The organism is Jeotgalibacillus proteolyticus (genome assembly GCF_050107735.1).
GTDB lineage: Bacteria > Bacillota > Bacilli > Bacillales > Jeotgalibacillaceae > Jeotgalibacillus > Jeotgalibacillus proteolyticus_A.
Genome location: NZ_JBNILO010000006.1, coordinates 115,343 through 215,648, shown reverse-complemented (window position 1 = coordinate 215,648; position 100,306 = coordinate 115,343). Strand labels below are relative to the sequence as shown.

The 100,306-nt window shown below is 42.9% G+C and carries 99 protein-coding genes, 2 pseudogenes and 3 riboswitches (1 of these 104 only partly in view); of the genes and pseudogenes, 28 read left to right on the top strand and 73 right to left on the bottom strand.

All coding sequences use genetic code 11. The features are described 5' to 3' along the window. Positions 1–358 precede the first annotated feature (358 nt). The 8 genes from ACQCT8_RS11490 to ACQCT8_RS11455 all read right to left on the bottom strand — a co-directional run bounded on the left by ACQCT8_RS11490 (position 359) and on the right by ACQCT8_RS11455 (position 9,401). On the bottom strand, positions 359–1,348 hold the full coding sequence (locus ACQCT8_RS11490) for an NAD-dependent epimerase/dehydratase family protein (protein ID WP_426871231.1): 990 nt from the start codon (positions 1,346–1,348) through the stop codon (positions 359–361). Positions 1,349–1,359: 11 nt separating this feature from the next. Then, entirely contained in the window at positions 1,360–2,250 is an 891-nt protein-coding gene (locus tag ACQCT8_RS11485; protein ID WP_426871229.1) for an ABC transporter permease, read from the bottom strand. After that, a complete protein-coding gene (locus ACQCT8_RS11480; RefSeq protein ID WP_426871227.1) occupies positions 2,247–3,191 on the bottom strand; it encodes an ABC transporter permease subunit in 945 nt (314 codons plus the stop codon). Before ACQCT8_RS11480 ends, ACQCT8_RS11485 begins: the two co-directional genes overlap by 4 nt. A gap of 112 nt (positions 3,192–3,303) precedes the next feature. Further along, positions 3,304–4,152: a M15 family metallopeptidase gene (locus ACQCT8_RS11475; protein ID WP_426871225.1), complete on the bottom strand. Its 849-nt coding sequence runs from the start codon at positions 4,150–4,152 to the stop codon at positions 3,304–3,306. 152 nt (positions 4,153–4,304) lie between these two features. Then, positions 4,305–5,465 (bottom strand): mannitol-1-phosphate 5-dehydrogenase, encoded by a 1,161-nt coding sequence (locus tag ACQCT8_RS11470; protein ID WP_426871223.1) that lies wholly within the window; start codon positions 5,463–5,465, stop codon positions 4,305–4,307. Next, positions 5,462–5,896 carry a PTS sugar transporter subunit IIA gene (locus ACQCT8_RS11465; RefSeq protein ID WP_426871221.1) on the bottom strand — a complete coding sequence of 145 codons (435 nt, stop codon included), beginning with the start codon at positions 5,894–5,896 and terminating at the stop codon, positions 5,462–5,464. Before ACQCT8_RS11465 ends, ACQCT8_RS11470 begins: the two co-directional genes overlap by 4 nt. Next, positions 5,893–8,001 carry a BglG family transcription antiterminator gene (locus tag ACQCT8_RS11460; RefSeq protein ID WP_426871219.1) on the bottom strand — a complete coding sequence of 703 codons (2,109 nt, stop codon included), beginning with the start codon at positions 7,999–8,001 and terminating at the stop codon, positions 5,893–5,895. The genes ACQCT8_RS11465 and ACQCT8_RS11460 overlap by 4 nt, the downstream gene beginning before the upstream one ends. Positions 8,002–8,018: 17 nt before the next feature. Continuing rightward, a complete protein-coding gene (locus tag ACQCT8_RS11455; RefSeq protein ID WP_426871245.1) occupies positions 8,019–9,401 on the bottom strand; it encodes a PTS mannitol transporter subunit IICB in 1,383 nt (460 codons plus the stop codon). A 303-nt stretch (positions 9,402–9,704) separates the two neighbouring features. Between ACQCT8_RS11455 and ACQCT8_RS11450 the strand changes: the two genes are divergently transcribed. Further along, positions 9,705–10,121: an organic hydroperoxide resistance protein gene (locus tag ACQCT8_RS11450; RefSeq protein WP_426871217.1), complete on the top strand. Its 417-nt coding sequence runs from the start codon at positions 9,705–9,707 to the stop codon at positions 10,119–10,121. Positions 10,122–10,823: 702 nt separating this feature from the next. Then, entirely contained in the window at positions 10,824–11,966 is a 1,143-nt protein-coding gene (locus ACQCT8_RS11445; protein ID WP_426871215.1) for an MFS transporter, read from the top strand. Between the two features lie 2 nt (positions 11,967–11,968). On the opposite strand, the gene ACQCT8_RS11440 is transcribed toward ACQCT8_RS11445, so the two are convergent. The 4 genes from ACQCT8_RS11440 to ACQCT8_RS11425 form a co-directional block, all read right to left on the bottom strand. Next, positions 11,969–12,574 (bottom strand): pyroglutamyl-peptidase I, encoded by a 606-nt coding sequence (locus ACQCT8_RS11440; RefSeq protein WP_426871213.1) that lies wholly within the window; start codon positions 12,572–12,574, stop codon positions 11,969–11,971. A gap of 161 nt (positions 12,575–12,735) precedes the next feature. Continuing rightward, positions 12,736–12,993: a hypothetical protein gene (locus ACQCT8_RS11435; RefSeq protein ID WP_426871211.1), complete on the bottom strand. Its 258-nt coding sequence runs from the start codon at positions 12,991–12,993 to the stop codon at positions 12,736–12,738. Between the two features lie 239 nt (positions 12,994–13,232). Next, positions 13,233–13,442, bottom strand: a complete 210-nt coding sequence (locus ACQCT8_RS11430; RefSeq protein WP_426871209.1) for a hypothetical protein — start codon at positions 13,440–13,442, stop codon at positions 13,233–13,235. 190 nt (positions 13,443–13,632) lie between these two features. Continuing rightward, on the bottom strand, positions 13,633–14,394 hold the full coding sequence (locus ACQCT8_RS11425) for a (S)-benzoin forming benzil reductase (RefSeq protein WP_426871207.1): 762 nt from the start codon (positions 14,392–14,394) through the stop codon (positions 13,633–13,635). Positions 14,395–14,490: 96 nt separating this feature from the next. Between ACQCT8_RS11425 and ACQCT8_RS11420 the strand changes: the two genes are divergently transcribed. Further along, positions 14,491–15,051, top strand: a complete 561-nt coding sequence (locus tag ACQCT8_RS11420; protein WP_426871206.1) for a maltose acetyltransferase domain-containing protein — start codon at positions 14,491–14,493, stop codon at positions 15,049–15,051. A 178-nt stretch (positions 15,052–15,229) separates the two neighbouring features. Here ACQCT8_RS11420 and yidC read toward each other — a convergent pair whose 3' ends face one another. From yidC to ACQCT8_RS11405, 3 genes are all read right to left on the bottom strand, one after another. Next, positions 15,230–16,015 carry a membrane protein insertase YidC gene (gene yidC / locus ACQCT8_RS11415; protein ID WP_426871204.1) on the bottom strand — a complete coding sequence of 262 codons (786 nt, stop codon included), beginning with the start codon at positions 16,013–16,015 and terminating at the stop codon, positions 15,230–15,232. 12 nt (positions 16,016–16,027) lie between these two features. Continuing rightward, entirely contained in the window at positions 16,028–16,327 is a 300-nt protein-coding gene (locus tag ACQCT8_RS11410) for a hypothetical protein (protein WP_426871201.1), read from the bottom strand. A 103-nt stretch (positions 16,328–16,430) separates the two neighbouring features. Next, complete coding sequence (locus ACQCT8_RS11405) at positions 16,431–17,339, bottom strand: diacylglycerol/lipid kinase family protein (protein ID WP_426871199.1); 909 nt, start codon at positions 17,337–17,339, stop codon at positions 16,431–16,433. A 169-nt stretch (positions 17,340–17,508) separates the two neighbouring features. On the opposite strand from ACQCT8_RS11405, the gene ACQCT8_RS11400 reads away from it, so the two are divergent. Together ACQCT8_RS11400 and ACQCT8_RS11395 are read left to right on the top strand one after the other, a co-directional pair. Further along, positions 17,509–18,318 (top strand): DUF368 domain-containing protein, encoded by an 810-nt coding sequence (locus ACQCT8_RS11400; protein ID WP_426871197.1) that lies wholly within the window; start codon positions 17,509–17,511, stop codon positions 18,316–18,318. A 102-nt stretch (positions 18,319–18,420) separates the two neighbouring features. Further along, complete coding sequence (locus ACQCT8_RS11395; protein WP_426871195.1) at positions 18,421–18,747, top strand: DUF4870 domain-containing protein; 327 nt, start codon at positions 18,421–18,423, stop codon at positions 18,745–18,747. A 132-nt stretch (positions 18,748–18,879) separates the two neighbouring features. Here ACQCT8_RS11395 and ACQCT8_RS11390 read toward each other — a convergent pair whose 3' ends face one another. Both ACQCT8_RS11390 and ACQCT8_RS11385 read right to left on the bottom strand, forming a co-directional pair. Then, on the bottom strand, positions 18,880–19,500 hold the full coding sequence (locus ACQCT8_RS11390) for a flavodoxin family protein (protein WP_278241578.1): 621 nt from the start codon (positions 19,498–19,500) through the stop codon (positions 18,880–18,882). A gap of 333 nt (positions 19,501–19,833) precedes the next feature. After that, positions 19,834–20,457: an FMN-dependent NADH-azoreductase gene (locus tag ACQCT8_RS11385; protein ID WP_426871193.1), complete on the bottom strand. Its 624-nt coding sequence runs from the start codon at positions 20,455–20,457 to the stop codon at positions 19,834–19,836. 314 nt (positions 20,458–20,771) lie between these two features. Here ACQCT8_RS11385 and pulA point away from each other — a divergent pair, with 314 nt between their 5' ends. The 3 genes from pulA to ACQCT8_RS11370 all read left to right on the top strand — a co-directional run bounded on the left by pulA (position 20,772) and on the right by ACQCT8_RS11370 (position 23,921). Continuing rightward, the gene (pulA, locus tag ACQCT8_RS11380; protein ID WP_426871191.1) at positions 20,772–23,330 is read left to right on the top strand and encodes a type I pullulanase; all 2,559 of its coding nucleotides are present in this window, start codon (positions 20,772–20,774) and stop codon (positions 23,328–23,330) included. Between the two features lie 47 nt (positions 23,331–23,377). Continuing rightward, a complete protein-coding gene (locus ACQCT8_RS11375; protein ID WP_426871190.1) occupies positions 23,378–23,566 on the top strand; it encodes a YqaE/Pmp3 family membrane protein in 189 nt (62 codons plus the stop codon). Positions 23,567–23,732: 166 nt separating this feature from the next. Further along, complete coding sequence (locus ACQCT8_RS11370) at positions 23,733–23,921, top strand: hypothetical protein (RefSeq protein WP_426871188.1); 189 nt, start codon at positions 23,733–23,735, stop codon at positions 23,919–23,921. A gap of 87 nt (positions 23,922–24,008) precedes the next feature. On the opposite strand, the gene ACQCT8_RS11365 is transcribed toward ACQCT8_RS11370, so the two are convergent. From ACQCT8_RS11365 to ACQCT8_RS11355, 3 genes are all read right to left on the bottom strand, one after another. Beyond that, complete coding sequence (locus tag ACQCT8_RS11365; protein ID WP_426871186.1) at positions 24,009–24,272, bottom strand: hypothetical protein; 264 nt, start codon at positions 24,270–24,272, stop codon at positions 24,009–24,011. 68 nt (positions 24,273–24,340) lie between these two features. Further along, a complete protein-coding gene (locus ACQCT8_RS11360) occupies positions 24,341–25,093 on the bottom strand; it encodes a hypothetical protein (protein WP_426871184.1) in 753 nt (250 codons plus the stop codon). A gap of 62 nt (positions 25,094–25,155) precedes the next feature. Beyond that, positions 25,156–25,611: a hypothetical protein gene (locus ACQCT8_RS11355; protein WP_426871182.1), complete on the bottom strand. Its 456-nt coding sequence runs from the start codon at positions 25,609–25,611 to the stop codon at positions 25,156–25,158. A 269-nt stretch (positions 25,612–25,880) separates the two neighbouring features. Here ACQCT8_RS11355 and ACQCT8_RS11350 point away from each other — a divergent pair, with 269 nt between their 5' ends. Continuing rightward, positions 25,881–26,069 (top strand): DUF2187 family protein, encoded by a 189-nt coding sequence (locus tag ACQCT8_RS11350; RefSeq protein WP_278241586.1) that lies wholly within the window; start codon positions 25,881–25,883, stop codon positions 26,067–26,069. A gap of 67 nt (positions 26,070–26,136) precedes the next feature. Here the strand turns inward: ACQCT8_RS11350 and ACQCT8_RS11345 are convergent, their stop codons facing one another. Continuing rightward, on the bottom strand, positions 26,137–26,298 hold the full coding sequence (locus ACQCT8_RS11345; RefSeq protein ID WP_426871179.1) for a hypothetical protein: 162 nt from the start codon (positions 26,296–26,298) through the stop codon (positions 26,137–26,139). A 1-nt stretch (position 26,299) separates the two neighbouring features. Beyond that, the gene (locus ACQCT8_RS11340) at positions 26,300–26,770 is read right to left on the bottom strand and encodes a GNAT family N-acetyltransferase (protein ID WP_426871177.1); all 471 of its coding nucleotides are present in this window, start codon (positions 26,768–26,770) and stop codon (positions 26,300–26,302) included. A gap of 94 nt (positions 26,771–26,864) precedes the next feature. On the opposite strand from ACQCT8_RS11340, the gene ACQCT8_RS11335 reads away from it, so the two are divergent. Further along, entirely contained in the window at positions 26,865–27,005 is a 141-nt protein-coding gene (locus ACQCT8_RS11335; protein ID WP_426871175.1) for a hypothetical protein, read from the top strand. 16 nt (positions 27,006–27,021) lie between these two features. Here the strand turns inward: ACQCT8_RS11335 and ACQCT8_RS11330 are convergent, their stop codons facing one another. Together ACQCT8_RS11330 and ACQCT8_RS11325 are read right to left on the bottom strand one after the other, a co-directional pair. After that, positions 27,022–27,447, bottom strand: a complete 426-nt coding sequence (locus ACQCT8_RS11330; RefSeq protein ID WP_426871173.1) for a pyridoxamine 5'-phosphate oxidase family protein — start codon at positions 27,445–27,447, stop codon at positions 27,022–27,024. A 160-nt stretch (positions 27,448–27,607) separates the two neighbouring features. Beyond that, a complete protein-coding gene (locus ACQCT8_RS11325) occupies positions 27,608–28,576 on the bottom strand; it encodes an ABC transporter substrate-binding protein (RefSeq protein WP_426871171.1) in 969 nt (322 codons plus the stop codon). A 156-nt stretch (positions 28,577–28,732) separates the two neighbouring features. Here ACQCT8_RS11325 and ACQCT8_RS11320 point away from each other — a divergent pair, with 156 nt between their 5' ends. From ACQCT8_RS11320 to ACQCT8_RS11310, 3 genes are read left to right on the top strand one after another with little or no spacing between them, the layout of a single operon-like run. Continuing rightward, the gene (locus ACQCT8_RS11320; RefSeq protein WP_426871169.1) at positions 28,733–29,734 is read left to right on the top strand and encodes a FecCD family ABC transporter permease; all 1,002 of its coding nucleotides are present in this window, start codon (positions 28,733–28,735) and stop codon (positions 29,732–29,734) included. After that, positions 29,731–30,792 carry a FecCD family ABC transporter permease gene (locus ACQCT8_RS11315; RefSeq protein WP_426871167.1) on the top strand — a complete coding sequence of 354 codons (1,062 nt, stop codon included), beginning with the start codon at positions 29,731–29,733 and terminating at the stop codon, positions 30,790–30,792. The genes ACQCT8_RS11320 and ACQCT8_RS11315 overlap by 4 nt, the downstream gene beginning before the upstream one ends. Next, positions 30,789–31,517 (top strand): (2Fe-2S)-binding protein, encoded by a 729-nt coding sequence (locus ACQCT8_RS11310; protein ID WP_426871165.1) that lies wholly within the window; start codon positions 30,789–30,791, stop codon positions 31,515–31,517. The genes ACQCT8_RS11315 and ACQCT8_RS11310 overlap by 4 nt, the downstream gene beginning before the upstream one ends. Before the next feature lie 40 nt (positions 31,518–31,557). On the opposite strand, the gene ACQCT8_RS11305 is transcribed toward ACQCT8_RS11310, so the two are convergent. The 5 genes from ACQCT8_RS11305 to ACQCT8_RS11285 form a co-directional block, all read right to left on the bottom strand. Continuing rightward, on the bottom strand, positions 31,558–32,022 hold the full coding sequence (locus ACQCT8_RS11305) for a DUF4064 domain-containing protein (protein ID WP_426871163.1): 465 nt from the start codon (positions 32,020–32,022) through the stop codon (positions 31,558–31,560). 93 nt (positions 32,023–32,115) lie between these two features. Further along, positions 32,116–32,916, bottom strand: a complete 801-nt coding sequence (locus tag ACQCT8_RS11300) for an HAD family hydrolase (RefSeq protein ID WP_426871161.1) — start codon at positions 32,914–32,916, stop codon at positions 32,116–32,118. A gap of 248 nt (positions 32,917–33,164) precedes the next feature. Then, positions 33,165–33,911 (bottom strand): amino acid ABC transporter ATP-binding protein, encoded by a 747-nt coding sequence (locus ACQCT8_RS11295; RefSeq protein WP_426871243.1) that lies wholly within the window; start codon positions 33,909–33,911, stop codon positions 33,165–33,167. A gap of 15 nt (positions 33,912–33,926) precedes the next feature. Next, positions 33,927–34,625 (bottom strand): amino acid ABC transporter permease, encoded by a 699-nt coding sequence (locus tag ACQCT8_RS11290; protein ID WP_426871241.1) that lies wholly within the window; start codon positions 34,623–34,625, stop codon positions 33,927–33,929. After that, positions 34,612–35,427: an amino acid ABC transporter substrate-binding protein gene (locus ACQCT8_RS11285; protein ID WP_426871159.1), complete on the bottom strand. Its 816-nt coding sequence runs from the start codon at positions 35,425–35,427 to the stop codon at positions 34,612–34,614. The genes ACQCT8_RS11290 and ACQCT8_RS11285 overlap by 14 nt, the downstream gene beginning before the upstream one ends. A 188-nt stretch (positions 35,428–35,615) precedes the next feature. Here ACQCT8_RS11285 and ACQCT8_RS11280 point away from each other — a divergent pair, with 188 nt between their 5' ends. Then, positions 35,616–37,025, top strand: a complete 1,410-nt coding sequence (locus ACQCT8_RS11280; RefSeq protein WP_426871157.1) for an MBL fold metallo-hydrolase — start codon at positions 35,616–35,618, stop codon at positions 37,023–37,025. Between the two features lie 125 nt (positions 37,026–37,150). On the opposite strand, the gene ACQCT8_RS11275 is transcribed toward ACQCT8_RS11280, so the two are convergent. From ACQCT8_RS11275 to rsgA, 10 genes are all read right to left on the bottom strand, one after another. Then, a complete protein-coding gene (locus ACQCT8_RS11275) occupies positions 37,151–37,966 on the bottom strand; it encodes a carbohydrate ABC transporter permease (protein WP_426871239.1) in 816 nt (271 codons plus the stop codon). A 27-nt stretch (positions 37,967–37,993) separates the two neighbouring features. Then, positions 37,994–38,893: a carbohydrate ABC transporter permease gene (locus ACQCT8_RS11270; protein ID WP_426871155.1), complete on the bottom strand. Its 900-nt coding sequence runs from the start codon at positions 38,891–38,893 to the stop codon at positions 37,994–37,996. A 73-nt stretch (positions 38,894–38,966) separates the two neighbouring features. Further along, positions 38,967–40,223, bottom strand: a complete 1,257-nt coding sequence (locus tag ACQCT8_RS11265; protein WP_426871153.1) for an ABC transporter substrate-binding protein — start codon at positions 40,221–40,223, stop codon at positions 38,967–38,969. A 73-nt stretch (positions 40,224–40,296) separates the two neighbouring features. Continuing rightward, positions 40,297–42,405 (bottom strand): glycogen debranching N-terminal domain-containing protein, encoded by a 2,109-nt coding sequence (locus ACQCT8_RS11260; protein ID WP_426871151.1) that lies wholly within the window; start codon positions 42,403–42,405, stop codon positions 40,297–40,299. An 88-nt stretch (positions 42,406–42,493) separates the two neighbouring features. Next, the gene (locus tag ACQCT8_RS11255) at positions 42,494–43,504 is read right to left on the bottom strand and encodes a LacI family DNA-binding transcriptional regulator (RefSeq protein ID WP_426871149.1); all 1,011 of its coding nucleotides are present in this window, start codon (positions 43,502–43,504) and stop codon (positions 42,494–42,496) included. A gap of 181 nt (positions 43,505–43,685) precedes the next feature. After that, the gene (locus ACQCT8_RS11250) at positions 43,686–45,356 is read right to left on the bottom strand and encodes a YndJ family protein (RefSeq protein WP_426871147.1); all 1,671 of its coding nucleotides are present in this window, start codon (positions 45,354–45,356) and stop codon (positions 43,686–43,688) included. After that, complete coding sequence (locus ACQCT8_RS11245) at positions 45,353–45,994, bottom strand: DUF4166 domain-containing protein (protein WP_426871145.1); 642 nt, start codon at positions 45,992–45,994, stop codon at positions 45,353–45,355. Before ACQCT8_RS11245 ends, ACQCT8_RS11250 begins: the two co-directional genes overlap by 4 nt. After that, the gene (locus ACQCT8_RS11240) at positions 45,991–46,908 is read right to left on the bottom strand and encodes a DoxX-like family protein (RefSeq protein WP_426871143.1); all 918 of its coding nucleotides are present in this window, start codon (positions 46,906–46,908) and stop codon (positions 45,991–45,993) included. The genes ACQCT8_RS11245 and ACQCT8_RS11240 overlap by 4 nt, the downstream gene beginning before the upstream one ends. Positions 46,909–47,202: 294 nt before the next feature. After that, the gene (locus ACQCT8_RS11235; protein ID WP_426871142.1) at positions 47,203–47,505 is read right to left on the bottom strand and encodes a hypothetical protein; all 303 of its coding nucleotides are present in this window, start codon (positions 47,503–47,505) and stop codon (positions 47,203–47,205) included. 139 nt (positions 47,506–47,644) lie between these two features. After that, positions 47,645–48,721, bottom strand: coding sequence for a ribosome small subunit-dependent GTPase A (gene rsgA / locus ACQCT8_RS11230; RefSeq protein WP_426871140.1), 1,077 nt, complete (start codon positions 48,719–48,721; stop codon positions 47,645–47,647). A 392-nt stretch (positions 48,722–49,113) separates the two neighbouring features. Here rsgA and ACQCT8_RS11225 point away from each other — a divergent pair, with 392 nt between their 5' ends. Continuing rightward, positions 49,114–50,643: a glycine betaine uptake BCCT transporter gene (locus tag ACQCT8_RS11225; protein ID WP_426871138.1), complete on the top strand. Its 1,530-nt coding sequence runs from the start codon at positions 49,114–49,116 to the stop codon at positions 50,641–50,643. Positions 50,644–50,684: 41 nt separating this feature from the next. Here ACQCT8_RS11225 and ACQCT8_RS11220 read toward each other — a convergent pair whose 3' ends face one another. From ACQCT8_RS11220 to ACQCT8_RS11205, 4 genes are all read right to left on the bottom strand, one after another. Further along, positions 50,685–52,181: a phytoene desaturase family protein gene (locus ACQCT8_RS11220; RefSeq protein ID WP_426871136.1), complete on the bottom strand. Its 1,497-nt coding sequence runs from the start codon at positions 52,179–52,181 to the stop codon at positions 50,685–50,687. Between the two features lie 19 nt (positions 52,182–52,200). Next, positions 52,201–52,758: a methyltransferase family protein gene (locus ACQCT8_RS11215; RefSeq protein ID WP_426871134.1), complete on the bottom strand. Its 558-nt coding sequence runs from the start codon at positions 52,756–52,758 to the stop codon at positions 52,201–52,203. Positions 52,759–52,930: 172 nt separating this feature from the next. After that, on the bottom strand, positions 52,931–54,388 hold the full coding sequence (locus tag ACQCT8_RS11210; RefSeq protein WP_426871132.1) for a carbon starvation CstA family protein: 1,458 nt from the start codon (positions 54,386–54,388) through the stop codon (positions 52,931–52,933). Positions 54,389–54,423: 35 nt separating this feature from the next. Further along, positions 54,424–54,555 (bottom strand): hypothetical protein, encoded by a 132-nt coding sequence (locus ACQCT8_RS11205; protein ID WP_426871130.1) that lies wholly within the window; start codon positions 54,553–54,555, stop codon positions 54,424–54,426. A 93-nt stretch (positions 54,556–54,648) separates the two neighbouring features. Between ACQCT8_RS11205 and ACQCT8_RS11200 the strand changes: the two genes are divergently transcribed. Further along, complete coding sequence (locus ACQCT8_RS11200) at positions 54,649–55,386, top strand: hypothetical protein (protein ID WP_426871129.1); 738 nt, start codon at positions 54,649–54,651, stop codon at positions 55,384–55,386. 61 nt (positions 55,387–55,447) lie between these two features. Here ACQCT8_RS11200 and ACQCT8_RS11195 read toward each other — a convergent pair whose 3' ends face one another. Together ACQCT8_RS11195 and ACQCT8_RS11190 are read right to left on the bottom strand one after the other, a co-directional pair. Then, the gene (locus tag ACQCT8_RS11195; RefSeq protein ID WP_426871127.1) at positions 55,448–56,173 is read right to left on the bottom strand and encodes a LytR/AlgR family response regulator transcription factor; all 726 of its coding nucleotides are present in this window, start codon (positions 56,171–56,173) and stop codon (positions 55,448–55,450) included. 2 nt (positions 56,174–56,175) lie between these two features. Then, positions 56,176–57,927, bottom strand: coding sequence for a LytS/YhcK type 5TM receptor domain-containing protein (locus ACQCT8_RS11190; protein WP_426871125.1), 1,752 nt, complete (start codon positions 57,925–57,927; stop codon positions 56,176–56,178). Positions 57,928–58,073: 146 nt separating this feature from the next. Between ACQCT8_RS11190 and ACQCT8_RS11185 the strand changes: the two genes are divergently transcribed. The 4 genes and pseudogenes from ACQCT8_RS11185 to ACQCT8_RS11170 form a co-directional block, all read left to right on the top strand. Further along, complete coding sequence (locus ACQCT8_RS11185) at positions 58,074–58,412, top strand: CHY zinc finger protein (protein ID WP_426871123.1); 339 nt, start codon at positions 58,074–58,076, stop codon at positions 58,410–58,412. Positions 58,413–58,554: 142 nt separating this feature from the next. Beyond that, positions 58,555–59,355, top strand: a complete 801-nt coding sequence (locus ACQCT8_RS11180) for an alpha/beta fold hydrolase (protein ID WP_426871121.1) — start codon at positions 58,555–58,557, stop codon at positions 59,353–59,355. A 29-nt stretch (positions 59,356–59,384) separates the two neighbouring features. Further along, entirely contained in the window at positions 59,385–59,798 is a 414-nt protein-coding gene (mscL, locus tag ACQCT8_RS11175; RefSeq protein ID WP_426871119.1) for a large conductance mechanosensitive channel protein MscL, read from the top strand. A gap of 109 nt (positions 59,799–59,907) precedes the next feature. Next, positions 59,908–60,201, top strand: a pseudogene (locus ACQCT8_RS11170) (transposase); the annotation flags it as partial. Positions 60,202–60,741: 540 nt separating this feature from the next. Here the strand turns inward: ACQCT8_RS11170 and ACQCT8_RS11165 are convergent. Further along, positions 60,742–61,668, bottom strand: coding sequence for a M23 family metallopeptidase (locus ACQCT8_RS11165; RefSeq protein ID WP_426871117.1), 927 nt, complete (start codon positions 61,666–61,668; stop codon positions 60,742–60,744). A gap of 450 nt (positions 61,669–62,118) precedes the next feature. Here ACQCT8_RS11165 and ACQCT8_RS11160 point away from each other — a divergent pair. Next, positions 62,119–63,273 (top strand): annotated as a pseudogene (locus ACQCT8_RS11160) (transposase); the annotation flags it as partial. Between the two features lie 185 nt (positions 63,274–63,458). On the opposite strand, the gene ACQCT8_RS11155 reads toward ACQCT8_RS11160, so the two are convergent. The 5 genes from ACQCT8_RS11155 to ACQCT8_RS11135 form a co-directional block, all read right to left on the bottom strand. Further along, positions 63,459–64,355, bottom strand: coding sequence for an ABC transporter permease (locus tag ACQCT8_RS11155; protein WP_426871115.1), 897 nt, complete (start codon positions 64,353–64,355; stop codon positions 63,459–63,461). A 29-nt stretch (positions 64,356–64,384) separates the two neighbouring features. Further along, a complete protein-coding gene (locus ACQCT8_RS11150) occupies positions 64,385–65,389 on the bottom strand; it encodes an ABC transporter permease (RefSeq protein ID WP_426871113.1) in 1,005 nt (334 codons plus the stop codon). Between the two features lie 88 nt (positions 65,390–65,477). Then, complete coding sequence (locus ACQCT8_RS11145; RefSeq protein ID WP_426871111.1) at positions 65,478–67,100, bottom strand: ABC transporter substrate-binding protein; 1,623 nt, start codon at positions 67,098–67,100, stop codon at positions 65,478–65,480. Next, positions 67,097–68,122, bottom strand: coding sequence for an ABC transporter ATP-binding protein (locus ACQCT8_RS11140; RefSeq protein ID WP_426871109.1), 1,026 nt, complete (start codon positions 68,120–68,122; stop codon positions 67,097–67,099). The genes ACQCT8_RS11145 and ACQCT8_RS11140 overlap by 4 nt, the downstream gene beginning before the upstream one ends. Further along, positions 68,091–69,110, bottom strand: coding sequence for an ABC transporter ATP-binding protein (locus ACQCT8_RS11135; protein WP_426871107.1), 1,020 nt, complete (start codon positions 69,108–69,110; stop codon positions 68,091–68,093). The genes ACQCT8_RS11140 and ACQCT8_RS11135 overlap by 32 nt, the downstream gene beginning before the upstream one ends. Positions 69,111–69,442: 332 nt before the next feature. On the opposite strand from ACQCT8_RS11135, the gene ACQCT8_RS11130 reads away from it, so the two are divergent. Further along, entirely contained in the window at positions 69,443–69,634 is a 192-nt protein-coding gene (locus ACQCT8_RS11130) for a DUF6366 family protein (RefSeq protein WP_426871105.1), read from the top strand. A gap of 104 nt (positions 69,635–69,738) precedes the next feature. Here ACQCT8_RS11130 and ACQCT8_RS11125 read toward each other — a convergent pair whose 3' ends face one another. Further along, the gene (locus tag ACQCT8_RS11125) at positions 69,739–71,817 is read right to left on the bottom strand and encodes a heavy metal translocating P-type ATPase (protein ID WP_426871103.1); all 2,079 of its coding nucleotides are present in this window, start codon (positions 71,815–71,817) and stop codon (positions 69,739–69,741) included. Between the two features lie 6 nt (positions 71,818–71,823). Further along, positions 71,824–72,189 (bottom strand): ArsR/SmtB family transcription factor, encoded by a 366-nt coding sequence (locus ACQCT8_RS11120; RefSeq protein WP_426871101.1) that lies wholly within the window; start codon positions 72,187–72,189, stop codon positions 71,824–71,826. 245 nt (positions 72,190–72,434) lie between these two features. Next, positions 72,435–72,615, top strand: a riboswitch (cobalamin riboswitch). Positions 72,616–72,742: 127 nt separating this feature from the next. Here ACQCT8_RS11120 and ACQCT8_RS11115 point away from each other — a divergent pair. Together ACQCT8_RS11115 and ACQCT8_RS11110 are read left to right on the top strand one after the other, a co-directional pair. After that, positions 72,743–75,010, top strand: coding sequence for a ribonucleoside-diphosphate reductase subunit alpha (locus ACQCT8_RS11115; RefSeq protein ID WP_426871099.1), 2,268 nt, complete (start codon positions 72,743–72,745; stop codon positions 75,008–75,010). 13 nt (positions 75,011–75,023) lie between these two features. Further along, positions 75,024–76,067 carry a ribonucleotide-diphosphate reductase subunit beta gene (locus ACQCT8_RS11110; protein ID WP_426871097.1) on the top strand — a complete coding sequence of 348 codons (1,044 nt, stop codon included), beginning with the start codon at positions 75,024–75,026 and terminating at the stop codon, positions 76,065–76,067. A 215-nt stretch (positions 76,068–76,282) separates the two neighbouring features. Here ACQCT8_RS11110 and ACQCT8_RS11105 read toward each other — a convergent pair whose 3' ends face one another. After that, positions 76,283–76,459 carry a hypothetical protein gene (locus ACQCT8_RS11105; protein ID WP_426871095.1) on the bottom strand — a complete coding sequence of 59 codons (177 nt, stop codon included), beginning with the start codon at positions 76,457–76,459 and terminating at the stop codon, positions 76,283–76,285. A gap of 64 nt (positions 76,460–76,523) precedes the next feature. Beyond that, on the bottom strand, positions 76,524–77,459 hold the full coding sequence (locus tag ACQCT8_RS11100; protein ID WP_426871093.1) for a DUF1002 domain-containing protein: 936 nt from the start codon (positions 77,457–77,459) through the stop codon (positions 76,524–76,526). Between the two features lie 207 nt (positions 77,460–77,666). On the opposite strand from ACQCT8_RS11100, the gene ACQCT8_RS11095 reads away from it, so the two are divergent. Together ACQCT8_RS11095 and ACQCT8_RS11090 are read left to right on the top strand one after the other, a co-directional pair. Beyond that, on the top strand, positions 77,667–78,584 hold the full coding sequence (locus tag ACQCT8_RS11095; RefSeq protein WP_426871091.1) for a ketopantoate reductase family protein: 918 nt from the start codon (positions 77,667–77,669) through the stop codon (positions 78,582–78,584). Between the two features lie 94 nt (positions 78,585–78,678). After that, positions 78,679–78,996 carry a winged helix-turn-helix transcriptional regulator gene (locus tag ACQCT8_RS11090; protein WP_426871089.1) on the top strand — a complete coding sequence of 106 codons (318 nt, stop codon included), beginning with the start codon at positions 78,679–78,681 and terminating at the stop codon, positions 78,994–78,996. Between the two features lie 374 nt (positions 78,997–79,370). Here ACQCT8_RS11090 and ACQCT8_RS11085 read toward each other — a convergent pair whose 3' ends face one another. Then, on the bottom strand, positions 79,371–80,504 hold the full coding sequence (locus ACQCT8_RS11085) for a S1C family serine protease (protein ID WP_426871087.1): 1,134 nt from the start codon (positions 80,502–80,504) through the stop codon (positions 79,371–79,373). 9 nt (positions 80,505–80,513) lie between these two features. Continuing rightward, positions 80,514–81,608: a hypothetical protein gene (locus ACQCT8_RS11080; RefSeq protein WP_426871085.1), complete on the bottom strand. Its 1,095-nt coding sequence runs from the start codon at positions 81,606–81,608 to the stop codon at positions 80,514–80,516. A gap of 312 nt (positions 81,609–81,920) precedes the next feature. Here ACQCT8_RS11080 and ACQCT8_RS11075 point away from each other — a divergent pair, with 312 nt between their 5' ends. Then, on the top strand, positions 81,921–82,448 hold the full coding sequence (locus tag ACQCT8_RS11075; protein ID WP_426871083.1) for a YceI family protein: 528 nt from the start codon (positions 81,921–81,923) through the stop codon (positions 82,446–82,448). Between the two features lie 325 nt (positions 82,449–82,773). Beyond that, positions 82,774–82,956, top strand: a complete 183-nt coding sequence (locus ACQCT8_RS11070) for a hypothetical protein (protein ID WP_426871081.1) — start codon at positions 82,774–82,776, stop codon at positions 82,954–82,956. Positions 82,957–83,051: 95 nt separating this feature from the next. Here ACQCT8_RS11070 and ACQCT8_RS11065 read toward each other — a convergent pair whose 3' ends face one another. From ACQCT8_RS11065 to ACQCT8_RS10990, 16 genes are all read right to left on the bottom strand, one after another. Next, the gene (locus ACQCT8_RS11065; RefSeq protein WP_426871079.1) at positions 83,052–83,906 is read right to left on the bottom strand and encodes a dimethylarginine dimethylaminohydrolase family protein; all 855 of its coding nucleotides are present in this window, start codon (positions 83,904–83,906) and stop codon (positions 83,052–83,054) included. Between the two features lie 373 nt (positions 83,907–84,279). After that, positions 84,280–85,377 (bottom strand): homoserine O-acetyltransferase MetX, encoded by a 1,098-nt coding sequence (gene metX / locus ACQCT8_RS11060; RefSeq protein ID WP_426871077.1) that lies wholly within the window; start codon positions 85,375–85,377, stop codon positions 84,280–84,282. Positions 85,378–85,408: 31 nt separating this feature from the next. Then, the gene (locus ACQCT8_RS11055) at positions 85,409–86,713 is read right to left on the bottom strand and encodes an O-acetylhomoserine aminocarboxypropyltransferase/cysteine synthase family protein (RefSeq protein ID WP_426871075.1); all 1,305 of its coding nucleotides are present in this window, start codon (positions 86,711–86,713) and stop codon (positions 85,409–85,411) included. A gap of 274 nt (positions 86,714–86,987) precedes the next feature. Then, positions 86,988–87,100, bottom strand: a riboswitch (SAM riboswitch). A gap of 157 nt (positions 87,101–87,257) precedes the next feature. Continuing rightward, positions 87,258–87,965, bottom strand: coding sequence for a hypothetical protein (locus ACQCT8_RS11050; protein WP_426871073.1), 708 nt, complete (start codon positions 87,963–87,965; stop codon positions 87,258–87,260). Continuing rightward, the gene (locus ACQCT8_RS11045; RefSeq protein ID WP_426871071.1) at positions 87,962–88,702 is read right to left on the bottom strand and encodes a hypothetical protein; all 741 of its coding nucleotides are present in this window, start codon (positions 88,700–88,702) and stop codon (positions 87,962–87,964) included. Before ACQCT8_RS11045 ends, ACQCT8_RS11050 begins: the two co-directional genes overlap by 4 nt. Next, a complete protein-coding gene (locus ACQCT8_RS11040) occupies positions 88,689–89,585 on the bottom strand; it encodes an ABC transporter ATP-binding protein (RefSeq protein ID WP_426871069.1) in 897 nt (298 codons plus the stop codon). Before ACQCT8_RS11040 ends, ACQCT8_RS11045 begins: the two co-directional genes overlap by 14 nt. Continuing rightward, positions 89,582–89,968, bottom strand: coding sequence for a GntR family transcriptional regulator (locus ACQCT8_RS11035; protein WP_426871066.1), 387 nt, complete (start codon positions 89,966–89,968; stop codon positions 89,582–89,584). Before ACQCT8_RS11035 ends, ACQCT8_RS11040 begins: the two co-directional genes overlap by 4 nt. Before the next feature lie 427 nt (positions 89,969–90,395). After that, the gene (locus ACQCT8_RS11030; RefSeq protein WP_426871064.1) at positions 90,396–91,589 is read right to left on the bottom strand and encodes a cation:proton antiporter; all 1,194 of its coding nucleotides are present in this window, start codon (positions 91,587–91,589) and stop codon (positions 90,396–90,398) included. Positions 91,590–91,616: 27 nt separating this feature from the next. Beyond that, complete coding sequence (locus ACQCT8_RS11025; protein ID WP_426871062.1) at positions 91,617–92,690, bottom strand: ABC transporter substrate-binding protein; 1,074 nt, start codon at positions 92,688–92,690, stop codon at positions 91,617–91,619. Beyond that, positions 92,687–93,490, bottom strand: a complete 804-nt coding sequence (locus ACQCT8_RS11020; protein ID WP_426871060.1) for an ABC transporter permease — start codon at positions 93,488–93,490, stop codon at positions 92,687–92,689. The genes ACQCT8_RS11025 and ACQCT8_RS11020 overlap by 4 nt, the downstream gene beginning before the upstream one ends. Beyond that, positions 93,474–94,292: an ABC transporter permease gene (locus ACQCT8_RS11015; protein ID WP_426871058.1), complete on the bottom strand. Its 819-nt coding sequence runs from the start codon at positions 94,290–94,292 to the stop codon at positions 93,474–93,476. Before ACQCT8_RS11015 ends, ACQCT8_RS11020 begins: the two co-directional genes overlap by 17 nt. Further along, entirely contained in the window at positions 94,282–95,385 is a 1,104-nt protein-coding gene (locus ACQCT8_RS11010; RefSeq protein WP_426871056.1) for an ABC transporter ATP-binding protein, read from the bottom strand. Before ACQCT8_RS11010 ends, ACQCT8_RS11015 begins: the two co-directional genes overlap by 11 nt. A gap of 400 nt (positions 95,386–95,785) precedes the next feature. Further along, positions 95,786–96,583, bottom strand: a complete 798-nt coding sequence (locus ACQCT8_RS11005) for an SDR family NAD(P)-dependent oxidoreductase (protein ID WP_426871054.1) — start codon at positions 96,581–96,583, stop codon at positions 95,786–95,788. A gap of 93 nt (positions 96,584–96,676) precedes the next feature. After that, the gene (metC, locus tag ACQCT8_RS11000; protein ID WP_426871052.1) at positions 96,677–97,852 is read right to left on the bottom strand and encodes a cystathionine beta-lyase; all 1,176 of its coding nucleotides are present in this window, start codon (positions 97,850–97,852) and stop codon (positions 96,677–96,679) included. After that, on the bottom strand, positions 97,833–98,966 hold the full coding sequence (locus tag ACQCT8_RS10995; RefSeq protein ID WP_426871050.1) for a methionine biosynthesis PLP-dependent protein: 1,134 nt from the start codon (positions 98,964–98,966) through the stop codon (positions 97,833–97,835). The genes metC and ACQCT8_RS10995 overlap by 20 nt, the downstream gene beginning before the upstream one ends. A 133-nt stretch (positions 98,967–99,099) precedes the next feature. Further along, a riboswitch (SAM riboswitch) is annotated at positions 99,100–99,207 on the bottom strand. Between the two features lie 507 nt (positions 99,208–99,714). After that, positions 99,715–100,306, bottom strand: partial view of a DUF4003 family protein gene (locus tag ACQCT8_RS10990; protein WP_426871048.1) — the 3' portion only. Its footprint extends 386 nt past the window's final position; the window shows 592 of its 978 coding nt (coding positions 387–978); its start codon lies beyond the right edge, outside the window — the gene reads right to left on this strand; it ends in the stop codon at positions 99,715–99,717.

Sequence of the window (100,306 nt, the reverse complement as noted above, 5' to 3'; positions counted from 1 at the left end):
AGCGGAGACCGGGGACTCCTGCGTGAAAAAGCGGGAAGGGTGAGACCAGGCAGATGCGAAAGCATCAATGGGGCTCACCTCCCGCCACGCGGAAAGCCTCCGGGCGGAGCGGAAATGAACCGGTCCCTTCTTCCCTCTTTCAAAAAAATCAGTGACTGGCAAAAAGAACAGTAGACAGCGGTTCTACATTATATGTACAAGTGAAATGACCAAAGAATAGGTTCATTGGAGCGGAGACCGGGGACTCCTGCGTGAAAAAGCGGGAAGGGTGAGACCAGGCAGATGCGAAAGCATCAATGGGGCTCACCTCCCGCCACGCGGAAAGCCTCCGGGCGGAGCGGAAATGAACCGGTCCCCCTTATTCATTACCCCCAGACTGCAGAATCTTCCTTTCTTTCTCTGCCGCAAGACCTGCTTTCCAGATATGATTTTTTCTTGCAGCCTGCCAATGATGAGTGTCGCGGATCGTTTCTTCAGGTGAACGAAATGAAAGTCCCTGCTCAATCGCTTTTTGCGCATCCGCTAAAATAAAACCGTCCGGATGTATTTCACTCCGGGGGATCCAAAAAGGCATGTCAACAAAAGCCCCGACTTCATGGCTTACAAGCGACTCATCTTTAATCCACTTAAATGCTGCATTTGAACCGGTCACTTGTTTGGCCGTCAGTAACAGCTCCTCCATTGACGTATCGAGTGAACCGGCTGCATTAAATGTTCCGGAACTCTTTTTTTCAGTCATCCGAATCACCCAATGAGCTAAATCCCGCACATCAATCCACTGAACAATACGCGAGGGCTCACCTGGCGCTAAGACTTCTCCGCCCCGTGCTGTTCGTTCCACCCAGTACGTAAAACGGTCTGTCGGATCATCCGGCCCCACAATTAACCCGGGACGTATACAAAGTGCTGCCTCACCAAATATGTCTTTCACTGTTTCTTCGCATTTCTGCTTTAGCGGACCATATGTAGACCCTGTAATTTCTTCACTCTCTCCCTCCATTTCCGCTAACAATGTTTCGTTTTCTTTTGCAGGTCCATTAGCAAAATCTCCATAGACGGAAATGGTTGAAATAAAAACATACTGCTGAACACGGTCCTTTAAAAGGTCGGCAGTCGCTTTCACCTGGCTCGGCGTATACCCTGAAACATCAATGACGGCATCCCATTTTCCTTCGTTTAAAGAAGTCAGATCCCCATTTCTGTCTCCTTTCCTTTTTTCCACGGTTGGAAAATAATCCTGATTGGTTTTTCCCCGATTAAATATCGTCACGTGATGACCTGCGTCTAGAGCACTTTCCACCAAGTGCTTCCCTAAAAATTGTGTACCGCCTAAAATCAACAGATTCATGTAACCGCCTCCTATTGAATTCGATTGTATTTCTTCTCATAATAGTTCCCGATCCCGTCACTTAAAAAATGAAATGTCATCATGGTGTATGCAATGATGCCTACAGTGGATAGGACAACCCATTGTGCAGACAGAATATCCTGGTGAATGTTATGAAGTAAGGATGGCCAGATGTACGAATTATTAACGGTATCCACTCCACCGTATCGCAATGAATCAAATGAAAATTGCAGGAAAACACCAATGACCGCAAACTGAGCCAGTAAAAAGAGGGCTCTTCCCATATCAGTGATAAAGTTTGTCACAAGCGGAATTCTCAGGCTTGGCCAAAAGTAGCGTGTAAATAATGTGAGCGGCGAGCATCCTGAGACAATACCGGCTTCCACATAGCTTTTTTTCGATACCTGCTCTATGCTTCCGTGCAGTATTTTTGCAGATCGTCCTGCTTCCACGAGAGCAATTGTTAAAATAAACCACAACTGTCTTTGTTCAGAAAATAAAATGAACGGCAGCCCCATCACAAAAAGAACAAAAAAGATGGAGGGCATGAATGAGAACACTTGATTCCAGAGGGCAAGCAAAGCTTTCATCACAGAAGAATAATAAGCACCAATTCCCAGTACTCCGGCACAAGCAAATCGGATAGCGACGATCGCCAGGAGGACAAATAGTGTTTCTCTTGCTCCAACAACGAGTAAGCTGAGGACATCCCTGCCCTGTCGATCTGATCCTAAAAGAAAATCAATAGAAGGAGAAAAAGGCGGCACTAAAATACCGTCATCCGTATAAACAGCTCCCAGATGCTCAATATTTCGGTCAATATAAGAAACATAAGGCCCTATGAATGCCATGAGTAATAGTAAAATAAGCATCGTAAATCCAATAGCAAGAGACCGGTTCATGCTTCATCTCCCCTTTCAATCGGCACCAGAAGAGACCGTGCAACCTGGCTTATGATAGAAGATATAAGAATCAGCACCGTAAAGAAGAAAGTGAAAGCGACCACCGCTCCAACGTCTACCACCAGGGCATCATTTGTTACAATCCTTTGAGCAGCCTCTGTATGCTTTTTAAAATAGTAGGCAGCTCCCCTGTACTGGGTAAGAAATTCAACGACGAATAAGTTAGACAGGACATATAAAACCATCGTATTCGTATGTAAGAAAACATGCGCCAAACCATTTTTCAACATATGTACATATAAAATCTTAAAATGCGCGATGCCTTTTCCTCTGGCGGTTCGGATATAGTCCTGACCCTGCTCTGCACTGAGAGCGGTATAGGTTGCCTTTGCTATGTAGAAAGCAGGAAAAAGAGACAAATAAAAAATATTAACAATGATAATTTCAACACTCCCATAGCCATATAAGCTTAAACCCGTCACAATCCCCTTAACATTCAGATACATAAAACCCATTTGCAAAGCGACGATTATAAACAAATCGGGGATGGACAGGCCCAGCCAGGTGGTATGTAATCCCAACGGCTTTTTCCTGCTGTTTCTGGTGCTGAAATCAAAAACTCCTTTTGCAATTCCCACAACAAAACTAAGAACCAGTGCGGGTACAATCAGCCAAAGACTTCTCTGCATCATTTCCCAGGCATGGCCAAGCAGCGGCTGATTGTGTCGATCCATCCCCAGTCCCTCCTCACTCATCAGCTGAGTGAAAAATAGTTGGATATTGTCCCAGTGGACTGAAAATGAGTACGTGTAGCCAGGAGATACAAACGCTCCCACTTCATTTGACTGAATATCCATGGTTCTTGGCACCAGGAGAAAGATAAGCAAAAGACTAAATGCCAGCACCCATACTCCTACCAATTTTAAAATTTTTACCGTCATCCAACTGCACCCTCTTTTTTCACACTATTCTAAATAGTATAACCTATTCATTTAATTAGAGAAACGAAAAAAACTGCCCAGAGGAATCCCCGGACAGCTTTGGATGACGAAATCAGATATTTAAATATTCTTCCAGCGTTAAGCCGCTGCTATACACTTTTTTAGCAAGCTCTTTTCCTAAATATCGGAAATGCCAGGATTCGTATTGGTAACCCGTTATGTCTTCTTTCCCTGGAGGATAGCGAAGAATAAAGCCGTATTGGTGCGCATTTTCTTCAAGCCATTTTGCCGCTTCAGTATCTTTAAAGGCATCGTCGGCCCACAGAGCTTCCTGACCAACTTCTCCTATATCAAATCCCAGTCCTGTCTGGTGTTCAGAATAGCCGGGTCTGGCGCTGAATCGGTCTGCTTCTTCCTGGCCATGCTCATCTACGTACCTGTGATACAGTTCGTCCTGGTATTCGTAGGAGCGGTATGTACTGAAGGCGATGAGTTCGAAGCCCGCTTCCGCTGCTGCAGCTTGCAATTCATTATATGCAGCCTTCGCTTCTTCACTTTCTCCCGGTGCATAGTCCACCGGAAGCGGGTACTGTTTATTGGCGATCAGAACACCTTGAATGTACGTGGGCTCTTTAACCGTTTCAGGTGTCTTTGGCTCTTCTTCTTCAGCCGGTGCAGGCTCTTCTGCTATTTCTTCCTCTGTCGGCTCGGGCTCCTGAGCAGCTTCATCCGGATTTTGTTCCCGACCCGGTGCAGGCTCGTTCTCGCCGTTTTCGTTCTCTTCCTCTGTTTCCGGCTGACTGGAACTATAAAATAAACCCTGAATTGTTTTTTCAACCGACCAATTATACACACTTAATGCGCCTAAAGAGGCTCCAAGAAATATGGTAAAAAGAACAGCCAGCGTAATCCATACTTTTGTTCCTTTTTTCTTATTTTTAAATAAACGATCATTACTCATGATGAAACATTTCCTTTCCTAAGACCCTGTTATCATTTATTTACCTACCCTCCATTCTATCAAACAATTACCGTATAAGACTAATAAAGTCTTGAAATAAAAAAGAACAGTCTGCCCAAGTAACTCGTTCAACCTGGTCAGACTGCCTATATTTATCTTTTTTCGATATACTGATAAAACTGTTTTTCTACCTCCAGCACTAATTCATCCTGAGGCGGCAACCCGGCTATTTGAGCAAATGCTTGTTTTACTCCCTGTTCATGCACCGCATGCTGCAGCTCCCGGCTCTCCTGGTCACTTTTTTCATCAAATAAAAGTGCAGCGGCAATCGCTTGAATGAGGCCTTCAGGCTGTTTTCCTTCCTTCATTAAAGACACTGCAGGATAAACCAGGCGCTCTTTTGCTCCAAGCTTTCTGATCGGTGCGCGGCCTACACGGGACAAATCATCTGAAAGGTAAGGATTTCGGAAACGTTCAATTATTTTCTGTACATATTTTTTATGTTCCTCTTTTTGAAGATCATACTTCTTAATAAGGAACTCACTTGTTTCGTCCAGTACTGTTTCGACTTTTTGCTTGATGGATGGGTCGGCGATTGCCTGATCTACAGTCGTGAAGCCTTCTGCAAGACCTAAGTAGGCAATGGCCGCATGGCCGGTGTTGACCGTCAAAAGCTTCCGTTCAATAAACGGATTCAGATCCTCAACAAACTGTACTCCATCAAGAACCGGAACGTCGCCTTTCCAGTCTTTCTGTTCAATCACCCATTCAAAAAATGGCTCCACCTCAACTGTTAGAGGATCTTCATGATGCTGAATGGGTACGATGCGATCTACAGCTGAATTTGGAAAACCGATCTTTTCATGTACTTCCTGTTTAACTTCCTGGGAAAGATGTTTTTCTATTTCTTCTTTTAAAAAACTCGTTCCGTTGATCATATTTTCACAGGCTACAATATTCAGCTCGTGCAGTTTTTCTTTTTGAGCAGCTTCTGTCAGTCCCCCTGCCAGATCCTTTGCAATGATCGGCAGAATCCCAGGCCCTACGGATGCTGTGATAAGATCTGCTTCTGCAATTGCGCGATAAACATCCTGTTTTTGAGTGGAGCTGTGAATACCTGAAACATGATTTACGATAAACGACTCTTTCTGCTCTGAAGCAATTTGAACCGTATATTGTTCTGTACGATTTAATTCTTTAATGACTTCTTCGTTTACATCCACAAACTCCACGTGATATCCGGCTTTTGACAAAACCGCACCGATAAATCCGCGTCCTATATTCCCTGCACCAAAGTGAACGGCACGTTTCATACGTCTGCATCCTCAAAAATCTGAATGATTTCCTGTTCTGATGAAGCCGAAGCCAGTTTTTCAACGTTTTCCATTTCCGAGCAGACGATGGCAATTTGAGAAAGCAGTTCAAGATGCTCTCCGTCTTTACCTGCAATCCCAATCACAAGCTTCACTTCTTCTCCGTTCCAGTCAACGCCTTCAGGAACTTGAAGAAAGGACAGGCCGGAAGCAATCACTTCTGTCTTCGCTTCCTCCGTGCCATGAGGAATGGCCACAAAGTTCCCCATGAATGTGGACGTCAATTCTTCCCGTTTTTTCATTTCTGTCACATAATTTTCAGTGACATAGCCTTGTTCTACCAGAATTTTTCCTGCCTTTTCAATCGCTTCTTCCTTCGTGCTTAGAGATGTGTTTAATAAAATATTTTGAGCTGTTAATAATGTACTCATGTTGATCCCTCCAAAAATAAATTCATTTTTTTTCGTATAAACTGATCAAATTTTCTTTCAAGCAAGCGATAAATATCAGCCTTGCTGCCATTTGTGAACATCGCCAGCTGATGGTCCTCTTCAATAATGGAAGCACTGATTAAACTCAGCAATTCATACACGTCCTGACCAAGTCCGTCCGGTGCGATAAGAAGCAGAAGCCGCTCCATTTTAATACCGGAAGAATCCATCGCCTTGATGGAGACGGGCGTCTTCAAATCAAATATGACAAAAAGAGGTCGTTTAATTTTTTCTGATCTTGCATGATAAAGAGCAAGGCCGGTGTCCGGGATACCCAGGCCGCCTAAATGTTCTCTTGCCTCAAGGAGCTCTTTTACAATGTTTTCACTGCTGACTGCCTGTATGCCCGCACAGTAAGCATCCACCATTTCCAGCAAATCTTCTTCTGTTTTGCCATCCTCTGCCTCAATTACGTCGAAATCAGTCAGCAGATTCATCATGACAGACGTGAGATGATTGATTTTCTTAAGAGAATCAAGAACAGGCACATCTGATGATAAATTGACCTCTGTTGTTCTATACCCTTTTTTATTCGTAATGAACGGCATATTTTTTTGAAGATACCGTTTTACCTTTTCGACTTCGTTTTCAGGAAGCAATGGACTCACTAAAAGAAATTCTCTATCCAGATCCATTAAGCCCACCGTTGAAATGACCATATCAAACTGATCAAGTGTCAGCATCCTTGCATCCTGAAGAGAAGACAGCGTGATATCCGTGATTTCTGGAAATTCCTTTTTCAACCGGCTTGCCAGCATTTTTGAGGTGCCAATTCCGCTTGAACAAACGACTAGAGCTGAAATGGACACAGATTCTTTTCTCATCTCGAGCGTGGATGCAAAATGGAGGACAAGAAAAGCTAATTCTCCCATTGAAAACTCCAGCTGCGGAAAAACCTCCTTCAGCACCTGCTCAAGTGAATGATACAAAATAGGATAGTCGTCCTTAATCGTCTGCTGAAGAGGATTAAATGCCTGCAATCCTTCTTCAGCACGGTGAATGGCAGGTTCAAGATGAGCGATCAATCCTTCAAATAAGGAATGATCATCTGTCAAATTAACCCCTACCTGCTTTCCAACTTTTTGAATGATGGACTGCACAATCAATGTCCACTCCGACTGTTCAAGGTTCGTAACAGACAGTTGTTCTTTTCGGTTTGCCCCTTTTAATTGAATCGCCATGTAGCCAATTTCATCAATCGGTATAACGGCATTAAATTCTGCAGATAAAGACCTCGCTAATGACTCCGCTACTTTTAATTCCGGTGATTCCCTGAGTTCCTGAATCACATGTTCCTCAAGCTCAATTTGCTCTCCGCTTTGTATACGGTCCATCGCAAGTGCAATATGAATAACAAGCGCCATATAGGCTGAATCTGCGATGGTATATGGAAGTTCTTTCACTTCATCCATAATCAGCCGTTCAATTTGCGTCACTAATTCCTTGCTGACGATATTCGCAATTTTTTCATCAAGGCCGCCTGGAATCACAAAATGATCGTCGACCATCGAATAAAGAGAAGCGGTGTCAATTTGTTCAATTAATAACGTTGCAAGAGCTCTTCTCCGTTCACGTTCGGATCCGGCCAGCTGGATGCCAAATCCTCTTTTGCGAATAATCGAGAGTCCATACGGTCTAACGGCTTCTTCTAATAAATCCAGGTCCTGCATCAGTGTGCCAAGCGCACAATTCAGAGCACGTGTTGCGACTGCTGCTTTAACTGGTTCCCGGTGACGGATTAAATAATGCAGCAGCAGGACAAGTCTCTCATCCTGCTGCAGATCATGGTCGCCGCCTTCACGAATCGCAGCCTCAAGCTGAAGAATTTTTTCACCATCCCCGGAGAGCCGGATCCCCTCTCCTGCCAGTTTTTCAATAGTAATTGAATACTTCGCAAGCATCTGCTCTATTTTCTTTAACTCGCGGTGAATGGTCCGTGAACTGACGTCCATAGCGTCTGCCAGTTCTCGAATCGTGGTAAATTGATGCTGAGTGCGCAGCAAAGATTCAATTATTTTTCTTTCTCTGCCCGTCACATAAACCATCACTCAGCACCTCCTTTTTATTTTAAAGCTTCAATAATCTCATCATATTTTGGGCTGTTAAGGAAATTTTCAACCGAGATATGAAGTGCATCCGGTTTTTTTGTCATCGCACGCTCGGTTAAGTCTTTATGCGTAATGACCAGGTCTGCATCATCAGGGATCTGATTGATTGCCGTATTGGTCACATCGTATTGCAGTCCGGCTTTTTTCATTTTGTTTTTCAGGAGTGAAGCACCCATTGCACTTGAGCCCATTCCGGCATCACATGCAAAAATGATTTTCTTAATGTTTTCCTTTGAAAGTTCATTCGGCGCTGCCAAAGGCGTATCGTTCACATTTTCCTGCTGTGAAGCTGAAAGGTGCTGGGATGCCTGGCTTTTTTTGCCTTTCATCTCCTGCATTTTTTCCGTTGCTTCCGCAATATCATCCGCTTCATCCGCTTTAGCGGTTCTAAGGAAAATCGATGCCACACCAAAAGATACGGCTGTTGCAATCAGCACCCCAGAAATAACAGCAATATAGTTGCCCTGCTGCGTTAGTGCAAGGATGGCAATAATGCTTCCCGGTGAAGGCGGAGCACTTAATCCTGCATCAAGAAGGACGAATGTGAAAACACCGCTCGCTCCCCCTGCAATGGCAGCCACAATTAAAATCGGCTTCATTAAAATATATGGGAAATAAATCTCATGAATTCCTCCAACAAAGTGAATAAAGGAAGCACCTGAAGCAGTTTGTTTGGCTGTTCCTCTTCCGAAAACCATATAGGCAATCAGGATGCCAAGACCAGGTCCCGGGTTGGATTCAAGAAGATACAAGACCGATTTGCCTGCTTGGGCAGCCTGTTCTGTTCCAAGCGGAGTCAAGATCCCGTGGTTAATAGCATTATTTAAAAACAACACCTTACCTGGTTCTATAAACAAACTTACTAATGGAAGCAAGCCTGCATTAACCATCAATTCCACACCTGAAGCGAGTACTGTTGTGATTCCCTCGACTACAGGTCCAATTCCAAGCAGTCCGCCAATCGCAAGAATAGCCGCTGCAATTCCTGCAGTAAAATTGTTTACAAGCATTTCAAACCCGGAACGGATTCTTCCATCTGTAAAACCGTCAATTTTCTTCATCACATAGCCGCCCAGAGGTCCCATAATCATCGCACCAAGGAACATAGTGATGTCCGCGCCGACGATTACACCCATGGTCGCAGTGGCACCCACCACACCTCCGCGGTTGCCATGAATGATGCGTCCGCCGGTAAAACCAATTAACAACGGCAGTAAGAAAGTAATCATTGGACCAACTAATTCAGCTAAGTCCTCATTTGGAATCCAGCCATCCGGAATAAAAAGAGCCGTAATTAACCCCCAGGCAATAAACGCACCAATATTCGGCATAATCATGCCGCTTAAAAACGAGCCAAAGCGCTGAACTCTTTCCCGTATACCAGATTTTTTTTGTGTCTGTTCCACATTCATTCCTCCTCTTACATTTCTAAATCTCTCTCTTTATCTTAAAACGCTTACAACTCTGCTACAACAAAATCCAAATTCGTTTTTGGCAAGGACCGGTGTGACAGATTGTCAAAAACCAAAAAAAGTATTTTTAATAAGATGTTTAGAAAACCGGTGAAGTGTGAAAACAAGAACTATGTTGTCAATCACAATTGACATGACAAATCGCAAGTAAATGAGGAGATGAGAAGCATGCCAGTATTAACATCAGCTGCCGTTGCACAAGGTGGACGTGAAGGACAAGTATCATCATCTGACGGTTTAATTCAATTAGAGCTTGGAATGCCAAAAGACGGAGGCAGTGCGGAAGGAAAATCAAATCCTGAGCAATTATTTGCTGCGGGCTATGCATCTTGCTTTGACGGAGCATTTAATTTAATTGCAAAAAAAGAGAAAAAAGAAGTGGAATCAAAAACAACGGCTCATGTGAGTCTTGAAAAAGATCCGGAAGATGACGGATTTAAGATTTCTGTTAAGCTTGTAGTAGACGTAACAGGCGTCAGCCAGGACGAAGCTGAGGAACTTCTTGAAAAAGCACACCAATTCTGCCCTTACTCAAAAGCAACAAGAGGCAATATTGACGTAGCACTTGAAGTAAAAGCAGGCTAATTTCCTTTCAAAATCTAATAAACATATTTAAATAGCGAAAGCCGCAACGATTTCTAAACGGAAATCATTGCGGCTTTTTTACACTGCTCAATCAAATACACTAGTCCATGTCCCAAAGACCGCTCACATTTGCTTCACATTGAAAATCCTCCGGACGCAGCGAAAATGAACCGGTCCCTCTTCCCTTTTAAAAAAAATGAGTTCTTGCGAAAAGATGACCGATAGTTGATCGGTATTCTATTTACGAGTGAACTTATTAAAGAATAGGTTCATTGCAGCGGAGGCCGGGGACTCCTGCGTGATGCAGCGGGAAGGGTGAGACCACGCAGATGCGAAAGCATCAAGAGGGCTCACCTCACGCCACGCGGAAAGCCTCCGGACGGAGCGGAAATGAACCGGTCCCTTTCCCTCTTACAAAAAATAATTGCTTATGTAAAGAGGAATCGGCAACTGTGGAGCATTGTATTTACAAGTGAAATCACCAAAGAATAGGTTCATTGAAGCGGAGGCCGGGGACTCCTGCGTGAAAAAGCGGAAAGGGTGAGACCAGGCAGATGCGAAAGCATCAATGGGGCTCACCTTCCGCCACGCGGAAAGCCTCCGGACGGAGCGGAAATGAACCGGTCCTCTTTCCCCTGCTCTATCTTCCATTTCTGCTATACTTGTAACTTATGAAAGTAAAACCAAATGGAGTGATACAGATTGAAACAGCAAGGATGGTTATCCACAAATTTCTTCGCCTTCTTTTTTACATGGGGCATCTTTTTGCCTTACTGGACCGGCTGGCTTGTCTCTGAAAAAGACTTAACCGTTGCTGCAGCGAGCACTGTAATCGCCGCAGGACTGTTTGCGCGGTCATTTTCCACTTTATTTTTATTTCCGGCACTGACAAAACACTTTAGTCTATCCGTGCTGATTAAACTCATGCCTGCTCTTTCATTTCTTCTACTGCTGCTCTTTATTCCAGCTGAGTCCTTTTCAGCTTTACTTGCAGTTATGGTCATATACAGTTTGTTTTACCCTACGATCCTGCCGCTAATGGAAAGCAATGCTACGGTTCTGATGAAAACCAATAGAATTAATTATGGAAGAAGCCGTTCATGGGGCTCGGCCGGCTATACTGTCAGTTTAATCGCCATTGGCATAACCACAGACCTGTGGAGCGAATCCTCGATTCTTGCCGCTATGATGATTGGCAGTCTCTTTTTAGCTGCATGTGCACTTCGCCCTGCTCCGGATGCTTTAAAGGAAAAAATTGCTCCTCAGATCGGAGGCTACCGTGCCATTTTCAAGACAAAAGGGTTCTTAATCGTCCTTACAATCTGTGTTCTCATTCAGGGGGCGCATGCGGCATACTACAGCTATGGATTTATTTACTTACAGGAGCTAAATGTCTCGAGTGTATACATAGGACTCATTTTAAATATTGCCGTGCTGTCTGAAATACTCTTTTTTGCTGTGGCAGACCGGCTGCTGAAACGCACATCTGTTGCGACCATGTTTATTATCGCCGGAATGGCTTCAGTGATCCGCTGGCTGCTTGTGGGATTGTTCCCCTCTTTGTGGCTGTTTATTTTCACACAGGCGTTTCACTCGATGACATTCGGTCTCGCTCATTATGCATTTATCAACTATGTATATCGGGCAGTGGATAAACACCTTTTACCGACTGCTCAAGGTCTTTATGCTTCTGTTGGAATGGGATTCAGCACCGCACTTCTTACGTCGGCAGGAGGCTACCTTTACGAAGTGTCTCCCGGTCTTTCATTTATTGGCATGAGTGCGGCGGTTCTTCCGGCTGTTTTTCTCGGTGTTCTATTAAAGGGGAGAAAGCTATCTTATTAAGTCTATGCGTCCAGCGTCTCAATGCAAATTCGAATCGCTTGTGTTAAATCTTCCTGTGACCAGCTCGGCACTTTGCCAATTTGCACAGCTAATTCATGCGATGCTGGAATATGGATAAAGCCTGCAGGCGTCTTCAGTTCATTCTGCTTTAGCATAAACAGAATTTGATACATTACATGGTTGCACAAATAGGCACCCGCTGAATTAGAAATTGCCGCAGGATAGCTTTCTTCCTTTAACCTCTTGACCATGGACCTGATCGGGAGTGTACTGAATAACCCATCCGGCCCCTCTTCAATGATCTTTTCACCGGATGGAAGGTTCCCGCTATTATCCTGTTCACCGTCGTTGCAGTTAATCGCAATGCGTTCCGGTGTAATAGCTGAACGCCCAGCAGCTAGCCCCAGTGATATCACTGCATCGGGCTGAATTTCGTTCCAGCAGTCCACTATTTGTTTTCCTGATTTCGAAAAATCCACTTTCAGAATTCTGCCGTGGATGTGAAAGCCATTTAGTTCTTTTCCATTTAGTTCTTCCACGATCTGCATGGTGGGGTTCGTTTTGAAATGTAAAAACGGTTCAAAGCCTGTGATTAATAATTTTTTCATCCTTAGCCTCCTGGTTCATTTTAAATGTTCTTCATCACTAAGGTACCATATTGTTTCGTAAAACGAAAAACCAATTATAAAAGACCTCCAACTACTCTTCCTGTTTGAAGGAATGCAAAAAAGCTGCCGGGTCTACGCCCGTCAGCTTTCTTTATCGTTAATTATTCATTTGAATCCTCATCTTCATTGTCCAGCGTGGTATCTTCATCATCATTTTCCATATCAGTTTCTTCGTCTTCCATTTCTGTTTCTTCACCGTTTTCTTCTTCCATGTCTGTATTTTCATCCATCGGTGCTTCTTCTTCTGTTTCCGTCTCTGTTGGAGGAGTTTCCTCTTCCGTGTCACCGTTGCATGCTGCTAATAATCCTAAACTCAATACACTTGCTGCGCTTAATTGTGTCCACTTTTTTAGATTCAATTTATAAAACCCCTTTCGAAGTTAATATTGTTCCTACTGGTATTTTACCCGGGCCTATTACTAGTCAAACTAGTATAACTACGCTCACGGCGTTATCGTATCATTTAGAAAATCAACAGAACGATCTTTCTCATTATGATTATAAACGCATCATCCTTTACATTTTCAGGTATTCAAAAAAGCTGCTGAAATTGTGCCCAGCAGCTTTTATCATTTGTATTTCTGATTAATAATTAGTTTTAACCTTCATCTTCTTCCATGTCTGTTTCTTCATCTTCCATTTCAGTTTCTTCTTCTTCCATCTCTGTATCCTCATCCATCGGTGCTTCTTCTTCTGTTTCCGTCTCTGTTGGAGGAGTTTCCTCTTCCGTGTCACCGTTGCATGCTGCTAGTAAACCTAAGCTTAATAAGCTTGCTGCACCTAATTGTGTCCACTTCTTAAGATCCATACTGTAAAACTCCTTTCAGACTCTAAAATGTAGTACTGCTTATATTTTACCCGCGCCATTTTATGGTTAAACAGGTGCAATATTATAGTAATGTAAAGATTTTTCGTCGTATTATTTCAAAAGTAAATATTCCATCCAGATGACCGGCTTAGAAGAAGTATGCCCAACTCTTTCTTACCTATACTCATATTTAATCTAAAAAATCATTGATATGGTACAACTTACCGTTTTGCAGATTTTCGTTTATTACTAAATGAACCAGTGCACTGGCGACCTGCTCTGGTGTTCTTAATTTCCCATGCTTTTTATATTCCTGAAAACGATCGACTTGAGCAAAAGCCTCTGAAGAAGATGACCGGATCACCTGCTGCATATCCGTATCCATAATACTTGGACTAAAAGAGATAATTTTCACTTCAGGATGAAGCTCCTGCTGTTCCATAGCAGCTGTTTCAGTAAATAAATTCAACGCAGCTTTCGTGCTGCCATATATACTCCATCCATGGTTTGGTTTATCCGCAGCCCCGGAAGTAATATTCACAATTGTGATTTTTGCGTCCAGTTTGTCTAAAGAAGCAATTAGGGCATTTGCCATAATCACGGGGGTAACATAATTCAGCTGCACAGCATGGGTGATTTTTTTGCTGTCGAGCTTTCCAGTGACTTCAATCGGTTCAACCGTTCCGGCATTTTGAATCAGCAGAATTTCTTCAGGAGCTGATTTTTTTATGTTTGTCAGCCATTCTTCCATAACGGACTGTGCATGTTCAGACGAGCTGAGATCCGCTTTAATATGCGTATATGACGCATCATTCATGTCTTCTGCTTTTTTTCGAAGGGAATCATTACCTGACCGTGATATATCCACCAAATGAAAATTTTCAGCCAGTAATTGTTCGGCTGCGGCGGCTCCCAACCCTCTCGAGGCTCCTGTTACAATGGCGTATTTCATATGCTTTTCTCTCCTTATTCAACGTTTTCCTTGTACTATTTATTACCCTCGTCTACCATTAAATAATCACCTAAAGAAGGACAGGGAGAGGGAAATATGAGCAGTGAAAAAGAAAAAATGCTGGCAGGAGAAATGTATGCAGCCAATGATTCGGAGCTTGTTGCCAATCGTCAGACTGCAAGGAAGCTGACCAGGGAATTTAATACTTTAACTGAAAATGATGATCTAAAAAAACAATCACTCATCAAGCAGCTGTTTGGCTTTACGCAGGAGAACATTTATGTAGAAGCTCCTTTCCGATGCGATTACGGCTACAATATTCATGCAGGTGAAAACTTTTATGCCAATTTCGATTGTTTAATCCTGGATGTATGCAAGGTTGAATTTGGCGATAATTGCATGCTTGCACCAGGCGTTCATATTTATACGGCTACTCACCCGCTTCATCCAACCGAGCGCAACAGCGGCCTGGAATATGGTAAGCCAGTCACTTTTGGGCATAATGTGTGGATTGGCGGCAGAGCCGTTATCAACCCGGGGGTTACCGTAGGAGATAATGCGGTGATTGCTTCCGGTGCTGTCGTAACAAAGGATGTACCGGCCAATACGGTTGTGGGTGGAAACCCTGCCAGAGTGATTAAAAGCATTTCACTATAACGCCTTGCGAATATAGGCTTCCTCATAATAGTTGCCTGCTGTACCGTTTACCTTAATCAAAAAATACTCCATGGAATTTGATTTCATGGGTTCTGCTTGTTGTCATAAGAAAATTATGGAACTAAAAAAGAACGTCTTCACGAGCTTAAAATCTGCTCGCGAAAACGTTCTTTTTATTTTATGAATCCTGAGCTGCTTCCAGTGCTTTTTCGGGGTGCTTTTGATAAAAGCGCTGACCGATTAATGTCTGGATAATCAGGAAGGCTCCTCCTACTGCCCAATATAAAGGGAGTGCAGCTGGTGCGGAGAACGAAATAAACATAATCATTATTGGAGAGATAAATGTAATGATTTTCATCTGCTTTTTTTGTGCTTCCGGAAGGTTGTTCAGTGTGACAAATCCCTGAACAAAATAAATGGCGCCAGCGATCAGCATCATCAGAATGTCCGGAGAGCCAAGGTTAAACCAGAGAAACGAATGTGTTGCAATTTCCTCTGAGTAAGAGATGGCAAAATACAGCCCCATGAGGATTGGCATCTGTATGAGAAGCGGCAAACAGCCCATGTTTAATGGATTTACACCATGCTTCTTATACAAGCCCATTATTTCCTGCTGAATTGTCATTTGTTCTTCTTTTGATTCAGCTGCTTTCAGGCGTTTCTGAATTTCGTCCATTTCAGGCTTCAAACCATTCATTTTTTCTTTCATAACCTGCTGGTTGCGGTAATTTTTCAGCATGGAAGGCATTAAAATCAATCGGATAATGAGTGTGATGATTATAATCGACAAACCAAAGTTGCCGTTCAACAGTGTTCCAATTTCATATATTCCAAATTCAAAGGGCAGAACAAACAGGTGATAAAAAATCCCTGATTCATTTTGTACACTTGTACAGCCGGATAAGATAACTGCTGCAAGAATACCTATTGAGAATAAAAGCGTCTTCTTCAAAACGTTCACCATTCCTTTTCTTTTTTAACATCCGATAAATGGGTGTAAAAGAAAAGAAGAGGCTTCGTCCGAATCATCCGGGCAGGTTTTCTTTTTAATTGTTTTGCCAAAAATCATCCTGCTGCATCTGGCTTCCACTGAATTCAAATGATAACAAATTAATTTTTTTGCAGGCGGCACAGAAACCTGGCCTTCAGACCATCTGTTTCCCCATCCGCTCATATAAAAAGGCTTGTCCCAGTTCCAGATCATCATGAGCATGAATGCCAGGGGGAGTGTACCTTCATTTATAGATTCCATTAATGCCTGTATCAGCAATTCCATTAACAAGACTCCTAGTGATGCATTTAGATAGACTCAGTATAATGCATCCGAAAAGCGAAAAGCAAAAAATCCTCATTCGTTAAAAATATTGACACAAGTTCTGTTATTGGCTTTTGCTTTCAAGAGCTTGGCTAGGGACGAATACTGGCAGATGTCTTTTAAGAATTTCCACTGTGATTGGAACACTGTCTCCTTCGTCTCCATCCACGTTGGCAATCAGATTTTTATAGGAAGCTACTTTAATGTTTGATGCAGTCAGGTATTCTACGTTTTCATCTTCCTTCAGTGTTCCTTTTAGCAAGGCTGTCGCAATGCTGACCAGTTTCACCATCGATACATTTTTAATAATGAAACAATGAAGCTTTCCATCATTAACTTCTGCGTCCGGTGCCAGTTTTTCAAAGCCGCCGACTGAATTTGTCAGGGCAATCAGAATTAAAAGAGCGCCGCCGTTCCATTCCTGATCATCATGATGAATGACAGCATCAAACGGTTCTTTGTCTTTAATTTTTTTAAAGCCTTCAATCATATAAGCCAGTGGCCCGAGCTTCGTTTTCTGCTCCACTGTCACCCCAAATGTGGCTTCTGCTATCCCGCCGAGTGCAATAATGTTCATAAAATACTTTCCGTTCACTTTCCCGATGTCCACATGGCGCTTGTCAGCATCTTTTAATATGGCTACAGCCTCTTCAGGATCCAGGGGGATGGACAGCGCACGAGCAAAGTCATTCACTGTTCCGAGGGGTATAATTCCAAGAGTTGGCTGGTATTCTTTTTCAGCCAATCCTGTTACAACCTCGTTAAGGGTCCCGTCTCCCCCCATTGAAATGACTGAGTCATAGCGTTCTTCACAAGCTTCTTCTGCAAAGCGTGCGGCATCCATTTCTTTCTCTGTTTCTTTTATGACGATTTCATAATTCAGTGATTGAAGCACCTCTGCTACTTTATCTACATGCTTTTTCGCTTCTTCTTTTCCGGAAGAAGGGTTGGCGATAATCATGGCTCTTTTCATCTTTTTACCCCCTAGATTTTCAACAGCTCTCTTGAACATTCCAGTTTTCCTTTTTTCTCTTTTATCAATGACGAATCGTCTATCTTCAAGTATAATGAGGACTGTTGAGTTTAGCGAATCTGACAGTCTGTTTTTATGAATTCTTTATAGAGTAAAAGGAGAACGATTTATGTTTGATTGGAGAAATATTTTGCGCGGAATGGCCATGGGAACAAGTGATGTCATTCCTGGTGTCAGCGGCGGTACGATCGCCGTTTTGATGGGAATTTACGACCAATTCATTAATGCAATAAGCGGCATCACGACAAGAGAGTGGAAAAAGCATGTCCCATTTCTGCTGATGATTGGCCTTGGTATGGCTACTGCCATCCTTACGTTGAGTCATGTTGTGGAGTGGCTGCTTGTTTATTATCCACAGCCGACTAATTTCTTTTTTATTGGTCTGATTGGCGGCATTCTTCCTTATTTAATAAAAGAAGCAAAACAAATGGGATCCTTTGAAGGCAAACATGCTGGAATCCTGATCATTGGTGCTGTTTTAGTTGCAAGTATGGCCTTTTTGAAGCCAGTGGAAGATGGCGCCATTCTGGATACTTCCGCTTCCACATTAATCCTTTTGTTTTTTTCAGGTGCAATTGCAAGTATGGCCATGCTCCTGCCGGGAATCAGCGGCTCGTTTATCCTGCTGATTATCGGAGTATACCCTACTGTTCTTAATTCAATCACGACGATGAATATTCCTGTCATTCTGGTAGTAGGTGCAGGGATTGCCACTGGATTTATTTTAAGCAGCAAAGGCATACGCTATTTACTGAACCGCTTTCCTCTTATGATGTATTCACTTATTATCGGTTTGGTATTTGGTTCATTATTCGTCGTTTTTCCAGGACTTGATTTGACTGTCAGCAACGTTCTCTTAAGCCTGGCGTCTCTAACAATTGGCTTTTGTTCAGCAGTATGGCTTGGCAAAAGAGGGTAACCTTGTAAAACAGTCTGTTTCCATGTGAAACAGGCTGTTTTTTCGTTATAATTGAATCCAAATATGTGAACCATCCGTATGTTAATTAAAAGGAGGGGTATTATGCAACCATCAACTTCTGATGAACGACTGGCAGCCGGCATGATGTACTTTCTGAATTTTTTCACCGCGATCATCGGCCCTTTTCTCATATGGTACATCAAAAGAGAGTCTCCATTTGTCCACCGTCACGGACTGCATTATCTGAATTTTCTTGTCAGCTATTTTTTATATCAGGCAGCAGCCGGATTTCTTTACTTTATCGGCATCGGGATTGTTATTAACATGATTCTAAGTGTTATGATGGCCATTTTTATTGTGATTGCCGGAATTTATGCGTTTCAGGGCAAACAGTTCCGCATCCCGCTTGTGGTTCGTTTCTTCAGCTGATCTTCCAGCAGCGGGATAATCTATTCAAAAAGGTCCTTCATCCACGCTTTTTCTTCAAAAAAGAACAGCGTTGGATCAAGGACCTTTCGATTGGTTGAAACGATCTATCAAGAGGATCCTTTCATGTCATCATTATTCCATCGTATTTCCTTCTGGAGGAATCGGACTGCTTTTCAGCATACGGGCAAAATGAGCTGTGTTATACGCTAAAAACTGAACGTGCTGATTTGTAAATTCGCTTTCTCCTTTTTGCATGGCTTCCATATAGGAAGGTCCAGGACCTGCTTCTCCTACCCAGTACGTATCCACATTCGGAGGAATCGTGAAACCGATGTGAGAAAGTGCATAAATAATGGAGGAAGCAGCGTTTTTAGCACCATCTTCGTTGCCGGTAACGACCACTCCGCCTACCTTATTATAGTAAATCGCCTGTCCGTGCTCGTTGGTTAAGCTGCTGCCGCCATCAAGACGTTCAATCGCCTGCTTGGTAATGCTGCTTTTTTCTCCCATCCAGATGGGGGTCCCAAGGATCACAATATCAGCTTCTTTTACTTTTTCAAAAATCTCCGGCCATTCGTCACCATTGCCCATATCCACTTCTACTCCGGGAGCAATTTTATAATCTGCGAGTCGTATGACCTCTGATGTAATTCCCAGATCCTCATAGTAGTTAATGACTTTGCGGATTAATGCATCCGTATTCGAGTCATCTGTGCTTGGTTTCAGTGAACCGTTTAAAAATAGCGCGTGCATCCAATCATCCTTTCGATCCTAATCTATTCCTTCCTATTCCCTTTTGTCGAAAGTTCAATCATACATTTTACAGTTGCAGGCCGGGAGGTGTTTTTTTATGCTTTCAACGGTTTTACACCCAAAAAAAGAGGCTGAGACAAAAGTGTCTCAGCCTCTTTGACCGGCTCGCTGCGCTGCAGATGGACGCTTCACCAAGGGACGGCGCTGAGCCGTCCTGCGAAGACTCAGCCTGGCGTCATATCCTGCTGGGAGTAACCGCCTCAACCATTTTAACCACTACCTCATTTTTAACTATTTTGAGTTTTGACCCAACCTCTCCCGTATCGGTTAGATTTACTCAAGACGCGCGAGCTTATGCGCCAGCTGAGAGGCTTCTTCCTTGCTCTCCTCAAGAATCTTATCGGCCATGTCAGGGTATTGGCTCATTCCTTCGCAAATCACTGAATCATATTCTTTGATGCCTAAAAAGCGCATAATTTCCCTCAAATATTCTTCAGAAAAGTTCAGACCTGTTCCTTTATAAACGCCGCCTACTGCCTGAATATGAACAGCACGCTTTCCTTCTACAAGTCCTTCCTGCCCTCCTGCTGTATAACGGAAGGTTTTTCCCGGAATGCACAAGGAGTCAATGTAGGTTTTTAATCGTGGCGGAAACAACAAATTCCAGAATGGTGTAATGAATACATAAACATCCGCAGATAAAAATTGGTCCAATGCTGCATCCATTATCTCAGACTTTTGCTTTTCCGACTCCGTCAGGGCCTCTCCGGATCTGTTTTTCCCCCATACCGCTAATACTTCTTCATCAATTTCCTGAAGCTGTGTTTCATATAAGTGAACATACTCAATGCTTGCGTCTTTTTCCAGATCAAGAAGTTCCTTCACAAATACATCTGCAATTTCTTCGCTTACTGATGTTTTATTTCTTGGGTTTGCATTAATGTATAAGATTTTCATTTTTTGTTTCCTCCCTTTACATTTAACAGCTCTACCTATATGATAACTCTTTAATTAAATATTTAAAGCTTTCTGATAATTTTTTCCCCTGCTGTTTGGCTATCACCGGATTATTTTATTATTTTACTAATTTTTTTGCATCCGGACCGATAAAATAAGAAGAGACACAGCGATAGGAATAAACAGTCTGTATTGAGGGTAAAAATGACGAATAAGACAATAGCCTATTTCAATCACACCATTCACGATCACGAGCGTAAAATATAAGTATGAAAAATCATAAAAATTATAAGTGAGAAAAGGTGAGGATGTATATGGTAACGATCCACGGTCAACAACAAGAAGATTTTTCAGCTGACAACCTCTCCACTATTGAACATAAAAAAGTATCAATTACACTCCATTATAACCGGTACGACGGAGATTACAGCGGATGGAATTTGTGGGTGTGGCTTGAAGGCAAGAACGGCCGAATGGTCGAATTCACAGATGGCCACCCTTTTGGAAAAAGGGCAACATTTGATATGGAGGACCCGTCAGGCATTGCCCGGGTCGGATTTATTATTCGAAAAAGCACGGACGAAAATGACTGGGCGAGCAAACGATTTGATGATCGGTTTATTACGCAATTTGATGAAAATGGCCATGCAGAGGTCTGGCTGATGCAGGGCACTGAAAAAATCTTTCACCATGAAGAAGATGTGAATGTAACACCAGAGATTTTAAGCGCCAAGCTGAACGACTGGCATGATATCACCGTGACCACAAATCTTGCGTTTGATTGGGAGCACGATAACATCGAGGTCGATCTGCATGGAGCCGCCATAAGAGACATTATTATATCTAAAGATCATCACGCTTCCGATCTCGCTCACGAGATGACGATTAAAACAAAGGAACCCCTTTCTCTTCATGAAAAATACAAAGTAATGATCTCCCATTTCGGTGAGTGTGACGTTTCCTATGGAAATATTGTGCGCATGGATCAATTTGATAAGGATTTTGCCTACGATGGTCCTCTTGGTGCTCTTTTTACTAAAGAAAAAACACTTTTTCGGTTTTGGTCCCCTACTGCACAAAAAGCGATTTTAGTCGTGTATACAAAAGAAAATGTAAAAAAAGAAGAACATGAAATGAAAAAGGGACCTTCCGGGACGTGGGAACATGAAGCTCCAGGAAACCTGGATGGAACCATCTATATGTACAGAGTCAAAATTGGCAGACAGTGGCAGGAAGCTGTAGACCCATACGCCAAAGCCGTTACAGTGAACGGGGAAAAGAGTGTGGTGATCGACCTTGCCCGCACCAACCCGCCACTCTGGGAAATGCCATCCCCTCCTTTTGATCAGCCTGAAGATGCCATTATTTATGAACTTCATGTTCGTGATGCTTCTATAGATCCCAATAGCGGCGTCATCCATAAAGGGAAATATCTTGGACTAACAGAGCCTGCCACTGTAACACCGGACGGAGCAAAAACCGGACTGGATTATTTTAGCGATCTCGGCATTACTCATATTCAGCTCCTGCCCATTTACGATTATTGGACCGTAGACGAGACGAAGCTCGACACCCCTCAATATAATTGGGGGTACGACCCAAAACACTTTAATGCACCCGAAGGATCTTATTCCATTAATCCATTTGAACCAGCCACCCGGATCATTGAGTTAAAAAAACTGATCCATGCCATTCACAGCAAAGGAATGAGGGTAATCATGGATGTCGTCTTTAACCATGTGTTTGATGTCCCGCGCTCAAATTTCCATCTGCTGATGCCCGGCTATTATTTCCGCTATAAAAAAGATGGCGTCCTGTCAAATGGCACAGGAGTAGGAAACGATACAGCGTCAGAACGCCAAATGATGAGAAAATTCATTGTGGATTCGCTTATTTATTGGGCAACCGAATTTAAAATTGATGGGTTCCGTTTTGATTTGATGGGCATTCATGATATCGATACGATGAATGCAGCCAGAAAGGCTCTAGACGAAGTGGATCCATCAATTATCATGCTTGGAGAAGGCTGGGATCTCCCTACCGCCCTCCCCTCTCATTTAAAAGCCAGTCAGGCAAATGCAGATAAAATGCCCGGCATCGCTCATTTCAATGATTCCATCCGGGACCATCTTAAAGGGAATAACTTTTCCGATCATGATTCAGGATTTGTTAATGGCAGGAGCGGCTATAATTATTTTATTAAGCAGGGAATAACAGCCGGGATGTATCTCACGTATGACAACCAGGAATACAGATCGCCATCACAAGTCGTTAATTACGTAGAAGCTCATGATAATCACACTTTATGGGATAAGCTGCTTTTGACAAACCCGGGCGCCTCACAGGAAGATTTAAAAAGTATGCATAAGCTCGCATCTTCCATTATCCTGTTATCTCAAGGCATTCCTTTTCTGCATGCCGGGCAGGAGTTTATGAGAACCAAAAACGGGGACCACAACAGCTACCGCTCACCTGATCACATTAACAAGCTTGACTGGAACCGAAAAGCTGAATTTGAACAGGAAGTGCGCTATATAAAAGGCTTGATCTCACTTAGAAAATCCAATAATGTTTTTCGGATGAAGACTAAAGAAGACATTGTAGAACGGCTTCACTTTTATCCTACTGATGAACATTTAATTGCCTATCGATTAAAAGCTTTACGCGAGGAAGGGCCATACGAAGAATATATCGTGATTCACAATGCCCACCATCATCCGGTTAAATTTCATTTACAATCAAATGGCCCTTGGCATATTCTAGCTAATTCCCATCAGGCAGGTACAGAAGCCCTCAGTATGATTAATCGCAATCAAATTGAAGTGTCCCGGCTGTCTACGTTCGTACTGGCTAAACCTTTCCGTTTAAGATAAGAAAAAGTAGGGAACAGGGATAAAAAGACGAAAGGCAGTTGACGTACATGTTATATATCATCGCCATCTTCCTCCCGCCTTTAGCGGTTTTATTTACAGGAAGATTCGGTTCATTTCTGCTCAATATTCTGCTGACGATTCTCGGATTTATCCCGGGGCTTATTCATGCGGTTATTGTCATTCGAGATGAGAGGCATAAAAAGGAAATGAAAAGCTATATGAACCAGAGAAGCTGATCTATTCAGCTTCTTTTTTTATCTTGCAAATCACTTTATGATGAATCACTCACCCAGAGTTGTACATAGTATAACTATAATTAAGCAAACTACAGGAAAAACCGAAACAAAATTAGGTGATTAATCGTATTCATAGGCACTAGAAGATGTTGGAAGGAGATTATGAATGGACCAGCTGCTGCGATATGGTGCCGTTTTGGCCATGATTTTTTTTGGAGCGTTTGAGCTGTTTTTTGGCTTAGTATATGGTGATTGGTCGATTCAGGCATTGGTCGGGATAGGCGCCGCACTGGCTTTGTTTATACTAACCTTCCAGCCTTCTCCAAAGAATCATCACGGTGAGATGAAAAATTAAACTGCTTTTTCTTAATTTAAAAACCCTTTGCCCGGGAATGGCTGGAACCGATAAGATCCGAAGCCATTCCACCTGCAAAGGGTTTTCTTATGTAGTCTTGGCCCGTTCTCTCCCTCTTTGAATACTTCTCTCAACAGAGAGCAGAAGTTTTTTCTCCTTTTTTCTCTCAATCAGTTTAATCGTCAGGGACTGAAGATACAGCAAAAGAAAAAACGGGATGATGCTTACGTAAATAAGGATAAGTCTGCCTTGAAAAATCTGCTGGAGAACAAACCACCAATAAATGATGTAGAAGAAAAGAAAAAGGAAATTAACGGGACCTTCCGATGATGCCTTACTTCTTCTGCTCATTGCTTCACCTGCTTATCCAGTTTAATACATCCAGTTTAGCATGAAAAAACAGATAATTGACAATTTTTTTACTCTTCTTTTTTTAGCGCGGGTTCATACAAAACTAATTTTTCATCCCCGCTGTCTGCTGCCTGATCCGCATTCATCGCGCTCCATTCAAATACCCATTCCCCGTCTTTTAAATAAGGCAGTTCCTCAGAAATCAGATATTTTTCCGTGTCTCCATGAACTGAAAACCAGGACCTTGCTTCATAGGTTTGTAATGCCTGCTGTTTGGCTTCTGAAGGATCAATCAGTTCTTCGTTCTGCTGGTTGATTGTAATAGGGATTTTCGATTCAAATGCCGGCTGTGCTGTAGGGTAAAACGTAATTTCGATCATATACTCTCCACCCGGCGCAGGCGTGTTCTCGTCTTCAGTTAAGGGGAGGGCTAGAATAAATTCAGAGGAAGCTGACAGCTGCTCATTGGAGATCATTCGGTCCCGTTCCACGTCCGCTTTGCAAGGCGATTCTACCACTTGTTTAACGAGTGTATGGTCGAGCGTTTGAGAACGGACTTCAATCATAAGAGCTTCTTCGCACTTCGTATTATACGTTACAGGGGCTCCCAATTGATTCGTGAGCGTCGCTTCTACGATGATTTCATCCCCTTTTTCAAACACCTGTCCATTGGTTACTACATTTAATTCAAGACCATTCGAAGTAAAATCATGAAGATCCTTATTGTCCCCGCCGGATCGGTCATCCAGGAAATACACAGAGGCGAAATAACTAATTCCCAGAGTAAAAATGGCTGCACCCACCCATGAGCTTTTTCTCATCTTAGCTCTGCCCCTTTCTTTACACAAAATTTCCCATTGAAACAATCCATTCGACATTCACCTTAAGACACACTATTAAAAACCTGAGATAAATATTGAAGATGTTCGCTAAGCATCATTAATAAAATAACAATCAGTGTAAAAGCAGCCACTAAAGCAAGGACATTCACATAGTCCCTAATAGCAAATCCTTTGTCCTTGCGCTCTTTAAAGGCCTGAATAGTGCGCTTGAGAAAAAACATTGAAAACAAAGGAATCAGCAGCACGTAGCTCCAGGTTTGAATGGCTAAATCTGTTCTATCCTGGAATAGGGCATAGCGCAGACTCTCTTCTTCCAACTGGATGGTTTTGTATTCTTTAACTATCATACCCTGTTCGATCGTTAGCTCATTCGTTTCTTCATTAAAGTCATATCCATATCCACCCGGATAAAATTGAATGGTAAAGGCTGCTAAAATCATTAGCAGAATGATGGCTGTTAAAGCAATAAAATAAGTGCGGATTTTTTTCTTTTCCATGCAAACCTCCATGTAACTTTTTCATAGAACTCATTGTAACAAACACCTCGTTTACATCATACTAAAGTGTTCGAGTAAAGAATGTATACAAATCACTGAAATTTCACCCTATTTGTAAAAATATATAGTAAAATACAAAGAACCAGTAACGATGCTGGTTCGTTTGTCCGGCTGGAAGAGGCAAAAGTTTCATTCTTTCCGAAACTGCTGTAAAATAGGTAAAAATGAATAATATCAGTTTATTTCACTATGGAATACGGGGTGTTATGATGACAATGGCAAATGTAGGACAATTTGTGCGATTTACTCGTCACGGATTTGAAATTACAGGAGAAGTCACAAAAATTCTCGAGCGTTCTGTAATTGTAAATATTTCTGAAGACGATGCTTTGTTACTCGATTACGGCACAAATTTTACAGTCGTTTCACACGAAAATTATGAATTAGTTCAAAAATAAGCAAAAAATCAGATGGGGTTTCTTATAAAGAAATCGCATCTGATTTTTGTTAAAAGTTCTTAATGATTTACAAATTTGCAGCGATGAGCTTTGATACAGGGAACAGACCAATCGCCGATTCCTCCGGATCCATTCCGCTCGGTTCAAAATTGCTGACAAGAATAAAGATTATAATGGCCATAACGATGACTAAAGCGGTAATGATCAGCACAAGTTTTTTTCCTTCCACCTTACTCACTTCCTTTAAGTGCTTTTTTCTTCACAAGCATCTTCATATCCACATGTGGAATGCCATCATCCAGATACTCCGCAGATGTTTCTTCAAATCCAAATGAACGGTAGAACTTTCTTAAATAGACCTGCGCCTGCAGGTTTATTTCGTCTGCTCCCCACTCGTTAATCATGATGTCCAGTGACTTTTCAAGAAGCTTTCTCCCTGAGCCGCTTCCGCGATAGGCAGGATCAACTATAATGCGTCCTATTGAAGGAACTGAATATTTTACACCAGCCGGCAGCAGCCGTGCGTATGCAGCAAGTTTTTCTCCATCCTTCAAAGTCAAATGAAAGCTCCGGGGATCATGACCATCAATCTCCTGATATGCACATTCCTGCTCCACCACAAATATTGCATTCCGCGCCATCAGAATTTCATATAGCTGATGCACAGTTAACTCTTCGAATGTATGTAATTTCCACTTCATCCCTGCACTCTCCTGTCCTTTATTCCATTCAGTACTTCCATTATAATTAGATTGCGGGAAAAATTCATCCTTCCTATCTGAAAGGAATGATCAAATGGAACACGCAGCGTCGCTTATTGTGGACCTTTTATTTTGGACAGGCATAGCCGTCATCCTGTTTATCCTTATTTCTATCGCTTTTTATATCCGGCTGAAAGCAGCTTCTAAAAAAAAGAATCCTGCCGGCAGAAAATAGCGGCAGGATTTTATTCTTATACGTTTACTTCAAGTGTTTGCGGTTCTTCATTATTATTCATTAAACGAATAGCTGTTGGTTCGATTTCAAGCACGATGTATTCAGGATCATTAGGACCCTCGAACCAATTGGAAAAACGGTCGTTCCACAGCTTTTCTTTCAAGTCCTCAGAGTCTCTGATTACAGCTGTTCCTTCAATTTCCAAGTAGCTGTCTCCATAGCCCTCGCCGTCATATCCAAGGAGGATGTGGACAAATGGATTCTCATCAATTTCTTCCGCTTTATGTGTTTCACGGTTTGTTGGTGTGTGCAGGACTAAGCCTTCATTAAAAAATGTCATGTACCTTGAGTGAGGCTTATTATTTTTTACAGTTGACAGTGTTCCAATTTTATTTTGTTCTAATACCGAGAGAACTTTTTCTTTTAATTCATGTTGATTCATTATGGTCAGCTCCTTTACTTTCTATATTTCCTTATTTTCCACGAGATATGTATTTAAAACATGTTTTTACAGTGGCATGCGTATTGGACATGTTTGTTCTGCAAAAAACCGGGAAGATCATCTCCCCGGTTTTCATTACAGTTCATGCAGCTCTCAGACGCTAGTTTAAAAAATAATCCTCGATATCATCAAGCATCAAATTGGCTGCTTTTACACCGCCTGCAGTGTTCCAAATGGTATCACTTACTTCGTGAATATTGCCTTCTTGAACGACCTCAAGATTTTGAAAAAGGGGATCATTCAGCCAATCTTCTTCCACTTTTACTCCCTCACCATCGCCGGATTCATACGTAAAGTAGAAAAGAACATCGCCTTCCATTGCTCCCACTCGTTCTTTTGTTACGCCGTTTTCTGAGAAATCATCGACGTCCTGTTCTTCAGGACGCGCAAAGCCAAGCTGATTCAGTATAATCCCAGAAAATGAATCTTTGTGGTAAATCCGGGTGTCGCCTGCCATGAAGCGAACCATGGAAATTTCCTTGTCAAGATTCTCGCCAAGTTCACCACTTAACTCTTCGATTCGCTGATTAAACTCATCCATTACCTGACTGCCTTCTTCTTGTTTATTTAGTGCTTCAGCATAAAGTTCGAAATTTTCCTGCCAGTCTCCCTTTAGCGTTTCGGACATAACGGTAGGAGCTATCGCTTCGAGCTGCTCGTAAACAGCTTCCTGACGCAGCTTTGTTCCGATAATTAAATCCGGCTCTAATGCTGCAATCGCTTCTACATTTACTTCACTTTCTGTTCCCACTACTTCAACATCCGCCATATCCTCAGAGATATGCTCATACCAAGGATCTCCAGTCCAGGACTGAACTGCGCCTGCTGGTGTTACGCCCATTGATAAAAGGGCCTCTGTTCCTTCATTTGTTAAGATAACCACTTTTTCCGGTGTTCCTTCAATGGTTGCTTCTCCCATTGCGTGCTCAACTGTATAGGTTTCTTCTGTTTCAGTGTCTTCAGAACTGTCAGAAGCTCCGCCGCTTTGTTCCGTATCAGATGAACTGCAGCCTGCTGCTATTAATGCAAACAAACCTGCTAATAAAAAGAATAATACATTTCGTTTCATGTTTTTTCCTCCAAGGATAATGATAATCGTTCTCAAACATCATCATTATCATAATTTACCGGAACAATGATGTCAACTACTAATTGAAAACCGTTTTCAATACATGGAAAGTTCGATATAATGGGGACGACTGTTTCAGTAGAAGGGAATATTTGTATGAAAAAAACAACATCTTTTGCCATTATATCGCTGACAGGGTCGTTTCTACTTATGCTGCTGCTTATGACAGCAAGTGTTAGATTCGGTTACCAGCAAACTTCATTTACCCAAATATATCAAACGCTTACTCAGTTTGACGGCTCTACAGCTCATCTGGTTATACAGTCTGTCCGAATTCCCCGTGCGCTAATTGCAGCTGTCGTTGGGGCTGCTCTTGCTGTAGCTGGTGTGCTCATGCAGACCCTTACCAAAAACCCGCTTGCTTCTCCAAGTATATTTGGGGTCAATGCAGGCGCTGGCCTTGCTGTAGTAATCGGTGTAACCATCTTTCAAATTAATTCACTGCAGGCGTTTGCTGTGTTGGCTTTTTTCGGAGCTGCAGTAGCCATCATTACAGTCTTCGGACTTGGATCATTAGACAGAAAAGGCCTGTCTCCTTTGCAGCTGACACTTGCTGGGGCTGCGATGAGCGCTTTATTTGGTTCCCTAACTCAAGGACTTCTCGTATTAAATGAATCTGCTTTAGAGCAAGTCCTTTTCTGGCTTGCCGGCTCTGTTCAAGGAAGGGACATTGCGCTTCTTTGGACCTCTCTCCCTTATATTGCGGGCGGAATGGTTCTTTCATTATTACTTGCCCCATCCTTTAATGTGCTGGCGATGGGAGACGATGTAGCCAGTGGTCTCGGAATAAAAACAGGAATTTTAAAACTATGGATTGGTGTGATCGTGGTTTTATTGGCAGGCGGATCTGTTGCGATTGCTGGACCGATTGGTTTTATCGGCATTATGATCCCCCACCTGGCCAGAAAGTGGATCGGGATCGATCACCGCTGGCTGATTCCCTTGTCTGCTTTTCTTGGAGCGAACCTGCTGCTTGCAGCTGATATCCTTGCGCGCTACGTGATTATGCCTCAGGAAATTCCGGTAGGCGTGATGACCGCCATTATTGGAACCCCAATCTTTATTTATATTGCTCGAAAGGTGGGGACTGCCTCATGAAGCGATTTGTTCCCGTCCGAATCGGTAAAAACGTCATTTCCTTTTTATTCGATAAACATACCTTTTTAAGCACGATCTTTGCGCTGCTAGCTGCAATTGGTATCTTTATTTTCAGTCTTGGACTTGGGGATGTATGGATCAATCCTGTTGAAATTTTTTCGGTGTTTTTGGGTGGCGGTGAGCCTCTGAACCAACTCATTGTGGTGGATTTCCGCTTGCCCAGAATCCTTATTGCTCTTCTTGTTGGAATAGCACTGGCAGTTGCAGGTGCTCTTTTACAGGGAATGGTGCGCAACCCCCTTGCCTCACCGGATATAATTGGTGTTTCAGGCGGTGCGAGCGTATTTGTTGTCGGCTTCCTTGTACTCTTCAGTGATTCAAACGGGGCATTGATGGTCTCCATCCAATGGCTGCCTGTATCTGCATTTACGGGTGCCTTTCTGGCCGCAATACTTGTTTATTTGTTTTCCTGGAAAAACGGCCTTGCTCCTGTCCGACTTGTGCTTATTGGAATCGGGCTTTCCATGTTTATGAATGCATGCACCACCCTTTTAATGCTCATTGGTCCTATTTACCGGGCAAGCCAGGCAAATATCTGGATTACAGGATCGGTTAACGGCTCAACCTGGGGCCATGTGTGGATTCTTTTCCCTTGGGTCCTGGTGCTGTTTATACTAAGCTTGTTTATGGCGAGGCATGTTAACCTGCTTGAGCTTGGAGATGACGTCACAAAGGCGATGGGTTCGAAGTTGACTAAGCAGCGTATTCTCATCCTACTGCTCAGCACAGGACTTGTTGGCGGGTCTGTCGCGTTTGCAGGAGGCATAGGGTTCGTCGGCTTAATGGCGCCCCATTTAGCCCGCAAATTGATTGGCTCTTCTTACGGTGCCCTGCTTCCGATGTCGGCCATTATTGGCGCTGCTCTCGTTATGCTGGCCGATTTGATTGGCCGTTTAATTGCTGCTCCTCTTGAAGTTCCGGCTGGTGTATTCACTGCTGCAATTGGCGCGCCTTATTTTATCTACTTACTGTTTAAAGAAAGGGGCAATAAATCTTGACACAGGATGAATTAAAGCACTTTATAAGTGAAAACATTGCGATCTCCTTTGGTGAACCTGATGGACAGAACTGGACCCTTTCATCCTGGAGCAGTGCGCAAACAGCCACTCGTGATTTTGAAGCGATACAGGCGATTCAGCAGGCGCCTAAGCTGAATGTAACAGGCTCTCTTGTCATGAAACGTGCTGCCTTTGCTTATCTGGGTGCTTTATTAGCTTTTTATAAAGAAGGAGAAGTGTGGGATTTGCAGGAATCTTCCATTCACCTTGTAAAAAGTGATGACCCACTGTTCTTTTATATAAAACTTCAGGCCTCACAAATTACCGTTTCTTCCGTGCGTCTGACTTCTGAACAATGGGATGAAGCCGTAAAAGTGCAATTTCATGATTGGCTTAAGCCCTTAGTGTCAACGATATCAGACGCTTGCAAAATACACGAAATAATCTTATGGGAAAATGTTTTTATCTATTTAAAGTGGTTTTACGAAGCACTTGCTCCCTCTCTTTCGGAGCTTGGGCGTCATGATTGGGAGAGTCAGTGGAATGAATTGACCAGCGAATCATTTTTTGGTGAAGAAACACTCAATCCATTTGCTTATTTATCTGCTGTAAAATCAAAAAGAGTGATGGACAACGGAATGCGGGTCAGGCATACATGCTGCTATAAGCACAAGCTGCCCGGCGGAACAAAGTGCTCTACCTGCTCTCAAATTAAGGCTACATGAAATAAGGCTGTCCCTCTAATTGGGACAGCCTTTACTCATTTTATAAGGGTCTTAACTCATCATCACGCTGATCATGTATATCCCGGTCGTGACCCTTTGGTTTACGGGCAAAGCACATAATTCCGGCAATGAGGAAAAGGAGCGCCGGCAGCCAGCCAATCAAAAAGGTGCCAAGGAAGACTAATACGGCACTTCCTAAAAGCAATCCTCCTGCAAGTTTCGGTTTACGGTTACCCCGCACGACAACAATTGCCACAATGCTCAATATCGAACTGATAATAAAGACGATATTAAAAAACATTCCTAAGCCGCTTAACATTTCAACAACGCCGGACATATCCGTACCGGTCGCTGCAAAATCCGGGTCACTCTCCATTTCTGCCTCAAACTGACTTCTAACCTCTTCGTCGGAAAGAAAGTAGTTGGCGAGAAATATGCCTACAACTACTAAAATATTTAAGATAATACCAATCACACTTAAAACGATTTCTGCGGTTCTTTTCAATTTTACGACCTCCTGTATATGTATCATTATTAAACAGTTCCCCTATTCTACGGAAAGCTACTCCTAAGGTTCCGGATTCTTGCTAAAAAATTGCTAATTATTTTTTACTAAAGTCAGCAATTGCTTTAATCGATGGACGGTGGTATCCGGAACCCCGTCTTTTTCACTTCTCTTTTCATCCAGATCATCATGCTGAATCCACACACTTCGGATGTTTGCCCGGTTTGCTCCAAGAATATCTGTTTTTTTGTTGTCCCCCACCATCCAGACATCTTCTGCCGGAACATCCATTAGCCGAAGACTATGCTCAAAAATCTCCGCATGCGGCTTGCCAAATCCAAAGTTTCCTGAAATCACAATGTGCTCAAAATAAGGGACGAGCTCCGGCGTCAGCTTCAGCTTTTCCATTTGCAGAGAAGGGGCACCATTTGTAAGAAGCAGCAGCCGGATTCCCTGTTCCTTTAACGCATCAAGCACCTCAAAGGTTTCCTCATACAGGATAGGCGTTCGTTTTCTGTTTTCAATAAATTGATGGGCTAATTCAAAACCAAACTCTTCATTAAAAATATCCTGACTCTTTAATGCCTTTGTCCAGACTTTTTTTCGATACTCCGGCATAATGCTTCCCATTTCTCTAAACATATGGTGGATAGGGTCTCCGAACTCTCCCCAAAGTCCTTCAAAAGGATTTATACCGATTAATTGAGTAAAGTCGTGTGTTGACAGGGAAGAATAAATGGCCGGGGCAATTTCTCTTACGTCCTGAATCAGGAGTTGTGGGTCGACTTTGTAGGTCTCCATGGCTTGCTGTGCTGTTAAGAGAAGCGCTTTCTCTATGCTTTTCTTATCCCATAAAAGTGTATCGTCCAAGTCAAAAAAAATCACTTTTGGCATCCGGAACCCTCTTTTCATTACTTGATTCCTTTATTGTGACAAAAAATCTTCGGGAATGCACGATTATTGTGAGGGGCGGGCACATTTTAATGTAAAAAAGAACTGAGCATTGAGGTTACAACTGTCTCCCTGAAGTAAATGAAAACAGATAAAAGAAAAAAGAGGGTGGGACAAAAATGTCTCAGCCTCTTTGACCGGTTCGCTCCGCTCCCCTCTTACTATTAATAAGATTATTTCTTTGATTCTTATTATGAAGGATTTAATATTCTGTTTAAAAATTGTTTCGTTCTCGGTTCCTGAGGGTTTTTCAATAGTTCGGCAGGAGGTCCCTGCTCTACGATATGCCCTCCATCTATAAAAATAACATGATCGGCAACTTCTTCTGCAAACTTAAGTTCATGTGTCACAATGGCCATGGTCCAGCCTTCATTTGCAAGATCACGGATAACACGCAGCACTTCACCTACAATTTCAGGGTCAAGCGCTGAGGTCGGTTCATCAAACAGCATCAGCTCAGGTTCAATCGCTAAAGCTCTCGCGATGCCGACCCGCTGCTGCTGGCCGCCGGATAGCTGATGCGGATACAGATGCATCTTCTCTTCCAACCCAACTTTTTTAAGCAAGCTCTCCGCATGCTTCTTAACAGCTGCCTTTTCTTTTTTCTGTACCACGACAGGACCTTCCATTACATTTTCAAGCGCTGTTTTGTGTGGAAATAAATTATACGATTGAAAAACCATGCCTGACTTTCTCCGCAGCTGCAGAATTTCTTTTTTTGACGGTACCTTATCAAAGCTGAGCTTGAAATCCTGCTCAAATTGTATGGTCCCTTTATTCGGCATTTCAAGTGCATTTAAGCAGCGCAGCATCGTCGTTTTGCCTGATCCGGAGGGACCAATAATCGCCACAACACTGCCTTTCTCAATTGAAAGATCAATTCCTTTTAAAACATTCAGCTCGCCAAATGACTTGTGAAGATTTTTAACAGTTAACAGCATAGAGATCCCTCCTTACTTCGCAACATAGCGATCCAGTCGTTTTTCAATTCTGCCCTGAATGACAGACAGGGTAAAGCAAACAATCCAGTACAGAATAGCAGCAGTAATGTAAAGCTGCATGAATTCATACGTTCTTGCCGCAATTTCCTGTGATTTCCTGAACAATTCGGTTACCAGGATCGTAGAGGCAAGTGACGTATCTTTTACTAAGCTGATGAAGGAATTGGAGAGCGGCGGAATCGAGACACGTGTGGCCTGAGGCAGAATGATCCGCGCCAGCGCCTGCCTATGAGTCATTCCAATAGCTTGTCCCGCCTCCCATTGCCCTTTAGGCACAGAGAGAATAGAGGCACGGATAATTTCTGAAGCATATGCCCCAACATTCAGGGAAAACGCAATCACCGCACTTGGGAATGGATCAATCACCACACCAATGCTCGCGAGTCCAAAGAAAATGATCGATAATTGAACAAGCAGAGGCGTCCCACGTATGGCCGATACATACACTCTTGCAATGCCGGCTAAAATTTTACTGTTGGATAACCGGGCTAATGCCGTCAATAATGCGATCATTAAACCGATCGCAAAAGAAATAAGAGTAAGCGGAATCGTATATTGAATTCCGCCCTGAATCATCGGCCAAAGTGAAGTCTGGAATAACTCCCAGTCCACTATAGGGTCCGCTGCCGCCAGTAGATTATTGAGATACATCTTCACCAAACCATTCTTCTGAGATTTCAGCTAATGTCCCGTCTTCCTGCATTTCTTCTAAGTGCTTGTTAAACTCTTCAATTAATTCTTCATTTCCCTGGCGGAACATAAAAGCATTCTCTGAAGCATTTTCTTCTTCTGCAGCGATTTTAATTCCTGCATCTGGCTGCTGTTTTTGGAAATCGAGGATGGCAAGTTTATCATTTACCGTCACTTCTGCGCGGCCTGTTTTAATTAATTCGATTGCCTGGGCAAGCCCCTCTACCTGAACTAATTCAGCGCCATATTCTGTCGCAATTTCAGCGTAATTACTTGTAAGCGACTGGGCGGAATTAAGCCCTTGCAGATCTTCAAAAGCAGAAATGTCCGAGTTATCTTCCGGAACGACTACAACCGCACCTGAGTACGTATAAGGAGTTGAAAAATCATATGTTTCAAGTCTCTCTTCATTAATTCCAACCTGGTTGGCAATCACATCAAAACGGGATGAGTTTAACCCTTCAAACATGGAGTCCCACTGTGTTTCCTTATACTCTACTTCAACACCCATGCGCTCTGCAATCTCATTCATTACTTCCACGTCATACCCTGTCAGTTTATCTGTATCATCATGAAAAGTGAAAGGAGCATACGTGCCTTCTGTTCCAACTGTTATCATGCCTTCTTCCTGAATTTGAGCGAGAAGATTTTCCTCGGAACCGCTGCTTTGTGATCCCTCATTTTCATTAGCTGCATCGTCTGATCCACATGCACCAAGCAGCCCTGACAGCGCTATCGCCGAAATTCCAACCCATTTTTTCATCTTAATAACCACCCATTCTTATCGGATTAATAAATAACTTATGTGATTGTATTATGAAGCTGTAAAAATGTAAACACTATTGACTCAGAAACAAAAGGTTTGAATATTCAGCTATAACATGATTAACTAGTTATATACCCTATAGGGTATTAGAAGCTTTTACATTAGGAATTGAGGAGGCGGATTTTATGTTTTTACGATCCTATTTTGACGAAAAGCTTGCCCAATATTCTTATTTAGTGGGATGCCAGCGAACAGGCGAAGCCATTATCATGGATCCTCCCCGCCATCTTGATGTCATTCTTCAAGATGCGGAAAATGAGGGACTTCGCGTAACAGCCGCAGCGGAAACGCATATTCACGCGGATTTTGTATCAGGGGCACGCCAGCTTGCTGTAAAACATGATGTTGAACTTTATCTTTCGGATGAAGGAGATGCTGAATGGAAATATGACTATACAGATAACCTTCATGTAACAAAGCTTAATGACCAGGATTCATTTAAAATTGGAAATGTGAAGTTTGACGTGCTTCATACCCCGGGCCATACGCCTGAAAGCATCTCCTTTCTGCTGACAGATGTTGGAGGCGGAGCCGATGAGCCCATGGGAATTTTCACAGGAGACTTTGTGTTCGTCGGCGATGTCGGGCGCCCGGACTTGCTTGAAAAATCCGCTGGAGCACAAGGGACCGCAAGATCTGGTGCGGAAGATATGTTCGAATCCCTCCAGCGCTTTAAAAACTATCCCGACCATTTGATCATCTGGCCGGGGCATGGTGCAGGAAGCGCCTGCGGTAAATCATTGGGAGCTGTACCGCAATCAACGATCGGCTATGAAAAACAAACCAATTGGGCTCTTAAAGAGGAGAATAAGCAGTCATTTGTCGATGAACTCTTAAGGGAACAGCCGGAAGCTCCAGCTTATTTTGCCCAAATGAAGAAAGTTAATAAGTTCGGACCTGCAATTTTAGAAAACAGCACGCATAATTGGGTGTCAGACCCTCAGGAAGTAGTAAAATGGGCAGCTCAAAAAGGACATTTCTTATTGGATACCCGGCCCTCTAAAGAAGCGGAAAAAGGTCTTGTTCCCGGTTCCATCAATATACCGCTTGGAAAAATGCTGCCAAATTGGGCCGGCTGGCTGGTGGATTATGATGAAGACATCGCTTTAATCGTCAAGCCGTCCCAGGCAGATGAAGCGATCCTTGCTCTTCAATCCATTCATCTTGATCACATTGTCATGCTGATCGAACCCGAATCGATCGAATCAATTGCAACTGCTTCCTATGAAACTGTAAGCAAAGAGAAGTTTGAGGAGTTAAAAGAAAAAGCTCCTGTACAGATCGTTGATGTCCGCAATGATACCGAATGGCAGGAAGGTCATATGGAAGGTGTCCAGCATAAGATGCTTGGTTATTTGCGTGAAGAAGGCAAGAAGCTCGATGAGGAGAAGCCTGTTTTAATTCACTGTCAATCCGGCGCCAGATCTGCCATTGCGGCAAGTGTCATGCTGTCGCTAGGTTTTAAAGAGGTTATTCACCTAGAAGGCGGCTTTGGTGCCTGGAAAGAAAAATATCCTGATAAAGTGACCAAGTAAGAAAAGAGTTTGAGGCAAAAGCATCCACCTGAAGCGCAGCGAACCACTCAAAGAGCCTGGAACATTTTTTGTCCCAGGCTCTTAATTTTGTGAACTGCTTTGCCACTCCATATTCCTGTTCTTTGCTACTTCCCTCCTGTAAGTGACAATCCCTTAATAAAGTATTTATTAAAGAACGCATAAATCAGCAGCACCGGCAGCGTGAAGACCATAGAAGCGGCCATAATGTAATTCCAGTAGCTGACGAACTGACCTTTAAACGTATTCAATCCAAGCGGTAATGTGTACATACTTGAATCTGTCATGATGATCAGCGGACGCATGAAGTCATTCCAGAATCCCATGAAAACAAAGATGGCCTGCGCAGCCAGCGCCGGTTTTGCAAGCGGCAGCACCACTTTGAAAAATGTACCGATCCGGCTGAGTCCATCAATGGCTGCCGCTTCCTCAAGCTCTTTTGGAAAGTTAACGAAGAACTGACGCATCATAAAGATAAACGTTGCATTGATCATAGAAGGAACAATCATGCCTTGATAACTGTTTAACCAGCCAAATTCACGCAGAATTAAATAGTTTGGAATCATCGTTACTTGCGCTGGAATCATTAGAACAGCAAGGATAATGATAAACAGCCCTTTCTTCCCCGGGAAAGTCAGCCGGGCAAGAGCATAGCCTGCCATTGAATTAAACAGAATATTGAGACCTGTTCCGACCGACGCAATAAACACACTGTTGAACATCCAGCGCGGGAACAATTCCTGTTCAATAAAAATTTGGCGGTAATTGTCCAATGTAAAGTTCTGCGGAATAAAGTTTATTGCTCCACTTACGATTTCCGACAGCGGCTTAAAGGAAGAGGACAGCGCCCATAGAAAGGGAATTAGTGTTACAACTGCATAGGTGCATAAAATTATATATAAAAAGATTTTTCCAATGCTCATTTTTTTCTTCACTTTACGTCCACCTGCCTAATAGAGATTTTCTTCTTTTGAAAGCTTTCGTTGAATAAGAGTGGAAACCAGAATGACAATGGCGAGAACAAAGGCGATTGCCGCTGCGTAGCCCATTGTATCCATGGATTTAAATGCATACTGATAAATTAACAGCACGACGGTCAAGGTCGAATTATCCGGTCCACCCGAGCCGCCTGAGAAAATATACGATTGATCAAATAATTGAAAGGTTCCAATCACACCCATAATCACGACAAACGATGTAATAGGTTTAAGATGCGGTACTGTAATGGACCAGAATTTTCTGATCGGGCCAGCTCCATCCAGCTCTGCCGCTTCATAAAGAGAATCCGGTATATCCTGAAGGGCTGCAAGATAGATCACCATGAAAAACGGTGCTGTTGCCCATATGTTCATAATCATAATAGCTGTAAGTGCCACATTAGGATCACCGATAAAATCATAGGTCGGCAAACCGATTCTCTCCAATCCGAAATTTACAAGTCCTTCGCGGTTATACATCCACATAAAAATCAGTGTAAGCACTGCAGATGATGTTAAGGTCGGAAGGAAATAAATGATTCTGAAAAACTTTTCACCCTTCATGCCTGCATTTAAGGTAGCAGCCAGGACGATCGCCAGAATAGTTTGAGAAGGCACCACAATTATTACGTATTTAAACGTATTCCATAAAGCAATGCCCGCTCTTCTGTCATCAAATACACGCTCATAATTGGCCAAGCCTACAAAATCAAATGAAGTTTCTCCAAGCAGTCTCACATTGTTAAATGAAAGAAAAATCGCATAGAAAATGGGTCCCAATATGAAAAGCAGTAAAACAAAAATGGTCGGGGACATAAAAAAGTATCCTTGTCCCGCCTCTTTTAACGAACGCTTGCTGTATTTTCGGTTCATCTTATGTCACTCCCGGGTTCAAGAATAAAGCTGACGCATTTCTTCGTCAGCTTTATCTTTTAAAATGTATTGGTTATTCCTCAGAACCGATTTCACTATTTGCTTGTTCTTCGGCTTCTTTTAATGCCTCATCTAAAGGACGGTCTCCTAGGAATGCACTAATAAATTGATTGTTAAAGTTATTTGTAATGATTGGAAGGTTGGTTCCGTTTGCCCATACAGTCGCGTATTCTGCTCCTGCTACAAGTGAACCGCGAAGCTCGTCATCAGCGTAGCCAAGCTTATCTGCTACAGATTTACGTGTAGGGAGTGCAAACCCTTTGCTTGTCCATGTTTCCATGCCTTCTTTGCCAGTTAAATACTCAATCAGCTTCCATGAAGCTTCTTTTTGCTCAGATGCTGCATTCATGACATATGCAACCGTGTACGCCATTGTTCCCTTTTCCCCATTTACCGTTGGAACTTCAGCTGTACCGTAGTCCAGCTCCGGGAAGGTTTCTTCAAGATAAGGAATATTCCAGTTTCCTTCCAGAACCATAGCAGCACGCTGCTGTCCGAACATATCCCCGCCTGAAGAAGCTCCTACCTCGGATGGCTGAGCGGATGTTTTGTCCACGTTATGCTGATCAATAACCGGCTGTAATGCCTCTATAACTTCATCGCTGCCAAAATTAGCCATATCATCTTCTACTACACTGCCGCCAAGTGATTCAGCAATATAATATTGGCGTGCCAGCTCAGGCGCTACACCAAAGCCGTAGACACCATCCTTCGTAAGCGCTTTCGATACTTCCATCATTTCTTCCCATGTTGTTGGCACTTCCACGCCTGCTTCTTCAAACATAGTTTTATTATAGAAAAGAGCTAAAGTGGAATAGTCTTTGGGAAAACCATATGTTGCATCATCCTGTTTAAAGGCATCAAGCAGCGGCTCTTCAAAGTCCTCCACCTCAAAATCATCTGTCACATACTCATCCAGAGGCTCTAAGACACCTGTTTCAATCATTCCAGGAGCTTCAAAAGCATCCAGATAAAAGACATCCGGTCCTTCTCCGCCAATCAGGCGAGTCTTCATTACATCCATATATTGATCCGCAATGACTTCAAGCTTTACATCAATATCCGGGTTTTTTTCTTCAAAATCAGCAAGGGTTTCTTCAAGAAGAGCTTGTTCAGTAGGGTTTCCTCCCCATCCGGCAAGAGTGACCGTCGTTTTATCGCCGCTGTCTCCTCCACCGCCTTCTCCTCCATTATCTGTACTGCACCCTGCCAACACACTTCCCGCAAGCAATAAAGACACACTGACTGATGAAATCCATTTCTTTTCCATGTTCATTCTCCCCTTTTTTTGATCTGCTGAGGAAAGCTGCGAAAGGCAGCCTTCCTCAGCAAATCTTTTTTGATTACAAAGCTGGTGTTTCAAGCCGTTGAATAATCTCCCACCCTGTTGTGTTTTCCTTAACGTCGACTTCGGTCTTGCCATCATTGCGGGTAAGTGAAATGGATAATACCCCTTCGCCTATTCGCAGATTTGTTACATGTAATTCATCCATTGACGGAAGAAGCGATGGACTGAGAACCATTTTTTTATTTAAACCTGCCGGAAAAATTCCGAGCAGCGACTGCACAAAGGTAAGTGGAGTTCCTGCAGCCCACGCTTGAGGCGAGCAGGCCACCGGGTAAGGCACCACTGTATTTAATGACTGATCATACCCGCAGAATAGCTCTGGCAGGCGGTCATATTCAAAATGAAGGGAAGCATCGAGCAAGCCCTGAATTACTTTGCTCATTTCTTCCTGAAGATTTGATTTGGCCATTCCAAGTAAAATCATGCTGTTATCATGCGGCCAGACACTGCCATCGTGATAGCTCATCGGGTTGTAGCCGGCCTCGCCAATTGCCATTGTCCGAATGCCGAAGCCTGAAAACATGTTTTCATTTACCAGTATTTCAGCCATTTTTTTGGCACGGTCATCGGATAAAATACCTGATTGAAGGAGATGACCTGGATTAGAGGTTATCGTTCCTACCTGATTTTTCTTTTCATCTAATGCAATGGCATAGAATTGAACATCTTCCATCCAAAATGCCTCATTAAATTTATTCTTCAGTTTCTCTGCCGTAAGATCCAGGTGATTTGCTTTTTCTGTTTCACCTAGTTGAGTAAAAATCTGAGCGATTCCTTTTTTAGCCTGGTACACATATCCCTGTACTTCACTTAACGCAATCGGTGAGACTGCATAATCACCATTTCGGTGGACTACTGAATCACCTGAATCCTTCCAGCCCTGATTGGCAATTCCTTTTGACGCTTCCTGGTGGTATTCAACAAACAAATCGCCGTCACGATCTCCGTATTCATCAATCCAGTCAATGGCACGGTCAATATTGGAACGAAGCTCTTTTGCAAGTGACAGATCTCCTGTCCAGTTCACATACTCAACAAGCAGCATGAGGAAAAGCGGAGTGGAATCAACACTTCCATAGTAAGGAGCGAATGGGATTTGATCGGTATTCGCTAATTCACCATACCGGATTTCGTGCATGATTTTCCCTGGCTGTTCGTCTCTCCAGGCATCCACTTTTGTTCCCTGATAATGCGCCATTGTTAACAGCGTTCCTTTTGCAACCGCAGCATTAAATGGCAAAAGCTGAAGGGCGGCAATGAGGCTGTCCCTTCCGAATGGAACGCCAAACCAAGGGAGCCCTGCCACCGGGAATGAACCAAATCCGACATCGTTCAAAAGAACTCTGAGATCATCCGTTCCCCGCTGTACGAGCTTTTCAAGCTGCTTCACATTCGTTTTAATTATTGGTAGTGAGCCATTCCACTCTTCATATGACTTCTTGAGGCTGTTCAGCGCGTCTTTTTCATCCTGTATTTTGCTTGTCTCCTGGTCATGCAATGCTTCAATCTTGAAGATTACTTCCTTTGACTCACCGTGCTGCAGCTCCCAGTCGAAACCGACGTAGCCGCTGCGTACTTCCTGTTCCGGCTGGTCCCATTTAATAACGGTCCTTCTTTCAATCTGATCACTTCCGTTGTAGGTAAAGGTCATTTCCTGTGCTGCGATCCTGGTTTTCCCCCGGCTGCCTGTTTTGCCATTTTGAAAGCCTCTAACAATGAACATATCGAGAAAATCCGCATCCATTTCAAGAGCGATTCTAAACGCCGCTTTCTTGGGAAAATAAGAAGTCGCTTTTACTTTTTCATACAAAACACCTTTAGAAATAAATCTTGTTCGTTCAAATTGAATAGATTCTCTCCATAATTGAAGTCCCTTTTCATTTTCCTGATGGGGATTTGTTAAAAGAATCGATGATCGATAGTTTTCTCCTCCATCTGAATGAAGGGCGATGGGTGATTCTCCGTTCACCAGCAGCTTCATTGTGCTGAGAAATCGTGTATCCTTCGTATATAAACCAAGCTCATACGGGTGATTTCCAACAATATCTCCCTTTTCATCACTTAATAAAAATAAATCGTTTTCTTTAATTACTCTGTAGTTCATGTCAGCAGCTCCAATCATCCGAAACGTTTCGGATTTTTTCAAAAAATAAACTCAAGCTTGAGTTTCAGGCAACTTTTATGGGCAGCCGCTATACTTTCGCACTTGAGTCTCGTTCCATCAATTCATGTTTAACTATTGTCTTTCTTGGTTCTCCTTCATGGTCGAGCATATCAATCAGCAATTTAGCTGCTTCATAGCCAAGACCATAGGTATCTTGTGAAATCGTCGTTAAGCCAGGCTGAACGTATCTTGATAATAAGATATTGTCGTAGCCTACAATGGATATGTCTTCCGGGATACGATACCCCTTACTTTTTAGTGCCGTCATTGCGCCGATCGCCATCAAATCACTTGCGCAAAAAATAGCTGTAACAGAAGGATTGCTTTCAATCAATGCTAGTGCTGCATGCCTTCCGCTCTCTTCAGTAAAATCGCCGCTGACGATCCGGTCTTCTGGCAGTTCGATCTGTTTTTTGGAGAGTGAATCCTTAAAACCATTCAGTCTTTCCTGGCTTACAAAAGCAAATTCATGTCCATTAATCATGCCGATGGAGGTGTGGCCAAGTCCAGCCAGATAGTCTCCGACTTCCCATGCTCCGGCATAATTATCTGTGGAAACATAGCCTGCATGTCTGCCGATTTTCGGGATGTCCACAAGCACACACGGGATCTCCCCTTCAATAACTTCTTCGAGATAAGGGTCGTCTGTTCTGATCCCCTGAATAATCACACCATCTACTTTTCGTTCCTTGCACAGCTGTGTATACGTTTTTTCACGCTGTTTCGAAGAATTGGTGGTAAAAAGTACTATGTCATACGCGGTTTGGGAAGCATAATCATTCACGCCGGTCATGACTTCAATCGTAAAATTATCTTTTGCGTTTTCTCTAATAAAGCCGGACACAAGCAAACCGATCGTTTTTGATTTTTTCATGACCAGACTGCGTGCAATGGTATTGGGTGAATAGTTTAACTGTTTTGCTGTTTCAACAATTTTCTTCCGAGTGTCTTCATTTACATCCGAATACCCGTTCAGCGCTCTAGAAACGGTTGTGATGGACACACCTGCTTTTTTAGCAATGTCTTTAATCGTTGCCATTTTAAACCTCCAAAACGTTTCGGATATGCATTTGACTAGAATTATAAAATAGTTTGAAAGCGATTGCAAGCATTTGTTTCATTTTTCTCTATAAAAATTCCAGCGGCTGTTTTGGTCCCTATAAGTATTCAATTATTATATTAAAACTAAATTACTAACCATAGCCGGATCATGGGATTGCTCACTGCCCGGATCCGGCATCTGCTGTTTGTACCTCACTTCTTATAGGAAGCTCATATGTTATAGTGAGCAGATTCAAGCCCAGGAATTTCATTTTATGCACAGCTGTCAGTTCCTTCCCTTGAACATGAAAAAACTCTGTAAAAGGCGTGCGGAATGTGAAAGAGCCGACCGATAAATAAACCCCCTGCTGCACATGTTCATTTTCTCTCGTTCGTTCGCTGGTAAGAATCAATCCTTTATTTTTATCCCGCTCCGGCAAGAGAATAGCTGTCATGGCGCCAAATGGAAGCGGCAGCGCAATATTCATATACACAGCGCCTTTATAGGAATGGCTGGAGTAAAGCGCAGTAAAAATAGGTTCACCTGTGCTTCCATGATCGCGCAGCCAGGCCGTTGCTCCATAAGGTCTGCCATCGCGAGCAGTAACCTTTTTTATGCTGCCGGTCATAGTAAAACGGCTTGAAGGCGGCAGGTTCAGCTGACCGAATCTTTTGGTCCATATTCGTGCCACGCTGCTTAGCGAACGAAACATGCCATGCCATCTTAAATCCGCCGTCATGTCGTATTGTTCGGTGTTGAGATAAAAATTTCTGATTGATTCCTCAATTCCACCCGGCTCAAATCCTGGACGTGCGTAGTCATTCCAGTTCTTGATCAAACCTGCTCTATTTTCACGTGAAAACCATTCTTCCTTGCGTGTTCCCATTCCCTCTGCCCGGATCGAGCTTACCGGAAAACGAAGCGGGGGATTTATTTCAGGCAAATGAAAAGCAGACCATGTGACTACTGCAGCGAAGGAAAAAACAAACGCATTGACACCTCCATGCCACGGGATCATTTCAGCTATTCCTACAAGAGGAGAGTCCATCATTAAGCCAATGCTGTATACAACCGAAAGCATCATGGTAAGTGGCAGAACAAGTGAAGAAATCAGGATGCCTGCTTTTTTCCAGCCAATCATTTTGAATGACGCAGCAAACCATTCAGCTGAAAGCCAGGTTAAAAATACGACATATACAGCCACCAGCACAGGCTCAAGCGGCGGTCCGGCATCCAGCCCCACTGCTACCATAACCGGTCCCAAAATTAATCCTGCTGCCAAATAAGGAAAACGACTGGATAAAGAGTACGAATGATGTTTCATCCATCTTCCAAAGATGCCGGTCAGAATCAGCACGCAAAAGGCAGCGTAATGAAAATGAATCGCGGTTAAATCAATAATGATTTCAGAATAAGGCAGAAAAAAGGAGCCATCCATTCTCGAGAGCACAAGCCAGGCTCCCCCTACCCCCATATATATAAAACCAAAGTGAATCGTGATTTCCTCCCAGCCCTTCATTCCTCTCTCCATAAAACGGAGCAGGCCAATCAGTGCGATGACAATAGTAAACAAGAACCATCCAGCAGCGGCAAGCACTCCCCATCCTCCATCAGGCAGAAGAATCGCCAAAACACCGGCCGCTGCAAATATCCAGTGCCAGTGAATCGCTTTGAATATCAAACGTTTACTGAACTCATCTCTCTCCGTTTTTCTTCCCACAACCATTTTAAGCAGCAAGGGAGTTAAAAAGGCGATAGAAAAAATAAGTGCTGAATCAATCATTCCTAATGAAAAAAAATATGTACAAGCCAACCAAACAGTATATCCGCTAATTGCCCTTATTTTCATCTTGATCCTCTTTCTTTTTCTGGAAAGTCCGTTTGAACATTCCCTTTATACATTAATACGGTTCCAAACCAAGGCTGATAGAGGTGTACGTGGATGCGGATCATCTCCTTATCCACATCGTATTCTTCCAGGACAGAGGCTTTAATGCCCAATTGTTTTGGAAGCAGTATTGTTTTACCGCCAATTTGAAGCGATGTATTTTCGGAACGGATTAATAAACCGCCTTCTTTTGTAACCTGAAAAGACAAAGCGGCTGTCAGAAATCCTCCCTTCCCAAAATCATCCTGAATCAAAAAAGCCGATTCCCCTTCTTTCATTACAGCATCAAACGAACGCACAGCTACCGGAAAGAAAAAGTTTCGTTTCCAGCTTACACATTCCAATCCGTATGCATTTTTATATGCTTCATTGAAAATAGTGAATGGGACGCATGCTCCCCTTTCCGGAAAGGAGAGTTTAATAGGTACACCTATCCAGGACAGCAGACGAATCAGACGGCTTCCCCCCTGAATCACCTCCATCTCTCCTTTTCCTCTTACTGCGTAGGATGACTGACTATGAACACCAAACTTTTTTTGCAGCATAGGATGCAGCCGGTTAAACTCTTCTCCCAGCACCGTTTCATAAATGGATTTCACGTTTTCTTCCCCCTGACTCTCCTGCAATTCCGTGCAAGCACCAGGTTTTTAGCATTTAATCCTCCTGCAACTCCGAGACCGGCCACAGCTAGATTTAATGCAATCGGATTAAACGGGGCAACCGCGGTTGAAGGATCCAGCACAATGGCACTTAAGCCCAGTGGAATCATGGCAGCTGCTGCTCCGAAAAACAGCCAGTCCTTTTTCCAAGGCAGTAAAAAAGCCAGGCCAATCAGAATCTGAATTGTTCCGGCGAGCGTGATCATCGGCTCTGCAATAGGGCTCAGCCATGAAGAATTCTGGAGAAGCGCTACTTCCCCTGTTTCAGGAAACAGTAGCTTGGGGACCAGCCCCTGGTAGATCCAAATGAGTGCCATCAAAAGACATAAAACAGCGTGAAGGAGGGATCTTCTTACGCTGTCTTCAGGTCGGATGTCGTTTTCAAGCCATTTTGCAAGGCAGTCAAAGCTCCATGCAGTTGCCCACCCAATCATTGGTTTAAAGATCACGGAATCGAACCATTCGCCTGCACGTCCAAACCGCACCTTATATTGATACAGGGTTTCGAATTTAATTCCCTTATCGACAGGTGTATATTTCCAGTAGCCTGCTCCTTCTTTAATGAGGGAAATGGTTTGTTCGCTTCCAAAAGATAGAGAGGAAATACGTTCTCCCCGTTCATTTTCCTTTTCTCCCTGACTGACGCCTGTTCCTTCGATTCGAAATCCAAATCCTATATTCGTTCGATATGTAAAATGCTGTTTCGCAAGAGTATGTTCTTTTGGCAGATAGGTAATGGAGCTGAATCTTAAGTCCCATCTTTGATGCAGATCAGGCTGCTGTGTATACTTCCACAGCTTTTCCATGGGAGCCTGAATCATCCGTTCTACGTGAATCTGTTTTTGCTTTGGCATTCGACCACCCTTTCCAGTTCTTCCTTTAAAAGTATATCAAAAGAAGGGGGGGGTGAGGTGTTTTTTAGAAGTTTCGGATTATACAGGGACCGGTTCATTTCCGCTTCACACGGAGGCTTTCCGCGTGGCGGGAGGTGAGCCCCTTTGATGCTTTCGCATCGGCTTGGTCTCACCCTTCCCGCTGCATCACGCAGGAGCCCCCAGCCTCCGCTGCAATGAACCTATTCTTTTGGTAGTTCTCTAGCAAATAACATTTTATAATGGGCTTGAAGACAGAAGCTGAGATAAAAGAGGTTATTGCATTAATGAATCGAAATACTTCTTAGGGTTAGTGATTTTATTTTCGATGAATATTTTTGCCCAAGCATTGACTTCTTCAAGATAGGATTCTTCGTCTCTATCAGGTAATACTGCAAATATCTTCTCAAAAGACCCGTTTTTGTTTACCTGGTTTAGAGTCAAATCAGTAATTAAAGTTATTTGAACTTCATTATAGTAAGAAATTATTGCTGTAACTTGTTTTTTTGAGAGATCAACATTGGTGTAATCGATTTTTATTCCGGTGGGCATAAAATAAGTATATCCTTCATTATTCAAGATCTCACCGCCTATTTACTTAATGTGAAAATAAGATGGACCAAGGGTAATTGCGTAATATGGGCCAGTTTTAGTTACCCTCTAACAAAAGGCTGAGACAAATTTTCCCAGCCTTTTGTGATCATATTATCCCTTATCCTTACTTCCTCATATTCTTTTGAGACTGACTGATCTTTTTCCATTTTTTCTTTTCAATGAGCTGCTCACGTTTGTTTGATTTTCGCTCCATATAAGCCAGTTCTTTTTGCAGCTTTCTGTAGCTTGCCAGACGATCTGCGTTCAGGCTGCCTTCTTCAATCGCTGCAGCAACTGCGCAGCCCGGTTCGTTTTCGTGTTGGCAGTCTCTGAATTGACATTCCCTGGACAGCCTTTCAATATCCTGAAAGCCATGCTCAAGCCCGCCTTCAGATTCCCAAAGCTGCAGCTCTCTCATTCCCGGTGTATCGATCATGACTCCACCTGATGGAAGTGCAAGCAATTCACGGTGGGTGGTGGTATGCTTCCCTCGGTCATCGCCTTCGCGAATTTCGTGCGTGGCCATTCTGTCTTCCTGCATAAGGTAGTTAATAATAGAGGACTTGCCGACTCCTGATGAACCCATAACTGCCACAGTCGTGCCTTCATTAATATGCTCCAGCAGCCGGGATACGCCGTGCCCATTGATCGTGCTGCAAGCAATAATCGGCACTCCTAATGCAGCTGTTTCTGCCTGCTGCACTTTATCCTTTATTTCCTCTTCTTCACAGAGATCAGATTTTGATAAGACCACCACAGGGTTCGCACCACTTTCCCAAGTAGAAAGCAAGTACCGTTCCAGTCTTCTCAGGTTAAAATCCTGATTCAGCGCCATGACCAGAAAAACCACATCTATATTAACCGCAACAATTTGTTCTCCACTTGTCTCTCCCGCCACTTTTCGTGAAAACTTGGAGACCCTTGGAAGGATGGCATGGATAATGGCTTTTTCTTCCCCTTGAAAAGGAGTCAGCATCACCCAGTCTCCGACAGCCGGATAATCTTCTCTTTCGCCCGCAGTATGACGAAATTTACCGGACACTTCCCCAAGCAGCAGTCCGTTTGGCGTTTCTATTCTGTAAAGCCGCTTATGTTCCACTACAATTCTTCCTGGAACAAGTGCTGGGTGTGAATTAGCCTTTTCCTGCCATTCTTTATTCCAGCCTATTCGTACTAGAGATTCATTTTGAGTAAGATTCAATTTTTTTCCTCCTAATTTTAAGCATAAAAAAACACGGACACATGTACGGTCGCGTACACAATCCCGTGGACTTCAGCTTTAATAATTAGCAGGAGCTGTCCTAAAATGGACCGACTTTAAGCCGGACGGGTTGTGTACACGAGATTGCAATGAACAAGTTAAGTTGTTTTCTCATAGCACTTCACCCTTTCCATTTGTTTTTTTCATTATACGAAAAGGCCTTCTTTAATGCAAACTATTTTTCCATTTATTCCGATAATTCAACTGCAAATCCTTAAAGTCCTCTTGAAATAGGTAGAAGAAACCTTTACTGTTTAATGCACGGGTTGTTAGGGAAGGGTATATAGAAGCATTTTATCTCTTATACACAAAAATTTTTGGAAGGAGTAAACATGAAAAAAAATTCAGAGGGTAAAGGTCAATCATTTAATTTAGTTTTCATCGTTTCAGCAGCAGTTATCGCCGTTTTAGTTTTATTTGGTGCTGCAGCCCCATCGCTTTTTGAGGCTGGAGCCAATCAAATCTTCGCATTTACTACGCAATCCTTTGGCTGGCTTTATTTGCTGGCAGTCTTCTTCTTTGTTCTTTTCTTATTATTTTTAGCGTTAAGCCGATATGGAAGAGTGCGTCTTGGCAGGGATGACGAACGGCCGGAGTATTCATTTTTCACATGGATCGGCATGCTTTTTTCTGCAGGGTTTGGTGTCGGACTGGTCTTTTGGGGAGTAGCCGAACCGATGAGCCACTTCTTTACCACTCCTTATGCTGACACAGAACCATTAACACAGGAGGGTGCCCGCTTAGCGATGGGATATTCCTTCTTTCATTGGGGACTCAGCCAATGGTCTGTTTTCGCAGTTGTAGGTCTGATTATTGCCTATTTTCAATTTCGCAAAAATCAAAATGGCCTGATTTCAACAAGCTTATCCCCTATGATAAAAGAGGGTCGGCATAAAAAACCATTGAACCAGACGATCGATATTCTGGCTGTGATCGCTACCATTATGGGTGTAGCCACCTCACTTGGCCTTGGAATTCTCCAGATTAATGGAGGGTTAAATAATGTGTTCGGATTGCCAAATAACGCCACGGTTCAGGTCATTATCATTGTCATTTTAACTGCCCTGTTTTTGGCTTCTACTGCTACTGGCATTGATAAGGGAATTAAATGGCTGAGCAATATTAATTTAGGGACAGCGCTTTTGCTGATGCTGTTTGTATTTATTTTTGGCCCAACCGTTTTTATCCTCGAAACCTTCACTCTTGGATTGGGTGACTATTTACAAAATTTCATTCGATACAGCCTTCGTCTTCAGCCTTACCAGGGTGGAGAATGGGTAAATGACTGGACCATTTTCTATTGGGCATGGGCTATCGCATGGTCTCCATTTGTCGGAGCATTCGTTGCACGGGTATCAAGAGGAAGAACCATTCGGGAATTTGTGGTAGGGGTGCTGATCATTCCGCCCGCTATCGCCTTACTCTGGATCGCTGTATTTGGAGGAACCGCACTGCACTTTGACTTGTTTGGCGGAACATCAATTGCACAAGCTGTGAACAATGATGTCACGAGTGCATTGTTTGTGACATTTGATGAACTTCCTTTAAGCTTTATTTTATCTACATTATCTATTCTATTGATCTTAACCTTCCTGGTTACATCAGCTGATTCTGCCACGTATATTATCAGCAGCATGACTACAGACGGAAGTCTCAATCCTCCGTTGTCTGTCAGAATCATCTGGGGTGTGCTGATGGGGGCAATCGCAGCCGTCCTTCTGATCGCAAGCGGACTGGAAGGCTTGCAAACGGCGTCACTTATTTCCGCCCTGCCATTTACCGTGATTCTGATCCTGATGGTGTACACCTTATTCAAATTATTAAGAAAAGAAGTCCCAAGACCTAAAGTTAAAAATAAATAAAAAAACGCCGGCTTTTTCCAAGGAAAAAGACCGGCGTTTTTTTATACTTCCACTGGCTGATTTTGACGGATGAGATCTGCTGTCAGCTGACCTGATAATGTAACCATCGGTACGCCTCCGCCCGGATGAGTGGAGCCTCCGACAAAATAAAGATTTTCGTATAGTTCGCTTTTAGCAGGAATTTTAAATCCGCTGTTCTTCTTGCGGTCTGAAGCTACTCCATAAATCGAGCCGCCGTTAGGTCCGTAAAGTTCCTCGAGATCCTCCGGTGTAAAGCGGTATTCAAACTCAATGGATTCACGAAGTCCTGTCATGCCCATGCGTTCCAGTTTATCTAACACAATTTCTCTGTACTGGTCCCAGTCGAATCGTCCGTGGTCTCCTTCTTTTAAAGGCGGCACATGAGTTAAGACAAAGAGATTGTCTTTGCCGGGAGGCGCCTGCGTATCGTCAGAGCGTGCAGAGATGCCGATATAAACAGTAGGATCATCCGATGGTATTCCTTTTTCAAAAATATCATGGAATTCTTTTTCCGGATTTTCTGAGAAAAAGAAATTGTGATGCTTAAGATTTTCAAATTTGCGGTCCACACCGAGAAGAAGAACAAGACCTGACACACTTGGCATAAAGGTCTTATTTAATTTCTTCGCTTCCTTTTTCGCCTGATTTTTTGGCACAAGGTTGCGGTAGGCCGGTATTGCTTCCAGATTTGAAACGACAACATCTGCTTTGTAATAAGTGCCATCCTCTGTCACAGCTCCTGTAACAGCCTTTCCGTCAAGCACTAAATGATCCACCGGTGCGTTTACCTTCACATCCACCCGCAGTTCGTCCATCAGTCTTTTCATTCCAACCGCAATATTGTACATTCCGCCTGTCACGTAATGAATGCCAAGTCCAAGCTGCACATAAATCAATTGATTTAAAATCGCGGGTGCCTGATAAGGATTCGAGCCTACATACATGACAAAGAAATTAAAAAGCTGCTCAAGATGAGGATTGTTCAATCGCTTTTTTGTTCCCTCTGCCACTGTGCTCATCGGGTCCATAGCAAGTAAATCTTTTAAAGTATGATGCTTTTTTAAATCTTTCAGGTCTGCCAGGCTGTATTTATAAAAGCTCTTCATACACAGCTCGTACATATTTTCGGCATAGTTAATTAATTCCGTCATGCTTTTGGCAGAGCCGTTTTCCACTTTCTTCATTTCACTGATCAGATTTGGAAGATCGCTCGTTACGTCTAGCTGAACGCCATCTTCAAAAAATGTCCGCCATTGCGGCTCGATTCTCTCAATTGGTATGTAATCCTCTACCCTGCGGTGGACGCTTGAAAAAAGCTGTTCCAGCACCCAGGGCATGGTCAGAATGGAAGGTCCTGTATCAAAGGTGAATCCCTTTCCCTTGCGCTGGTTAAGCTTGCCTCCTACATTGCTGTTTTTCTCAAGCACCTGCACCTCGTATCCGTCCGCATGAAGACGGATCGCCGCAGACATGCCTGCTAATCCTGCACCAATGACTAATGCTTTTTTCTTTTCCATCATTCCACCCCTACTCTTTTCAAAATATAAATGGAAGTAATCGAGCCCTGCGGCTCATCCATTTTTCATACTCTGGTCCAAACTTTTCGATAAGCAGCTTCTCTTCATACCGGATTCGTTTCAGCAGCATGAAGCCTGTTAATAGCCCTCCAGCTACAGCTGCAATCAAACTGGTAAAATACAGCGCCATTCCTACAGCAATAAACAGAAGCCCTGTGTATAAAGGATGTCTGAGCCTCCTGTATGGTCCGCTGCTGACAATCCCGTCTCCCTCTCGAACAGTCACATGTCTTGTAAACTGGGATTTTAAATGTGTGATGCCCCAGAATCTCAGGATCACCCCCATTAAAAAAAGAAGGAATCCCAGTGTTTTCATAGGAAGCACTAAGCTGTCTTCTTCCCTGAATTCCTGAAGAAACAGTGCTGCTGCGATAGTGATAAATAATGAGGTGAAAATATACAGGAAACTGCGTGTTTCCAGCGGGTCACCCTTTCCTGTCCCTCTGTTTCGGAATAGGATAAACTCACTTACCCAGATGACGCTTATCAGGATAAAAAGCCCATCAAGGATGGTCATAAACTGCATCACATCCTTCTTTGATTCTCTCTTAAATATATAGAACATTCTGAAACAAAACAATCCATAATCGGCTGTTGTCATCTAAATGATTCCAATGGCAGTCTTCCTTACTATTGCCTCTTTTAGACAAGAAGAAACCTCCCGCAGCCGGAAGGTTTCATTGATTCTTTTAAGCTGTTTTATTTAAGTCATCATCCACCACGATCGGATGAAGGCCTGAATCACTCGCTGCCAGTCTCGCACGCACTGTTATAAAGAACGCGGCAGCAGACGCAATGGTAATCAAAGCAGCTCCGCCATAGGCTACTTTAATCGGAAGTCTCAATCCAATTTCCGCATTTAAAATATAGGTAAAGGTTGCCATAGTGATAAACATTGCCGGCAACACTGCAATCCAGTAGTTTTTCCGCTGAAGAGCCAGATACATAGCGCCGACCCATAGGGCGATCATCGCTGTTGACTGATTTGCCCAGGAGAAATATCTCCATAGAATGTTAAAGTCGATTTGAGTGAGAGCGATTGATAATACAAAGAGAGGAAGAGCAATCCAGATTCTGCTCATCATTTTCTTTTGCCCTACCTTGATATAGTCGGCAATGATCATTCTCGCGCTTCTGAAAGCCGTGTCCCCTGACGTAATCGGCAGGACGATGACACCGATAATAGCAAGTGTTCCTCCAATAGCACCAAGTGTGGTGATGGAAACTTCTCTTACAATGGCAGCAGGTCCACCGGCAGCCAGAATTTCATTAAGGTTTTCACCGCTGAAAAGCGCCATTCCTGCAGCTGCCCAGATCATCGCAATAATTCCTTCTAAAATCATCATCCCATAAAAAATCTTGCGTCCCTGATTTTCTTTTTGCGTCGTTCTTGAAATAATTGGTGATTGAGTAGCATGAAATCCGGAAAGGGCTCCGCATGAAATAGTCAGGAATAATAACGGGAATATAGCCAATCCACCCGGATGCATGTTTTGAAGCGTAATCTCTGGGATCGGATGTCCCTGGACAACAAGCGCTCCCCCTACTCCGATTGCACTGATTAGCAGCAGCGCCCCGAAAATCGGGTATAGACGTCCAATAATTTTGTCGACTGGCAGCATGGTAGCCGCAATATAGTAAATAAAAATGGCAGTAATAATGACACCCATTGAAATCCATGCAGGTGTTATATCAGCAATTAACGCTGCAGGTGCCGTAACAAAAACCGTTCCGACCAGAAGCAATAACAAAATCGAAAACGCATTGACAACATGCTTAAACGCTTTTCCTAAAAACTTTCCTGCAAGCTCCGGCAAGTGAGCTCCCCGGTTGCGTATGGAGATCATTCCGGTCAGATAATCGTGGACTGCTCCGGCAAAAATACAGCCGAACACAATCCAGATAAAAGCAACAGGTCCGTAAAGAGCTCCCATGATTGGACCGAAAATCGGACCTACTCCTGCTATATTTAAAAGCTGAATCATGGAATTTCGTTTTGTATCCATTGGAACATAATCAACGCCGTCTGCATGAGAATAAGCAGGTGTGAGACGTTCATTTTTCACTCCAAAAACTCTTTCCACAAACTTGCCGTACGTAAAATAACCTATAATAAGTATGACGATTGATGCGAGAAAGGTAACCATTTATTTTCCTCCTCATAATAGTGTATCCGCTTACATCATACTTGCTTTCTTCCTTTTTTGGACGTGTCATTGCCCAACATGACGAAATTGGCGATTAAGATGTTCATATTGGCGATTAAAATTTCGTCTTCAGCTTCTACAAGGTGGCTGTTAATTGGTATAATCATGAAAAATACTTGTTATGTCAACAACGTCATGGGGGGAGGCTGAACAAAATAAAAAAAATGGTTGCGCTGCTGCTATCACTGACTATAGCAGTCTTGAGCGCCTGTACTGGGAACATACAAGGTGAAGAAAAACTGCAAAATGAGGCAGTTGCAATTAAAGTCAGTCTGCTTGAAAAGTATCAAAGACCGTTTCATGTGCTTGAGATAAAGGAGCACACTGCACAATTAGGAGGACAGGCAATTATTCAAGCAAAGATCGCACCGGCTGGAGAAGAAGAGCTTCATTTCACGCTGGAAAAGGTTCCGGGCAAAGAAGCGTTCACAGAAAATTATCTGGCTGAAAAGTGGAACAGGGATGCAGAAAACCTTGTTCAATCAGAAATTGCAGCAATATATGGTGCGAATGCCGTTGTTCAATTTCAGTTTTCAGTAAGAGAGAGTCTTATGGAGGAGGAAGTGATTACCTCCGAGCAGCAGGATCTGCTCTATGCATTGTCTAACGAACAAGATCAGCTTGTTCCTTTTGTTCAGGTTATTAACAGCCAAAAAGAAGTGAACGATGAAGTTGAACTAAAAAAGCTTCTTTCCTTAATCACATTTTCGAAAGAAAACAATCTGCATCATACAAGGATTTCGCTGGATATTTACGCGGAAGAATTTGAGAAAAAGATCATGCAGCATCCAAAAAAATTTCTTGAATTACCTTTTCCAGAGCGGGTCGAGTTTATTCAAAATGACCGTATTTTGTTTACCCTTCTGCTTGAAGCTCAAGACACGGCATCTGTAGAAACTGTACAAGATCTTAATAAAATAATAGAAGAGGAAGAATGAGACCCAGTAGTTTCAGCCTTCCTCGTTTTATACTTCAAAGATGTTGAGCCCGCCGTTTAATCTAAAGCTCAAGTCTTTCCCTCAGTTCTTTCACATAATTACGGCTTACCGGTACGTGATCATCACTGTTTTTAAGCTTCAGCTGGTACATACTTGTACTCCAGGAAACCAGTTCTTCCACTTTGCTGATGTTCACCAGATATCCTTTATGCACTCTGAAAAATGTGTATCCGGTTAATTTTTGCTCGAGCTCCTTTAAGGTTGTTTTAGAGGCAAGCTTCTCTTTTTCCGTCACAATAAATGTATCCCGGCCCTCCCGGTAAATATAAAGAATCTTTTCCGGTTCTAAATAGTAAATCCGGTCTTCTCCCTGCACCGCCAGTTTACCGGAAGCTGCTTTACTTGCAGGAGCAGCGGCAAGCTGCTTTTTCTGTAGAAGGCGTTTTACCGTTTGAGCTACCTGAATGTCGTCAAAAGGTTTTAAAAGATAGTCCACTGCGTCTAAACGAAACGCTTTAACTGCGTAGTCAGGGTAAGCAGTTGCAAAGATGACAAACGGAGGATTCTTCAGCTTTTGCAGGGTTTCTGCCAATTCAATTCCACTCATTCCTGTCATTTCAATATCTAGAAACACAGCATCTGGTTCTTTCTGCACGATCAGCGCCAGTCCTTTTTCAGCTGAACTGGCTTCCCCAATGATATTCAGCTCGGAATGTTCGCTTAATAAATGCACTAATTCCTGCCGGCTGAGCGGTTCGTCGTCAATTACGATTGTCCGCAGCTCCATATTCATGCCTCCCCCATCTCTTCGTTCACCTTTATTCTAAATGTAACAGCCGTTCCTTCTTCTTTAGCTGATCTTACATGAAGACCTGATTCTTCCCCAATCATTTTGACCAGGCGGGTATGAACATTATGAAGTCCAATTCCGGTTCCGTGCACTGATTTAACAGGAGCTGTTAAAAGAGTTTCAAGCCGGTCTTTTTCAATCCCCGTCCCATTGTCACTTACGTTAATGGTGATCTGATCGGAAACCCTGGTACTCGACAGAATCAGCTTCCCATCGGAGGATTTATGCTTTAAGCCATGCTTAATAGCATTTTCCACAAGCGGCTGCAGCGTCATGGAAGGAACTTTGCAGCCCATGGTTTCCTCTTCTATTTCATAGTAAACTGTCAGCCGATCGCAAAACCTTGCTTCTTCAATGGCAAGGTAGGCTTTGACATGATCAACTTCCTCCCTGAGTGTCGAATAATTTTTCGTTGCACCAGCCAGATTCTGCCTAAAGAAAGAAGACAACGCGATTAGAAGCTTTCTTGCTTTGTCCGGATTCGTACGGATCAAAGAAACAATTGTATTCAGCGCATTAAATAGAAAGTGCGGACTAACCTGCGCCTGCAACGCCTTGATCTCGGCTTCCTTTGCCAATGCCCGGTGCTTTTCAACCTCTGAAATTTCAAGCTGATGACTAAGAAGTGTCGATAATCCTGAGATCAGCTCCAGCATAATAGGTGAAATCATTCGCTGAGATGAAAAATATACTTTCAACGTTCCAATCGTCTGGTCCTGACGATTTAAAGGAGCTATTACAGCAGCCTGCAGATTACAGCTTTTTTCATTGCAGCCTATCGCATCCCGTCCCACCGTTAGACCTTTACCGGTTGCGATTACATATTTGGTGGCATCGGTACGAATTTCATGACCGCTTTGATGATGGCCGGCCCCCTCCCCGATATGTGAGAGAATATGCTTACGGTCAGTGATGGCGACTGCCAGTGAAGGAATTTCCTGATATAAGATGGAAGAAACTTCTGCTGCTGAAACAGGGGTCAGCCCTTTCCTCATATGTGTAAGCGTGAGATTGGCAATGCGGAGAGCCTTTTGTGATTGAACGGCTCCCATTCGTTCTTCCTCCTGGATCACACTTCTTATGATTAAAACGAAGAGAGCGGTTCCAATTGCGTTGGCTACAATCATAGGAATGCCAATATCCTGAACAAGTGCAAGGGCTCTATCAAATGGCCGAGCAACTCCTAAGATGATCAGCATTTGAATGGCTTCTGCAAAACCACCTACCAGAAAAGCGATCTGCGGGGTTACAATTCTGTTTTTCTTCTGCTTCGCTGAAATCATTCCGGCGATAAATCCTGCCGCAATGGTCGCAATTCCACAGGCGACGCCGGTAAAACCCCCAAGGAAAATCCTGTGCACACCTGCGACTATACCCGCTCCTGCCCCAATCTTCCATCCCCCAAGAAGGCCCGCCACAACCACGCCAAGCACCCTCGAGTTCGCAATTGCCTCGTCCTCATTGAGCACCCTGGTCCACCGGTCCATCGAGTCTTCGACCGGGTTTATAATGATTCCTGTGTATGTTCCAATTATGCCGAAGCAGCCGAAAATCACCACGAGCAAAAGCCGCTGTCCCGTATTAATACTCGACTGGGGATCAAACAGCCTTCTGAAAAATGGCAGTCTCGTTAAAATAAACGCCACAGTTACGATGATCCCAAGGCGTTCAATCATTGCTAAAACCAGCATTTCACTTCCTCTTTTCTCTTTCCTGATAACGCCATCATACCATCACTTTAGAAGATTTCTACACTAAAAAAAGGATAGATGCAAACCCGGTTTGGCTGAATATGTTACGATGAAGATTACAGAATTATGAAAGAGGGTATTTTACAATGTACAGCCATGGGAAAAAGATTTCAGGCGATGTCCTCGATCAGCAAACTCGCTGTATCCATTACCATACACAAAAAGATATTATTGCGATTAAATTTTATTGCTGCAATACCTATTATCCTTGTAAAAGCTGTCATGATTCACATGGATGCGGAAACCACTCCGTGTGGCCTGCAGCTTTATTTAACGAAGAGGCTATTTTATGCGGAGCCTGCGGAACCGAGTTAACCATAAATGAATATCTTAACTGCCAATCTATTTGTCCAGCCTGTTCATCCTCATTTAATCCGGGCTGCAGCTTGCATGCTTCTTATTATTTTGAAACTCGGCACCGCTGAACACGATAAAAGATAGATCTCAGTCACACTGTAGCTTTTTTGTCGTTTCTATGAACTTTCATTCAAGTTAAAGTTGTATCTTGTAATCTCCCTATTATTCATGGTTAGATTAATAGGATCACTATAAAAGGAGTTAATCCAAATGTTACATTACCGTTCATATACATCCGATCCGGTCCTTCCCTGGGTAACATTTATCCATGGTGCCGGAGGAAGTTCCAGCATCTGGTTTAAGCAAATTAAAGAATTCAGAAAGCATTTTAACGTGCTGGTCGTAGATTTAAGAGGTCACGGACAGTCTGAACGCGGGCGCTGGAAAAAAGGCGACAGTTTTATAGAAGTTTCTAAAGAAGTGGTGGATGTTCTTGACCATCTTTCTATAAAAAAATCACATTTCGTCGGCGTTTCACTCGGAACGATTGTGGTTCAGACATTATCTACTCATCATCCGGAGTATGTAAGTTCATTAGTACTCAGCGGAGCAATAATCAAACTGGACATCCGCACAAAGCTTTTGCTGTGGATCGGACGCACAACTAAACAGTTCGTCCCTTATATGCTTTTATACAAACTATTCGCCTGGATTATCATGCCTAACCGTTCACACGAGGAATCACGGCTTGCCTTTGTGAATTCGGCTAAAAAAATGTGCCAAAAAGAATTTATCCGCTGGTTTTCACTTACAAAAGTGATCAATCCTTACCTTGACCGGCTGCAGATGGAAACCAACGGCCTGCCGACAATGTTTATCATGGGGGAAGAAGATTATTTATTCCGTGCCCCTGTAGAAGAACTCGTGCGCCGCGATTCAACGCTGGGTCTTATCACGATTCAAAAAGCAGGTCATGTCTGCAATATTGATCAGCCTCAGACCTATAATGAAAAAACCATTGCCTATATCAAAGGAATTGAATCATTAATCAGTACATCTAAAACCATCTGATTGGGTTCAGATGGTTTTATTTTTAGGAGGTGAGTATATTGCTGAAGGAATTTAAAAAGTTTGCTATGAGAGGCAATGTGATGGATCTTGCCATTGCCGTAGTCATTGGCGCGGCGTTCGGTAAAATCGTTACAGCACTCGTGGACAATATCATTACCCCGATTATGGGCATCTTGCTTGGCGGCATATCCTTTGAAAATCTATCCTTTCCAGTCGGTGATGCTGTTGTTACATATGGTTTATTTATTCAGGCTGTCATCGATTTTATTATTATTGCATTTGCCATCTTCCTATTTATAAAACTTCTTAACCGATTTAAAAGCAAGAAAGAAGCAGAAAAGCCTGTTCCTGTTCCCGATCCTCAAACCGAGCTGCTGCGGGAAATCCGGGATCTATTAAAAAAAGAACAAGAACCCGACTCAAAACAAAATCCACTGGAATAATTGAGGGCACTGAAAAAGTCTATACAAGAAAGATGACGCTTAAGAAACAGAGCGTCATCTTTCTTTTTTGTTTATAATGTTCGTAATTGAATTGAAAGCGGGTGAATGCATGATTTTCAGACAACAGTCCTTAAACTTAAGTCCATACTCTGCGCTTTATGATTTAATCATTCCTGCTGACCACACCTTGAGAAAGATAAAAGAACTGGTCGATATCTCATTTGTTTATGATGAACTCGAGAAAAATTATAATGTGCATCATGGTCGTAACGCGATCGATCCTATTCGAATGTTTAAGTACTTGTTTCTTAAAATTATGTATGATCTTTCAGATATTGACGTTGTTGAGCAATCAGAAACAGATATGTCTTTTAAGTTTTTTCTGGATATGAACCCTGAAGACCCTGAAAATGGAATTAAAGGAGGGGTTTTTGGGCTAGGAGAAAACCCTTTTAATATTAGCACTAGTTTTTTTAGTGCCCTGCTTCTAAGTGAGGGGGCTTTATTTATACGCATGCTTCATAAAAATCATTAATACAACGGGGCGAAAACAGAAACACTCCACATAATAAACATAAATGATACAATCAGCCAAAATGTATTATTTATTGTACTCTGATTTGCAACTGATTTTTTTATAATTGCAACTAAATTCAAACAAAAAATAATACATAATATTGGCATAAAAAGCTCTGCGATAATTGCAAAAAAATCCAACAATTAATTTCCCTCCCCTTCTGAACTTTGATTTTATCGTTAAAATAGAACATGAATTTTATCGGTCAATTCCATTATACCCCAGCAAAGGTGAAAACGTACTAATCTATTTGCAATACTAACATTAATTTTATTTCTGATTTTATAAGTAGTCCTATGAAGAATTTCGTTATCAATAAAAAAAGCTCCTAACAAAAGCTAGGAGCTACCACATTCAATAAGTCTATTAGTATTTAGGTTTGGTTACAATCACAGATTTACTTCTTACCCACGTGTCATCATCTAATTTAAAATATCCATCTCTATATTCTTTAGCATCATAGTCTCTATACTCAAGCTTGCCCATATAGTGTGCACCATCAGGTGCTTTATATACATTCACTCCCCATCCTTCTGGGTAAGCTGAATGAACTTTAAAAGGTTTATAGATTGCATACTCTTTCGGCAACCACTTTCCAGCCCCTACACTATAATAACCTGGTTTTTCTCCATATACTGAAAATACAACTCCATGGTTAGCTTTTCCAGCATATTCTCCATCATTATTATATAGATTAACACCATATCCTTCTACATAATCAACTTTTACATATGCATAAGAACCGTTGCTAGGATTATTTGCAGGATCCCCCGCAGGTGGTGTACCCCCTAATGTTTCTCCAAGATAATCTAAAGGATCTACTGAATTTGATTTTGAACTATTCCAAAGACCTTTATGTAGTTCAAAATGCAAATGCTGACCGGTAGATAGTCCAGTGCTACCCATATACCCGATAAATTGTCCTTGGCTAACTGAGTCTCCAACATCTAAGGAACTAGCAGATCTCAAATGGGCATAAACCGTTTCATATGTCTGCCCACCTATATTATGCTTAATGAAAACTGTATGACCGTACGAAGAACTATAGTAGCTACGGGTAACTACACCTGCAGCAGATGCAGATATATTTACTGTACCAGATTTAGCAATATCAATACCGTAATGCACTCTGCCAAATTGACTAAGATAATCTGGATCTTTATAGCCCGCAGTAATTGTCCCTTCGGATGGCCAGTTGAAAGTTGCAGCTGAAGCCTTATTATTTTCCCCCACAAAATTAAATACCCCAAATGCCATAACTAGTACAAGCAAATATTTCATGACTTTTTTCATTATTTCCTCCTATTTTCACTCTATTATTTGGGCCCAATTAATTATAGCCTTACATTACAATTTTTTTACATAATTAATTTGTTTCAACTTTTTTATATGATTATATTGTTATAATAATAACCTAAAATATGAAAATAATTCTATTTTTACATTTTTATTGAAATTACTTTTATTCTAAATTTAAACTATTACTGCATACATAGCCTAATCTAAAGCGGTTGAACAAGTTAATGCTGAGCCATTTATCACATTACAATTCCTTTATATCACATTATTACAATATTAATTTTTTTGATCGATGTATGCCTATAGTCCCTAACCAAATGATGGTTAGTTGCCACATATATTTAGAAAGTTAATAACTTAATAAACCGTCTCCACCAAAAGGGAGGGCACTGAAAAAGTCTATACATGAAAGATGACGCTTAAGAAACAGAGCGTCATCACCCTGTCATAGATCCAAGTTCACTCACAAAGTTTCGTAAGCTGAGACTAAAGAATATGGACATCCTTGACCTATTGAACAATCAAACAGTGGAAATCGCAATTGAAAAAGAAATCATCAAGTCCAGCGCAATCATTGTGGATGCCACTCACACGAAATCTCGATATAATCAACTTTCACCCACTGAAACATTAAGAAATCGATCTAAGAATCTTCGAAAAGCCGTTTATCAAATCGATGAAACAATGAAACAAATCTTTCCAACCAAACCTCAGACCGACAATCTTGAAGATGAAATTGCCTATTCACAAGAGCTCGTTAAAGTAATTGAAAATCAGGAGAACTTACAAGCCCATCCCAAAGTAAAAGAACAGCTAAATTTCTTAAATGAAGTCATCTTAGATGACCTTGAACACCTTCAACAATCTGCAGACCCGGATGCAAAAATAGGTCACAAAACAGCTGATACTTCATTTTTTGGATACAAAACACACTTAGCGATGAGTGAAGAGAGAATTATCACCGCAGCTGTTATTACCACTGGTGAAAAAAATGATGGGAAACAACTTCAGACATTAATTGAAAAGAGTAAATCTGCGGGCATGAAAGTGACTACGGTAATTGGTGACGCGGCTTATTCTGAAAAAGAAAATATCACTTATAGTGAAATGAATAAAATCCGGCTCGTTTCAAAATTAAATCCAATGGTTACCTATGGATCACGTAAAAAAGAAGACGAATTTGCTTTTAATAAAGATGCAGGTATGTACGTATGTCCTCAAGGACATATGGCAATTAGAATAGCTAGAACCGGCAAAAAGAATCAAAAGAAAAATCAGAAACATACTTATTACTTTGATGTTGAGATCTGTAAAGGTTGCCCTCTTAGAGAGGGGTGTTACACAGAAGGAGCGAAAAGCAAAACCTACTCAGTAACATTAAAGTCACCAGCCCATGCGCATCAAATTGCTTTCCAGGAAACTGAATTTTTCAAAGCGAAGGCAAAAGAACGCTACAAAATAGAGGCAAAAAATAGTGAGATCAAACATGGACACGGGTATGATGTAGCACATACCGGAGGTCTATTAGGCATGGAGTTACAGGGAGCCATGACCATATTCGTCGTCAATCTCAAAAGAATTATGAAGTTAATCGGGTGATGAACCCCTTGTTTCTTCATAAAAACGAATGAAACCCCGCGTTTAATTCCATAAAAATGGAATTAAACGCGGGGTTTTTGGGCTAAGAGAAAACCCTTTTAATATTAGTACTAGTTTTTCAGTGCACTCGAATAATCCAGTGGATTTTTCTTATAGCTGCGCTGTGCTTGCCAGCTCTTCTAGACTTAAGTCTTCATCTTAGGATCAAACGCATCCCGCAACCCATCCCCCAGCAAATTAAACCCGAGCACAACCAGCATGATAGCAAGACCCGGAAAAACCAGCGTCCATGGTGCCTGTACAAGCAGCGCTCTTGAAGCGGAGAGCATGGCTCCCCATTCCGGCTGCGGAGCCCGTGCCCCAAGACTGAGGAAGCCAAGTGCGGCTGCTTCTAAAATGGCAGTGGCCACGGCTAATGAACCCTGGACAATGATCGGCGTCATCGAATTGGGCAGCACATGAGAGAATAGAATTCGTGAATCTTTCATTCCCACAGCCCGTGCCGCCATAATATATTCTTCTTCTTTTACGCTCAGCACCCTGGAGCGGATCAATCTTCCGAAATTCGGAATATTTATGATGGCGATTGCGATCAATGCATTTCGCAAGTTTGGTCCTAAAATTGCTACAACGGCGATGGCAAGAAGAATACTGGGAAACGCAAGGAGAATATCAAATAATCTTGAAATAATCGTATCCACCCATTTCCCGTAATAGCCTGCCAGAATACCAAGCAGGCTGCCAACCACAGCTGACCCTACTACAGCTAAAAAGCCGACTGTTAGAGACAGCCTTGCGCCATGAATGACTCTTGAAAAAACATCGCGCCCAAAGTCATCAGTCCCAAACCAGAATTCAGACGATGGAGGCTGAAGTCTGATTGACAGATTTTGTTCATCTATTCCCTGAGGTGCAATCCAGGGAGATGTAATAGCAAGAATAATAAAAAACGAGACGATACTTAAGCCTGCCAGTGCAATTTTATTTCTTTTAAATTTCCTCCATCCCTCTTTCCAGGGTGAAAGGGTTTCTTCCTGCTGTTCTTCCCACTCTTGTTCCGGAAGTTTTGCCGGTTCTGCCATGTTCTCACTCCTCTATTAAACAGTTCTTCTCAGCTGTATCGTATTCTTGGATCGATAATCGAATACAGAATATCCACAATCAGGTTGATCATGACAAAGATAAATGCCACAACAAGAATGCCTGATTGAATCACCGGGTAATCTCGGGAGGAAATCGCTTCATAAATATACCGTCCAATACCCGGGAGACCGAATATCGTTTCTGTTAAAATAGCTCCTCCAAGCAGCAGGCCTGTTTGAAGACCGATCACAGTCAATACAGGAATCACAGCATTTTTCAAAGAATGTTTGTAGACAACCCAGAACATTTTTTCACCCTTTGCCCTGGCAGTCCGAATGTAATCTGATTTCATCACTTCAAGCATGCTTGAACGGGTCATCCTGGCAATGATCGCCATAGGAATCGTTGCAAGCGCCACTCCCGGCATTATCAAATGACGCAGCACGACGAGTGTCTGATCAAAGCGTCCTTGAATAATCGTATCTAGAATATATAAATTCGTTATGGCATTAACTGGATCGCGAACATTTTCCCGTCCTGTCGTCGGAAACCAGTCCCACTGAAGAGAAAACTGATATTGCATCATCAGTCCCAGCCAAAAAATAGGAATGGAAACACCAACTAACGCCAGAATCATGGCCGCGTAATCAAACCAGGAATTTTGAAACCAGGCAGAAATAATTCCCGCGTTTACTCCAACGAACACGGCAATCACAATGGCAAACAAAGAAAGTTCAAATGTGGCAGCTAAATACGGCCAGATCTCCTCGTTCACAGGCGTCCGTGTCCGCAGAGAATTTCCAAGATCCCCTGTGGCCAGATTTTTCAGGTATTCAAAATACTGTATGTACCATGGATTATTTAAACCTAATGTTTCCCGTAAAGCAGCAACCGCGTCCTCAGTTGCCTGCTGACCCAATATCACGATAGCCGGGTCTCCTGGTATAGCATGGATGATTAAAAAAACAATAAATGTCATTCCGAGAAGCACCGGAATCAATTGCAATAGCCTTCTAACAATATATTGGAGCACCTTCTTCACCCCTGTTTCATAATCTGCTGTTCGATTTTCATGTAAAAAGGGAAGGCGAATGTCCACCTTCCCCCAGAGTCACACTGATTTATTCAAAATAGACATCCATTAAATTATCTGATCCTGTCGGATGAGCAACAAAATCTTTTAATGTCGAGCTTCCAGCCATTAGAGGCGTAGAGTGTGCAAGCGGAACCCATGGTGCATCTTCATGGATAATTTCCTGCGCATCCATATACAGTTGATTACGTGCTTCTTCGTCTACTTCAGACTGCGCTTCAATTAACAGATCATGCAGCTCCTGATTTTCATAATACGTGTAGTTATTGCTTCCGATATTGTCCTGATCAAGTAATACATAAAGGAAATTATCTGCGTCTCCATTATCGCCTGTCCAGCCTAATAGGAACGCGTCTGCTTCACCCATACGTGCTTTTTCAAGATACGTTGCCCATTCGTAGTTCACGATTTCAGCCGTGATTCCTACATCTGCCAGATTATTTTGAATGGCCTCAGCCACTTTTTGTCCATCCGGCATATAAGGGCGCGGTACCGGCATTGCCCATAAATCCATTTCAAAACCGTCTCCCAATCCAGCTTCTTCAAGCAGCTGCTTAGCTTTTTCAGGATCATATTCATAGCCTTCAATGTCATCATTATATCCAGCGATAACAGGCGGCATTGCATTTTTCGCTACCTCTGCGCGGCCTTCAAAAAACGCATCGACAATTGCTTGTCGGTCAATTGCATGATTCATTGCCTGACGTACTTTTGGATCATCAAACGGTTCACGTGTAGTCGTTAAACCAAGGTATCCGACATTCATAGAAGGGCGTTCAAACAATTGAAGATCTGCATTTTCCTCGATCATGGCGGCATCACTTGGATTCACACCGTCTGCAAGATCGATTTCATTGCTTTGCAGTGCATTCAAACGTGCTGAGTTTTCAGGTATGGAACGGAAAATAATTTCGTTTAATTTAGGCAAACCTTCCTGCCAGTAGTCTTCGTTTTTCTCAAGAACGATTCTGTCGTTTCGTCTCCATTCCACAAACTTAAATGGTCCGGTACCAACAGGGCTTTCATTAAAACCCTCGTCTCCCATTTCATCTAACGCTTTAGGGCTTGCGATCCCAAACGGACTCATCGCAAGATTTTTCAGGAATGGCGCCTGCGGACGTTTAAGCTTAATTTCAACCGTCATGTCATCTGCAGCTGTGACGGATTCAATAACATGGCCTTCGTCGTCACCAAAGCCGCCAAACATTGATTTGTAGTAGTAAAACTTGTCTTCTGTACCTGACGCCCATCGTTCAAAGTTATAAACAACGGCATCCGCGTTAAAGGCTTCACCATCATGGAAAGTCACGCCTTCCTGAAGTGTAAAAGTATAGGTCAGTCCATCTTCTGAAACATCCCATTCAGCTGCCAGACCCGGGTTAATTTCCGTATCCTCACGGCCAAATTCGATCAGGGTTTCAAACACATTTTTTGTTACTTTAAACGACTCGCCGTCTGTCACCGTGATCGGATCCAGACCGACTGAGTCACCTCCGCGGCCAAAAATAAGTGTGTCCTGACTGCTGCTTTCTCCTGAATCATTGCCTGATTCTCCGCCGGTGTCTTCTCCTTCATCACTGGCGCAACCAAACAAAGCTGTTGAAACTGTTAGTAAAAGCACAAAAAACAATAACCACGTTTTCTTATTCATACTACCCCTCCAACCATCTCTTTATTTTGACTCGTTGTCTGTTTCTCCTTTGAATAAAGGTGACAAGCAACGTAATGTCCTTCTTCATGTTCCAGCAGCTGCGGTACAAGCTTTTCACAAATATCCATTTTAAATGGACATCTTGTGTGAAAGGTGCAGCCTGAAGGCGGATTAGACGGGCTCGGTATATCTCCCTCTAACACAACGGATTTCTTTTCATAAAGCGGATCGGGTATTGGAACAGCAGACAACAGCGCCTGTGTGTAAGGATGCAGCGGATTGTCGTACAGTTTTTCACTGGACGTGATTTCTGCCATTTTCCCTAAATACATAACACCTACCCGGTCGCTGATATGCCGCACTACCCCCAAATCATGAGCGATGACAATGTACGTTAGTCCAAAATCCTTTTGAAGATCCTGCATCAGATTCAGCACCTGTGATTGGATGGAAACGTCGAGTGCTGATACAGGCTCGTCCGCAATGATTAATTTTGGTCTTGTCATCAGAGCCCTTGCGATGCCGATCCGCTGCCGCTGCCCTCCACTAAACTGGTGAGGATAACGCTTTGCATGGTAACTGCTTAATCCCACTGTTTCCAACAGTTCTCTTACCCGCTTCTTTCTTTCTGCGGGGGTGCCGATCCCATGTACTTTTAATGGTTCTTCTAGTATTTTTTCTACTGTATGTCTCGGATTGAGTGATGCAAATGGATCCTGAAAAACCATCTGCATCTCCCTTCTCATTTTTCTCAGCTCATTATTTGACAGGCTGGTGACTTCTTTTCCTTCAAAAAACACTTTGCCTTCTGTCGGCTCAATCAGTCTCAGCAGCATACGGCCGGTAGTGGATTTGCCGCAGCCTGACTCTCCCACAATGCCTAATGTTTCGCCCTTATGTACCGTAAAAGAAACATCCTCCACCGCTTTAACCATTCCGACTGTTCTTCCGAGCATTCCGCCTCTTACAGGGAAATGCTTTTTTAAATTCTCAACTTGTAACAGTGGTTCTCTGGTTGTCATCCCTCTTGGCCTCCTTGCTGTCGTATAAGAAGCATCTTGTAGAGCGTCCCTCACCTGTGTCATAGAGCGGAGGGTCCTCCTGTGTGCATCGCTCAAAGGCAAAATCACATCTCGCAGCAAAACGGCATCCTTTTTTAATGGAACCCGGTCTTGGAACATTGCCGGGGATGGAATAAAGACGCTGCTTTTTAAAGCGCATATCAGGTACCGACTGTATCAGTCCTTTTGTGTAGGGATGCTGCGGATTTTTAAAGATATCCACTGCCAGCCCGTTCTCCACAATTTTTCCTGCATACATAACCACAACGCGTTCACATGTTTCCGCTACTACCCCGAGGTCGTGGGTGATCAGCATAATTGCAGTATTAAGCTCCTCATTAATGTTTTTCATCAGCTTCAAAATCTGCGCCTGAATCGTTACATCAAGAGCTGTTGTCGGTTCATCCGCAATTAAAAGCTTCGGCTCACAAACAAGTGCCATTGCGATCATTACCCGCTGCCTCATTCCGCCTGACAGCTGGTGCGGATAATCATTCATCAGCTCTTCCGCTCTTGGCAGTCCGACAAGCTTTAACATGTCTACCGCTCTTTGTTTTGCTTGTTTTTTATTGCCTTTTTTATGTATTAAGGTTGCATCCATTAATTGATTTCCTATGGTGAACAGCGGATTTAATGAGGTCATCGGCTCCTGAAAAATCATCGCCACTTCACTGCCGCGAATATTCCTCATTCTTTTTTCTGAGGCCGTGGTCAGTTCTTCCCCGTTAAGTTTAATTTGGCCCCCGGTAATTTTGCCGGGCGGTTTTGGAATCAGGCCCATGACAGATAGCGAAGTCACGCTTTTCCCGCAGCCGGATTCACCGACAATTCCGAGCACTTCTCCCTCCCTTACATAAAAATCTATACCGTCCACTGCCGGTATTTCTCCCTCGTCCGTAAAAAACGAAACATGGAGGTCTTCAACTTGAAGTACAGGTTCCTTCTTCATCCCACTCCTCCTCGGAATATTTTTTTAATATACTTTATTTTCAGAATTTTTATAATCTTAATTATACGATGTCATAAAATTATTTCAATAGCAACCTAATATTTTTAATTGCCCATCTAAAAGACGTAGCAACACCGGATAGTTTAAATTATTTCTAAAAATCAATAATATTTTTCTGCCGTTGGTCATTCCGAATGAGAACCACTGTCATGACCTCTCTCCAGGGCTTTATCCCGCACCTAAAGTATGAACAGTCCTTCTAAACTATTCTTGAAACTGTTAAAATAGCATTTATTAACCTTAAACGAACTAACAGAACTGAGGTGATAACGTTGGAGAATGATCAAGAAACACCGGAGAGAAGAAGAGAACGAATGAGACAGGAGGAATTAAAGAGAAACCCATCTGGCAGCATACATGGCTCCGGACTTGCAGATTTGGTTGGCAGTTTAGGCTGGAAAGGCACTGGTGTGCTCATCCTTTTAATTCTCGCGGGGATCATTGCAGCAGCTGTCTTTTTTTAAGCCTCGCCATCGTCCCGGCAGCTAAGCATCTGCATGGCAAATAAATTTTTTAGACGCAAAAAAGCAGGGATGGATATTGTTTATCTCCATCCCTGCCTTACACATTATTTTACTTTCATTAACCGCAGCGAATTAAGCACCACAATCAGTGTTGCTCCCATATCTGCAAAAATGGCCATCCACAGTGTCAGCCATCCCGGAATAATCAGAAGAAGTGCAAGCACTTTCAAGCCTAAAGCAAAGGCAATATTCTGCTTAATAATTTTCAGCGTCTTTCTGCTTAAACTGATCGTTTCAGGCAGCTGGTGAAGATCGTCTGCCATCAGCGCAATATCAGCTGTCTCAAGCGCTGCATCCGTTCCTGCGCCTCCCATTGCGATGCCTACGTCTGCCATGGCAAGAGCAGGTGCATCATTAATCCCGTCCCCCACCATCGCTACTTTACCATCATTTCGCTGAATTCTTTTTATAATTTCAAGCTTATGCTCGGGCATGAGCTCCGCTTCAATTTGCTGGATACCGATTTCTTTTCCTATAGAAGAAGCGGAAAGTGCGTGGTCTCCAGTCAGCATCACCGTTTTCTTAATGCCTGCCTGGTAAAGTTTTTGAACAATCGACCTGCTTTCCTCCCGAATCGTATCCGAAGCAGCGATGATGCCAAGAACTTGTTCACCCTGCCCCATCAGCATGACGGTAGAACCACTTTTTCTAAATTCATCTACGGTATCTTTCATTTCTTCTGTCAGATTAGTCTTGTCATCTGCGCGGCTGATCCAATAAACTTTTCCGTCGATTACGCCCTGAACGCCTTTACCGGTAATGGACTCAAACTGATCTGCCTCTGCTAAAGGATGATCTTTTGCTGCTTGAACAATGGCCCTTCCAAGAGGATGCTGGGAGTAGCGTTCGATTGCTCCTGCATACGATAGAAGCTCAGAGGAATCCATTGAAGAAAATGTCCGGACATCCCTAACCTCCGGAGTTCCTTTTGTAAGGGTTCCGGTCTTATCAAATGCAACAGCTGTGATTTTACCGGCCGTTTCCAGGTGAACTCCGCCCTTGATTAATACTCCTCTTTTGGCTGCATGACCAATTGCCGTGACGATCGCTACAGGAGTGGATATGACAAGTGCGCAAGGACAGCCGACCACCAGAACAGCAAGTCCTCTGTAGATCCATTCGTCCCAAAGTCCGTTGGCTGCTAATGGCGGCACAACAGCCACAAGCAAAGCAATCATCATAATGGCTGGTGTATAATATTTTGCGAAACGGTCCACAAAAGCCTGGGAAGGAGCTTTTTCAGCCTGCGCCTCTTCAACTAAATGAATAATTTTCGCAAGCGTCGTGTCTTCTGCCCATTTTGTAATCCGAACCCTTAGTGCCCCTTCTTCGTTGAGTGTGCCGGCAAATACTTCATCTCCCTCTTCTTTTTTCACCGCCACTGATTCACCAGTAATCGCTGATTGATTGACAAAAGAAGAGCCATTATCAACCACACCGTCCAGCGGGATTTTCTGACCGGGCCGAATTACAATAACCTCCCCGATTTCTACTTCTTCCACCGGAACTAATCGTTCTTCTCCATCCCTCAAAACTGCTGCCTGCTGCGGGGCAATATCCATCAGGGATCGAATGGAATTTCTTGCTTTATCCATCGAAAATCGTTCAAGCACTTCACTGACAGCAAACAGGAAAACCACAACGGCTCCTTCTCCCCATTCCCCGATTACTGCTGCGCCTATAATCGCAATGGTCATGAGGGTTTTCATGTCAAATTCTAACTTAAACAGGTTTGTCAGCCCGGTGAGCAGCAAGCGCCAGCCTCCAATTACAATCGACAGGGCAAATAATAGAACAGCCCCGATGCTTTCTTCACCGCTTAAAAGCAAAACAAACCAGCCGCTAAGTAAAAAAGGCAGTGAAAAAATCATCGATTGCACTTCTTTGTTTTTCCAAAAAGGAGCAGGCGGTGCTGCCTTTTCATGTTCATGCCTTACTTTTATGCCATCAAAAGCGCCGGCTTGTTCAAGCTCCATAACACTTGCTTCGCCTTCCACCATAAGCTTTGAAGCGCCAAAATTAAGCTGAACATCCTGTACGGAAGGCAGCTCACGAATATTTTTTTCGAATTTCGCAGCGCAATTTGCACAGCTTAATCCTTCCAGCCGATAATGCTGCCGCATAACGTCTCACCCCTCCTGTGAATGAATCAATGCTATTGAAACAAGCTGGTGAACATGCTCATCTTCAAGCGAATAAAACACCATTTTTCCTTTTTTGCGGTACTTCGCTAATCCCATATTACGCAGAAGCCTCAGATGATGTGAGGCTGTAGCGGTGGTGGAGCCGATGATCGCAGCTACATCACAAACGCAAAGCTCCTCTTCTAATGTCAGCGCATACGCAATTTTTAAGCGTGTTGCATCTGAAAGCGCCTTGAAAAGAAGCTCAACACCTTCCACTTCTCCTACTCTCGGTTTAATAGTTTCTATTTTCTCTTCATCATAGACGAATACTTCGCACGAATCTTCAACAGTTTTATTTATCCTATTCATATCTTCACCCACTTCATTCAAACATTCGTTTGATTGTTTACTTATAGTTTATGCTTCTCTACTAAATTGGTCAATTATATTGTTCATTTTATTTTTGTATTATTTCCCTTACAGAGCGAAGGATTTTGTCGATTAAGCGATTATTTCCCCACATTATTCGGGGGTTATGGATTGTCAGACACATGTAAATGATTTATACTAATCACTATATTTAGTAATGTTATCTAAATTAAACACAATATATAGTACATTCCATATGAATAGATGCCTATTTCGGCTTAAAAGGGAATCAGGTGAAAAACCTGAACTGTCCCCGCAACTGTAAGTGCTGAAAGTGTCTGATAATCCACTGTGACTTTATCATGGGAAGGATCAGCTACTGTTTGAAGCATGAGTCAGGAGACCTGTCTATTCAGTAACGTGCTATCTTCTTCGGGAGCTGAGAAGGTAGGATGAGGAACTATGACAGGGTGAACTGCCCTTTTATATTCACATCCTGCCTCCGCTCCCAAGAGTGGATTTTTTTATGTTCAAAATGGACGGAGGATGCATAATGACAACGATTGAAGCGACAAATTATCACGATTTACACAATTGGCAGACTGGGGAGCTTGTCGAGTATTTCAACAGTACAGTGAAGGAATTTTCTTCACTTGACCCTGACCACGCTGCAGCGAAAATCAGACAGCAGCTTGAAAGCAAGCCTGATTATTCTCTTCATCAGGCAACGGGACTGATGATCCTTGCTGCTCTTGACCAAATTTCTATTGAAGAGCCCGACTGGACCTATGTGGCAGCCCGCCTTTATTTAGACCGCTTATATGATCAGGCTGCGAAATCAAGAGGGTATGAATCCTCAAAGCGGTATGGCTCATTCAATGATCTGATTACTTCATTAACAGACAAAGGACTCTATTCTGATCAGCTCTTGAATGAATACAGCCGGGAGGAAATTAAAGAAATAGGTTCTTTTATCAACCCGTCTAAAGATCTTTTGTTTACATACATCGGCCTCGTCACGCTGTCGGACAGGTATCTAACAAAGTCACGGAATAAAGAGGTAGTTGAGCTTCCACAGGAACGGTTCATGATCATTGCCATGACACTCATGAAAGACGAACCGAAAGAAAAACGGCTAGCCCTGATTAAAGAAGCCTACTGGGCGTTATCTAATTTGTACATGACAGTTGCCACTCCTACATTATCAAATGCAGGTAAGAGCTATGGCCAGCTCTCAAGCTGCTTTATCGATACGGTTGAAGACGACCTGCGAAGCATCTACGATTCCAACACTGATGTGGCAACACTTAGTAAAAACGGTGGCGGGCTGGGAGTGTATCTTGGAAAAATACGATCCCGCGGAAGTGATATAAAAGGGTTTAAAGGAACTTCTTCAGGAGTCATTCCATGGATGAAGCAATTGAATAACACAGCAGTCAGCGTGGATCAGCTCGGGCAGCGAAAAGGAGCTGTCGCGGTTTACCTTGACGTGTGGCACAAAGATATTTTTTCATTTCTGGATGTACGGCTGAATAACGGAGATGAGCGATTGCGTACGCATGATTTATTTACAGGCGTCTGCATTCCGGATTTATTTATGGAGGCTGTGGAAAGCCGGGAAGACTGGCATCTTTTTGATCCACATGAAGTAAAAAGTGTGATGGGCTTTTCGCTTGAAGACTACTGGGATGAGCAAAAAGGAGCCGGGAGCTTCCGGGAGAGGTACAAAGAGTGTACAGAAAACCCTGTTCTTTCACGACGCACAGTTCCCGCTATTGATATTATGAAATCCATTATGATCTCGCAGCTTGAGACCGGCACTCCTTATATGTTCTACCGTGATACGGTTAACCGCATGAATCCCAACCCGCATGAAGGAATGATCTATTGCAGTAATCTATGTACAGAAATCATGCAGAATATGAGCGCAACAACCGTTACAGAAGAGTTTGTAAGGGACGGATCGATTATTACCGTAAAAAAACCGGGTGATTTTGTCGTATGCAACTTATCCTCTGTTTCACTTGCGCGGGCAGTATTAGGGGACGTACTGGAGCGTTTGATTCCAATCCAGGTGCGCATGCTTGATAATGTGATTGACCAAAACACGCTGCCTGTCCCTCAGGCTCTTCTGACCAATCACAAATACCGGAGCATTGGACTTGGCACATTTGGCTGGCATCATCTTCTGGCACGCAAAGGCATTCGCTGGGAAAGTGAAGAAGCAGTGAAATACTGCGAGGAACTTTATGAACACATCGCTTATTTAACCGTAAAAGCAAGTATGGAGCTGTCTAAGGAAAAAGGAGCTTATCCGGTTTTTAAAGGCTCAGATTGGCAGACAGGTGAGTACTTTGATAAGCGGGCCTATACAGGAGAACGCTGGACAAACCTTAAAAATAGCATAAAAGAATCTGGCGTCCGAAATGCTTACATGATGGCTGTGGCACCTAATTCGTCCACCTCTATTATTGCAGGGTCCACAGCAAGTATTGATCCTATTTTTAGAAAGCAGTATTCCGAAGAGAAAAAAGACTACCGCATTCCTGTAACAGCACCGGATCTCGGACCGGATACTACCTGGTACTATCAATCTGTTTATTTGATTGACCAGCACTGGAGCATTCGCCAGAACGCGAAGCGACAGCGCCATATTGACCAGGCTGTGTCCTTTAACTTATATGTTCGAAATGACATTAAAGCCAAAGAGCTGCTGGATCTGCATCTACACGCATTTAACGCCGGCTTAAAGACCACCTATTATGTCCGCTCTACTTCAGATACGGATTCAATCGAAGACTGTGAAAGCTGCTCAAGCTAAGGAGGAATAATGTATGACTGTACTACAAAAAAGAACGTTAACGGATTCGGATGCACCAAACCGTTCAACAGGCTTAATCAACGGCAAAAGTTCAAACATTTTAAACTGGGATGACGTCCGCTATTCATGGGCCTATCCTAAATATAAAACGATGCTCTCTAACTTTTGGACACCCTTTGAAATCAATATGGGAAACGACATTAAACAGTTCCCCGGACTTACTGAGGCAGAGCAAACTGCCTTTTTAAAGATCATTGGACTGCTTGCCCTTCTTGACAGCATTCAATCGGATTATGCAGGAAAAGTGGCTGATTACCTGACAGATTCTTCTTTGAATGCCCTGATGATTATGCTTGCGCAGCAGGAAGTGATTCACAATCACTCCTACTCCTACGTTTTGTCGAGCCTGGTTTCACAGCAGCAGCAAAATGAAGTATTTGATTACTGGAGAACAGAGCCAACCCTGCAGGAACGAAATGACTTTGTCACCAACGGCTATAAAGCTTTTGCTGAAGAACCAACCGTCCGTCATTTTGCACAATCCATCGTGTACGATGTTATTTTAGAAGGACTGTTCTTTTACTCGGGCTTCGCTTTTTTCTACAATCTTGCCCGAAATCAAAAAATGGTTTCCACTTCAACCATGATTAACTACATTAACCGGGACGAACAGATTCACGTTGGTCTCTTTGAAAAAATTTACAAAGAACTGCTGAATGAGCATCCTGAAATAAATACAGATGCTCACCACGAATTCGTTATCAGCACGTTTAGAAAAGGAGCAGAACTCGAAATTGCATGGGGCAGGGAAGTTATCGGAAATCAATTTGACGGCATTACCATGTCTGAGCTTGAGCAATATATTCAGTATATGGCAAACAAGCGCTGCAACCAGCTGGGACACGGCCGCGACGTCTTCCCGGATGCACCCGTGAAAAACCCGCTGCGCTGGATCATTGCCTATCAGGAAGTCGATCAAGGCAAAACGGATTTCTTTGAACAAAAATCCAGACAATATACCAAAACCTCTGATGCGAACGGATTTGATGATTTATAGAGGATAAGAATGATGGAACATAAGTTGAAAATGTTAGATAATAGAGGAAGTATATATCATTCGTTTGAGGTGAACGAAGCGGAAGGTCGCGACTCCCTGCAGGGGATGATGGCAAGCTGAGTCTTGACAAGGCACGGCCAGCCCCCGTCCCTGCGAATGCGTCCGCCTGAAGCGAGTGAACCAGTCAATGAGCCTGAGACACATGTGTCTCAGGCTCATTTTTTGTTTCGTCTTTCATCCATCAGCATTTTTTCAATTCGGTCAAGCTGATCATTATGTTCCGTTCTCCTTCTCCTTGACTCCCTTAAAAAGGATACAAAAAAGAACATGGTTCCCGCGAAGAAAATCAGTATAAGGATTAGAAAAATAACATCTCCTGTAATTATACTCAATGACCTTCCTCTCCTTTAGCTAATAGGGTAACAGCAGAGAGATGCTTCCCTCTGCTGCAGCTTATTAATTTGTAGATTCATCTTCCGCACTGCCGCCAAAAATACCGGAAATCGCATCTATCATTCCCTGAAAGAAATCCTTTACGCCCTGCCAGAATCCTTCATCGTTTACAACATCTCCAAGTTTTTCCTGGATGGTATCAGAAAGCTTGCCGAGCTGTTCAGAAACATTATCAAAATTAATGTTCAGATTTCTCATTTGTTCAAATAAATCTGTTAATCGCTGACGGTCTTCTTCACTTAAGTTAATATTTAAATTGGCCAGCTGTTCTTCAACGATCGCCTCTACCTCTTCCCTTGTGGCAGGGTTCTGGTTGGCAATGGCCTGTTTGATGTCAGCCAGCAGTTCACTTACTTTTTCTTCTTCAATTCCTTCTTCATTCGCAAGATCTGTCGCCAGATTCAGTTCATCATTAGCCACTTCAAGACGTTCCGTATCAAGCTCTTCTCCACTCACTTCATATGCTTTGTAAATTCCTGTTAAAGCGGAGTGTCCACTTACTTTGACAGGTGATGCAACTTCTACTGTTGCATTTTCAATTCCTGCTGTTAAAAGAGCATTGGCATACATGGTGTCGGTTACCTGCGTAATATTCTCGGGATTGACCCGTTCAATTACAAGTCCTTCGCCCTCTTCTTCCCGTGTAATCTTCGCTGAAGAAAACATTTGGGCACTGCGGTCTTCTCCGTCAATATAGCGAACTAAATCTTCCCCCGTTACGACCACTTCTTCTACCATTTCAGGATCCGTCACTCCGAGCATTTTCCTTACTTCGTCCTTTTGAGTATCAGATAGGGTTCCCCCCAGAACCAGAATAGGCAATCCGAATTTTTCATTTATCCCTTCATCCCCGTTTCCGTCAGATGCAGATGCTCCGGCAAGGCCGATCTGCAGCGATAAGATCAAGGCAATACTTAATCCAGTCAAACGTTTTAACATGGTATGTGCTCCTTTTCTAGTAAGCTATTTTCATTTTGCGTCTAAGCAGAACATTTATGTTCTCCTTGTATAAGACGGTTTGTTTGTTAAAAAGGTTTCAATTGATTCACATTAATTTATCCATTTGATCGGAAATTCATATTTTTTAGATTAATAGAACAATCTTCTATATGATGGAGGGACAAACTAAATTGATGGAGGGACACAATGAAACTATTAATGGCAGGCGCAGGAGCAATCGGAGGATATTTTGGCGCAAGACTGGCTGAAAAAGGAGAAGACATCACGTTTTTAGTTCGAAATAAACGAAAGCAGCAACTAATGAAAACGGGTTTACTTGTTGAAAGTGCTCATGGAGATGTAAGCATTACACCCCATTTGCTGACTGCAGGAGAAAAAAGCGGTCCATTTGATGTGATTATCATTTCAACAAAGTCTTATCAACTTGAGGGCGTCATGGAAGATGTTAAGCCTTATGCTGATGAAAAGACCATGATTCTTCCTCTTTTAAACGGCATCGAGCATATTGATAAGCTTGTTCAGGTGTTTGGTGAGGAGGCTGTGATTGGCGGATTATGCTTTATCGAAACCACATTAAATTCGGATGGAGCGATTGTGCAGACGAGTCCGATCCATGATTTGAAATTTGGAGAGCGCAGCGGTGAAAAAACCGAACGAATCACACGGCTCGAGGACGCTTTCAACGGTACAAAAGCAAATATGTCCATGAGCAGCAATATTAATCAGGATATGTGGCATAAGTATTCTTTTATTACTGCTATGTCAGGTGTTACCACTCTTATGCGTTCTGCCATTGGTCCAATTCGGGAACTTGAATCAGGCACTAACACCATTCAAACTCTGCTTGAGGAAATTTATACAGTGATGGTCAAATTGAACGCCCCTGTTAAGGAAGGCCTGCCTGAACTGCAGTTCAAGAAAATGCTTGAAATGGGATATAACATGAAGTCATCCATGCAGCGGGATATGGAGAAAACAAGCGTGACAGAAGTGGATCATCTGCAGGGCTATCTGCTTCAAAAGGCAGCCCAGCTGAATTTGAATGTTCCTTTATTAAGGGCAGTATTTACAAACGTAAAGCTATATGAAGAACAGCTTAAGTAGCTATTTGTATGAAAAACCTGTATAATTGTTCAAAGTAACTTTAAGTAACTCATTCAGTTTTACACTGTTTAATGTAAGGAAGGAGGAGATGCGTATGGCCACGATGTCACTTTGCCCTAAATTTGAACAAGCCTTCCAGCTTCTTGGTAAAAGATGGAATGGCGTCATTATTCGTGTGCTTGCAACCGGTCCTAAGCGTTTTTCACATATTGCAGAGCCGATCCCTCAGATTAGTAATAAGATTTTAACGGAGCGTTTAAAGGAGCTTGAGGAGCAGGAAATCATTGTTCGTGAAGTATTTCCGGAAACGCCTGTCCGCATAGAATATCGATTAACCGATAAAGGGATCTCTCTCACACCTATTTTGGATGAAGTTCAAAAATGGGCAGATCAGTGGATGGACTGTTCATAAGATTCATTTTAAAAAACACGAAACAATATGCCACAAGAATTGATAAAAAGAGCCTGGGACAAAAGTGTCTCAAGCTCTACGACCGGTTCACTTCGCTTCAGGCGGACGCTTTCCCCAGGGACGGCGCTGAGCCCTCCTCAAGGCTTTGCCTTGAGGGGTCTCAGCTTGCCGTCATATCCTGCAGGGAGTCGCCACCTTCCGCTCCGCTCACTTACTACTAGTACTAAAAATATCTTCATTCTTTAAACTTCTTTGAGTTTTGTCTTAGCCTCTTTTAAACCGGTTCTCAATGCCTCAGTCGAACGCATTTTCGATAGTGCACCCGCTGAACCTAATTGGATGTTGTCCTTTCGGAGCAGAGCGGCGTGGACGTTTTAGTCAGAACGTGTATATTCTTTAATTTTTAATTGTCCATTTTCCTGTCCAATGAGCACGCGGTATGTATAGGTTTGATTGACGGGTTCTCCCTCTTCAAGCTCCTCTGCTTCAATCACCGCTTTAACTTCTACATTCTCTGCAACCACGAGTGTTTCCGTTGCTTCAAGTGACAGAGCAGTAGTATCCCGAAACATTTTTCTGAACGTTTCGTAGTTATTTTCCTCTTTAAATTGAGATCCCATCATAGAATAAGCTGTAACGAAATCTCCGAATTGCAAGCTGCTGTAGAAATATTCGACTAAATAAATTGCTGCTTCCTCTTCTGATGGCACGTACACATCGTCAGGCTGTTCAGCATATTGCGGGAAAGCGGGAAGTGTTTCCAACGGCGTTTCAATCCATTCATCCACTTGATCGAGAATATCCAAGACTGGAATACTGTAGCCCAGCCCTTCCTGAGCCTCTTCTGCAGAGGTAATCCCAATCACCTTGAGTGAATCTCCGTGAAGTAATGGTCCTCCGCTGTTTCCGGGTGAAATGGGAGCGGTAATTCGATCTACATTTTTATATACAAACGGATCAATGGTAAATGTCTGATCCACGCCATTAATTTCACCGAGCATAACCGTATTTTGAAAACCCAGCGGACTGCCTAAAGCTAGTACTGGAGCTTTTAATTCCGGAGGATTTTCTTCGATTTCCAACGGCTCTTTTCCCTCCATTTCCTCCACCCTGACTACCGCAATATCTTCTGATTCGCTGATTCCAATCACTCTGCCAGTGTGCCGGTTCGCCTGAGCAGTTACCACAGTTACTTCATGTGCATTGGCAACCACATGAGCATTTGTTATAAAGTCTCCGTTTCGATTATATAAAAAACCCGATCCAATTGAACCTATAGGTGTTTCAATTTGGATCACTTTGTTTTGTGCTTCAAAAATAGCTTCCGCCTTATTCTCATTTAACTCATCAAGCAATTGTTCATATGCGCCGGATTGTTCGTCCACCAGGTATGATTTTTGTTCCGGTGCATGATCCTCCATGTAATCCCTGATCCATACTACAGAGAAGATGGTTGCCGCAAGCATGAAGAGTGATAAAAGGATAGAAGCAGCCCAATTCATTCTCATTGTATCCCTCTATTCTACGTCCCAAGTAATGTTCATAATTTCTGCATTTAATTCTTCACCTTCAAGGCTAATGGAATCTTTAAATTCGCCCTCTTCATTGACCATGAGGTCCGAAGGGTTTACAGAAACGGTGCTTTCAGATACCAGTTCATCCTTGTTGTTAAAGATCCCCCAGGTGAGGCGTATATCTTTTATCTGCCGGGTTCCTCTATTCTCCACTTTCCCCATCAGCTCGATGGTTCCGGGCTCTGAAGTGACGACGTCCCATTCTTTAATAGAGACAGATTCTGTCCGGTTAAAATGATCTTCTCTTTCTGCTTCTTTCATTGCATCCTGAAGCCGGTCATATTCTTCCGTCTGATATGCCAGACGTGCTTCTTTGATCTCTGCCTTAAATGCAAGCAGGTCCTCATGGTTGGAGGTGTACCCTAAACCAATTTCCACGATATTCAGCGCTTCAGAAAACTGGTAGGACTCCATTTTTTCACTGGCTTCTGCAATGGTTTCCTGAGCAATCTTTTCTTTTATCTGGTTTTTTACCTGAACAGCAAATTCACTTTCCATATCAGATATTTCCAGCAGTTTTCCTGCTAATGCCTGCATAGACAGTGGATGTTCTATATCGTTTTGAATACCGAGAATCACACTCTCATCTCTTAATTCAATTAATTGATCCTTATATAAGAAATACAATTCATTTTGTCTGGCTTCCATCTTCTCAATCATTTTATCCATTTCAATTTCTGCTTTTTCAATTTCTTCTGCATCAAGTTGGCTTGAAAGACGTTCAACGCTCCTTTCAAATTCTTTTGCATCTTTTACGGCTGTGAGACTGGCTTCAATTCCCTCAATGCCAGGTCTAGTTTCATATGCCTCCTGCAGCAAGTTCTCCGCTTCATCCCATTTATGATTAAACGCTTCGCTCTCACCTTCTGTTTTCCATTCAATTACTTGAGAATTAAGCCACTTTTCGTAAAAGAAGATAGAAACGATTGTGATGAAGCATAAGCTGAAAACAATTAAAAAGACTTTAAAAGGCGCTTTGTTTCGATTGTTTTTAATATATTTATTTTGATCATTACTAGCAGATCTGTCTTCGTTCATATCGTAGCCCCCTACCTTTCACTTACCCTCTCTAAGGACAATTCACTCTACTAGCTTCCAAAAAACTACAGACTTATACTAAGAACCCCAGTCTGAAGAGAACACTGCCTCAGCCTGCTGCTATTTTGTTAAATTCCAGCCTTTAAAAAGCCGGTGACCCTCTGCATTATTCAATTTTTATCACTGAATAAATAATATCTCAAATTCGAGAATTATTTATTCGAAATAGGTTGACAGTCCGATTTATACCCACTATAATAAATTACAAATACTAACTAAGTTACTTATCGTAACTAAATAGGAGGAACTAATATGACAAAAAAATGGGTAGTTGACAGTGTGCATTCCGGAGTGGATTTTTCAGTAAAGCATATGATGATTTCACGCGTTAAAGGTTCTTTTCAGGAATTTTCTGCAGAGGTAGAAGCCGATGTGAATGATATGACAACCGCTTCAATCAACTTCACAATTGACGTAAGCAGTATTGATACCCGCAGCCAGGATCGCGATAATCACCTTCGTTCAGCTGATTTCTTTGATGTTGAAAAATATCCTTCCATTACCTTCAAATCAACAGATGTAAAAAAAATCGGTGATGATGAATATGAGCTGACTGGCGATGTTACGATCAAGGATGTAACCAAAAAAGAAACATTTACAGTTGAGTACGAAGGCGCCGGAAAAGATCCATGGGGTAACGAAAAAGTCGGCTTTTCTGTGAACGGAAAAATCAACCGTAAAGAATACGGCTTAACGTGGAACCAAACGCTTGAAACTGGCGGAGTACTTGTCGGCGAAGACATCAAAATCAACCTGCAAATCCAGGCACAGCAAGCATAATAAATAAGAATCAGGAGGCTGGGACAAAATTGTCCCAGCCTCTTTGACTGGTTCGCTTCAGGTGGACGCTTTCTGCAGGGAGGCGCTGAGTCTTTCAAGGGTGTTGCCCCTGTATAAAAGGCTCAACTTGCCGACCTCATTTTTCAAACTTTTTGAGTTTCGTCCCAACCTCTTTTTTTATGGCAGCAGTGAGAAAAGAGTAAACAGAAAATATGGACTCAACAGACCCTATGTTTTGATTTTCCAAATGATCCTCTGTATAATTTTGTCTAAACTTCACAAAATAATAATGAACACATTCCTATAAAGAATGGAGAGGATTATTATGAAGAAAAAAGAAAATGAAGATCAACAATACAAAGAAGAATTTGCAGATGAAGTGATCAATAGTCAAATACAGGATATGTATGAGGATGGCACAGTTGACCGCAGCGAGCGTACAGCTAAAAAGACCGGCTCAGTAAAAGGCGACAAAAAAAACAGCGGTCCTAATTACCCTGCCACCTAAAAAACGTGATTCACTCGAACAACAGCAAGTAAAAGCCACCATGACCGGGCTTCCGGTTATGGTGGCTTTTCAATGATCTAAAAAACGCGCGTGTTTTAAGCGCGTTTAATAGGAAGACTGCAGCAGCGGAATGACCCGCCTGATTTAATGATTTCTGAAATATCCAGTTCGATCACCTTATATCCGGCATCTGTCAGCTTTTCATTGATTTCCTTATTAACCGGAAGACTTAGCATGGTTTTATTACCCAATGATAAGACGTTAGGCCCCATCGTAAACTGTTCTTTTTCATTAACTTCTATTAACGTATAGTGAGCTTTAAACCGCTCTATTGTCTCCTGATCAAATGCAGGAGAATAGATTAACGCCTCAGTTGGCGACACAATATTAAATAAACAGTCCAGGTGCAGATATTGCGAATCAAATGGGACGGCAATCACTTTGTGATCCGGCAGCTTGCTTTGAAGCTCAGCAATGGCTTCGTTCGTCGTGCGTGAACTTACTCCAACCCAAACGGTGGATCCGTCCACAATAACGTCCCCGCCTTCAATGGATGAATGAATCTTTTCATGCTTCATTCCCATTTCAGTCAGCCAGTCCTCAAGGATTACCTCTTCACCCGTTCTTACATCTGTTCCCATCGTTGAAATAAAAACGGTATCGTTAATCGTAAAACCAATATCCCGGGTAAATACCTGTTCAGGAAATGTATTAATCGGCGGCAGCTGAACGACATCGGCTCCATGAGTATGCAGTGCCTGAATAAAATTTCTGTGCTGTTCCATCGCTTTTTCTTGATTTATATTTTCATCCAGGAAATGCTTTTGAGTCTCGTTAATTGCTTTTTCAATTTTCATAAAGGCTGGAGGACAAACTAACACTCTTTCTAGCCTGTCATATTCATTTTCACATGAAATTATACCGCTGCTTTCTTTTCTTTCCATCAACATATCTGGCCCTCCGTTATCCATTTCGGGTTAGTCAGCATAAACGTTGTCTAAACCCTTTTGGGTATTATTCCTTTTTCAACTAAAGATTAAACGGATTTTAAGGATAAAATTTTAAAGGCAGCTAGTGTAAAGTGTTTATGTGCATCGCTGAGGGATTGGCTGGATGAATTGCAGGAGTATTACAGCTTTCTGCTAACTAACAGTATATGTGTGATGATAAATGTCTGTGACGATCCACTGCTAGCTCGCAGTTTATATTGGTATCGAGCATTTAAAGGACAGGAGCTCGCGATCCTGAGGATAAAAAATGCTCTTCACGGTAAGTTGTGGATCGTGAAGAGCATGGTGTGGTCCTTATGGCTGCGGGGTCGTATCAGAGTTCATTTGAAAGATGGCCAGGTGATCTTTCTGCCAGATGGCCTCTGATGATAGGGCCCCATTTTTCATATTCCACTAAAAATCCGTCATGCCCGAAAGCTGTTTCTACCTCGTGGAAGAATCCTTTGGAGGTGAACTGAATGAAGGAATGAATCTCATCCGGCGGGTACAAAAGATCACCTGTGAAGCCGACGCCAACGACTTCAGCCTGAATGAGATTGGCAGCCTTTTGGATGCCTCCCCGGCCTCGTCCAATGTCGTGTCCGTTCATGGCATAAAGCAAATACAAATAACTGTTTGGATCAAATCTCCTTGTGATCTTTTCCCCTTGATAACGAAGATAGGATTCGACCTGATAATAAGGACGATCATCTTCAGCCGGCTTTTCTTCTCTGGAAAAACGATTGGTAAAAAGAGAAGGGCTTCGGTACGTAACAAGCCCTACCATGCGGGCCACCTCAAAGCCTTTCACATCGCTTGCCTCTTCATAATTTCCGCCATTCCACCTCGGATCCTGTTCAATCGCATGAATACCGATCCGGTTAAAGGCGATCCCATAGTCACTCAAGGCTGGAGTAGCCGCTAAGATAAACAGCTGATCCATAAAATCGGGGTAAAGAATTCCCCATTCGAGGGCCTGCATGCCTCCAAGCGATCCTCCCACCACCGCTCTTACGTGAGAAACGCCAAGCTTTTCAAGCGCCTTGTACTGGGCGTGAACCATGTCTCTGACCGTGATAAATGGAAAAGATAATCGGTAAGGTTTGTTTTCACCATCCGTGGAGGCAGGGCCGGATGATCCGCTGCATCCTCCCACTACGTTAAAGGTGATTGCCTGATACTGCTGCAGGTCAACCGGCGAATCATAACCAACAAATCCTCTCCACCATCCCGGCTCTTCTTCTGTTCCCACAGTCTGGTGGCTTCCTGTTAACGCATGACAGATCAGAACTGCCGGCAATTCTGGGTTTCCGACTCTTTCGTAGCGCAGGGTGACATCAGGAAGAACTTTTCCTGATTCCAGGATCAGGGGGCCTATCTTCAGCGTGTCTTCCACCCGTTCGACTTTTTGTTTTATTCCATTGTCATTCACCGGGTATCAACTCATTTCAAATAGGTTTTATTTATGGGCGCAACGCAACATCTGCGGATAATTGAATCGCCTGCTCCAGATCCGCAATCAAATCGTCTGCTGATTCTATCCCTACTGACAAACGAATCTGCTCTTCCGACACACCGCTTGCCGCCAAGTCTTCCGGTGTCAACTGAGCATGGGTTGTAGAGGCAGGGTGAATAATGAGAGACTTGGCATCACCCACATTGGCCACATGGGACCATAAAGCGGTTTGATCGATCACTTTTCTTCCAGCTTCTCTTCCCCCTTTAATGCCAAATACAATAATAGATCCCGGTCCCTTCGGAAGATATTTAGAAGCTAAGTGATAAGACGGATGATCTTCAAGCCCCGGATAAGATACCCATTCCACTTGAGGATGTCCATTTAAGTATTGGGCTACTTTTTTTGCGTTTTCAATGTGGCGGTCGATCCGCAGGTGAAGCGTTTCAAGCCCTTGAAGAAGCAAGAAGGCATTTTGCGGACTTAAGCATGCTCCAATGTCTCTAAGCAGCTGTACACGAAGCTTTGCGATATATGCCGCTTCTTCCAAGTCTGCAAATTTCAGCCCATTATAGCTTGGATCAGGTGTTGTGAAATCTGGAAATCGGCCGTTTGCAAAATTAAAACTACCTCCGGAAACAACCACTCCGCCGATCGTAGTGCCGTGACCGCCAATCCATTTTGTTGCAGAGTGTACAACAATATCTGCGCCGTGCTCAAGTGGTTTATTTAAATAAGGTGTGGCAAATGTGCTGTCAACGATGAGAGGGACCCCTTCCTCATGAGCCACTTCAGCCACTTTTGCAATATCTAAAACGTGAAGACTCGGATTGCCGATCACTTCTGCAAACACAGCTTTTGTTTTAGGGGTAATGGCGTGTCTGAAGTTTTCAGGGTCCTTAGGGTCTGCAAATTTAATTGTAATTCCATATTTCGGCAGGGTAGAAGTAAATAAGTTATAAGTCCCTCCGTATAAATCGGTCGCTGCCACTACCTCATCCCCCGCACTGGCAACGTTCAGGATGGCAAGGGTAATGGCCGCCATTCCGGAGGATACAGCGACAGCACCAACTCCACCTTCAAGAATCGCCATCCGGTCCTCAAAAGCAGCTACAGTAGGATTCCCTATTCTGGTGTAAATATTGCCAGGCTCCTCAAGAGAAAATAATTTTTGGGCATGATCAGCACTGTCAAATACATAAGAAGTCGTCTGGTAAATAGGGACTGCCCTGGATCCTGTAGCAGAATCCGGCGCGGCTGCACCATGCAAAAGCAGTGTTTCAATGCCGTATTGGGGATTTGAGTTTGTCATCATGAATCTCTCCATTCCTTTTTTAGAATTAGCTGGACAACAGTTTCATTTGCTTCTCTTCACCGCGCCTTAAACTTGTCGGGCCTGGACCAGCGCTTTGCACTTTTCTTTGATCCAGTTCCAAGCGCTAGGCCCTCGAGGTTTTAAGTCACGGTGCAAATCCACCAAAAACCAGGTGGATTGTGCACCCCGCCTTAAACTTGTCGGGCCTGAACGAGCGCTTTGCACTTTTCTATATAAAAAACCCCCTTCATAAGAAGAGGGTTTTGTCCTCCTCTTATCTTTCAGATTAAAATTAATCTGTAGGAATTAGCACCTTTCCGAAAAAAGCATTCGTTGGTTGCCGGGCATCGCAGGGCCTAGTCCCTCCGCCACTCTGGATAAGAGTATATTAAGTTAGGTGGTTACGAATCTCTTGTTGTGGATTATAGAGCAAACTCTAGTTGAAAGTCAACCTTTTTCAGATAATTTAGTTTATACATTTCTACAGGTTAGTCATGTATTCCTACTTTATGTGAACATACAAAATTTATCACCATCTGCTTTAATCAAGATAAATGACAAAATCATCATCTTCTTTAAGGATCTCAATATTTTCCGGCACCTTTAGAAGGATCGCTTCAGTCCCCGCCTGATAGTCAAATCCCATACCTGAACGGCCGCTTGGATTAAATTGAGATAAAATCATCGGCTTTGAAAATTGAGTATACGAAATTTCACCTGTTGACGATGAAGTAAAGATAAGTTGGTTTTCAACCGCATTGATCTCCGTGTCTTCAAACTCATGAGAGATATCTATGCCATTTAACCGATCGGGAGAACGATAATGGACAAGCTGAATTTCCCCTTCTTTTTCCACCCGCTCAATTGCGATAACAGCCATTGTCTCTGAAAGCATTCCGGGCTGTATTAATAATGTATTTTTATCAAAGGGAATCGTTTTTTCCACAATCAAATATTCTTCCGGTATCTCTTCAAAGTCTCCGCGATGAGCTGCTTCATAGACCTCCGCCCCCTCTTCAAACGCTTCTTCCCGGGAGCCCAGCGCTTCTTTTGTGTCTTCCATTTTAAGTTCCGGCAAAAGGTAGTAAAGAACCATCGACAGAAGAAGAATCCCCACATACCCCGCAAGAACGATAAACATTTTCTTTGTGGAAAAAAGGATCTTTCTTTTTTTTGGTGCTTTTCTGAACAAAAAGAAGATCCCTGCAAACACAAGACAAAAGAAGACAAATTGAAAAACAATCATCATACTCTCACCTCCCGTTTATTAAGGAATAAAATGGCTGCTGCAAACAGCAATAAAGCTGAAAGCAATATTTTTAAGCCAAATAAAAGAAGGGATGGCTCCTGAAAATAAAAGATGTAAATTTGTTTAAAAATGAAAAACTGTCCCAGAAACATCGGTAAAAAAAGGATAATGGCTACAAAAGCAAATCCCAATATACGGTTTAGTTGTGTAAGAACCCCTAGAAAATAACCGAGCGCTGCGGCTGCAAGCAAATAAAAAAATGTTCCTCCTGCAGCAAGCAACAGCTCCTGAGGCGACCCTGCCGAACTGTAGCCAAACAGATTCTGGGAAGGATTCGTAAAATAAAAAATCACATACAGTAAAAAAGTACTTAACACGGTAGTAAGGGTACCAACTGCTGCACCTGTTATCAGATAAAGTGCGTTTGAAAGCTGGCTGCTCAATCGATTGGTTATAAAAGAAAAGTCCTCGTATCGGTACGCTCTGGTCGTCAGCAGAATAGCCGTTATAAACATCCACAATACAGTGAAGAAAAAGACTATATCACTGGAGTATGTATCGACAGATATCGTTACATTCATATCGGATGTACTGCTCCCGCCTGACCCTATAAATGAAAACACAAGCGCGATCAGCTGAATAATGAGCAGTGATTTTATCGCATCGTAGTAGGAAAAAAGTTTGTACTTATACTGTTTTTTAACGGCTTCTCCCAACGTTATTTTAGTTAAAGACATCGTCAATTCCCCCTTTATGCGGCTGGGTTAAATACACACATAGATCACTCGCACTCACAGCTGAAAATTGAAGTCCCATACTTACCGCTTCAGCCTTTTCCCTTGCTGAAAAATCATTTTTTACTACAGCATAAGCCGCTCCAGGACGTGTCTGTTTTTTATAAATTTGGTGATGATTGCGCATCCAGTCTCTTAAAGCCGGCTCGGGACCATGAACCCCCATCGCATATTCTTTCAGCTCTTCGACCGGCATGTGAAGATGCTTTGTACCGTTTTTAATCAAAAGAACTTCTTCAATCAATTCATCTATTTCGTCAAGATGATGGCTTGAAAGCAGGATGGTTCTTGGATGTGAAAGATAATCCTTTAACAGTGCTCGGTAAAAATCCTTACGAACAGAAGCATCCATTCCGGTGGTTGGTTCATCGAAAATGGTGAGCTGACAGCGTGAAGCAAGACCTGCGATTGCATTAAAGGTGTTTTTTTGTCCTTTAGACAGCTGGTTATGGTGCTGCATAGGATGAAGCGCAAAATAATCCAGCAGCCGGTCTGCAAGCTTCTTATCCCACTTTTCATAAAAGAAATGATGATGATCGAGAATTTCCCTGAGTGTAAGTGCCGGAGGATATTGAACGTATTCATCTATGTAAATGCTGTTGGCCGAAACCAGAAGACTGTTAAAAGGGGATTCGTTAAATACCTGAATGGTTCCTGAGCTCTTTTGCAAAAAACCAGCTGCTATCTTTAACAGGGTTGTTTTACCGGCTCCATTTCTGCCAATTACACCTGTGATAGTGTTTTCTTTGATGGCTACCGTTAAATCCTGCAAGGCGGTCTTGCTGCCAAATGTTTTAGACAGATCGCGGCATTCAATTGTATTCATTCTGCATCCCCCTCCCGATTTCTTTTTGCCTTTTGAATCATAGCGATTAATTCCTCTTCTTTTACATGAAGATGCTCCGCTTCTTCTACAATTTCATCAACCAGCTTTTTCAATGTCTGATTGATTCTTCTGTGCCGGATCATCTTTTTCGCATCTTGTGACACAAACATGCCCAACCCCCGCTTTTTATATAAGATTTTTTCTTCCGCCAAAAGTGTCAATCCCTTCGCTGCAGTAGCCGGATTAATGGTAAATAAATCGGCTAGCTGGTACTGGGAATAGATTTTTTCATCGGGAGTAAATTTCCCCTGTAAAATTTCTGTTTCCAGCCATTCGGCTATTTGCATATAAATGGGCTTCGTCCCATCCGTGTTGAGAATCATCTTCACACCCCCCTATCTAACATAGTGCATTAGTGTTGTAATGTAGTATATTATAAATTGTCAAGATTGACAACTGTGGTTTTTATTTTTTAAATGGTTTTTTAAAAAGAAAAAATCATCCCTGGTCCTGTCGTCTAACTTTTGACAAGGGGATGAATGATGCCGATTCTGTAATTTTGTATTTCTCTACTAATAACTGAACAAAAAAATGAGGACAACTTTATCAATAGTGTGGGGAGAGCGGAGCAGAATGTGGCGACTCCCAGCAGAAGATGACGGCAAGCTGAGCCCCCGCAAGGCAAAGCCTGGAGTGACTGTGAAAAGCGTCCGTAAAAACGCAGCGAACCGGTCATAGAGCTTGAGATACTTATTCCCAAGCTCTTATTGACCGGTTCGCATCAAGTGGACCTTTCTTACAAGGCTATAACTATTCAGACTTTAAAAGCTTTCGTGTGAGTGGATAGATTCCAAAGCTCTGAATGACTAGTGAAAGCAGGATGGCAATGAAAGAAAGTGAAATAATAAAATCAATGTTGTCTGCATTTTTCGACTCTAAAATGAGCAGCAGCACAACCGACATAGTTCCTTTCACACCAGAGAAAGCAATAATGAAAGATTCCTTTATACCAAAAACACGGCGTACGGATGGAATAGCGGCTGCAGACAGCCCCACAACGAGGTATCGAATGATAAGACTAAATAGAAAAATCACCAGTGAAAATAAAAGCAGTCCACTGTCCAAGTAAGAGGCTGCAATGAGCCCAATCATTAAGAAAACCACCGAAAGCAAAGTGGGTTCAACTATATTCCAAAACCCATCAAGCGCTTCTCTGTAATGATCTTCTTTGTTTGTATGGGTAAATTCCCATGAAAGCATAATGCCGGCAGTAACGGTAGCAAGAACGCCTGAAACTCCAAGGGCTTCAGCAAGGTGAAAGTTCCCGTAAGCCAGCACGATACTCAGCATAACCTGAAATTCTTTATGGTGGGTATAGTGGACCGCCTTGCTTACGAGCCATCCAAACAGCAGTCCAATCACTATGCCTCCTGCTGAAACGAAAAGAAACTCTTTTGCTGCAGACCAAAACGTAAAATCTGCCCCTGTAGAAATTATCATGACCAATGTGGTGAAAATAACGATGCTGGTGCCATCATTAATCATCGACTCTCCCTCTACAACATCGGCGATTCCTTCATTTGATCCGCTTTGTTTTAAAATAGCTGTCACAGAAACCGGATCAGTCGGTGCCATAACTGCAGCGATGACAAATGCCCCAAGCAATGACAGGCTGACAAACGGACTTACAGTAAAATAGATTGCAATACCAAGAAGAGAGACTGTAAGCAGTAAGCCGCTCGTGCTTAAAAGGGCAATAATTCCTGCATGCTTGCGCAGGGCTGCAGGTGGATATTTGTAAGCAGAGATAAATAACAATGAAGGCAGAATCACATCGTAGAGCATTGTCTCCGTTAATTGGATTTCACTGAAAAAAGGGACGAAAGATAATCCCAGCCCAATTAAAACAAGAATGGGCGGCTGTGGAAATGATTTTGCATGATTATCAATGGTATACACAATGTAGCCAATCAACAGCAGTAAAATCACATGCGAGGCTTCCACTTCATCTCCTCCCCTTTATTACGCGCCTTACCGGAGTTCTATTTTAAATTCCAAAAATAATTCATTGTAATACGAGAGCATTTCCTGCCCCAGGTTATCATACACTTCCAATCGATCTGTAATTTCCTCATCAGGATAAAAACGTTCGTCTTCTGCAATTTCTGCCGGCAAGAGCTCAAAGCCTGACTGATTCGGAGTGGAATATCCGACATATTCAGCGTTTTGTGCAGCGTGCTCCGGCTCCAGCATAAAATTAATAAACTGATGGGCCACATCGATATTATCCGCCGTTTTTGGAATCACCATATTATCAAACCACAGATTGGATCCTTCTTCCGGAATCGCGTAATCGAGCTCCTCATTTTCAAACATCATATCAGCTGCTTCTCCTGACCAGCTAACACCAATTGGCGCCTCATTATTGCCAATCAGCATTTTCATTTCGTCACCGACAATGGCCTTAATATTCGGAGACAGCGTAAGCAGCCTTTCCTGTGCAGCAGCAAGTTCTGTTTGATCTTTCGTATTTAACGAATAGCCAAGGCTGTTTAAGGCCATCCCCATGATTTCCCTTGCACCATCTACAAGCAGGATTTCGTTTTCAAATTCTTCATTCCACAGATCGTCCCACGAAGTAAAGTCAACATCTCCTGTAACTGAGGGATTGTACACAATGCCAACTGTTCCCCAAAAATAAGGGATGGAATACGCATTTCCCGGGTCAAAGGAAAGGTCCATGAAATCCGGATTTAAATGCTCCATATTCGGCAGCTGCTCATGATCCAGTTCGAGCAGCAATTCCTGTTCGATCATTTTATCGATTGTATATTCAGAGGGAACGGCAATATCATAGGTGGTTCCCCCCTGCTCAATTTTAGTCAGCATCGCTTCATTTGAATCAAACGTTTCATAAATAACGCGAATGCCTGTTTCTTCTTCAAACTCTGTGAGCAGGTCTTCATCTATATAATCTCCCCAGTTAAACACGGTCAGCGTATCATTGCCAGAGGTGCTTTGAGACGAATTAAGATAATTTACTCCAATAAGAAGCGCAATGACAGCAAGTACGACGACACTAAACATCCGAATCAGCTGCTTCATTTTGGCACCCCCATCCCTAAGCCGGCACCGCTTTTTTTACTAATGAAATAGTAGCCCATTACCAGTACCAGTGTTACCCCAAAAATAAGTGTGGATAACGCGTTTATCTGCAGGGAAATTCCCTGTCTGGCAAGCGAATAGATTTCTACTGACAGAGTTGTAAAGCCATTTCCTGTTACAAAAAATGTGACAGCAAAGTCATCCAGCGAATACGTCAACGCCATAAAAAATCCTGCAAAGATCCCTGGTGTAATATAAGGCAGAATTACCTTTGTCAGTACATCCAGCCTGCTTGCCCCCAGGTCTCTTGCTGCATCAATCAGCGTTGGGCTCATTTCCTGCAGCTTCGGCAGAACCATTATGACAACAATCGGCACACTAAACGCAATATGCGCAAGCAGAACAGACGTAAAGCCCAGTCTGATTCCGATAAACGTAAATAAAATTAACAAGGAAGCACCAATAATGACATCCGGACTGACAATCAAAACATTGTTTAGGGAAAGCAAGGTGTTTTTATTACGCTGTCTTTTCACATACGTAATCGCAAGAGCACCAAACACACCGATAACGGTTGAAATCAGCGAGGATAAAAGTGCGATAATCACTGTGTTTAAAACAATGATTAATAGTCTTGTATCCTGAAACACTTCAATATAATAGTCCCATGTAAAGCTTTCAAACCCGTACATGGTCCCTCCGCTGTTAAAGGAGTACACCATTAAATAAAAGATCGGTGCATATAAAATCACAAAGACGAAAGCCAGATAAACAGCCGGCCAATTAAACGTTTTTTTCATTCGCCAGCCCTCTCTTCCTGTCGCCCGTTATAAACATAATCACTGCCATTACAGCAATAAGAAATACAGCTATAGTAGATCCCATTCCCCAATCCTGAGTAACAAGAAAATGCTGTTCGATGGCAGTCCCAAGAGTGATAACTTGATTTCCTGCAATCAGTCTTGTGATCATAAACAAAGACAGAGCTGGAATAAACACAAGCTGACAGCCTGCTTTTACACCCCTTGCTGTTAACGGAAAAATAACCTGCCGGAACGTTTCCCATGAAGAAGCGCCCAAATCTCGTGAAGCATCTACAAGAGTCGGATTCAGCTTATCGAGCGCATTAAAGATCGGCAGAATCATAAACGGAATAAAAATATAAACGGAAACAAAAACGAAGCTGAAATCGGTAAACAGGATCTGCTGTGACCCGATTCCCATCGTGTTCAACAAGGCATTTACCGGACCATACGTCCCAAAGATACCTAAAAAAGCATAGACCTTCAGCAGAATATTGATCCATGAAGGCACGATGATCAACAGCAGCCACAGCTGTTTATGCCTGGTCTTGGTTAAGATTAATGCAGTCGGATAAGAGATGATAAGAGCAAAAAGCGTAATTAAAAAAGCATACCAAAATGAGCTTACTGTCAGCTGAAAATAAGTGGAGGTAAAAAAATGAGTCCAGTTTTCAAGCGTAAACCCTCCATCCAGGCCTCTAAATGAAAAAAACACGACCAGCACGACAGGTGCTATTACAAATAAAAGAATCCAGAAAGCATATGGGATTAAAAACAAATTTCTTGATTTAGTTTCCATGGCCAGTCTCCGAATACCCTTCCAGCCTTCTGTCAAAATCCTCTTCTGATTCGTTAAACCGCATAACGTGAATGGCTTCCGGATCAAAGGTTAACCCGATTTTTTCTCCAACTTCTGCTTTTTTCGTTGAATGCACCAGCCACTCATTTCCGAATTCATCAAAGCAGCAAATTTCAAAATGAACCCCGCGGAAAAGCTGGGAATCCACTTTCACCTGCAGCTTACCTGCGCTTTCTTCTGTAATCGTTAAATCCTCGGGGCGAATCACCACTTCAACCGGCTCATCCCGCTGAAGACCGCGGTCTACGCATTCAAATTCTTTTCCTGCAAATGAAACATTAAAATCAGCGACCATCTTCCCAGATGCGATATTGGACTCGCCAATAAAATCAGCCACAAAACGGTTGATCGGCTCATCATAAATATCCATCGGCGTTCCACTCTGCTGTATGACGCCCTTGTCCATAACAAAAATTTCATCCGACATGGCAAGAGCCTCTTCCTGATCATGCGTAACAAAAATAAACGTAATGCCCAGACGCTGCTGCAGTTCACGCAATTCATACTGCATCTCCGTACGCAGTTTAAGATCAAGTGCTGACAGTGGTTCATCAAGCAAGATAACCTCAGGTTCATTCACAATCGCTCGTGCAATGGCAACACGCTGTCTTTGTCCGCCTGACATTTCACTGATTTGTCTTGTCTCATACCCTTCAAGATTGACAAATTTCAATGCTTCTTTAACTTTTACATGTACATCGGCTTTTTTAAGTTTTCGTATTTTCAGGCCGAAAGCTACATTTTCAAACACATTTAAATGTGGAAAAAGAGCGTAATCCTGAAACACTGTATTAACCTGCCTTTTATTCGCCGGTATATGATTAATTTTTTTGCCGTTAAAAAAAATGGAGCCTGCTGCGGGTTCCATAAAGCCTGCAATCAGCCGCAGTATAGTGGTTTTCCCGCACCCGGATGGCCCGAGCAGTGTATAAAACTTTCCTCTCTCGATCTCAAAGCTAACTTCATTCAACACGACGGTCTGATCAAATTGATGTGTAACCTGATCAAACCGGATGATAGTATTTTGGCTCAACTGTTCTTTCCTCCTGCCTGTTTGACTGCAATTTATCCTACATTATACGCTATTTTTTTTAAGAAACTAAAGAACTTTCACTATTTTCCATATCACAGCCTGCTGCCATTTATTTCATGGCTCACCGATGATTAAACTTGTATTCTTCCTTTCGTTCGTATTAAAAAACATAAAGAGAGCTTGGGACAAAAGTGTCTCAAGCTCTACGACCGGTTCACTTCACTTCAGGCGGACGCTTCCGCAGGGACGGTGCCACCTTCCGCTCCGCTCAACTACTACTAAATATACCCTCATTTTTTAAACTTTTTTTAGTGTTGTCCCAGCCTCGCTTTTGTATAATTCTTTTTATTTATACTAGTAAAGTCTATCTTTCAAACAGTACGTAAGGGTAATTGGCACCCTACCTCATCACACTGCCGCCAGATATTTTAAGAGATTCACCTACAATGTTTTCTGCTGCCTCGGAAAGAAGGAAAATTACGCTGTTTGCGACTTCTTCGGGCTGAGTAATGCGTCCGGAAGGGAGACCTTCCTCAGCAATTTTCAACTGCTCTTCATACGATCTGCCGGCTGCCTTACCTTTTTTCTCAATTGCCGAACGTCCCATTTCGGTATCAACAAATCCCGGACAAACGGCATTTACACGGATGCCATGTTCAATTGCTTCAACTGCAAAGGACTGTGTAAATCCAATCACTGCAAATTTAGAAGCACTGTACGCTGTATTTCCATGTGTGCCCCTCAATCCGGATAAAGATGAAATATTGACAATGGCCCCTTTATTTTGAGGAATGAGCCGTTCATACACCAGCTGGGTCAGTAAGACTGTTGAAAAATAATTTAATTCCATTACCTTTCTCATTTTTTCTTCTTCAAGCTGATCAAGTGGCCCTCCTCCTGAGATGCCGGCAGAATTCACCAATCCTGTTAATGCACCGCCTTTTTGAGTGGCTTCTTCCACCAGACGCAGTCGTTCAGTTGCATCATTTAAGTCTGCAGGAATGACGATTAGCGATCCGGATGCCTGCAGTAATCGGACTTCCCGTTCTAATTCCGCTAATTTTTCTTCATTTCTGCCAGTGACAGAAACGACCGCCCCGGCTTGAACCGCTGCTTTTGCTGTCTCATAGCCGATGCCTCCTGTGGCGCCTGTCACTAGAAGATGCTGATCTTTTAATGCTTTTTCTGAAAATACCATGCCCTGATCCCTCCGATATTGGTTTCTAGTTCTTACGTTCCTTAAAACGTAAGGACCTAAACACCAGAATCAAGGCAAATGATTAAGCAATGATTAAACTTGAGCAGCAGGAGCCAGCTGCTCCACCGCCGTTAAGGCCTGTTTTATGTCGTCAAGCAAATCATCCGCGTTTTCAAGGCCGACAGACAGCCTTAATAGTCCATCTGTAATGCCTCTTTTTTCTCTTTCTTCTGTCGGCATTGCCGAGTGAGACATCGTTGCAGGATAGGACAGGATGGATTCAACTGCGCCTAAGCTGACGGCAAAAACCGGTATTTTCAGCTGCTCCACAAACACTCTGGCGCAGTCTTTTGAAGGAAGCCTGAAGGACAGAACAGCACCCGCACCCGCTGATTGGCGCTGGTGGATGGGATACCCGGCATGAAAGGAAAAGCCCGGGTAATACACTTCTTCAATCATCGGATGGTGATGAAGATACTGAGCAAGATCTCGTGCAGTTTGAGAGGATTGATTTAATCTTACACTCAATGTTTTCATGCCTCTCAAAAGCAGCCAGCAGTCCTGCACACCTAGAATAGAGCCGAATGAATTTTGAACAAACTTCAGGCGCTTGCCGATTTCTTTGTTTTTGGTTACAGCAAGACCTGCTACTACGTCACTGTGACCGGATAAAAACTTGGTTGCACTGTGAAGAACAAGATCTGCTCCGAGATCAAGCGGCTTTTGCAATAATGGAGTCATAAACGTATTATCTACAAACGTTAAACAGCCATTTGCTTTTGCTACCTTTGCAACACCTTCAATATCGGTAATATTCAGACATGGATTGGATGGTGTTTCCACATAAATGACCTTCGTGTTTGGCTTTACACTTCTTGCCGTTTCATCCAGGTCCGTCATATCAATAAAGGTGTGTTCAATGTCAAACTGAGTCAGGACCTCTGTAATGACCCGGAACGTCCCGCCATACACATCCTTTGATACGAGTACATGGTCTCCTGCAGACAGCAGCATAAAGGCAGATGAAATGGCAGCCATGCCGGAAGCAAAGGCAAACCCCTGCTCCCCATTTTCAAGCTCTGCGATTGTATTTTCGAGCGCCTGTCTTGTCGGATTGCCTGAGCGGCTGTAATCATAGGGACCAAATTCATCTATCGATTCCTGATGAAAAGTGGACGAATAATGCAGCGGCACATTAACGGCTCCCGTTTGCTTGTCGCGAAAATCCTCCTGATGCAGCAGCCTGGTATCAAAGTGATGTTTGGTCATCGTCAATCTCCTCCTTCTGCACCTGTCTCAGTGCCTTTTCCAAATCCTTTGTTAAGTCATCTATATGTTCTATGCCAACAGAAAAACGCAATAAACGGTTGCAGATGCCTCGGTGCTGTCTTTCTTCTTCCGGGATATCCGCATGTGTCTGGGTAGCCGGATACGTAATAAAGCTCTCCACTCCCCCGAGGCTCTCTGCAAACGTGATAAGCTCCAGTTCTCTTAGAAATGGATCAATCCAGCTTTCTTTCTTTAATCTGAACGACACCATCCCCCCGATTCCCGGATAAAGAACATCCGTAATACCCGGCTGCTGTTCCAGGAACTGAGCCGCCTTACTTGCATTTTCCTGGTGACGGTCCATTCGGAGTGACAGGGTTTTTAATCCCCTGACCAAAAGCCAGCAATCAAGAGGAGCCAATACGGCACCCGCTCCATTATGAATAGCAAAAAGCCGTTCACATAGATCCTTCCCTTTTGCCACGACAAGGCCTGCAAGCACGTCGTTGTGTCCGCCAATGAACTTTGTCGCACTGTGAATAACAATATCAGCGCCTAACAGAATCGGCTTTTGCAAATAAGGGGTTAAGAACGTATTATCCACGATTGTCAGCAGGTTATATTCTCTTGCAAGCTTGGATACTTCTTCAATATCCGTTACATGCATTAACGGGTTTGTCGGTGTTTCAACTAAAATGGCTCTTGTTTTTTCGCAGATTGCTTCTTCCAGCTTTCTGCGATTATTTGTATCTACATATCTTGTTTGTATGCCGTAAGCTTCTTCATAATGCCTTAATAGTCGGTACGTACCGCCATAGATGTCATCTGAAGCTAAAATCACTTCCCCTTGCTTAAATAAAGATAACACCAGCTGAACTGCCGCCATTCCCGAGCTTGTGGCATAACCTTCGTCTCCTTCTTCCAATCGTGCAATTCCCTCTTCCAAAACCGCTCTGGTCGGGTTCTTTGTGCGGGTATAATCATAGCCGGTAGATTCCCCTAGGCCCGGATGACGGTATGCCGTTGAAAAATATACTGGCGGGTTAACTGTTCCGGTCTCTTTTTCACTGCGATTGCCCAGCTGAACAAATTGAGTATTTACATGATAGGTCATAATTGGCTCCTCCTTAAAACTTTGGTTTGGCAGTATCCTTGCAGCCGCTCAATTCATTACAGCTGTTTTATATAAATAAAATAAAAAAGGACCTTTCTTATAAGAAGAAGGTCCGAATCTGCATTCGCTATTCTCCTTATCACTCAGGCAAAACAATCACCTGCTGGGATTAGCACCGTGCCAAATGTGGCTGGTTGCTGAGGTGTCAAAGGGCCAGTCCCTCAACCTCTCTAGATAAGTTGGCATATTTAATTTTAGATGTTAGCAGTAAAAGCTATTTTTGTTTTAATTCCGAATTGTTTGATTGTTTTATACGGTACAGCAGATTATGAAAATAATCAAGGGGTTATGCGTGTTTTTCATTTAAATTTATCTATTCAAATGAAAAAGGGCCAACCGTATCGCAGTCTGTTTGACTCGTCCACCGGATTTTAGCCGGATGCTTTCCGCCATCTCCTGCCCAAGCCCGCCACACCTTCCACTTCCCTCACCGTTTCATACGTAAATACCCCATCCCGCTGAATGCAGCGGAATGGGGCGGGGGAGGGGGTGTCGCTTTTATTCGATAACCTTTGACGTCACATCAGGATTGCTGCGGTGCGAACGCATCAATCGAAAGGTTAGTTGTGTCGGAATCAGCGACAATTTTTGTCATTCTCAACGTTTGTCAAACTGCTTTTTAATTGAGAATGATTTTCATTATTATTGTATACACTATTGTTCTCCCTGTCCAGTGTTTTCTTAAAAATTATCCGCCATTTGAAGAGTTTGCTGTAGCACCGGCAGCTAATGAAGCGATAACCGCCGCCTGCTGAGCCTGCAGAATGGACTCGACGGTTGCAGAAAGTCCAACGTCGAGAATTCTGTTTTCTTCTATTTCTTTTTGAATCACCAGTCTGACTGCAGTCATAAAACAATGGTCTTTGTACCACTTAAATTTGCTGTAGGCGATTAATTCATCGTAAACCTCTTTTATGCTTGGAAGCAGTGCGGATGGTGTAGAAACCAGGCTTACTACTCCAACAATCGGGAGATGCAGACCGCGCAATCGAAATTTTTGTGTCTTTAAATCATCCATCCAGGTTACCGCGTTTTGAACAAGGATCTGCCTGTTTTCCCGTCTACCATATGTAAGGATTTGAGATAGAAATTGACGGTTATTTCCTTTCCACAGAACCAGATGCAGTTCATCATAATAATACGCCATGTCCTCAAGCATCTGCTCTCCGTCTTCTTCACCTTCAGCTAGTAGAACGGCAAGCGGATAGTCTTCATGTGATGTCAGGAAAAAATGCTGCTTTTTCATTTCATCATACAGAGTTTTGGCCCGTTCCACATGC

What these genes read in the sequence shown, in the direction of transcription:
- ACQCT8_RS11260 (WP_426871151.1), bottom strand. Translation starts at nt 42,405, where the DNA reads ATGAACTACAGAGTAATTAAAGAAAACGATTTATTTTTATTAAGTGAT.
- ACQCT8_RS11395 (WP_426871195.1), top strand. Translation starts at nt 18,421, where the DNA reads ATGCAACCATCAACTTCTGATGAACGACTGGCAGCCGGCATGATGTAC.
- ACQCT8_RS11025 (WP_426871062.1), bottom strand. Translation starts at nt 92,690, where the DNA reads ATGAAGCAGCTGATTCGGATGTTTAGTGTCGTCGTACTTGCTGTCATT.
- ACQCT8_RS11425 (WP_426871207.1), bottom strand. Translation starts at nt 14,394, where the DNA reads ATGAAATACGCCATTGTAACAGGAGCCTCGAGAGGGTTGGGAGCCGCC.
- ACQCT8_RS11265 (WP_426871153.1), bottom strand. Translation starts at nt 40,223, where the DNA reads ATGGAAAAGAAATGGATTTCATCAGTCAGTGTGTCTTTATTGCTTGCG.
- yidC (WP_426871204.1), bottom strand. Translation starts at nt 16,015, where the DNA reads ATGGTGAACGTTTTGAAGAAGACGCTTTTATTCTCAATAGGTATTCTT.
- pulA (WP_426871191.1), top strand. Translation starts at nt 20,772, where the DNA reads ATGGTAACGATCCACGGTCAACAACAAGAAGATTTTTCAGCTGACAAC.
- ACQCT8_RS11335 (WP_426871175.1), top strand. Translation starts at nt 26,865, where the DNA reads ATGGAACACGCAGCGTCGCTTATTGTGGACCTTTTATTTTGGACAGGC.
- ACQCT8_RS11360 (WP_426871184.1), bottom strand. Translation starts at nt 25,093, where the DNA reads ATGAGAAAAAGCTCATGGGTGGGTGCAGCCATTTTTACTCTGGGAATT.
- ACQCT8_RS11195 (WP_426871127.1), bottom strand. Translation starts at nt 56,173, where the DNA reads ATGGAGCTGCGGACAATCGTAATTGACGACGAACCGCTCAGCCGGCAG.
- ACQCT8_RS11100 (WP_426871093.1), bottom strand. Translation starts at nt 77,459, where the DNA reads ATGTTAAAACGTTTGACTGGATTAAGTATTGCCTTGATCTTATCGCTG.
- ACQCT8_RS11125 (WP_426871103.1), bottom strand. Translation starts at nt 71,817, where the DNA reads ATGCGGCAGCATTATCGGCTGGAAGGATTAAGCTGTGCAAATTGCGCT.
- ACQCT8_RS11285 (WP_426871159.1), bottom strand. Translation starts at nt 35,427, where the DNA reads ATGAAAAAATGGGTTGGAATTTCGGCGATAGCGCTGTCAGGGCTGCTT.
- ACQCT8_RS11180 (WP_426871121.1), top strand. Translation starts at nt 58,555, where the DNA reads ATGTTACATTACCGTTCATATACATCCGATCCGGTCCTTCCCTGGGTA.
- ACQCT8_RS11185 (WP_426871123.1), top strand. Translation starts at nt 58,074, where the DNA reads ATGTACAGCCATGGGAAAAAGATTTCAGGCGATGTCCTCGATCAGCAA.
- ACQCT8_RS11075 (WP_426871083.1), top strand. Translation starts at nt 81,921, where the DNA reads ATGACAAAAAAATGGGTAGTTGACAGTGTGCATTCCGGAGTGGATTTT.
- ACQCT8_RS11440 (WP_426871213.1), bottom strand. Translation starts at nt 12,574, where the DNA reads ATGAAAAAATTATTAATCACAGGCTTTGAACCGTTTTTACATTTCAAA.
- ACQCT8_RS11465 (WP_426871221.1), bottom strand. Translation starts at nt 5,896, where the DNA reads ATGAGTACATTATTAACAGCTCAAAATATTTTATTAAACACATCTCTA.
- ACQCT8_RS11020 (WP_426871060.1), bottom strand. Translation starts at nt 93,490, where the DNA reads ATGAAAAAAACGTTTAATTGGCCGGCTGTTTATCTGGCTTTCGTCTTT.
- ACQCT8_RS11115 (WP_426871099.1), top strand. Translation starts at nt 72,743, where the DNA reads ATGACAACGATTGAAGCGACAAATTATCACGATTTACACAATTGGCAG.
- ACQCT8_RS11045 (WP_426871071.1), bottom strand. Translation starts at nt 88,702, where the DNA reads ATGTCTTTAACTAAAATAACGTTGGGAGAAGCCGTTAAAAAACAGTAT.
- ACQCT8_RS11430 (WP_426871209.1), bottom strand. Translation starts at nt 13,442, where the DNA reads ATGGATCTTAAGAAGTGGACACAATTAGGTGCAGCAAGCTTATTAAGC.
- ACQCT8_RS11290 (WP_426871241.1), bottom strand. Translation starts at nt 34,625, where the DNA reads ATGTATCTCAATAATCTACTGGCGGCAGCGGACCCTATAGTGGACTGG.
- ACQCT8_RS11250 (WP_426871147.1), bottom strand. Translation starts at nt 45,356, where the DNA reads ATGAAAATAAGGGCAATTAGCGGATATACTGTTTGGTTGGCTTGTACA.
- ACQCT8_RS11375 (WP_426871190.1), top strand. Translation starts at nt 23,378, where the DNA reads ATGTTATATATCATCGCCATCTTCCTCCCGCCTTTAGCGGTTTTATTT.
- ACQCT8_RS11095 (WP_426871091.1), top strand. Translation starts at nt 77,667, where the DNA reads ATGAAACTATTAATGGCAGGCGCAGGAGCAATCGGAGGATATTTTGGC.
- ACQCT8_RS11015 (WP_426871058.1), bottom strand. Translation starts at nt 94,292, where the DNA reads ATGGAAACTAAATCAAGAAATTTGTTTTTAATCCCATATGCTTTCTGG.
- ACQCT8_RS10995 (WP_426871050.1), bottom strand. Translation starts at nt 98,966, where the DNA reads ATGACCTATCATGTAAATACTCAATTTGTTCAGCTGGGCAATCGCAGT.
- ACQCT8_RS11410 (WP_426871201.1), bottom strand. Translation starts at nt 16,327, where the DNA reads ATGGAATTGCTGATACAGGCATTAATGGAATCTATAAATGAAGGTACA.
- ACQCT8_RS11485 (WP_426871229.1), bottom strand. Translation starts at nt 2,250, where the DNA reads ATGAACCGGTCTCTTGCTATTGGATTTACGATGCTTATTTTACTATTA.
- ACQCT8_RS11155 (WP_426871115.1), bottom strand. Translation starts at nt 64,355, where the DNA reads ATGGCAGAACCGGCAAAACTTCCGGAACAAGAGTGGGAAGAACAGCAG.
- ACQCT8_RS11365 (WP_426871186.1), bottom strand. Translation starts at nt 24,272, where the DNA reads ATGAGCAGAAGAAGTAAGGCATCATCGGAAGGTCCCGTTAATTTCCTT.
- ACQCT8_RS11190 (WP_426871125.1), bottom strand. Translation starts at nt 57,927, where the DNA reads ATGCTGGTTTTAGCAATGATTGAACGCCTTGGGATCATCGTAACTGTG.
- ACQCT8_RS11275 (WP_426871239.1), bottom strand. Translation starts at nt 37,966, where the DNA reads ATGAGCATTGGAAAAATCTTTTTATATATAATTTTATGCACCTATGCA.
- ACQCT8_RS11090 (WP_426871089.1), top strand. Translation starts at nt 78,679, where the DNA reads ATGGCCACGATGTCACTTTGCCCTAAATTTGAACAAGCCTTCCAGCTT.
- ACQCT8_RS11085 (WP_426871087.1), bottom strand. Translation starts at nt 80,504, where the DNA reads ATGAGAATGAATTGGGCTGCTTCTATCCTTTTATCACTCTTCATGCTT.
- ACQCT8_RS11400 (WP_426871197.1), top strand. Translation starts at nt 17,509, where the DNA reads ATGTTTGATTGGAGAAATATTTTGCGCGGAATGGCCATGGGAACAAGT.
- ACQCT8_RS11280 (WP_426871157.1), top strand. Translation starts at nt 35,616, where the DNA reads ATGTTTTTACGATCCTATTTTGACGAAAAGCTTGCCCAATATTCTTAT.
- ACQCT8_RS11450 (WP_426871217.1), top strand. Translation starts at nt 9,705, where the DNA reads ATGCCAGTATTAACATCAGCTGCCGTTGCACAAGGTGGACGTGAAGGA.
- ACQCT8_RS11315 (WP_426871167.1), top strand. Translation starts at nt 29,731, where the DNA reads ATGAAGCGATTTGTTCCCGTCCGAATCGGTAAAAACGTCATTTCCTTT.
- ACQCT8_RS11480 (WP_426871227.1), bottom strand. Translation starts at nt 3,191, where the DNA reads ATGACGGTAAAAATTTTAAAATTGGTAGGAGTATGGGTGCTGGCATTT.
- ACQCT8_RS11455 (WP_426871245.1), bottom strand. Translation starts at nt 9,401, where the DNA reads ATGATTATGCCGAATATTGGTGCGTTTATTGCCTGGGGGTTAATTACG.
- ACQCT8_RS11255 (WP_426871149.1), bottom strand. Translation starts at nt 43,504, where the DNA reads ATGGCAACGATTAAAGACATTGCTAAAAAAGCAGGTGTGTCCATCACA.
- ACQCT8_RS11050 (WP_426871073.1), bottom strand. Translation starts at nt 87,965, where the DNA reads ATGATGATTGTTTTTCAATTTGTCTTCTTTTGTCTTGTGTTTGCAGGG.
- ACQCT8_RS11270 (WP_426871155.1), bottom strand. Translation starts at nt 38,893, where the DNA reads ATGAACCGAAAATACAGCAAGCGTTCGTTAAAAGAGGCGGGACAAGGA.
- ACQCT8_RS11135 (WP_426871107.1), bottom strand. Translation starts at nt 69,110, where the DNA reads ATGAAGAAGGAACCTGTACTTCAAGTTGAAGACCTCCATGTTTCGTTT.
- ACQCT8_RS11225 (WP_426871138.1), top strand. Translation starts at nt 49,114, where the DNA reads ATGAAAAAAAATTCAGAGGGTAAAGGTCAATCATTTAATTTAGTTTTC.
- ACQCT8_RS11240 (WP_426871143.1), bottom strand. Translation starts at nt 46,908, where the DNA reads ATGCCAAAGCAAAAACAGATTCACGTAGAACGGATGATTCAGGCTCCC.
- metC (WP_426871052.1), bottom strand. Translation starts at nt 97,852, where the DNA reads ATGACCAAACATCACTTTGATACCAGGCTGCTGCATCAGGAGGATTTT.
- ACQCT8_RS11340 (WP_426871177.1), bottom strand. Translation starts at nt 26,770, where the DNA reads ATGAAGTGGAAATTACATACATTCGAAGAGTTAACTGTGCATCAGCTA.
- ACQCT8_RS11330 (WP_426871173.1), bottom strand. Translation starts at nt 27,447, where the DNA reads ATGAATCAACATGAATTAAAAGAAAAAGTTCTCTCGGTATTAGAACAA.
- ACQCT8_RS11035 (WP_426871066.1), bottom strand. Translation starts at nt 89,968, where the DNA reads ATGATTCTCAACACGGATGGGACGAAGCCCATTTATATGCAAATAGCC.
- ACQCT8_RS11405 (WP_426871199.1), bottom strand. Translation starts at nt 17,339, where the DNA reads ATGAAAAGAGCCATGATTATCGCCAACCCTTCTTCCGGAAAAGAAGAA.
- ACQCT8_RS11220 (WP_426871136.1), bottom strand. Translation starts at nt 52,181, where the DNA reads ATGGAAAAGAAAAAAGCATTAGTCATTGGTGCAGGATTAGCAGGCATG.
- ACQCT8_RS11350 (WP_278241586.1), top strand. Translation starts at nt 25,881, where the DNA reads ATGACAATGGCAAATGTAGGACAATTTGTGCGATTTACTCGTCACGGA.
- ACQCT8_RS11055 (WP_426871075.1), bottom strand. Translation starts at nt 86,713, where the DNA reads ATGACAAACTCAAATCCCCAATACGGCATTGAAACACTGCTTTTGCAT.
- ACQCT8_RS11300 (WP_426871161.1), bottom strand. Translation starts at nt 32,916, where the DNA reads ATGCCAAAAGTGATTTTTTTTGACTTGGACGATACACTTTTATGGGAT.
- ACQCT8_RS11040 (WP_426871069.1), bottom strand. Translation starts at nt 89,585, where the DNA reads ATGAATACAATTGAATGCCGCGATCTGTCTAAAACATTTGGCAGCAAG.
- ACQCT8_RS11320 (WP_426871169.1), top strand. Translation starts at nt 28,733, where the DNA reads ATGAAAAAAACAACATCTTTTGCCATTATATCGCTGACAGGGTCGTTT.
- ACQCT8_RS11475 (WP_426871225.1), bottom strand. Translation starts at nt 4,152, where the DNA reads ATGAGTAATGATCGTTTATTTAAAAATAAGAAAAAAGGAACAAAAGTA.
- ACQCT8_RS11065 (WP_426871079.1), bottom strand. Translation starts at nt 83,906, where the DNA reads ATGTTGATGGAAAGAAAAGAAAGCAGCGGTATAATTTCATGTGAAAAT.
- ACQCT8_RS11460 (WP_426871219.1), bottom strand. Translation starts at nt 8,001, where the DNA reads ATGGTTTATGTGACGGGCAGAGAAAGAAAAATAATTGAATCTTTGCTG.
- ACQCT8_RS11005 (WP_426871054.1), bottom strand. Translation starts at nt 96,583, where the DNA reads ATGGTATTTTCAGAAAAAGCATTAAAAGATCAGCATCTTCTAGTGACA.
- ACQCT8_RS11325 (WP_426871171.1), bottom strand. Translation starts at nt 28,576, where the DNA reads ATGAAACGAAATGTATTATTCTTTTTATTAGCAGGTTTGTTTGCATTA.
- ACQCT8_RS11390 (WP_278241578.1), bottom strand. Translation starts at nt 19,500, where the DNA reads ATGCACGCGCTATTTTTAAACGGTTCACTGAAACCAAGCACAGATGAC.
- ACQCT8_RS11080 (WP_426871085.1), bottom strand. Translation starts at nt 81,608, where the DNA reads ATGAACGAAGACAGATCTGCTAGTAATGATCAAAATAAATATATTAAA.
- ACQCT8_RS11145 (WP_426871111.1), bottom strand. Translation starts at nt 67,100, where the DNA reads ATGAATAAGAAAACGTGGTTATTGTTTTTTGTGCTTTTACTAACAGTT.
- ACQCT8_RS11205 (WP_426871130.1), bottom strand. Translation starts at nt 54,555, where the DNA reads ATGATTATACCAATTAACAGCCACCTTGTAGAAGCTGAAGACGAAATT.
- ACQCT8_RS11215 (WP_426871134.1), bottom strand. Translation starts at nt 52,758, where the DNA reads ATGACCATCCTTGATGGGCTTTTTATCCTGATAAGCGTCATCTGGGTA.
- ACQCT8_RS11120 (WP_426871101.1), bottom strand. Translation starts at nt 72,189, where the DNA reads ATGAATAGGATAAATAAAACTGTTGAAGATTCGTGCGAAGTATTCGTC.
- ACQCT8_RS11110 (WP_426871097.1), top strand. Translation starts at nt 75,024, where the DNA reads ATGACTGTACTACAAAAAAGAACGTTAACGGATTCGGATGCACCAAAC.
- ACQCT8_RS11355 (WP_426871182.1), bottom strand. Translation starts at nt 25,611, where the DNA reads ATGGAAAAGAAAAAAATCCGCACTTATTTTATTGCTTTAACAGCCATC.
- ACQCT8_RS11165 (WP_426871117.1), bottom strand. Translation starts at nt 61,668, where the DNA reads ATGAAAAAAGTCATGAAATATTTGCTTGTACTAGTTATGGCATTTGGG.
- ACQCT8_RS11070 (WP_426871081.1), top strand. Translation starts at nt 82,774, where the DNA reads ATGAAGAAAAAAGAAAATGAAGATCAACAATACAAAGAAGAATTTGCA.
- ACQCT8_RS11385 (WP_426871193.1), bottom strand. Translation starts at nt 20,457, where the DNA reads ATGAAAATCTTATACATTAATGCAAACCCAAGAAATAAAACATCAGTA.
- ACQCT8_RS11420 (WP_426871206.1), top strand. Translation starts at nt 14,491, where the DNA reads ATGAGCAGTGAAAAAGAAAAAATGCTGGCAGGAGAAATGTATGCAGCC.
- ACQCT8_RS11210 (WP_426871132.1), bottom strand. Translation starts at nt 54,388, where the DNA reads ATGGTTACCTTTCTCGCATCAATCGTCATACTTATTATAGGTTATTTT.
- ACQCT8_RS11490 (WP_426871231.1), bottom strand. Translation starts at nt 1,348, where the DNA reads ATGAATCTGTTGATTTTAGGCGGTACACAATTTTTAGGGAAGCACTTG.
- ACQCT8_RS11370 (WP_426871188.1), top strand. Translation starts at nt 23,733, where the DNA reads ATGGACCAGCTGCTGCGATATGGTGCCGTTTTGGCCATGATTTTTTTT.
- ACQCT8_RS11140 (WP_426871109.1), bottom strand. Translation starts at nt 68,122, where the DNA reads ATGACAACCAGAGAACCACTGTTACAAGTTGAGAATTTAAAAAAGCAT.
- ACQCT8_RS11470 (WP_426871223.1), bottom strand. Translation starts at nt 5,465, where the DNA reads ATGAAACGTGCCGTTCACTTTGGTGCAGGGAATATAGGACGCGGATTT.